This is a genomic window from uncultured Dokdonia sp., assembly GCF_947496725.1.
Classification (GTDB): Bacteria; Bacteroidota; Bacteroidia; order Flavobacteriales; family Flavobacteriaceae; genus Dokdonia.
This window is the reverse complement of the sequence record NZ_CANMDS010000002.1, coordinates 1-115,343: the sequence shown is the minus strand read 5'-3', so window position 1 is coordinate 115,343 and position 115,343 is coordinate 1. Positions and strand designations below refer to the sequence as shown.

The window sequence follows — 115,343 nt, the reverse complement described above, 5'->3', positions numbered from 1 at the left end:
AAGTATGAAAAAATAGATCAAGATCTAGACGATCACCTTGAGGGCTTGTTACAAAGTAAACCCATTACTTACTGGGATTATATCCATACAGATGCACTCTTAAGTTTACAGATACCGCGCACAAACTTTCCAGATGAGAATGTATTTGTGATGTACCACCAGGTTAACGAGCTTTTATTTAAAATGATACTATGGGAGATAGAGCAGGTTGCTCATCACCCAGATCTTACGGTAGATTTTTTTAGCTCTCGTTTGGACCGTATAAGTCGTTATTTTGATATGCTCACCAGTTCTTTTAGCATAATGCAAGAAGGAATGGAAATAGAGCAGTATATGAAGTTTAGAAAAACACTTACACCAGCAAGTGGTTTTCAAAGCGCGCAGTACAGAAAGATTGAGTTTGCAAGTACAGATTTAATAAACCTTATAGATGCCCGCTTTCGCGAAAGCATAGATCGCAATACTCCTTACGAGCACGCGTTAGAACACTTGTACTGGCAAGCAGCCGGAAAAGATTACAACACGGGTAAAAAGTCATATTTACTCTCTGCCTTTGAGGCAAAATATAAAAACGACTTTGTCGCCTTTACAAAAGAATATAATACCATAAATTTGTACGCTCGCTTTAAAAGCTTGCCTAAGGAAGCTCGTGAAGATAAGAAGCTGCTGGATGCAATGCGCCATTATGATTATACAGTAAATGTAACCTGGGTGATGTCACACTATCACGCAGCAAATCATTACCTCAATAATGGTAAAAAAGTTGTAGAAGCAACAGGCGGCAGTGAATGGACCAAATATATGCACCCTAAGTACCAGCGTCGCATTTTCTTTCCAGATGTCTGGAGTGAAGAAGAGCTTGCAAACTGGGGAAAGGACGTTTAAAACAACATACTTTTAGTGAATTATTATCGCCTCTACATTACACTATTTTTAAGCCTTGCCCTATTCTCTTGTGGAGAGAAGCAAGATGCTACTTCAACACCTATAGATCAAACTCTAGAAACCGAACCAGAAGTGATCAAAGAGTACGGTTACGTACTTGATGATTATGTGGTAGAGAGGGATACTGTGCAGTCTGGTGACAGTTTTGGTAAAATACTCTTTGACTCAAATGTAGATTATGCCACGATTCAAGAAATATCTGATAGTGTAAAAAATGTGTTTGACACACGTCGTATACGTGTAGGAAAGCCGTATATGCTACTTAAATCTAAAGACACTCTTGAGGCAGCTCAGGTCTTTATTTATGAGCAAAATAAAGAGGATTATGTGGTTGTAGATTTTGAAGATGATGTTACTGCTGCTGCAAAAAAGCACCCGGTTACTATCGTAGAGCGCGAAGTTTCTGGAGTAATAAGTAGCAACCTCTCATCTACTTTTGACGATCTAGGAGCTAGTGTTTTAGTAAGTATTAAAATGGCAGATATTTATGCCTGGACTATAGACTTTAATAAACTAGACGTAGGTGACCGTTTTAAAGTGATTTATGATGAGCGATTTGTAAATGATACTGTAGCTGCGGGAGTCGGAAATATAAAGGCTTGCGTGTTTGAACATAGAGGAAGAGAGATTTATGCTTATAGATTTGAAAACGACTCACTACCTGGAGGTTACGACTATTTTGATCAAAATGCCGAAAACTTAAGAAGAGCCTTTCTTAAAAGTCCGCTCAAGTATGGGAGATTGTCATCTAGATACAACTTAAAGAGAAGGATAAAATATTACGGTTACAGAGTAAGACCTCACAAAGGAACAGACTTTGCCGCTCCCATAGGCACCCCTATTCTAGCTACGGCAGATGGTGTGGTGACCAAGTCAGAAAGACGTGGCGGTAATGGTAACTATGTAAAAATACGTCACAATGGTACGTATGACACGCAGTACTTGCATATGAAAAAACGCCTAGCAAAAGTAGGCCAGAGTGTAAGACAGGGCGATGTAATAGGTACTATAGGGATGACTGGTAACTCAGGAGGGCCTCACGTATGTTATAGATTCTGGAAAAATGGTAAACAAGTAGATCCCTTCTCAGAAGACCTTCCAGCCTCAGAGCCTATGGCAGAGGAGTTGCTACCAGTTTTTGACAGTATAAAGAGACCATTACAATTACAGCTAGACAATCTTCCTTTTATGACAGAAGCTGAAGATGATATTACAGAAGAGCAAGAAGCTACAGAGGCTTTACAATAATCACCTAGATATAACAAAATGAAAAATATAAACCCAACTACTACCGCAGCTTGGAAAGACTTGCAAGCGCATTATGAAGAGATAAAAGACACACATCTTACAGATCTTTTTAAAAATGATAAGCGTGCAGAAGATTTTTCAATTCTTTGGGATACATTTTATGTAGATTATAGTAAAAACAGAATTACAGAAGAGACAATGACTCTTCTACTCAAGCTGGCTCAAGAGGTAGGCTTACAAGAGGCTATAGATAGTTTTTTTGGTGGTAAAAAAATTAACGCCACCGAAGGGCGTGCTGTAATGCACACCGCACTTCGTGATGAGAGTGATAACGCTTTCGCGAAAGCGGAAGTAGATGCCGTAAAAAAATCAATACAGACCTTTACCGAAAAGGTGATTTCTGGGGCACATAAAGGAGCTACAGGAAAGGAAATTACAGATGTTGTAAATATAGGTATAGGAGGTTCTGATCTAGGTCCAGTAATGGTAGTAGAGGCTTTACAATATTATAAGACACGTCTCAACACACACTTTATATCAAATGTAGATGGTGACCACGTGATGGAAACCATTAAAGATCTTGATCCAGAGACCACATTGTTTGTCATAGTTTCAAAAACATTTACTACACAAGAGACACTTAGCAATGCTACAACCGTGCGTAAGTGGTTTGTAGATAAAGTAGGAGAAGATGCTGTAAAAAATCATTTTGTTGCAATCTCTACAAATGCAGAAGCTATTGCAAACTTTGGAATCTCCTCAGATAACGTATTCCCTATGTGGAACTGGGTAGGAGGTAGATTTTCGCTATGGAGCTCTGTAGGTCTTTCTATTGCACTTGCTGTAGGGTATGATAATTTTAAAGGCTTACTACACGGCGCGTTTAAAATGGACGAGCATTTTAAAAACACATCTTTTGATAAGAATTTACCTGTAATAACAGCACTGCTTAGTGTGTGGTATAATAACTTCTTTAAAGTAGAGACAGAGGCTGTAATACCTTATTCTCAATACTTACATAGACTTCCCGCATATTTACAGCAAGCTATTATGGAGAGTAATGGTAAGAGTGTAGACCGCAATGGAGAGCGTGTTTCTTATGAAACAGGTAATATTATATGGGGAGAGCCGGGTACAAATAGCCAGCACGCGTTCTTTCAGCTTATTCATCAAGGGACAAAATTAATACCGGCAGATTTTATAGGTTTTAAAAAATCATTGCACGGGGAGAAGAGTCATCACGACAAGCTTATGGCAAACTTTTTTGCACAAACAGAAGCTTTAATGAATGGTAAAACAAAAGATCAAGTAATTACTGAATTGCAAGATGGAGGTTTAAGTCCTGAAGCAATAGAAGAGCTAGCCCCTTTTAAAGTTTTTGAAGGAAATAAACCTACTACAACTATACTTGGTGAGGCATTAACACCAGAGAGTCTAGGAGCGTTAGTAGCAATGTATGAACATAAGATTTTTGTACAAGGCATAATATGGAACATCTACTCCTTTGATCAGTGGGGTGTAGAGTTAGGAAAACAACTTGCCAAACAAGTTTTATCTGATATAGATAGCGATGAGATGACGTCTCACGATAGCTCAACTAGAACATTACTAGAGCGTTATAAATTGTAGTAATTTTCTTATAAAATATATGAAGCGCTAAAACGCCCTGAGAGCTTGATCTCAGGGCGTTTTAAGTTCTATCAAATTTTTCAAATCTTTAAGAAAATAAGTTAACCTTAAGTTAATATTGGTGCTTAGGAAATTAAAGTAATTTTGCACTGCTAATTATTTAATAAATATCATGAAGAAAATTACATTTTTATCATTGATCGCTTTGTTTCTTGTGACAGCTTCGTCACTTGCGCAAGGGGTAACAACAAGTTCCATTGCTGGACGTGTGCTAGACAACACAGAAGGACCATTACCTGGGGCAAACATTGTAGCTACACACGTACCTACAGGTTCTGTTTATGGAGCAGTAACAGATTTTGACGGTTTTTACCGTTTACCAAACCTTAAATCAGGTGGTCCTTACAACCTTACAATTACTTATGTAGGTTTTGAAGATTATGCACTTAACGGTTTTAACTTAGGTCTCGGAGAGACTAAGAGAGTAAGTGTAACAATGCAAGAAAATGCAAATGCACTTGACGAGATTGTAATTACTGGATCTAATAACAGTGTGTTTAACACAAACAAAACTGGTACAGAAACTACAATTACAGAGCGTGACATCGCTACAATTCCCTCTGTATCTAGAGGTATTGCAGATTTTGCACGTGTTACTCCACAAGCTCAGATTACTGAGGGGAACGATGGTTTTTCTATCTCTCTAGGTGGTCAAAATAACCGTTACAACGCTATCTATATTGATGGTGCTGTAAATAACGATGTTTTTGGTCTTGCAGGTTCAGGTACTAACGGAGGTCAGACAGGTGTAAACCCGTTCTCTGTAGATGCTATCGAATCTTTCCAAATTAACCTTGCTCCTTTTGATGTACGTCAGTCAGGATTCTCTGGAGGATCTGTAAACGCAGTAACGCGTTCTGGATCTAACAACTGGGAAGGTAGTGTATACGGTTTCTTAAGAAACGAAAGTCTTGCAGGCAAAACTCCTGTAGATTTAACAAATGAAGGTGACGAGCGTGAGAAGCTTGCAGAATTTTCTGCTAAGACTTACGGTATCCGTATAGGAGGTCCAATTATCGAAGATAAATTATTCTTCTTTGCAAACTATGAGCGTCAAGATGATGAGACTCCTCAACCATTTACATTCTCAAACTACCAAGGAAGATCTTCTGAAGCAGATATCGCAAACCTTGCTAGCTTCTTACAGTCTGAGTACGGTTATAATCCTGGTATTTTTGATAACAACACTAGAACTCTAGAAAGTGACAAGATAAACTTACGTTTAGACTGGAACATTAACGAAAACCACAAAGTATCTATACGTCAAGGTATCGTTGAGGCGACTAACCTAGAAGCTCGTAACTCTGGATTAAGAAACATAGGGTTCATAAACGGATCTGAGTTTTTTGAAACTAAGACATACTCTACTGCATTTGAATTAAACTCTACGTTTGGTTCTAAATATGCAAACAACCTTAAGATAGGATATACATCTGTAAAGGATGATAGAGATCCTTCTGGTAATCCATTCCCTACTGTAGATATTCAAGATGGAGGAGGTACGATCTCTTTTGGGTCTGAGCCTTTCTCTACTGCAAATTTACTTGAGCAGGATATCTTTACAATAAACAACAACTTCCAGATTTTCTCTGGTCGTCACGCTGTAACGCTTGGTGCAAACCTTGAGATTGCTTCTGCTAAGAACTTATTCTTTGCTTTTAACTACGGAGATTATACTTTCGAAGATCAATTTGATGATGCTGGAAACTTAGTTTCTTCTGGACTTAACCAGTTCTTAACTGGTCAAGATGCAGACGTTTTTCAACACGGTTATTCTTTAGTAGGTAACGGTGCTGTAGGTGATGAGTCTGCTGGATCTGCAGATTTTGGAACTTCTCAATTAGGTTTCTACGTACAAGATGAAGTACAAGTAACAGAAAACTTTAAAGTAACAGGAGGTATCCGTGTTGATATTCCTTACTGGGAAGATGGTACTGTAAATGATGACTTTAATACAAGAACAGTGTCTCTACTTACTGCTGCAGGTAAAGATTTACAAGGAGCACGTGTAGGTCAAGGAGTTGATGCTTCTGCTCACATCGCACCACGTTTAGGATTTAACTGGGATGTTTTTGGAAATAATACAACACAAGTACGTGGAGGATTAGGAGTATTTACTTCAAGACTTCCTTTAGTATGGCCAGGTGGTACTTATAACAATAATGGTGTAACTGGTGGATTTAGCTTTATCTTCGGAGAGCCTTTCCAAGCAGATGTAAACCAGCAAACACAAGTTGTTGCTGCAGGTTCTGGAGGAGTAGGTGGAAACATCGACCTTTTTGCTAAGAACTTCAAACTTCCACAAGTAGGTAAATACAACATCGCTATCGATCAAAAATTACCTATATGGGGATTAATCGCATCTGCAGATTTCTTATATAATGATGTACTTACAGATGTTTACTATGAGAACCTTAACTTAGGTGGGCCAGTAGGGAACTACGATGGAGCAGATAACCGTCCATTCTACAACCGTAGTGACGAGATAGATGATACTTATGGTAGAATCATCCTTGCTTCTAACACAAACGAAGGGTCTTCTTATAACGCAACGTTTACACTTAGAAAGCCTATCCAGAACGGTTTCCAAGGACAAGTATCTTACTCTTACGGAGAGTCTGAAAAAATCTTTGATGGTACATCTTCTCAAAACAGTTCACAGTGGAGAGGAATTCAAACTGTAAATGGTAAGAACTCAGATATTCCATTATCTCGTTCTGACTTCTCTTTAGGTAGTCGTATCTCTGCAAATGCATCTTACGAGATTGAGTACGGTGGAGACTTTGGAGGAAAAACTACAATAGGTCTTTTCTATGAAGGAGCACAGTCGTCACCATATAGCTTTACATACAGAGAAGGACGTGATTTATTAAATGATGATTCACGAGATAACGCTCTTATTTATGTTCCAGCAAACCAGTCAGAAATTACTTTTTCTGGTGATGCAACAGAGCAAGCTAGACAATGGATGTTACTTGACCAGTTTATCGAGTCTGACGATTACTTAAGTACTCGTAGAGGACAGTATGCTGAGCGTAATGGTTCAAGAGGACCTTGGAACCACATCGTTGACCTTAAGTTCTTACAAGATATATATGTAAAAACTGGAGATAAGAAAAATACATTCCAGATCTCTTTAGATATCTTCAACTTTACAAACCTTATCAACAAAGATTGGGGAGTACGTAAATTTGTAGGATCTAACGTATCACCATTACAGACAGTTTCAACATCTGATGATCAACCAGTATTTAGCTTTGTAGAGAGCTTACTTGAGTTTGATGATGCAGGAAACGTAATAGGTAAAAACGTAGATCAAATTGATGATTCTGGATTACAGTCTTCAAGATGGCAAATGCAAGTAGGTCTTCGTTATATCTTTAACTAAGAGCTATTATAAATTGTTTGCTTAGGCAATTTAAAAAGCCGCTACTGGAAACAGTAGCGGCTTTTATATTTATGAATTATCTTTGACACTCAACCATAATAAATATACATCATATGTACTCAGTTGTTCAGTTTGTCCACTCTTATTGGGCGTATTTAGTTCTTATCGTTCTTGTTATTGCAACAGTAAATGCCCTTTCTAAATTCTTTAGTAAAAAGGAATATGGAGGTAAGGATATGAGTCTAGCACTGTTTACACTTATAACTATGCACATACAGTTACTCATAGGGCTTGTGTTGTGGTTTGTGTCTCCTAATGGCTTACAAGCGATAAAGGCAAACGGAATGGGAGGTTTATCTAGCCAGGCTAGACAACTTGCGGTAGAGCACCCTTTCCTTATGATTATTGCTGTAGTACTTGTTACTGTGGGGTATTCAAAACATAAAAAACAGCGCCTTTCTACGCCTAAGTTCAAGAAGATAGCAATATTTTATACCCTTGCTTTAATTGCAGTACTTGCTATTATTCCTTGGTCGCAGTGGTTTTAATATAACCCTTTAGACTATACCTTTTATGGATAGTTTTACGCTTTCGCGAAAGCGTGATTAAAACAAAAAAATGTCCGCAATCTAAAATAAATAGATTGCGGACATTTTTATTAACTATTATAAGTTGTTTTATTGATCTTCTTTAATAAGGTATACATACACGGGGAAATGGTCACTGTACCCTCCTGTGTACCCTCCATTTGCAAAGCTTCTGTAAGGGTATCCTTTATAACGCCCTTTAGGGTTGCTTAAGTAGTTCTTATTATAAATACCTGCTTTATAATAGCGGTATGTGCTAAAATCCTTGTCAAGCAAAGGTGCGCTTATAATAATCTGGTCAAAAAGATTCCAACCATCACGATAGGCGAGTGTACCAATCCCTTTTTTAAACATAGGCTCCATAGGGTTGTAAAGCATATCATCTTTGACTTTTTCTTTCTTTCCAGACGCTTTTATTGTTTTCTTAACGCTAGGGCTTGTAGGGTCGTCGTTGAGATCTCCCATTGTAATGATCTTTGCATAGGGGTCATTGCTCTGCAAACTGTCAATTATCTTCATATTAAGTTCGGCAGCGGCGATACGTTTTTTACGACTTCGTGCTTCTCCACCAGAGCGAGATGGCCAGTGATTTACAATCACGTGTATCATATCACCATCCAGCAGGCCAGAAACCAAGAGCTGGTCACGCGTGTACACTCTTTTACTTGTGTCAACATTATCATATATAAGGAGCTCGTGCTTGCTAATGTTAGTCGGTTTAAAAAGCGCTTTTTGATACATAAGTGCTACATCAATCCCTCGTCTATCTGGAGAGTCAAAATGAGCAATGCCGTAATCCTTAGCAAGTAGTTTTGGATCATTTGCTAGTGCTTCTACTGTTTTTCTATTTTCAATTTCTGCAAGGCCTATGAGTGCGGGAGCATTATTTGTTACATCTGCTCCTATTTCTGAAATGACGCGCGCCATCTTGCTTACTTTATCTTGATAGATTTCTTCGGTCCAGTGATCCTTTCCATCTGGTGTGCGATCATCATCATAAGTGATGGGGTCATTTTCTGTATCAAAGAGGTTTTCTACATTGTAAAAGGCAATGGTATGTGCACGATAGGTTTTGTCTTGTTGCGCTTTCGCGAAAGCGGTAACAGTCAGTAAACCAGATAAGGCGAGTACTTTTAGTTTCATAAAATAGATGTGTGTTATCTTTTTGTAAACTCTTTTGCAGAGAGCGTGCCAAAGGTACTGAAACGTTCTATTTTGCCTACTTTTGGCCGAGAATCGTAACGGTTTCTTAATAAAACAACCAAATATTAATCATTTATGAAGCAATTTACTTTATCACTTTTATGTGTGTTTCTAGCAGCCACAGCGTGGTCGCAAACACAAATAAAAGGAACGGTGATGGATGCCATCACCTCTGAGCCGCTTCCAGACGTTACTTTACGTCTCGAAAAGAGCGCTGCAGAAACAATGACAAATGCTATGGGAGTATTTGTACTTAAAAACTTAACCCAGGAAGGAGATCAGATTCTTTTGGTTTTAAAAAATGGTTTTATCACCAAGAGGCTTCCTATTATTCTTACGACTGGGCAAACGCTCAATCTTGATGTGATTACACTAGATGTAGACATCTCTGCAGAGCAGCAGCAAATAGGGTTAATCTCACTTTCTGATAATGATCTTAACAGTGGTGATGATGATCTAGGTAACTTTAATGTGTCAGGACTTCTATCTGCCGGTCGCGATGCTTTTTTAAGCGCAGCCGCTTTTGACTGGAGTGCAACTTTTTTTAGACCTAGAGGTCTCGATAATGCAAATGGCAAAGTGCTCATTAACGGGATTGAGATGAATAAACAGTTTAACGGTAGACCACAATGGGGTAACTGGGGAGGACTAAATGACGCACAGCGTAATCGCGAATTTTCTCAAGGGCTTACTCCTAGTGAATATAGCTTTGGAGGTCTCGCAGGGGTGACAAATATCGTAATGCGAGCTTCACAAGAACGAGAGGGAGGTAGAATATCATATGCTGCGGCAAATGCCTCATATCAAGGTAGAGTGATGGCAAGCTATAATTCTGGTCTTAATTCAAACGGATGGGCATATAGTGTGTTACTAGCAAGACGCTTTGGAGAAGAAGGTTTTCAAGATGGAACATTATATGATGCAAACTCTATGTATCTCTCTGTCGAGAAAAAAATAAATGATGCTCATAGTTTAAACTTTACGGGATTCTATACGCCTAACAGACGTGGTAGAGCGACAGCTATTACAGAAGAGCAGTTTGACCTAAAAGGAAGAACGTATAATCCTTTTTGGGGTTATCAAGATGGTGAGAAGCGTAATACAAGAGAGCGAGAGATAGAAGAGCCTGTTTTTATGCTTAATCACTACTGGACATTAAGCGATAAAACAACAATCAACTCAAACCTGGGCTACCAGTTTGGTTCTATAAAAAGTGGTAGAGTAGATAATGGTAGCTTGAGAAATCCAGCGCCAAACTATTATCAACTTTTGCCTAGTTATGCTTTACAAGATCCTAATCCTACGGCATATGATTTTCAGAATGCATACCTACTAGAGCAGGACTTTATAAATGATGGTCAATTTGATTGGAATTCTTTATATCAAGCAAATGCTAATGGAGGCAATTCTAATATCATACTTCAGGATGATGTGATAGATGATAGCCAGCTTAGTGCAAATGTGATTATTAACTCTCAAGTAACAGACGCTATCACTATAGATGGTAATGTGAGCTATAGAGGATTAAAGAGCGAAAATTATGCACAAGTAAGCGACCTACTAGGTGGAGATGGTTTTCTAGATATAGATAACTTTTCTGTAAGTGAGAGTCAAGACGGTCAAGATGGAGATCTTGCACAGAGTGATGTGCGTAACCCTAATAGAGTAGTAGTAGAGGGTGATCGCTATAAGTATAATTATGATATGGATGCGACCGTAGTTTCTGGCTTTGCGCAGGCACAGTTTACTTATAATAAAGTAGATTTTTATGTGTCTGGTACAGCAAGTAATACATCATACCAGCGCACTGGACTCTATGAGAACGGAAATTTTACAGGTAGTCGCTCTTTTGGACCTAGTGAAAAACTTTCGTTTACAAACGGAGGAATTAAAGCGGGTGCAACCTATAAATTATCTGGGCGTCACCTTATAGATGTAAATGCAGGATATTATTCTGTGGCTCCAGGTATACGAAATAGCTTTAGTAATGCGCGTCAAAACAATGACGTAGTGATAGGCTTAGAGTCAGAGCAAATACAGAGTGTAGATGCAAGTTATATTTTTAGATCACCTATAGTAAAGGGACGTCTTACTGGGTTTTATACTGGTTTTCAAAAAGGAACAGACATAGGTTTCTTCTTTACACAAAATAGTATAGCTGGTACAGAAGCTTCTTTTGTTCAAGAGGTTCTTACAAATGTAGAACGTAGAAATATAGGAGCAGAGCTAGGTATAGAAGCGCAGGTATTACCTACTCTTAAACTTAAGGCTGCAGCATCTGTAGGGCAATACACGTATGCAAATAATCCTAATATATATTATACATCAGATGATTTTGAGGGGCCTCAAACCTTTGGTGATGGGACAACTGCTATTAAAGATTTGCACGTTGCAGGAGGACCAGAAAGAGCCTACCAACTAGGTTTTGAGTATAGAGACCCAGAATTCTGGAACTTTGGACTTACAGTAAACTACTTCTCAAATTCATACATAGACTTTAGTAATCTAGCTAGAACGGCAAACTTTAATCAAGACATAGATGGGCAGCCATTTAATGATTATGATACAGATGTAGCGAGAGATTTACTAAGACAGACAGAAATAGATGACTACTTTTTGGTAAATATTATAGGAGGTAAATCTTGGAGGGTAGGAGACTACTTTGTAGGCTTCTTTGCAACTGTAAATAATGTACTAGATGAGACCTACATTACTGGAGGTTTTGAAGATAGTAGACGAGCAAATTATAGATCAAGCCTAGAAGAAGCACAAAGAGACACCCCAGTTTTTGGTGATCGTCTCTTCTTCGGTAGAGGAACAACATACTATGTAAACGCATACGTGCGCTTTTAATAAAACAATTAAGAAAGATATTTAATATGAAAACAATAAAATTAACCCACGTATTTGCAGCCATTATTGCGTTGCTTACTATTACTAGTTGTGTGCAAGATGATGATTTTGCCACGCCAGATCTTACCGCAACAGATCCTGTTCTTGATGGTGAAGTAATCTCTGTTTCTGCACTTAGAAACTTATTTCTTCAAGAAGGAGAAACGGTAGATCTTACTGAGTCTACACAGTATGTAGAGGGGTTTGTGATAAGCAGTGATGAGTCTGGTAACTGGTTTGAAGAAATCATTATACAAGACAACGCTACAGCACCTACGGCAGGAGTACGAATCTTAATAGACGAGAGCCCTTTATTTACGTATTATGAGATAGGGCGTAAGATATTTGTAAAATTAGGAGGTCTTCACCTTGGTGAAAGTAACGGTGTGTTAACACTAGGAGTTACAAACAACCTTGAGAAGATACCAGCTCCTCTACAATTTGATTACATACAGCGATCTGCAACGGTAGAGACTATTGTTCCTGTAGAGACAACCATCTCAAGCCTAAGTGAAGATTTAGAAAACATATTTATAAAACTTACAGATGTTCAATTTGCAAAAGAAGAAGTAATTGATGAAAGTCTTACTTATGCAGGTGAGCCACTAGACGAGTTTGATGGAGAGCGCACTATCTTTAGTTGTGCGACAGAGCAAACACTTATTTTAAGCACAAGTACCTTTGCAAATTTTAAGTCTATAGCGCTTCCTACGGGACGCGGAAGTATTTCTGGAGTGCTTACTCGTAATTTCTTTGGAGAAGACTTTAATCTTGCTATAAACGACAGAAATGACGTAGTTTTTGATCAAGCAGAGCGCTGTGATCCGGTAGAGATAGATTGTGGTGTGGCAGATGCGGCAGGAAGTACAATTCTTTTTGAAGATTTCTTTGAGACACAAGCTACAAATAGCCCAATATCTGGAAATGGATGGACTAACTACCAGCAAGAAGGATCAGAAACGTGGGAGGCATACTCTAGTGGAGGTCAAAACGCCTCTTTAGGTATTTCTGCAAGAGTAGGGTCTTTCCAGTCTGGAGATGATGCCACTATCGCTTGGTTAATCACACCTATGCTAGATCTTCAAGCTAATACTGGTGAGACACTTCAGTTTATGACTTCAAACAGTTTTTCAGACGGTAGTACGCTTGACCTTCTTTTTTCTAGTGATTGGGACGGTACTGAGGCTACTATTGCAACAGCTACTTGGGATGTTTTACCTGCAGGAGTGATTGTAGATGATGGAGATTTCTTTGGAGACTGGATAGACTCAGGTATTGTAGATCTTTCTTGTATTGAGTCTAACGGTTATGTTGCTTTTAGATACAGCGGGTCTGGTGATGCAGATTTTGATGGTACTTTTGAGCTTGACGAGATACAGATCAATGCAAACTAAGTAACGTAGTTATATATACGCTTTCGCGAAAGCGGAATAATACATTTTAAAAACCCACTGTTAGTACTACTAGCAGTGGGTTTTTTTTATTAAAGCATCAAGGCAACTTAACTAGACTGCTAAAATAAATGTGCTTATCGATAGTTGTCACCACAAGAGGCCGAAAATTAGGCAGTATATAACCGCACGGTTTCTTAGAAGAGCATAGGCTACATTGTAATATAAGGTTACAACTAGCGCTTTACATTAGTTTGATATTACGGTATAAAAAAACCGCAACACTTACGCATTGCGGCTTCCTGGATGGTTGGTTAGTTAATAATTATCCAGTTTATCTAGTGACTATCTTAAAGACAGAGCGTCTGTTAAGTTGATGTTCATCTTCTGTACAGTTTGAACCGCAAGCTATAGCAGGCTCAGACTCTCCTTTTCCTATACTTGAGATGCGGCTAGCATTTATACCTTTGCTTACTACATAATCTCGCATTGAGTCTGCACGACGTTGAGATAAGTTCTTGTTATAAGATTCAGACCCACGTATATCTGTGTGTGACTCTGCACTTATTACCATTGTAGGATATTGCATCATAACGTTCACAAGTCTATCTAGCTCTGCTGCCGCAGATGGACGTATGTTAGACTTGTCAAAATCAAAATAAATAGGATTTAAAACAACCTCCGTTTCTGTTACGACTACTTGATCTATAATAGGTTCTAGCGTTATAGTCTGGTTAACACCAGATTTACCTACCGTAATGTTTTGAATTGCTTCTTTATAGCCATCTGCACTCGCAGTTATTGTGTATGTGCGATTACATTTAGACTGGTAAAGGTATTTACCCGTTGTTGTAGCAGTGTCAGATTCACTTGTGTTATCTGTATTGTTATTTACAACCACAAGAGCTTTATCTATACCCTCTCCAGCTGGATTTACTACCGTAAGAGCAACATCTACATCACAAGGAGGTAGTTGTCCTAATATATAAATATCATCTCCTCCTTTACCACCGGCACGGTTTGAAGAGATAAAACCTGTATCTGTATCTTGGTTTATATATATTGAAAAGTCGTCTGCTGGGCTATTTATCCCTGGACCTGCATTTTGAGGAATAGCATACGTGTTTGCACCCTTACTTTCTGACATAAATACGTCAAGGCCACCCATACCTATATGACCATCACTTGAGAAATATAGTGTGCCATCTTGAGCTATAAAAGGAAATACTTCTGTACCCTCTGTGTTGATTTGGTTTTTAAGCGCGGTAGGTGTGCCAAATGTTCCATCTTTATTTACAGTAACCATATATAAATCTGACCCTCCTTTTCCGCCAGGTCTATCACTTGAAAAATATAGTGTGTTACCATCCGGACTAATTGCCGGATGACCGGTTGAGAACTCATCACTATTAAATGGGGCAGATTGTATATTAACCCATTTTCCTCCTACCTTTTCTGCAGTATAGAGGTTAATCTGGTTAACTCCAGTCTCATCCTTATCTAGATTTCCTTTATAATAGTCATTGCGGTCAAAGTACATACGTTTTCCATCTGGAGAGATTGCTACTTTACCCTCGTGATATTTTGTATTTACGTCACCTGCAAGTAGAGAGGCTGTTCCTAATTTTGATCCATCTAGTGTCGCTGTATAGATATCTAAAAAGGGTTCGTTATTTAGACTGTGTTTTTTGCGGTTTGTATTTCTAGCACTAGCAAAGTAAAGTGTATTGCTATTTATCGCGCTTCCATAATCTGCATATGTTGTATTTAGAGCTCCTGCATTTTTTACCGTATAACTAGGCTCTTTACTTAAAAGCTGGCTTAGATAATTAGAATTCTTTAAAAAACTAGCAGATCTAGAATCATTGGGCTGTGCTTGGGTAAATTTTTGCATCCAGTTTTTATACTCAGCAGCATCACCATTGGCCTTAAGAGCTTGTGCATAATTATACATAAGATCTGGTGTGAGCTTTGCGTTTTTTCCTTTAGTAGCTCTTTTGTAAAAAGAAACTGCTTTTTTTGAGTCGCCTAGTATAGCATAACTCTCAGCAAGCTGAGCATATACATACTTGTTTGCTTTTCCCTTTTCTATAAGCTTGGTGTATTCAGTTATAGCTTCGGTATAAGCAAGTCTCTCAAACAGACCATCTGCTTTCTTTGTGTCTTTGTTTTGTGCTACGGCTCCTGTAGCTGTAAAAATAAGGAGCAATATATATAGGTAAAACTTCTTCATATTAATGTGCTATGGTTAGGTTTAGAAGTATCTAGGTGAACGTAATGCTTTTTTATTACGTAGTATGTTGTAGGTTATAATGATCTCGTGTGAGGATGGGGCTATGTTGTTTATCTCAGAAGTAACTGCATCATAAGCATAGCCTATTCTAAATTCTGGAGTTGCCTGAAAGCCTACTATGCCACTAAAAGAATCATCATAACGGTAAGAGACACCTAGTTCAAATTTTTCTAGAAAGAGGGCATTTACATTTGCATCAAAAGAAACTGGTGCGTCAAATGCAGATTTTACCATTACAGATGGTTTGAGTTTTACATTATCTGAAACTTGAAAAACATATCCAGAGGTTACAAAATAATGATTAGTCTCAGAGCCTATTTTTAGCTCATTAGTATCTAGATGAACAGAGTTGAGTAAATTAGGAACAGATAGGCCTACGTAAAATTTATCACTATATAAGAAAGCACCAGTCCCTACGTTGGGATACGTCTGATTTATGTTTTGTGAGAAAAACGCATCTCCGGGATCTTGGAGTTCAAGATCTACAAGGCCAACCTCGTGAAAAGTAGCCCCCGCTTTAATACCTAGCGCAAGTTTAAAAGTACTGCTTACATCTATAGTATAAGAGAAGTCTGCATAAGCGTTGGTTTCTTTCACAGGGCCTAACTCATCTCTTATAAGAGAGACTCCTAAACCTACTTTTTCTGATATAGGAGAGTGAGCTGCTAGGGTGAAAGTCTCTGGTGACCCGTCTAAGCTTGACCATTGATTTCTGTATAATAAATTTATAGCAAGACCTTCTTTTAATCCGGCATATGCTGGGTTAACCACATTCATATTATACATATACTGGGTATACTGTGGGTCTTGTTGAGCAACAGACTCATCTATGTAAAATAGACTTAAAATTAGCGTTAATAATAGTAGTTTTTTCATTGTTGTCTCGTTGTTAATTCAACTATATCGTACGTACAATTAGATTCTTTAGTTAGTCTTGGTTTAAGTAAATCCATCCAGTGGCTTGAGTGCCATAAGTAGGATCTTCTTGATCAAGTGAGATTACATAAAAGTAAGTTCCTGTAGGTAAATCATCACCTGCATCAGTTTGTCCTCTCCATTCATTTGTGTATGAATCTTGTTCGAAGACTAGTGTACCTAAGCGGTTGTAGATCTGGAGATTTGTTATGCCAGACCTGTCAGAGAGGAAACGTAAATCTAGTGTGTCATTAAATCCTGGTGACCCAGAAGGAGAAAGCCCTTCTGAAATAACACAATTTCCTACTTCATAAAGTGTCACATCTACGGCAGCCGTCCCAGAACAAACTCCTCTGGTGATTTCTACTGTAAAAGTTTGAGTTCCTACAGTGCTAGGTGCTAGTATGACATCATAAGTTGCGTTTGTAGCTCCATTTATTGCTGTGCCATTTACAAACCACTGGAAGGTGACTCCTGTTTCGTCTGTAGCTGCTGCTAGTGTTTGTAATTCATTAGGGCAAGTTTGAAAATTATCTATGAGACTAACGTCTAGTGTACTGCCTGTGATAAGAATACTGTCTGTAGCAGTACAGCCATTATCAGTTACAACTACCTCATAGTTGCCTAGCTCAACAATTTCTATAGAGGCTGTTGTATCTGGTAGTTCTACTCCGTCTTGAAACCACTGATAAGTAACTTGTGTAGGATCTATATTTGATGGGCTTGCGTCTAAGAAAATAGCATTTTCAAAACAAGTGTCAAAATCGCTCCCTAGTTCTATAGTGGGTGTCGCCCCAAAGTCAATATTTACAATCTGACTTTCAGAACATCCGTCTACGGTTACAATTACTTCATATACTCCTGTTTCAGTAACAGTGATTGATGATGTTGTCTCACCAGTACTCCATTCATAAGTAGGATTTGTAGTGTTGCTTCCAGAGAGAACGGCAGTAAGCTCTATAGAGGTTTCATCACACACAGACTGATCACCTCCTAGGTCTATGTCAAAATCTGGACATACAATACCACAGTTGGTATTTCCATCACCGCCAGTTTGACCTACACTTATAAATCCGCTTGACCCATTAAAATTTGTAATGAGAAGTATATAAACCTCCCCGACTTGTGCATTAGGAATTGTAAATGTTTCAATTGCCGCGGCTGAGAAACTACAATCTACACTTGTACTTGGGTTTAAGTTGTCACAAGCATTATCTGGACTATCAAATGGTCCCCAGGCAATAAAATCTACATCTAGTTCATTTCCTACTGGATTCCCATCTGCGTCAAAAGCGGTGTTTTGAACAATTTCTAAATCGATATCTCCTTCTTGACCTATTTCAAGGTAAAACCAATTTGGGTTAGGTTGAGAAAATAAACACTCATAATCAATCCCATCTTGAGCAGATGAGCCGTCAGAGGTGTTTTCAAATATGAGACCTTCTTGACTACATAATGGTTCTATGTCTTCACAAGAGGCTGGTGGGTTACATTGTATTGATAATTCAAAATCACCTGTAGCACCATCTTCTCCATAAATGTAAATAAGATATTCAGTTCCTGTTGTAGTTATGAAATCTACTTTTGATTGCTCTACTGTACCGAAGTCATCATTACCTTCTTCACAAATAAGCTCTTCACAGGTTCCAGAATATATCTGAATACCAGTGTCAAAGCTTGAATTTAGAAGGCTGAATTCTGTGCTTTCACCAGTGCCTGTAAATGTAAACCATACCCCAGGAGAATCACCAGTTGTTATGTTGCCGCAATTTTCTAATGGAACATCTGTTGCTGGCGCGCCTACTATTGTGCCAGAAATTACGTCCCCACAAACAACCTCTTCGGCATCTAGGCATCCTTGTGGTGCTTCAATGCAAGTAACGGTTAGTTCATAATCACCTACACTTGTTCCAAAGCCAAATACATAAATTGTATATTCAACACCTTCTTCAGATAGAAAGTCCACTTCAGATTGTAGTCCGCAAGAATCGTCATTTCCACCTACACAAGTTAAGGCGTCACAAGTGCCTGTAAATACTTGAAGTTTTGTGTCATATGTAGAGTTACACATTGCTAGTTGTATAAGCTCTCCTGTTCCAGTAAATGTATAATAGTTTCCTGGAGCTCCAGGACCTGTTCCACAAGTTCCAGGCTCATCAGTTGAGGTAGATCCTACAGTTGTTCCTGTTACAATGTCACCACATACCAGTGGTAAGGCATCTGGGCACAAATCATTTACATTACAACTAGAGCCATCCTCGTTTGCTTGATTAATTGTTAATGTATCGGTCCCAATACATCCTTCAAAAGTGACAAAAACCTCATATGCTCCTGGAGCTGTAGCTTCTAAAGTAGCAGAGGTCTCTCCCGCTATAAGAGTTCCATTTAAAAACCATTCATAAGTAGAGGTAGATGGATCTACGTTAGTTGGGGACCCATCAAGAGTGACAGCATCTTCAAGGCAACTATTTATGTCTTCCCCAAGGTCTACAATAGGAGCGACATTAAAAGTAGCAATAGCATCATCTGTATAGGTACATCCAGCATCAAAAATAGCTTGTACTGTGTATGTTCCTGATTCTGTCGCGCTTATTGACGGTCCAGTTTCACCTGTTATGACAGTTCCATCTAGACTCCAAACAAATGTGGTCGTGCCAGCAGGTAAGCCTGTATCTAGAGTTTCGGTTTCTCCAGCACACGATGTAAAGTCTTCTATGTTTACTGCAGGTTCAGAAATAAACTCTACTGTTATATCGTCTCTTACTTCACAATCTGGTAAATCTGTAAGAGTTACTACTACGCTATATTCTCCAGGCTCAGTAACAACTAGTGTTGATGATGTTTCGCCAGCTATAACTACGTCATTAAGCAACCAAGTATAAGTTTCTGCATCTGGATCTGTTGCATCTAGAGTAACTGGATCTCCTTCACAAGAGGCAAGACCGTTTTCAACAAGTAAATCTTCACCTAGATCTGTATTTGTAACGTTAAAACTACCAGCCTCAATAAATACCGCAATATCAAAGAGACTATCTGTTTGATCTGCTACAACGAGTTTTATGGTGTATGAGTTTCCTGGTACTACTGTGGTAGATGCTGTAAGCTCGACAGTTTGACCATTAAAATTTGTTGCAGCTGTGTTTTCATCATTAAAAGGAAGGAAGTTGTACTGTCCAAAAAATTCTTCATTTATAGCTGCACAACTATTAGGGACTTCAGGTCGTATGTTTGTAACCTCTATAGGAGTGTTTGTACCTGGAAGCACTGCTAGATTTACAGAGGTGCCAGTATCATTATCAGTTAAGATAAATGCAAATGCATCTGTAAATGTGCACTCAAAATTTTGATTATATTCTTCTGAAGCCATCAGAAAATCAAAACTCAATTGCTCAGTAAAAGGTGTGAAGTCAAATTGTATGAATGAAGCATTATTTGTTGCCGTTGCACCAGTAAAGTTTTCTAAGTCTGCGTCTCCTGGCCACGCTGTTCCTCCGTTGCTTTGTGTAGTGAGGTTAGGTCCTGGTGCTGTAGATACGCTTCCAGAACTTAGCACAATCCCAGCTTCAAAAGGGAAGTTAGTACCATTTGCTTCAAAAGAACCAACACCATTAACAGAAGCAAAGTCTGTACCCGTGCTCTGTATGAAATTCTCAGTTCCAGCACAAGATGCGTTTATGAGGATGTCTTCTACGAGTTGTTGTGTTGTAAGTGTTTCGTCTATGGTAATTTGTGCAAACAGTGCCGAAGGGATAAGCCAAAGTAGGGAAAGTAAAAGTCTCTTCATTTGATTGGGTTTGTCGTGAGATTATAGCAGTGCATAGAGATAAGCTACTTGAAATTGGTAATAGCATAAGACAAGGTAAAAATCCTTGTGTATTATGTAATAAAAACTTCAAAAAGCTAAATTATATACACCGCTAAAGTGCAACAAACAATATAATCTTCAAAAGATTAACAAAAATATTGGATATAATACTTCATATATCCGATGAGTGACTACTTTCTTACTCAGTAAAATCTATACTTTAACAGTTGCAGTTAATATTGTATAGACTGGGAAGTGATCACTATACCCGCCTAGGTATTTTTTTCCAGCGTAAGTTCTAAAGGGGTTGCCCTTATACTTTCCATCATATTCAGTAAGATAGAAGTCATTATAGATGTCTGACCTTTCATACAAGAGCTCGTTATCATAGATTCTTACAAAATTATTTGAAAAGAGAATCTGATCAAATATGAACCACTCATAGTTATAATTAAGGCTCCCTTCATATCTCGTGCCTAGATAAAGCATCGGATTATAAAAATCAGTTTTGGCTAGGTGTACTTTTATGCTTTCGCTATGTGGGCCATCGTTAAAGTCACCCATAACGATTATTCTTGCATCTGGTTTTTGAGCGACAAGATTATCTATGATTTTGCGATTTTTCTTTGCGGCAGTAATACGTTTTTGTGAGGTTTCATTTGCTCCTTTACGTCTAGATGGCCAGTGATTTACCAGTATGTGCACCTCTGTACCTAGCAAGTTGCCTTGCACATATAAAATGTCTCTGGTAAAGTCGCGATCTCCCTCTTCTGTCTCTAGGTATAATGTAATCGCCTCGCTTTTATGTACCGCAAAGTCTTTCTTTTTATATAGTAGCCCTACATCTATACCACGCTCGTCTGGAGAGTCATAATGTATGATATCATACCCTTCATCTTCAAGACGATCTGTTTTAATAAGTGATTGTAATACCGCTTTGTTTTCCACTTCTGCTACCCCTAGTAAACTCGGTGAGGTGCCGGTATCACCCTTTCCTATTTTTGAGATTACTTTAGAAAGTTTTTTAATTTTTTTATCAAACTTATAATTGTTCCATTCTTTAAAACCACCTGGTGTAAAGTCATCATCTAGTATTGCGGGGTCATTTTTTGTGTCAAAAAGGTTTTCAAGATTGTAAAAACCTATGGCACATTTTATTTTTTTGGTTGGCGCTTTCGCGAAAGCGGATGTATCCTCCATATTAAACAGTATCTATGAGACCCACAATTTAGTCAAAAAGACTGCAATCCATTTGCTACCTTTGTAAATATGCTGGAAGTTGAAAAAATAGAATATGAAAAGTGCATTCTTGTAGGGCTTGTAACCCAAAAACAAACGCACGAAAAAATGACAGAATACCTTGATGAGCTCGAGTTTCTGGCCTACACGGCAGGAGCAGAGGTTCTCAAGCGTTTTAGTCAAAAATTGGAACGTCCTAACCCTAAAACTTTTATTGGGACAGGTAAGATGGAAGACGTAGCTGCTTATGTAGAGCAGCACGATGTAGGTACGGTCATTTTTGACGACGAGCTTACACCGGGACAGCAGCGCAACATTGAGGCACTACTTAAGTGTAAGATTGTAGATCGTACATATCTCATACTAGATATTTTTGCACAACGAGCACAAACTAGTTATGCACGTACGCAGGTAGAACTTGCCCAGTATGAGTATCTCTTACCACGTCTAGTAGGTTTATGGACACACCTTGAGCGCCAGCGTGGAGGTATAGGTATGCGTGGTCCTGGAGAGACAGAAATTGAGACAGATAGACGTATCGTACGTGACCGCATCACCCTGCTCAAAAAGAAAATGAAAACCATAGACAAGCAAATGTCTACACAACGTGGTAACCGTGGTGCACTGGTGAGAGTAGCCCTTGTAGGATATACAAATGTGGGTAAAAGTACTCTTATGAATGTGATAAGCAAGAGTAAGGTGTTTGCCGAAAATAAACTCTTTGCAACTCTAGATACTACTGTGCGTAAGGTGGTAATAGGTAATTTACCATTCTTACTATCAGATACCGTTGGGTTTATAAGAAAGTTACCTACACAACTAGTAGACTCTTTTAAGAGTACGCTAGATGAGGTGCGCGAGGCAGACTTATTATTGCACGTGGTAGATATCTCACACCCACAGTTTGAAGATCATATTAATGCCGTAAATAAGATTCTTGATGAGATAAAAAGTATGGATAAACCCACGCTTATGGTCTTTAATAAAATTGACGCATATAAGGCAGAGGCTTATGATGATGATGATCTTATGGTAGAGCGCACCGGTGCTCACTACTCACTAGATGAGTGGAAGGAGACCTGGATGTCACGCACTAATGGTGATGCGATATTCATTTCGGCGCTTAATAAAAACAACTTTGATTCCTTTAGAAAGAAGGTATACGAGCGCGTGAGAGAGATACACGTAACACGTTTTCCATACAATGAGTTTTTATACCCAGAGTATATAGATCAATACGGACAAGAAGAGGAATAAAAAGAATAACGCTTTCGCAAAAGCGTACTTAAAACAACACAATTACAATTATGCTCATAATAGGTATAGGTGGAGGTACCGGTAGTGGAAAAACTACCGTAGTAGATCAGATAGTTTCAGACCTTCCAGAAGGACAGGTAACGGTTATCTCCCAAGACTCATATTATAAAGATCTTTCTAGCCTCTCTATGGAGGAAAGAAAGAAAGTAAACTTTGATCACCCTAATGCGATAGATTTTCCATTGCTGTGTCAACATCTCAAAGAACTTAAAGAAGGAAGGAACATATTACAACCAGTATATTCATTTGTTGCACATAACCGTACAGAAGAAACGGTGCTTACCACGCCTACTAATGTAATGGTGGTGGAGGGTATCCTTATACTTACAGATCCTGCTATTAGAAATCTATTTGATATCAAGGTTTTTGTACACGCAGATAGTGATGAGCGATTAATACGTCGTCTCAAGAGAGATATTGCAGAGCGCGGTAGAGACTTAGATGAAGTGCTTAATAGGTATCAAACCACGCTTAAGCCTATGCACCAGCAGTTTATTGAGCCTACTAAAGAATTTGCAGATATTATTATACCAAACAATAGGTATAATACTGTTGCTGTAGATATTGTACGAAGCATTATAAACGAACGTTTAAATTAAGGTTTTACTATATTTACTACAATGGGTGTCAAAGAGCTGAGGCAAAAAAAATGGTTTAGAGTATTGAGTAATAAATATTTACTCATTACCATCATTTTCTTAATCTGGATGCTGTTTTTTGACGGGAGTTCATACCTATTACATAGAGAGCTTAACCAAGAGCGAGATAAGTTAAAGGGTAACCGTGATTATTTTAAAAACGAAATTTCAAAGGATAATGCTCAAATACTACAGCTCAAAGATAGCGCAGGTTTAGAGCGGTTTGCTCGTGAAGAATATCTTATGAAAAAGGATAACGAGGAGATTTACATTATTGAATATCAAGATAGTTTAAAACAGGAAAATGAAGACTAGTTTATTTTCAGAATTTGATCCAGTATCTGCAAAAGCATACAAACAGAAAATACAGTTTGATCTTAAGGGTGCAGATTATAATAAGACGCTTGTCTGGCAGAGTTTAGAGGGTATACACGTACGTCCTTTTTACCATAAAGATGAGGTAAAAAAAACACCGGCAATACCATTACCTAAGCAGTGGTTTATAGGAGAGAAAATTTTTATAAATCAAGCAGTACAGTCTGCAGAGACGGCAAATAGTGCTATAACAAATGGTGTAGAAGCTGTTTATTTTCAAGCCAATAAACCTTTTGATATAGCTGCATTATTTACAACCCTTAGTGATGCCTCGGTGCCTTTGTATTTTGATCTGTCATTTTTAGACGCACAATTTTACAAGGAGCTATATCGATATAGTGATAAGTATGAGCTCGTAGTTAAGCTAGATATCATTAACCATCTTGCTTTAGATGGTAACTGGTTTACAAACCTCAATAAGGATCATCAAGACTTTAAAGAAGTTATACAAGAAGCAACGTCACCATTTACAATAGACACTACACTTTATCAGAATGCTGGGGCAACTATGATCCAGCAACTGGCATACGGTATGGCACAACTGGCTGAGTATTTAAACTTTTGCGAGCAAGAAAATCTTAAACTGGAGGAAGTAGTTGTAGAGGTAAGTGTAGGTACAAATTACTTTTTTGAAATTGCAAAGCTTAGAGCATTAAGAGAATTAGCACAAACTGTTTTAAGTGCTTTTTCTTATCAAGACACAGCAATTAAAATCGTAGCGCACCCCAGCCGTAGAAATAAAACTATTTACGACTATAATACTAATATGTTGCGTACCACTACAGAGTGTATGAGCGCAGTTTTAGGAGGAGCAGACTGGGTGGTAAATATGCCTTACGATGCGTTGTATCATAAAACAAATGATTTTGGACAGCGCATATCTCGTAATCAGTTAATAGTGCTTAAAGAAGAAAGCTATTTTGACGCTGTGCAAAATGCTGCAGATGGATCTTACTATGTTGAGGAGCTTACTCATCAGCTAGCGGAAAAAGCACTTACGCTATTTAAAGATATAGAGCGCAATGGCGGTTTGTTAAAACAACTCAAAGACGGAACCGTACAGCGTAAGATTAAAGAAAGCGCAACTAGAGAGCAGCAGCTTTTTGATGAGGGAGTCATTACTTTATTAGGAACTAACAAGCATCCTAATCAAGATGATAAGATGAAGGATAATCTTGAGTTATATCCTTTTGTAAAAATAAACCCACGTAAAACAATAATCGAACCTATAATAATGAGACGTCTCGCAGAAACTGTCGAAAAAGAGCGTCTTAAAACTGAGTAGATATGATAAAAATAAATCAACTAGTAGTAGTGATTCTCCTTTTGTCTGTAAGCTTAATGTCTTGTGACAACAAGAAAGAATTTGCACTACAACATTCAGAAAAAGAAAGTATAACTACCTGTGGTGATGAAGATAGCGCGTTGCTTAACGAGGCGTTATATCAATTTGAACAAGATATTACAGAGGCATATGATCCAGAGGCAAAAATTTTAAATAGCGCTTACGGTCGCTACTTGTATGTAGGTTTTACGGGTACAGCAGAGTTTGACAGAGTTGCAACAAGTCACTCGATTACTATTTATAAAGAATTACTGGCTCGCAATATTTTGCTTGAAGATGGAGGCACTAGTAATCTTAACTATAAGCATCCTGCAGTGCAGTGTGTTATAAATAATATGGAAGATAAAGATCTGTCTACCACTATAAATGCCCTTGTAGAGACTAATACTATGAACCCAAAATTGTTTAACTCACGTATGCGTAATTTTGGGAGACAAGCAAAAGATCAAAGAGTCACTTCGCTCTATGTGGCACTAGATGCATTTTATCAACATCTTGCGCCAGTAGCGCAAGTAGCGCAAGAAAGTAATGAGTAGAAGAGACGTACAACATATCACCCTTGGGGCTCAAGTAAGAAGTAGTTCTCAACAAGATGTGGTTTTAAAAACCACTGCCGAAAAGATAGATGTAAAATCGACCTATACTCCAGAAGACGTTAGAGATCTAGAGCACTTAGATTTTGTGGCCGGTATGGCGCCTAACTTACGCGGGCCTTACAGCACAATGTACGTAAGAAGACCTTGGACGATACGCCAGTATGCAGGTTTCTCAACTGCAGAGGATAGTAATGCATTCTATCGTAGAAACCTTGCTGCAGGCCAAAAGGGACTCTCGGTAGCTTTTGATCTCGCAACACACCGTGGTTATGATAGTGATCACGAGCGCGTAGTAGGAGATGTAGGTAAGGCAGGTGTGGCGATAGACTCGGTAGAGGATATGAAAATCCTTTTTGACCAGATACCGCTAGATAAGATGTCTGTCTCTATGACTATGAATGGTGCTGTATTGCCTATTATGGCATTTTATATAGTCGCAGCACAAGAGCAAGGAGTAGATACGGCACTACTTTCGGGTACAATCCAAAATGATATTCTTAAGGAATTTATGGTGCGTAACACGTACATATATCCTCCTACACCATCTATGAGAATTATCTCAGATATCTTTGAATATACAGCAAAGGAGATGCCTAAATTTAACAGTATCTCAATCTCTGGATATCATATGCAAGAAGCCGGAGCAACTTGTGATATAGAACTCGCATACACCCTAGCAGATGGGTTGGAGTATATAAAAACTGGGCTTGCTGCCGGGATGGATATAGACAGCTTTGCGCCAAGATTATCTTTCTTTTGGGCAATAGGGATGAATCATTTTATGGAAGTTGCCAAAATGCGTGCGGCACGTATGCTTTGGGCAAAAATTGTAAAACAATTTAACCCTAAAAACCCTAAGTCTCTTGCCTTGAGAACGCACTGTCAGACTAGTGGCTGGAGTCTTACAGAGCAAGATCCATTTAATAACGTTGCTCGCACAACTATTGAGGCTGCAGCAGCGGCTTTTGGAGGGACGCAGAGTTTGCACACAAACGCACTAGATGAGGCCATTGCCTTGCCTACAGATTTTTCTGCTCGTATTGCTCGTAACACACAAATTTTCTTACAGCAAGAAACACATATTACAAAAACCGTAGACCCGTGGGCGGGTAGTTATTATGTAGAGTCTCTCACAAATGATATTGCTCATAAAGCCTGGGAGCTCATTCAAGAAGTAGAGGAGCTAGGCGGAATGACTAAAGCTATAGAAGCTGGTATTCCTAAATTGCGTATTGAAGAGGCAGCTGCTAGAAAGCAAGCCCGCATAGATAGTGGTCAAGATATTATAGTAGGAGTTAATAAATACAGACCTACAGAAGATGAGCACCTAGATATACTTGATGTAGATAATACAAAGGTGCGTGATGGCCAGCTTAAGCGTCTGGATCAAATCAAAAATGACAGAGACTCGGCTAAAGTTTCTCAAGCTTTAGAGGCGCTTACAAACGCAGCTAGAGAGGGCAATGGTAATTTATTATCACTTGCGGTTACAGCAGCTAGAGAAAGAGCAACCCTAGGAGAAATTTCAGATGCACTAGAGGAGGTTTATGGGCGTCACAAAGCGCAGATACAATCCTTTAGTGGTGTATATAGCAAAGAGATGAAAGAAGATTCCGCTTTCGCGAAAGCGCAACAACTCGCAAACCAATTTGCAACGCAAGACGGGCGTCGTCCTAGAATTATGATTGCCAAAATGGGGCAAGACGGTCACGACCGTGGCGCCAAAGTAGTAGCAACTGGCTACGCAGATATAGGTTTTGATGTGGACATAGGGCCGCTATTTCAAACACCTAAAGAGGCAGCAAAACAAGCAGTAGAAAATGATGTGCACATACTAGGAGTCTCATCACTTGCTGCTGGTCACAAAACATTAGTTCCTCAAGTAATTGAAGAACTAAAGTCGTTAGGAAGACCAGATATTATGGTGATTGTAGGAGGAGTGATTCCACAGCAAGATTATGAATTTTTATTTGAGGCTGGAGCCGCAGCAGTTTTTGGGCCTGGAACAAAAATAAGTGAGGCGGCGATAGGTCTTCTAGAGATTATGATGGACTAGATGAAATATTATATCCTTACATATACTTTTATAGAAAATTATTTAGAGAAAAGAACGCCCTACCGCAAAGATCATTTTGAGGTTGCAAAAGCAGCTGTAGCTGCGGGCAGTCTTCTACTAGGTGGTGCTACAGAAGATCCTGGTGAAACAGGTGTGTTAATCTTTCAAGTAAAAGACAAATCGCAAGTTGAGACATTTGCGGCACAAGACCCTTATGTGAAAAACGGTATTGTTTCTTCTTGGGAAATCAAAGAGTGGAATGTGGTTTTAGGAAGTATGCTGGAGGTGTAATCTTTATTAATCATCACCCCAAGAGCTTCCATTATTGTAGGAGTTGAAAAAGTACTCTGGACGCGTTTTGATAAAATCTTCCTCTTTAAACTCAAATAAGGAAGGGTGTACCTCACCACGTTGGATACTTTTTACTTTGTTTTCTGTGGTGTTTAGTTCATTAAGCACTTGAGTTATCTTGTCTTTCCATCCCTTTTCTGATAGATTAGTTTCGTTTTTTAAGTTGTTATCTCCTGTGTTTTTTGAGATTTTAAAAAGTAATGGAAAATGTACATCTTTTGGCATATTTGGAAAGACGAGTGCTATCATTTCTCGCTTTACTTTAATCTCATCGGTGTCAAAATTTTCTTGACGTAAGCTAAGATTGCTATAGAGTTTATAATCGAGTTGGAGAGATTCAATCTCTAGAGCATTTTCTTTTGCCACTATAGCAGTATAATCGTTTAAGAAACTATAAGTGTAATCACACGGCGTTACAATAGATGCGTATGGAAAGGTGTCTTTGGCGAGTGTGTTTTTATACTCTTCTATGGTATATTCTGTCCATTTTGCTCCTCCAGATGTGTTGTATAAGATAACTTGGTCCTTGTCATAGTTTACAATTATACCAGCTTTATCGCCTAGAAGGCCTTCACCTCCTTGATGAGTTTGCTCTCTACGTATACTATTTACATCTATATGAAAAGTAACTTCGGTTTTAGTATTACCCTCAATATTTTCAAGAACAATTTTTCCCACAAAAGGTTCATTTGCGTCACTTAGTTCTATAATTGGACTTTTTGTTTCTGATGAGAAACCACAAGAATTAAGAGTGCATAATGCTACTAATATAAGTAGATAGCGAAGTTTTTGTGTCATTGTAGAGCTTGATTAGATGTCTAGCAAACTTAACAAAAACCACTTGTTATAAATGTTTCTTTAAAAATAAACCCTCACAAAAGGCTGCCACGCATCTGCATAAACAGAATCATTATCGTCAAAGAGTACATTGTAACGTATCCCGATTGCGCCTAGGCTATTTCCTCCTACGTTGAGACGGTATCCCGCGCCCAGAAAGAGTGCAGTATTCCAAGAGTTTGGAATGTCTGGTAGTCCAGAAACCGATTGAAAAACGCGAAGTTGCTCAAACTCTCCAGAGAGCTGTAAGAAATCAAGCGGATTTGAAATGACAATAGCACTTGCCCCTACAAGAGTTGTTTTAAAATCTCCAAATTTTTGATAAGTGTAATTAAGCCCTGGACCAAATGCGACATATTGATTAGGTTGATACAAAGCACTTGGTGCAACCGTGATGTTAGTATTGTTTCGGCCAAAATTTAAGCCTAATCCACCACCAAAACGCACCTTGCTCCAAAACTCACTTTTAGGTTTTGTAGCAATCTCTTGCGCTTGAGTTGTTGTTGTCATTGTGAAAAAGAGGCCTGTAAGTAGTATAATCCCTAAAAAATTGCATTTCATAGCTGTAGTGTCTTAATTCTCTGTTATAAATATAGGTATTATATGTCCAAAAATGTTAATTATCGTATTTTTGCTTTTCTAAAGTCGCAAGACGCAGAACTTAAATATCAAATGGATAGATTTTCATTTCTGAATGCCGCACATACCGCTTACTTTGCTGAGCTTTACGATCAATATTTACTTAACCCAGATAGTGTAGAAGCTAGCTGGCGCGCTTTTTTTCAAGGTTTTGATTTTGGACTTGAAAGTGCAGAAGAGGTTACTGGTGATGTAGGGGGAGAGACTGTGGTTATTCCTGAAGGAATTCAAAAAGAATTTCAAATAGTAAAATTAATAGACGGATACCGTAACAGAGGTCACCTCTTTACAAAGACTAACCCTGTACGCGCACGTCGTAAATATGCACCTACACTAGAGATTGAAAACTTTGGGCTCTCTAAGTCTGATCTTAGTACAGAGTTTGAAGCTGGTTCAATTTTAGGTATTGGTAAGAAGACGTTACAAGAGATTGTAAATCACCTTGAGGCCATATATTGTGACCACATAGGTATTGAGTATATGTACATTCGTAATCCAGAAGAGATTGCTTGGATACAGAACTGGCTCAATAAAAATGATAACCATCCTTCTTTCTCAAAAGAGGAAAAAAGGCATATTCTCAAAAAATTAAATCAAACAGCTTCTTTTGAAGGTTTCTTGCACTCTAAGTATGTAGGGCAAAAACGTTTTTCTGTAGAAGGACTTGACGCTATGATTCCGGGTCTTGATACGCTTATCGAGAGAGGGTCTGATAAAGGTGTTGAACAATTTGTAGTAGGGATGGCACACCGTGGTCGTCTTAATGTACTAGCAAATATCTTCGGAAAATCACCAGAGGCAATTTTTTCTGAGTTTGATGGGAAAGAGTATGACGAGGATGAGCTTTTTGATGGAGATGTAAAATACCATATGGGGTGGACTAGCTTTCGCGAAAGCGATAAGGGACACAAAATACGTATGGACCTAGCACCTAACCCATCGCACCTCGAGACTGTAGGGGCAGTGATAGAGGGGATGTCTCGTGCAAAAATTGATAATCAGTTAGGAGGAGATGAGAAGAAAATCCTTCCTATTGCTATACACGGAGATGCTGCCGTAGCTGGTCAAGGTATTGTATATGAAATTGTGCAAATGGCACAGTTAGAAGGATATCGCACGGGTGGTACGATACATATCGTAGCAAATAACCAAGTAGGTTTTACTACAAACTATCTCGATGCGAGATCATCAACCTATAGTACAGATATAGGTAAGGTTACCTTGTCTCCAGTGCTACACGTAAATGCAGATGATGTAGAGTCTGTATGTCACGCTTTTGCCTTTGCACTTGATTTTAGAATGCAATTTGGCCGTGATGTATTTATAGACATACTAGGTTATAGAAAGTATGGACATAATGAAGGTGATGAGCCTAGATTTACACAGCCTTTATTATATAAAGCAATCTCAAAACACGCAAACCCACGTGATATCTATGCAGAAAGACTTCTTAAGGAAGGAATTATAGAAAAGGGATACGTAAAGCAGCTCGAAAAAGAATATAAAGATGATCTTGAAGAAGATCTTGAAGAATCTCGTAAGAGAGATAAAACGGTAATTACTGAGATTCTTGCAGATGACTGGGAAGGGTATGAGATAGGAAGTAGAGAAGATATTCTTACTCCTGTAGATACTACCTATGATATAAGTAAGCTAGATGTTATAGCAGATGGTATTACTAAGTTACCAGAAGATAAAAAGTTCATACGCAAGATACAGCGTATTGTTGCCGATAGAAATAAGCAGTATACAGAAAAGAATCAATTAGACTGGGGAATGGGTGAGCTTCTTGCTTACGGTTCTCTTATGGAAGAAGGATTTAATGTACGTATATCTGGACAAGATGTAGAGAGAGGAACATTCTCTCACCGTCACGCCATTATCAAAACAGAAGATGATGTAGAAGAGATTAATCTACACAATCGTCTAGATGTAGCTGGTAAGATGGATATCTATAACTCACTACTTTCTGAGTATGGAGTCGTAGGTTTTGACTACGGGTATGCGATGGCTGCTCCTAAGACACTTACTATCTGGGAGGCTCAATTTGGAGATTTTTCAAATGGTGCACAGATAATGTTAGATCAATACATAAGCGCTGCAGAATCTAAGTGGAAAACACAAAACGGACTCGTAATGTTATTACCTCACGGGTATGAAGGTCAAGGTTCTGAGCACTCTAGTGCACGTATGGAACGTTACCTACAGCTTTGTGCTACAGATAACCTCATAATGGCAGATGTAACGACGCCAGCAAACTTCTTTCACCTACTACGTCGCCAGATGAAGTGGAATTTTAGAAAGCCGCTTGTAGTTTTTACACCTAAATCATTATTAAGGCACCCTCTTGTAGTGAGTACTAAAGAGGAGCTTACCACAGGTTCTTTTCAAGAAGTTCTTGATGACACTGAGGTAGATAAGAAGAAAGTTACATCACTTGTATTCTGTACAGGTAAATTTTATTATGACCTTTTAGAGCGCCGTAAGGAAAATGGCCGTGATGATGTAGCCCTTGTACGTATAGAGCAATTATTCCCGCTGCCACAAAAGCAGTTAGAAGATATTATTGCAAGTTATCCTAATGTAACAGATTATGTCTGGGCACAAGAAGAGCCTAGAAATATGGGAGCTTGGGGTTATATGCTTATGAATTTTGATCAAGTAAAACTTAGAGTAGCATCGCGACGTGTGTATGCATCTCCAGCTGCGGGAAGTAGTACAAGATCAAAAGCAAGACACAAAAAAGTAATAGATAGCGTTTTTGAAGCGCCTGTAAAATAGTAACAATTAATAGCCGCCAGCGTCCTTCATCTAAGTAAGTTGAGTAACACTGGCGTAACCAGAAACATTATGGTTTTAGAAATGAAAGTCCCTTCACCGGGAGAATCCATCACAGAAGTTGAAATCGCACAATGGCTCGTTGAAGACGGCGATTATGTAGAAAAAGACCAGGCCATTGCCGAGGTAGACAGTGATAAAGCAACGCTCGAGCTTCCAGCAGAGATGAGTGGAGTCATTACACTTAAAGCAGAAGAAGGTGATGCTGTTGAGGTAGGTGCAGTTGTGTGCCTTATTGATACTGCTGCAGAGGCGCCAGCTACAGACACCTATGAAGGTGGAGATGAAGGTGGTGGAGACGGTAAAGTAGAAGAAAACCTTAAAAAAGAGCAGGCAGCAACTCCTAACACGGGAGAAAAAGCTCCAGCCGAAACTGAAAAAACATACGCATCTGGAACTCCAAGCCCAGCAGCAAGAAAAATTCTTGATGAAAAAGGAATGACTGCTAGCCAAGTTACGGGTACAGGTAGAGCTGGTCGCGTGACTAAAGAAGATGCTGTAAAAGCAACACCTTCTATGGGAACTCCAGGACCAGGTTCTAGAGGTGACTCACGTACTAAGTTATCTATGTTACGTCGTAAAGTTGCAGAGCGTCTAGTAGAAGCAAAAAACACAACAGCAATGCTTACTACCTTTAACGAGGTAAATATGCAGCCTATATTTGACTTGCGTAAGCAATACAAAGAGGACTTTAAGGCAAAGCACGGTGTAGGTCTAGGTTTTATGTCTTTCTTTACACTAGCAGTAGTAAGAGCTCTTGAGATGTATCCTGCTGTAAACAGTATGATAGATGGTAAGGAGATGCTTACTTTTGATTATAAAGATATCTCAATTGCTGTATCAGGTCCTAAAGGACTTATGGTGCCAGTTATTAGAAATGCAGAAAACCTTTCTTTTAGAGGGGTTGAGAGCGAGGTAAAACGTCTTGCAATAAGAGCTAGAGATGGTAAAATTACTGTAGATGAGATGACAGGAGGAACCTTTACAATCTCAAATGGAGGTGTATTTGGATCTATGTTATCTACACCTATCATAAACCCACCTCAATCTGGTATCTTAGGAATGCACAATATCGTAGAGCGCCCTATCGTAAAAGATGGTGAGATTGTAATCGCACCTATAATGTTTGTAGCATTATCTTATGATCACAGAATTATCGATGGTAAAGAGTCTGTAGGATTCTTAGTGGCAGTAAAAGAAGCACTAGAAGATCCTATTAACATTCTAATGGATGGAGATATCAAGAAAGCCCTAGAGATGTAAATCATTAGGATATAATAATATATGAAAGCCAACTTGTAATAAGTTGGCTTTTCTTTTTTACGCTTTCGCGAAAGCGGTCTCCATAGTATTAATAATCAAAGTATGTAAGTCTTTTTAGATGAGTTCCATAGTTGTGCAAAAAAAAACACTCATTAAAAAAAATTTAATGAGTGCTTTTCAGTTGGGGGAAAGCTTAGGTTTGCGTAATCATAAAGATAAAAACTCTCATTATGAGAAATGAGAGTTTTAAATAGCTTGTTTTCAAATATCATCAAAATCTTGAATAATAACCCTCTTATGAAAAAAGCTATGGGGGAGTACCAAAGATAAGATGGTATTAAGGTAAAATTTTACGGATTTCCTTTATTTGAGCGTTTTTTTATGATTTTTTTCAAACTTTTTTTAAATCAGGCGCAAGTCTGCTAGCAAACGTATGAGGTGTATGGTAGTTTTTGCACCAAACTCAGTGCGCAACTCACGCAGTCGCTTCTCGATACTACTGCGGCTGTAAGGTTTCATATTTTTAGACTTAAAGTGATGTTGTATTTCGTCTTGTGTAGCCCCATCTGCGAGAAGACTTAATAGCTCAATATCGTAGTTATTGAGTTCTACCAGGTTTTTTTGTTTCACATTATCTGCAAGGTGTTGAGAGATGTATTTCTCACCTTTTGCGACCTGCTCTATGGCTTCTTTAAGATTTTCTAGTCCTCGTCTATCTTTACAAACATAACCATCTAGCAAGCCAGACTTCCAGAGGCTGTCAAAACGTTGTGGATGATCCTCCATAGAGTAGACGATTACCTTAATAGACGGGTCTACCTCTTTTAATGCTTTAAAAAGGTGTTCTCCAGAGGTAAGACGTTCTTTGCGATGAGATTCTTTAAAGGAGAGGTCTGTAATTAAAAGGTCAAAGGGAGCGTTGTCTTGTATGGCCATTTTAAACTCTAAAAAAGCTTCATCACAGTACTCCACGTGTACGACTTCTGGTATTTTGAGCTGTTTAAGAATAGAAGAGACACCTAGTTTTATGTTGTCTATATCCTCGGCCGCTAGAATTTTTTTAAACATTGTACTGTAAATTAAATAGGGATTGATAATTCTGCTCTAAAACCTTCATCTACCGCAGAGTCAAATTTTATTTCTCCTCCTAGAGACTTGAGACGGGTTTGCGTATTTAATAAACCGCTACCGCGACTATCTCTTGATAGTGATACTCCTTTACCATTGTCACTGTAGTTAATTTCTAAAAGTTTATCTACACTCTTAAAAACTAGCGCTACAAGAGAAGCCTTACTGTGCTTTCTCATATTAGTCATTAACTCTTGTAGTACTCGGTAAATCTCAATTTTTACTTCGGGATTAATAACACTCCAGTTTATAGATTCCAGACCTCTTAATATAAGTTTGCGTTCTGATGAGGTATAGGTTTGTAAGTTCATTGCAAGTTCTGTCGGGAAGTTCTCATCTGTTTGTATAGGTTTTGTCTCTCTAGAGAGGTCTCTACTTAACTTATAAATGTCCTCAAGTCTATCTGCTACAGCTGGAGAATGTACTTCATTTTCAACCTCATTCATAACTAAGTAAATCTCGTTTGCCAGCTCGTCGTGTAGTTTTTTGGCAAGGCGTTTTTCTGTTTCATAGCGATCTAGTAAACGCTGTTTTTTTGATTTCTCACGCTGGTACAATATAAAAACAACACCTATGATTAAAAGAGCTCCTATACCTGCTAGAGCCCAGTTTCTTTTTCTAATTGCTATGTCTTCCCGAAGCTGTGAGGCTGTAATTTTTTGTAAGGCGATATTTTCTCGTTCTTCTGCCTTTTCTACATCATAGCGCAGCTTTGCAAAGTCAAACTTAGCTTTGTTTTGAGCTTTAGTTAGAGAGTCTGACAAGGAGGTGTATTCTTCAAAAAGGACATTAGACTCTTTAGTTACTGGGATCAAATAATCGAGCGCTTTTATAACAGCCTCAGTATTCTTAGCTTTAGAAGATATGTTATAAGCTTGTTGTGCGTGATATGCAGTCTTTTTAGTGTTTTCTAATGCCATATAAGCCTCTGCAAGGTGTATATGACTCGCATATTCTCCAGGTATGTCATTTATATCACTTCTCAAGTCTAAAGCTTCTTCTAGTAAGGGTATGGCGTCTTTGTGTCCAGCACGTGATTTTGCAAAGCCATAATTATCTTTGAGTCTATATAATGTTTTAAGTGACAGGCTATCTTTATAGGCAAGACCTACCTCTAGTTGTTGTATGGCGCCATTATTATCACCAGATTTAAGTAGCGTGATAGCATAATTATTAATGAGTGAGGCTTTACTACTTGAAGCGTTAGCTAGTTGTAATGCTTTGCGATGGTACCGTATAGCCTCTTTCCATAAGCCACGCTCCCTATAAACCCTACCCAAAATATCATAGAACCAAGAGATTTCTGAGGGGTCCTTTAATGTGTTACTATAGTCAAGAGCATTTACAATAGTATATTCTGCCCCATCTATATCGCCAAGACTGGTTTGTATGTAGCTCGCTTTTTTTGAAATTTTTATTATCTGTATACTATCCTTTAACTCAGTAAAGAGTTCTATGGCGTGTACATAGTTTGTAAAAGCCTCAGAGGTGTTCTGCTTTTTCTTATAAATATCTCCTTGATTATCATAAGATTGAGCGATAAATCGCTTGTTTTTTAGTTTAGTTGCTTCGTCTAATACTGTTTTAGTCTGGGCAATTGCTTGATCGTATTGCTTATCATAATAATACAAATCACACCTATAGATTAGTTGTTCAAGGTATACAGAGTCAGACACTTGTCTTGACCAGTAAATTGCTTTATCATTTGCTGCCAGTCTATCTTTGTAAGATTCTTTTTTTTTACGGCTTAACTTTTTGTAGTACAGTAAACTATCCTCAGCCTTATATTTCTGAGGTGGGAGGGTGCTGTAAACCGTAAAACTATACAGTAAAAAAAGGGATGACAGAACAAACTGTTTCATCCCTCTAATATACGAATTAGTGAAAAATATTAAGATGCAAAAGGTCTAATTACCCTCTTCATCTTCCTTTTCTTCTCCATTGTTATCATCCTCTCCCCAAGTACTTTCTATGCGATCACTTTCTTCGGTCACGGTATCTGGAGTGCAAGCAGTAAAGGTTACTCCCATAAATAAAAATGCTAAGATGTAAATTGTTGTTTTCATAATTTTAATGTTTCAGGGTTATTATTTTACGTAAGAAAAATCTTATTTAACAAAGAAATATGTAGCCTTTTACGGATTTCCTTTATGAAACCTAATGCTATTTATCGTTCTTTGTGTGCTGATTATCTTTTACATACGTAAATATCTAGCTTATCAAGAGTGCTAGATGGAAAACCGATGGAAAATCCTTTCCAATCCCTAATAGAAAAATATATAGGAATGATTTAGAAATAAAAATTACCATTATGATGTTTAGAAAAATTGTTTTGTCCGCTTTCGCGAAAGCGCAAACAGAAACCCCCGGAAACACAAAAACACAATGGGCAGACCACCTAGCAATTAGTCTCTGGTGTGAGTGTAATTATCAAATCTCAAGAAGAACACTTCTTAATTATTACAATAATTACATAGAAGATGGAGATAATGAAGAGCTATCGCCAAATGCAAAGATGATTGAGATGCTCTGTAAGTATCTAGGTTATCCAAATTATGCCACTTATCTTTTGCACCAAGCGAGTATGCAAGGTGTGAGAAATGATGAGAACCCACAGGCATTTACCTATACGTTACAAACAGAGAGTTATAAAGAAGAAGTGACTATACTTATTCGTAGAGAGCTAGTGACACCTCGTAATGTGGCATAACTAGTTTAACTTATAATGTACTTTATTTTCATCTAGAGAGTCTAGTAGCTCCTGGCATATTCTTATTTTAGTCTTTTTGCTAGGCATTTTTACATAGATTTTTTCCTGAGGTTCAAACACTTGAAAGTGCAGTTTTGCACTACCTATGTGTTGATCTAAAATTTCCTTAATCTCTGCTACTCTAGCTTCGGCTATCTCATTTATGTCGATGTTTATGGTGAGCTTTTTAGCATTATTTTCCATAACATCTTGCAGTTGCTGTATGCTATTAAACTGGGTGCGAGGATCACTCTTTCTTCCAGTCTCTCTATTAGTAAAACCATCTTTTATAAAGACCTTAGCGTGTATAAAACTATTAGGTATTAAAAAGTGTCTCATCTTGAGATACTCTTCCCCAAACATTCTAAACTCAAAGGTGTCTGTAAAGTCCTCTACCGTAAAAGCTGCCCAACCTTTGCCATTTTTTGATACACGATGTTGTACATCTGTAATTACTCCACCAAAGGTGAGTTCTCTATTTACAAAAGCCTCCATCTGGTTAAAATGAGCAACGGTAGCGTTGCAAAAGGTCTCCATCTCGGTTTTAAAATCATCTAGTGGGTGACCAGAGATGTATACACCTACAACTTCTTTCTCACGTTTGAGCTTCTCCATTGTGCCCCATTCTTCACACGGCGGAACTTCTGGTTCTGGTATTTGCACCTCACTTGCTTCTCCAAAAAGGCTTACTTGAGAGCTATTTTCATTTTCTTGATAGCGTGCACCATACTTTACTGCTTTTTCTAAAAAGGTAATCCCATCACCATTATCATTAAAGAATTGTGCTCTGTGCGTGTCGCCATCTAGTTCATCAAAGCCGCCGGCTAGAGCAAGACTTTCAAAAGCTTTCTTATTTGCAGCACGTAAATCTACACGACGAGCAAAGTCAAAAACAGATTTATATTTTCCTTCTTTTCTATTTTCTACAATAGTGGCAACTGCTCCCGTACCTACACCTTTTACAGCACCCATACCAAAACGTACAGCGCCATTATCATTTACTGTAAATTTTCTAAAAGATTCATTTACATCTGGGCCTAGTACTTCTAGTCCCATACGTTTTGCTTCTTCCATAAAGAATGTTACTTGCTTTATGTCATTCATATTGTTAGAAAGTACAGCGGCAAGATACTCTGCAGGGTAGTGTGCCTTTAAATATGCTGTTTGATAGGCAATCCAAGCGTAGCAGGTAGAGTGAGATTTATTAAAGGCATATGCAGCAAATGCTTCCCAGTCTTTCCATATTTTTTCCAGCTTTTCTGGATCGTGTCCTTTTGCAGATGCCTGTTCTATAAACTTAGGCTTCATTTTGTCAAGAACGGCAATTTGCTTTTTACCCATCGCCTTACGCAGTACATCTGCCTCACCTTTTGTAAAGTCGGCAAGTTTTTGAGATAGAAGCATTACTTGCTCTTGGTATACAGTAATACCATAGGTTTCTTTTAAGTACTCTTCCATTGCTGGTAAGTCATACTCAATATCTTCTTCTCCGTGCTTCCTTCTTACAAAAGAGGGGATGTACTCCATTGGCCCCGGGCGATACAGCGCATTCATTGCAATAAGATCTTCAAAAACGGTAGGTTTAAGAGATTGCATATGCTTTTGCATACCAGGTGATTCATATTGAAAAATCCCTATCGTGTCACCACGCTGGAAGAGTTCATATGTCTTTTCATCATCTAGAGGGAAGTTCTCTGGATCCAGATCTACATTGTGGCGATACTTTACTAGCTTAACAGTGTCCTTTATAAGAGTAAGGGTCTTCAGACCCAAGAAATCCATCTTAAGTAATCCAGCTTCTTCTACTACAGAGTTGTCAAACTGTGTTACATAGAGATCTGAGTCTTTTGCTAGTGCAACAGGTACAAAATTTGTGATATCATCTGGTGTGATAATCACTCCACAGGCGTGTATCCCCGTGTTACGTACAGAACCCTCTAGTTGGCGTGCTTGTCTGAGCATTTGCCCTTCCAGGTTGTCTTGTGTTTCTATATTAATAAGCTCCTGCACTTTTGGAAGATCATCAGATCTAAAGGCGCTGCGTAGCTCTGCATCTGTTTTTCCAAATATCTTACGCAGCTTACTCATAGTAGGTATGAGCTTTGCAATACGGTCTGCATCTCCTAGTGATAGATCTAGTGCTCTAGAGGTATCTCGTATAGAAGACTTTGCGGCCATTGTACCGTATGTAATAATTTGTGCAACTTGATTTGCTCCATACTTATCTATTACATATTGCATTACACGTCCACGTCCTTCATCATCAAAATCAATATCAATATCGGGCATACTCACACGATCCGGATTTAAGAAACGCTCAAAAAGTAGGTCGTACTTCATCGGGTCTATGTTTGTAATCCATAAACAGTATGCTGCAACAGATCCCGCGGCAGATCCACGACCAGGTCCTACAGATACATCCATATTACGAGCCTCGCGTATAAAATCTTCTACAATCAAGAAGTAACCCGGGTATCCTGTTTTTTCTATAACGTCAAGCTCAAAATCTAAACGTTCTGTAACTTCTTCTGAGAGTTCTTCACCATAACGCTTTTTTGCACCTTCATAAACCAGATGTCTTAAAAAAGCATTTTCACCACGTTTTCCACCATCTATGGCATCTTCTGGAGATACAAATTCTTGAGGTATGTCAAAAGCTGGAAGCAGTACGTCTCTCGCAAGTTCATAAGGTTCAATTTTATCAACAACCTCTTGTACATTTAAAATAGCTTCTGGCACATCTGCAAAGAGGGTTTTCATTTCCTCTCCACTTTTAAAGTAGTACTCATCATTAGGAAGGCCATAACGATAGCCACGACCACGACCCTTTGGCGTTGCCACTTTTTCTCCATCTTTTACACAAAGTAATACGTCGTGTGCATCTGCATCAGATTTTTCGATGTAAAAAGTATTGTTTGATGCGACAGTTTTTATGTTATGCTTTCGCGAAAGCGAGAGTAAAACAGGCATCACTCTATCCTCATCTTCTTGCCCGTGACGCATTAACTCAACATAAAGATCATTACCAAACTGTTCTTTCCACCAAACGAGCGCTTCCTCGGCTTGTTTTTCGCCTACGTTAAGTATTTTGCTAGGCACCTCTCCATATAGGTTACCTGTGAGTACAATAAGATCATCGTGATATTGCATTATCACATTACGATCTATACGAGGTACATAATAAAAACCATCTGTGTAGGCAATAGACGCCATTTTACAGAGGTTTTGATATCCATTTTTATTTTTGGCGAGGATCACTATTTGGTACCCATTATCTTTCTGGCTTTTGTTTTTGTGGTCTACACATACGTTAAACTCACAACCAATAATGGCTTTAAGAGGTACTCTCTCCGGTTCTTCTCCCGCCTCTACGGCTGCGGCATTTGCTTTTTTTACGCCTGCGTTATGTGACTTTACCGCTTTTGTAAAGTGAAAAGCTCCCATCATATTACCCATATCTGTCATAGCGACTGCAGGCATTTTTTGAGCTGCAGCAGCCTTTACAATGTCTTGTACACTAGCAGTAGACTGCAGTATAGAAAACTGTGAGTGATTATGTAGATGAGCAAACTTTACCTCAGATAGCTTTGCAGCATTATCTTCTAGTTCTGTTTGTGATATTTCTGGGGCTTCATTTTGTGCAGCTAGTTTTTTAGCAATACGCTCAGAGGCTTTTTTGAGATTGATGTGTTTGAGTCCTATAAACTCAATGGGTTGCGGGTTTGCTTGAGAGAACCTATCAAAATAGTCTGGCTGTACATCTAGCTCCTCTTTTGTGTATACACGCTGGCGTATAAGTTCTAAAAAGCAACGCGTAGTCGCCTCAACATCTGCCGTAGCATTGTGAGCTTCTCCAAAACCTTCACCAAAAAGATGTTTGTGCAACTCTGTAAGTGTAGGTAGTTTAAATTTTCCACCTCGTCCTCCAGGTAACTGGCAAAGGGTTGCCGTTTTTTCTGTACACGTATCTAGTACGGGCAGCTCTTGCAGGTCGTTGCCAATGTTGAGTCTGTGAAACTCTGCACCCATAATATTTGTGTCAAAACCTACGTTTTGACCCACCACATATTTTGCCTGAGATAATGCAATATTAAACTTCTCAAGAACCTCAGAGAGTGCGACTCCGTCTTTTTCTGCCAGGGCTGTTGATATCCCGTGTATACGCTCTGCATCATAGGGAATGTCAAAGCCTTCTGGCTTTACTAGATAATCTTGATGCTCTATAACTTGTCCCATCTCATCGTGCAGCTGCCAGGCTATCTGTATACAGCGTGGCCAGTTGTCTGAGTCTGTAATAGGAGCGTTCCAGTTTTTTGGAAGTCCCGTAGTTTCGGTGTCAAAAATGAGGTACATAGGCGTAAAAAATGTGGATAAGAAATGTACAGAATTTTACTCTTTAATGTGTGCTTAATTGATGTCAAATTTTGATGATTTATGCACAATTTTTTAAGTTGAGATAAGACATTGACCATCAGAAATTGAAGCAAAAAAATCCCAGCCTAGTGGCTGGGATTTCCCTTCTTTTTCAAATTCAATTTTTTATAGTGTGCTTATTATGCCCACTCCTCTAGAGTTTTTACCTCATTAAGAGCATTCTGTATGCTGTTGCGTTGTTGTTCTAAAATTGTTCTTGTAGAACTTGGTAATGTAGTCTCTGCTAGCACTTCATTATATGTTTCTACAGAGGCTTTTTCTCCTCTTATTGCTTCTTCTAGTACTGCCTCATCATTATCTGTAGTGAAGGCTGCTTTAATATCCATCCACGCTCTGTGCGCGTCTGCAGTGAAGCTTGTTCCTTTATCTACTTCTTGTCCAAAACTGCGTACTTCTTCTTTAATCTCGTGTCCAAAGTTATATCGATCTTGAGCACGGTTGTTAAAAAAGTTTTTTAGTCCTGTGTTGCTTACTTTTTCTGCCGCTTTCTTGTAGCCAGCTTCTGCATCATATGACTTGGTTAATAAATTATTTAACTTATTTCCTACTTCTTCTGTATAGCTCATAATATATTTTTTGTTGTTAGTAATGATGTAAAGGTACAGGGATACAGGGCTCTGGGTTAAGGGTTTAACCACCTTTAACCTCATAGCGCTAGTTTTGGCGCTTATTAACGTAAATCTGTGTTAAGTGTCTTAAATTACTTAACATAAAAGAAAAAGCACCCCTTGTGGAGTGCTTGTATTGTGGGTGGTTACGCTTTCGCGAAAGCGTAATAATACCTAATAATTTATAGTAAATGCACCTTCTGTTACGTCAAACCCATCATCTGTTTGAAAAGAAAAGGTACCTACAATAAGCTCATTTGCCGCATCATTTGTAATGATGGTAAGTTCTCCAGATGTAGCATTAGACACTCCATTGGGAACCGTATAACCAGCCGAAAGATCTGGATTTGTACCTAATAAGTAGTTACCTGGCATTGTATTGAGCGGAAAGTTTAAAGCAAGAGAGGTGGTAGAGGTCTGTCCTACTACGGTTATAAGATTACCAGATACAGAACTATTTATTATAGTAGGAACAAAAGTAATTGTGTTGACCTTTGCTGTAAAGCTGTCAGAAAGTATAATAATTTCTGGTTCCTCCATTAAAGGACTTAATATAGGAACTTGATATGCAATACCTCTGTAAAAGAAAACGGAGTCTTGAAGTGATTCTGTATATGCAGTAAAGCTAAACTCGCCAGAAAGACTAGTATCACCGTTAAGAGAATAAACAAAATTTCCTCGAGAAAGAGGGTTAAGTGTGCTGTATTCTACACCATTCTCATCCGTGTATACAGCTATATTTGTGTTGTTTGATCCGCCTAGGGTAACGGGGCTCTGGCTCTGGTTGTTAACAAGAAGATTAACGGCTTCAAGGCCGCGCTCTCCAGTGACAACAAGGCTTCCGTCTGTATTAAAAATGGCTCTCGAGTCATTTGCTCTAAAGAGTAAGCTGTCTTTAATTCCTTGTAAAGCCGGACTATTGTCTTCTATTGTACTACAAGAAGTAAAGAGCATTACACTTATTAATGTAAGGAATAATACTTTCATTGAGGGGTGTCTTAAATATTTTGCAAAAGTACTCTATATTAAAGACATAACGTGTCGAATGGATCAAAAATTGTAGTATATTTGCAGACTTAAATAAAAACAGGGGTCGGGTACCCCACAAATTAACTTTTATGTCAGTTAAAATTAGATTACAAAGACACGGTAAAAAAGGAAAACCTTTTTACTGGATCGTAGCAGCAGATGCACGCGCAAAGAGAGATGGTAAATACTTAGAAAAAATAGGTACTTACAATCCTAACAGTAACCCAGCACAGATTGATCTAGATGTAGATGGAGCTGTAACTTGGTTACAAAACGGAGCGCAGCCTACTGAGACGGCAAAACGTCTTTTATCGTACAAAGGAGCAATGCTCAAAAATCACCTTGCAGGTGGTGTACGTAAAGGAGCGCTTACTGAAGAGCAAGCAGAAGAAAAATTCAACGCTTGGTTAGAAGAAAAAGCTTCTAAAGTAGCAGCTAAGAAAGGTGACCTTTCTAAAGCAGAAGAAAAAGCAAAAGCAGACGCTCTTGCAGCTGAGAAAGCTGTAAACGAGGCTCGTATCGCAGCAGCACAACCAGAAGTGGTTGCAGATGCTGAGGATGCTCCTGGTGCAGAGGGTGAAGCAGCAGCTTCAGACTCTGAAGAGTAAACAGCATTATAAGCCCACGGGCTTTATAAATGTAACAGAAACGTCCTAATGTAATTATTAGGACGTTTTCTTATTTTATAAGATATCATTGTATTTTTACAACCTATGAAAAAGGAAGAATGTTTTTACCTAGGTAAAATAGTACGTAAGTACAGTTTTAAAGGAGAACTACTCGCAAAACTAGATACAGACGAGCCAGAACAGTATGTAGATATGGACTCTGTCTTTATCGATTTCGGGCCTAGTCTTGTGCCTTATTTTATCGAGTCTTCACAATTACACAAGTCTACACTGCTCCGTGTAAAATTTGAAGATATAGATACAGAAGAAGATGCAGATGATATGATAGGAGCTGGTTTATACCTTCCACTAGACCTATTGCCAGAGTTAAAGGGAGATCAATTTTACTTCCACGAGGTAGTAGGCTTTACTGCGGTAGACAAAGCTTTTGGTGAGATAGGTGTCATCACTTATGTAAATGACAGTAACACTCAGGCTATTTTTGAGATAGACCGTGATGGCTCCCAAGTACTCATCCCTATGGTAGATGACTTTATCAAAAAGGTAGACCGCGAGAATAAACAAATGCATTTTGAACTACCTGAAGGCTTGATAGATTTATACATATAATGTCATCAAAACCCTTTAAATTCAAACAGTTTACCATCGCTCAAGATCGCTGTGCGATGAAAATAGGCACAGATGGTGTCTTGCTAGGAGCTTGGACGTCTACAGAGGCTTACCCAGATAGCATACTTGATATAGGGACAGGCACAGGTGTGATTGCACTTATGCTTGCACAGCGCTGCGATGCACAAACCATAGATGCCGTTGAGCTAGATGATAATGCCTATGAGCAGGCTACCGAAAATTTTGAAAACAGTGACTGGGGCGATCGTCTGTTCTGTTACCACGCACATTTATACGAGTTTGCGGCAGAGGTAGATGATGAGTATGACCTTATAGTTTGTAACCCGCCATTTTATACAGAAGATCTCACACAAGCCTCACAAGACGCATTAAAAGAAAAGTCGCAAAATGATGGTGCAGCCCAAGATGCAAGAGAGCAAGCAAGGTTTGAGTCTGCGATGCCTTTTGAATTACTCGTGGGAGCGGTGGCAAAGCTGCTTTCGCCAGAAGGTACATTTAACGTGATAATCCCTTATGAGCGTGAAGATGATTTTATTTTGCTATGTTCTAGAGCACAACTTGTGCCTACAAGAATTACCAGAGTAAAAGGAACCCCAGACGCACCAGTAAAGCGTAGTCTTATGTCTTTCTCAGTTGCTTTTCAAGATGAACAAGTGGTAGATGGAGAAGACCGCTTTCGCGAAAGCGTAACCCCGCAAAGTCCCGCAGAGATAACAACGCTTATTATCGAAAAGTCACGTCACGACTATACGGATGCATATGTATCACTAGTTAAAGACTTCTATATCAAAATGTAAGCTGGGTTTTGGGCATTGAAAACGTTTTCGCTACTTTTACGATGCAAAAAACTAAGCTATGAAACCAGATCTTTTTGAGGCTCCAGATTATTATAATCTAGACGACCTTCTTACCGAAGAACATAAATTAATACGTGATGCTGCCCGCGCTTGGGTAAAGCGTGACGTATCACCTATAATAGAACAAGCAGCGCAAGATGCAAAGTTTCCAAAATCTATCATTCCAGGCCTAGCAGAAATAGGTGCTTTTGGACCATATATTCCTGAGCAATATGGCGGAGCTGGCTTAGATCAAATTTCTTACGGACTTATAATGCAAGAGATAGAGCGTGGTGACTCTGGCGTGCGATCTACTGCCTCTGTACAATCTTCACTAGTGATGTATCCTATATGGAAATATGGCTCTGAAGAGCAACGTAACAAGTTTTTACCAAAACTAGCCTCTGGTGAGTTTATGGGATCTTTTGGACTTACAGAACCAGATCACGGGTCTAATCCTAGTGGGATGGTTACAAACTTTAAAGATATGGGGGACCATTATCTTTTAAACGGGGCAAAACTTTGGATCTCAAATAGCCCATTTTGTGATGTGGCTGTAGTGTGGGCAAAAAATGAAGAAGGACGTATACACGGTCTTATAGTAGAAAGAGGAATGGAAGGATTTTCTACTCCAGAGACTCACAATAAATGGTCACTTAGAGCAAGTGCTACCGGTGAGCTTATCTTTCAAGATGTAAAAGTGCCTAAAGAAAATTTATTACCAAATAAATCTGGATTAGGAGCGCCATTAGGTTGTCTTGATTCGGCACGTTTTGGTATTGCTTGGGGAGCGATAGGAGCCGCAATGGACTGTTATGATACTGCATTGCGTTATGCAAAAGAGCGTATCCAGTTTGGGAAGCCTATTGCCGCATTCCAATTGCAGCAGAAGAAGCTGGCAGAAATGATTACAGAGATTACAAAAGCACAATTACTAGCTTTTAGATTAGGACAGCTCAAAAATGAAGATAGAGCTACGTCTGCACAAATATCTATGGCAAAGCGTAATAATGTTGAGATGGCTATAAAAATTGCTCGTGAGGCACGCCAGATGCTAGGTGGTATGGGTATTACAGGAGAGTATAGTATTATGCGCCATATGATGAACCTAGAGAGTGTAATCACTTATGAAGGCACCCACGACATACACTTGCTTATAACAGGTCTTGATATTACAGGAGAGAATGCTTTTAAATAGTAAGCGTTACTCTAACAGAAAAAGCCTCATTACATTTTTGTGTAATGAGGCTTTTTTAATTTTGTGAGATTATAAATCTAGCCGTTAATAGCTTCTACCATATTAATCTTACCTGGTAGCATTTGCTTAAGCATATTTTCTATTCCGTTTTTAAGTGTAAACGTACTAGAAGGACAACCACTACAAGCTCCTTGAAGAATTACAGAAACATTTTGTGTTTTTGGATCATATCCCTTGAACATGATATTTCCACCGTCACTTGCAACTGCTGGTTTTACATACTCTTCAATTATGTTTACTATTTCCTTTGATATATCATCGAGGCTCTCAAACTTTTCTTCGGCAATCGCTTCTGCTTGCTGTGGCGTTTTAAGTTGAGCCGCTGTTACAATTTCTTTTCCATCTTGAATGTAGTCACGTATAAACTCTCTAGTTTCAGTTACAACTTCATCCCACTCTGCAACATCATACTTTTGAACAGATATGTAGTTTTCATCAAAGAAAACTTCCTTTACATAAGGAAGATGAAATAAAGCCTTTGCCATAGGAGCATTTGCAGTATCATCAATACTTTTAAACTCAAAAGAGGTTGTTACCAGCTTTTTATTTGCTACAAACTTAATAGTAGACGGGTTAGGCGTAGACTCTGCATATACTGTTACTGGTATTTTTTTGGCAGCAACATCTTCTATAATTACAAGTCCGTTATCATTAAGATAATCTTCTACTTGGTTTGCAACTTCTTGCTGCACATCTATCCACTCTACGATATTATATTTTTCTATCGCGACAAAGTTTTGTGCGATGTAAACTGTTTTTACAAATGGTAAGTAAAACAGTTGCTGTGCAAGTGGAGAGTTTGCAGCCTCATCTATATTTTTAAATTCGTAGCTATTGTGATTAACAAGAAATTGATCTGCTTGAAATTTTTTGATTGCAGGATTTGATGTTCCTTCTACAGATATATTATATGTTGCCATAGGTGATTTTTTTTTGCAAAGGTAGGGAAGATGAGCTTTAAAATGTTATAGAATAGTATATGAATGAGTACTAGGGACGATGTTATTAAATTTAATACTACTAGTGTTATATTTTGGTAAATATGCTGCTGTAATAGTATCTCCCGATATGAGTTCACTTCATATTTAAGGATATGTATTGTAAAAAGTCATATATTTGAGAGCTACGGAAGTAAAATCTTTTGTAGGCCTTACTTAAAAAATAATAGACTGCAGTCGCAAGGGGCAATATCCAAGGCGATTTACTGTTGTATAGAAAACGAAAAACCTATGAGTTTGAAGAAATCCTACTTTCTAATAGCCTTGTTTTTTGCGCAATATGCTATTGCACAAGAGGGAATACCTGTATACCTTGATTACTTACAAGATAACCTGTATTTACTACACCCATCTATGGCAGGAGCCTCTCAAACCACAAAGTTAAGAGGAACTGCTCGTGGCCAGTGGGCAGGAGTAGATGATGCGCCAGCATTACAAACGGTTAGTATGAATGGTCGAGTAGGTGAGAAAATAGGTGTAGGAGGTATTCTTTTTAATGATAGAAATGGATACTTTTCTCAGCAAGGTGCTTATGCCACATTTGCTTATCACTTAATGCTAGGTCGTAGCTTTGCAGATCTTAACCAGCTTTCTTTTGGTATAAGTGCTGGTATTATACAGGGTAAACTAGATGAGACTAATTTTGACCTTACAGATTTTGACCCAGTAATTTCAGGAATAGAGCAAAGTGATTCTTACTTAAATGTAGATTTTGGAATGTCTTATAACTTCTTAGACTTCTCTGCACATTTTACAGTTAAGAATGCAATACCTGCAAAACGTGATATTTTTAGTGAAAATTTTGAGCCTAACAACCAGCGTCGCTATATAGTCTCAATGGCATATGCGGTAACACCTAATTATACAGACTGGAGTTTTGAGCCATCTGTAATGTTTCAAGCAACAGAGCAAACGGGTGAAGCTACACTAGATGTAAATGCAAAAGCATATTATAAACTTGACTGGGGACGCCTTTGGGGAGGTTTATCTTATAGAAGAAGTTTTGACGGAGCAGAGTTTACAACAAATGGTGAAACTGTAGATGTGCAAAAATTACAATACGTTACACCTTTTATAGGAGGAATGTATGATCGCTTTATTTTTGGTTACACATACTCATACCAGAGCAACTCTGTAGTACTTACTAATGGTGGTTTCCACCAGATTACATTAGGTCTTAATTTAGGAGTAAATAAAGATCCTTATGACTGTAATTGCCCTGCGATAAACTAACTATTATCTCGCTTTCGCGAAAGCGTAATCACAAAAAAATGCCTCATCAATTTGATGAGGCATTCTTGTTTTTAAGACTTTATCTAGACTTACTCATTTGAAGCCATAAGTGCTAAAAACTTATCTAAGTTGGGTAAAATAAGAATACGTGTTCTTCTATTTCTAGACATATTCTCTTTGCTGTTATTTTCTACAAGTGGTACATAGCTACTTCTTCCAGACGCTATAAGCTTTGCAGGATCTACGTTGTGATTGTTTTGCAACTCACGTACGATGGCAGTCGCTCTCTGTACACTTAAGTCCCAGTTATCTTTAAGGTAAGAACCCTTCTTAACAGTGCGGCTATCTGTGTGTCCTTCTACCATAACCTCTACTGCAGGTTCAGAATTTACTACTGCTGCAATACGTTTTAAAAGATCATCTGCCTCTTTGCTTACTCTATAGCTTCCTGAGCGAAATAACATCTTATCTGAGATAGAGATTTGTACAACCGTATCATCTATGTCTATATTAATGTCTTGGCTAGCGTTGTTTCCATACATATCGCGGTCTAGGTTGCGTTTGAGCTTGTGCGATACGGCAAGATTCATAGAGTCTTCAAGTGTTTGTGCTTGTGCAAGCTCACTTGGGTCTACATTTGCAAGTGCAGCTCTAAGTTTCTTTTTTGTGTTTTCAGACATTACCGTACCATTTGTAGTAATCTCAAATTTTGAATCATTTGAGGCCTGTAAATCTGTGTTGGTGTCTTTAAGAGCGTTGATTTTATTATTATAATCATCTACACGTTGCTCTATAGCGGCATACTTTGCCTCTATCTCCTCTTTCTCTACTTTAGTTTTAGTAAGTGTAACCTTTGTAGTGTCATACTCAGATTGTAGTTGGGTATATTTTTTCTTTGAAACGCAAGAGGTTATCATTCCTGCAGTAAGTGCAATAAGTAAGGTGTTTTTTGATATTCTTGAAATACTCATAAATCTTTAGTTTAGTGTTTACTTCTATCTTTTACGGCGAGAGTGATTTGTATAGACGTTAAGAGAATCATAAAAACAAAAATTGCCTCTAGTTGTCGCTAGAGGCAATTATAATATAGATGTATCAAACTTATTCTTCCCAGTGGTAATCTTTTACTTTACCCTGTTTTTTTATTGCTTCAATAAGCGCGTTGCGCAGCTCGTTATCTTTCTTATCTGTCTTTGCGGCTACATATGATTGACGCTTCTTATTAAGAGTGGCAATCTCCTCTTGTATTTTTTTACGTTCTTTCTTTTTTTGAGCGATGTATGCTTTTATTTCCTTTTCGTCCTTTCCTTTTAATTCCTTGGGGAGTTCTGATACTTCAAGCTCTTCTACAATTTCTTCATTATCGTCTAGCGCATCTACAAGATCCCAGCTACTATTTTTATATAATCTTGAGCTCTTACTTACGGCTCTTTTTACGGCATTTGCACTACCATATGCCTCTGCATTAGTATCTTGACTGCTTTGTAGTGCCATCTTACTCGAGGCAAGATTTCCATACCCTACATAGGTTTTGTTAAGTGCAGCATTTTTATGTAAAATCTCATCATCATAAGGAGAAGGTATATGTACCGTTGTACGGTCGCTATTTATTGCGATGTAGTCACCTTTTGTAAGTGCAGCACCATCCTTCCAATGTGTTTTAACACCTTGGTTATAGTCACCACAAAAGATAGTGTTTATGGTTACATCCTTACCGCAAGCATTGCTGGCAGCACTTTCATAAGTAATAGGCCCTTGGTCAAAGGGTTCATTTCCGGCTATAAATATTAAATTAAGGTCGTTTGCATTTTTACCCCAGTCTAGTTGATTGAGCGAGGTTTGTATCACATTACCACAATACTCGTTACCACCATTTGTTGTGAGTGAGAAAAGATTTTTAGAAATCTCATCTAGATCTGTGCTAAAGGCGCTCACCATCCTAATGTATCCCTCTCTTGCATTAAGGCGATCATTACCGTATTCATAAAGGGCAATTTTAAGATCTGGTTGTGAGTCATTGCCGCATTTTGCAAGTGCGAGCTCGTTTACAAGTTCCCAGAGTTGAGCCCTTGCCTGGTCTATAAGACCATCCATACTATTTGAGGTGTCCAGCAGCAAAGCGACTTTTATGGTATTTGCGTCAGGTTTTGGTGTAGAGATGTGTAGTGATGAGGTTTCCGCTTTCGCGAAAGCGTAATTCTCCACTTTAAGTTCTCCTGCGATACTGTTTGTGAGTGTTCCCAGGGTAGCAGCAAGTAGCAATAGCGTTTTCATAAGTTTGTTTTTTGAGATGAATAAAAATGTTGAGAGTTATGTCTAATGTCTCTTTTTGAATTAGTTACAAGTCAAAAGTAGCAAGGACTTTGTCTAGAAATTATCGCTATTGAGTAAACTAGCACTACGGGTGAGGGAACGCACCAGTGATTTGAGTAAAGTGGTAAAATATGAGTGTAAAATGCCATTTATAAGCAAGTTGCGAGGCCTTGTGATTTTAGGATGCTAGATTTATAGTGTATGTTTGATGTCAATGAGAACTAGAATTTACATATTATGCATACTCTGTATTGCCTTGCTGTCACCAGCAATGCAAGCACAGCAAAAAAATAGAGCTGTAAGTCGTAGCACAAACGAGATCTTCATTTTAAGAGGTAGTGTGCTAGATACCGAAACTATGAAGCCTGTAAATAAGGTAAATGTAGAGGTTACTGGAGGTGCTTACACAAAGACTGGCCGCGATGGTGAGTTTCGTATAGAGGCAAAAGTAGGTGATGAGCTTGTGGTTAAAAGTGAAGATTTTGAAACCGTTTATTATACAGTAAAAGACAAGCAGCGCATTAGGGTAGAGGTAAGGCCGCTTGAAGAAGCAATAGCGCTTGAGCAAATGCAAGATGTAGAAGAGGAGTTAGTAAGCTATAAAACATATCTCAGCGAGGCACAATCTGTATATAGAAGAGATGCCGCTGCTGGCGTAGATCAAGTTGCAAAAGCACTTGCCATAGAGGGCTTGTCATCACAAGAGCGAGCAGAGAGTTTTAAGTTACTAGGTGATATTTATAGTTTCTGGAAACAGTATGATCTTGCCATTACAAACTATAAGCTTAGTATAAAGAATACCCCCAGCACTGCGGTAGAGATTGCTCTTGCAAAGGCATATTATAATAACAAGAGTTATCAAGAGAGTATACGTCTCTACAAAAGGTTAGAAAGCAAAAAGCTTACACCCCAACAGCTTGTTACAGTAAAAGAAGGTCTGGGAGACGCCTATGTTGCTACTGGTGACTATGTGACTTCTATTACAAATTATGAGGCTGTAGAGCGTACGGTTTCAGAGCTTAATAAAGTCTCAGAAGCTGCACGCGTACGTACAAAAATAGGTGATGCTTATGACCAGCAAGGAGCGCAACAAGAAGCAGCATCAAACTATAATAAAGCGGCGCAGTTATCTAGTCTTGAGAAAACAGAATCTTCTGTAAGAGCAAAAACAAACATTGCAGATTATTATAGTAGAAACAAGTCTTATGACGCAGAGATCGAGTTACGTAAATCTGCTATAGAAGACTTGAGTGTGGTTGCACCAGACTCTATTTCTAATGATGATGTGATTACCACTCAAAAGCAAAATTATAAGATAGGATTTGCACTGGCTGCTCAAAATAAATACGACGAGTCTATAACATTTCTTAATAAAAGTATTGAAGAAGCAAAGCGCAAAGAAGACCTCACGGTAGAAACTAATGCACGTAGAAGGCTCTCTGAGGTATATAGAGATAAAGGTGACATAGATAAGTTTAAAGAAGCTTACGAGGCTTATAAGGAGGTGGTAGATCTTAGTTACAATCGTAAGGAACAAGAGATTTCGCAGGCTACAAGATTTGCAAAAGATATAACAGAACAACAAAACCGAATCATAAGCTTAGAAAAAGATAGACAACTCAATGAGAGTAGATATCAGCTAGCTTTTCAAGAGCAAGAGCTTGTAAAGGCACGTGATACTAGACAAAAGGTGATTATAGGGTCATTAATCCTAGTGACAGCCTTGCTTATGCTTACAGCTTTTGCAATGTACCGTAGTAGTAAAAAGCAGCAGTATGCAAATAATGTACTTGCTCTTAAAAGTCTACGCTCACAGATGAATCCGCATTTTATCTTTAATGCCCTTAATTCTGTTAATAGCTTTATAGCTACTAATGATGAGCGCACTGCAAATAGATACTTGTCTGATTTCTCTATACTAATGCGTGCCGTTTTAGAAAATAGTGAGGAGGATTTTATACCACTCTCTAGCGAGATAGATCTCATAAAGCGCTATACAATGCTAGAACATTTTAGGTTCAAAAATAGATTTGACTACGAGATAGTAGTAGATAAAGAGCTCGATGTAGATGCATTTATGATACCTCCTATGTTGCTCCAGCCTTATGTAGAAAACGCGGTATGGCACGGTATGAGGTACAAAGAAGAAAAAGGAAAACTACAAATAACCTTTGCTCAAAAAGATGAAGAAACGGCGGTAATAACCGTGTCTGATGATGGAGTGGGACGCAAGCGAAGCAAGGAGTTGAAAACCGAAAATCAAAAGAAACAGAAATCTAAAGGAATGGGTAATATCAAAAAGCGTATTGCAATCCTTAACGAGATGTATGGCGATAGAATAAGTGTTGCGGTATCAGATATTTTTGAAAACGGAGAGGGAACACAAGTACAACTCTTTATTAAAAAAGCATAATTATGGAGCTCAAAACAATCATAGTAGAAGACGAAGAGACAAGTAGAGAGATACTGCGCAACTACCTTACAAAATACTGCCCAAAAGTAACTATTGTAGGCGAGGCCGAAAATGTAGATGAAGCCCTTGTCTTAATACGCAATCATAAACTTGATCTTGTCTTTTTAGATGTTGAGATGCCTAAGGGCAATGCCTTTGACCTGCTTGAGCAAGTGGGCGATCGTACATTTGAGACAGTCTTTGTCACGGCATATAATCAGTATGCGATGGATGCGCTTAATACACACGCCTCATATTACTTACTTAAACCTGTTTCTATAGATGAGCTTATAAAAGCAGTAGACTATGTGACGGAGATAAAATCTAAAGAAAACGCACTAGAAAACAAGGTGCTTACCACACACAATATGGATAAGCAGGGTAAGATAACTATACCTGTACAAGATGGTTTTGAGGTACTCCCGGCAAAAGATATTTTATACTGCCAGGCAGATGATAATTATACTCAGATTTTTATGAAATCTGGCGATAAGAAGCTAGTAAGTAAAACGCTTAAGTTTTTTGAAGTGGCTCTTACAGATTTCGGTTTTGCTCGCGTGCACAAGTCTTTTCTTGTAAATGTAAATGAGATTACTGGTTACAAAAAAGGAAAGGGTGGGAGTGTAGTTATGAGTACGGGTAAAGAAGTGCTTGTTTCGGCTAGTCAGAAGTCTAACCTGCTTGCTTACTTTCAATAAACGTTTCTAAAAATCTTTGTGTGATATGGTAATGGTAGTGGTGGGTTTTACGCTTTCGCGAAAGCGTGACAACACCTTTTTAAGCACCTTCACGTCTCCATTAGTATAAATGTAGTGATCACTTGATGCATCCCCCGAAAGATTGTTTAATTCTTTTAAAACTGCCTCTGTCTGTCTAGCTACAGCTAGCCCAGAGTCTATAATTGCTACGTGAGGAGGCAGCATCTTTTTTAATAATGGTATGAGGTAGGGGTAATGGCTGCAACCTAGCACGAGGTAGTCTATGTTTTTTTCTACCATAGGCTGTATATAGGATTCTAATAAGTTGTATAACTCAAGATTCTCTAGATCCCCTTGCTCTATAAGAGGTACTAGACCTTCTCCAATGACCTCAATAACGTCTACGCCTTGTGTCCATCTCTCTGAGGTGGTTTGAAAAAGCGCACTGTTAAGTGTGCCCTTTGTAGCGAGTATACCTATTGCCTTGCTCTGAGATTGTACAGCTGCAGGTTTAATGGCAGGTTCTATACCTATAAACGGAATATTGTAGTGTTCTCTAAGATAGTCTATAGCATTTGTAGTTGCCGTGTTACAAGCTACTACAATGATTTTGGCGCCTAGATTAATGAGTTTTTCTGTGTTTTTTACAGAGAGAGCAATAATGTCTTCTTTAGACTTTGCGCCGTATGGTGCATTTATGCTATCTGCAAGATATATGGTGTCTTCTCCGGGTAGTCTAGCGACTATCTCTTTCCAGATGGAGGTGCCGCCTATACCACTGTCAAAAACTCCTATAACATTCTTGTTACTCATTGTTCTAAAATAAAAAAAACTGCCCTAGAAAGGGCAGTTTTTATATACTATTTGATAGTGTACTCAGTGAGTGCTTATCAAGCTTTAGATTTATATACCTAGAGCAGCTTTTGCATCTGCCATAAGATCGTAACCATCTGCCATAAGAACTCCTCCTGCTCCTGGTGTAGAGTCTAGTACAAATTCATAACCTTTTGCACGTGCTGCTTTTTGGATAGCAAGTCTTGCCTCTTCTAAGATAGGCTTGATAAGTTCTTGTTGCTTTACCTCAAGTTTTTGCATTGCAGTCTGTTGGTACTTTACGATGTTAGAACGAGTATCTTGTACTTCACTCATACGTCTTTGGTTCTCCTCATCTGTTTGCGTTTCTGCCTCACGGTTGTAACGCTCTAGTGTTTTTTGAAGCTCGTTACCCATTCCTGAGATATCTGCATCATATGACTTCTGTAGTTTTTCTAGCTCTGACATTGCCGTTTTATATGAAGGCATAGCTTCTACAAGTGACTGCGAGTTAATGTGTGCAACTTTGCTTTGTGCTTGCATAGCGCTGCTCATTCCTACGATAAGTGCAATTGCTGCTAATACTTTTGTAAACTGTTTCATTGTAATCTAATTTGAGTTAAGTGTAAAATTTAATAAAGGTTAAATACCTCCTCCATCTTCGCCATCTGCTTGTGAAGGATTTGCTTTTCTTTTTCTAGCTTGTATAATTGAGTCTCTTTTTGCTTTACGTACGGCAATTATAGAGTCCTTTCTTCTTTTTCTAGCTTCTAGTGCTGCTTCTTTTGCAGAGAGTGCATCACCTGGTTTTTTACCTAAAGTAGGAGCTCCAGAATTTCTGCTTGCTGCTTTTGCTTCACGTACGGCAGTTATAGAGTCTTTCTTACGTTTACGCTCTTCAAGAAGTTTCTTTCTCCTCTCGTCAAACGCTGCTTGACGTTCTGCCTTTTGAGCATTACGCTCTTTATTGCGGGCTTCTAGTGCTGCTTCACGCTCAGATTTTTTGGCTTCTATAGCTCGTTGTCTTTCTTGTGTTGCTTTGTCTTGCTCTACAGTTTTTGCTTCGTCTATATCAAAATCTCTTTCTTCTTTCTTACTGTTTATCTGGTTGCGCTTTGCAGCACGAGTTATACTTCTTAAAACTTGATCGCTTATATTAAGACGGTCTGCAGTATATAGCATCATTAAATCTGAAGATTTGTCAAAAACTAAATCAAATTTCTTAGCTGCAGATATTTCTTGTACTGCATTAAAAACTTGATCTTGTACAGGTTCTACGAGTTGTCTTCTTTGAATCGCTAGATCTCCTCCTGGTCCAAAACGCTTTTGTTGATATTCTAAAACCTGATCTCTTTCAAAGGTGATTTCTTCATCACGCTCTTCTATAAGTTCTTTTGTTAACAGTGCTCGTTCATTATCTAGCTGTTCTTTCATAGCAGATACTTCTTCGAGCTTTGTTTCTATCTCTCCTTTCCATCTTGCAACTTTTTCGTCCAGTTGTGATGAGGCTTCTTGATATTCTCGAACATTCTCGAGAATGTATTCCATATCAATATAACCTATACGTACACCACTTGCTCGTTGTCCTTGAGCGCTAAGGCTTATAAGGAAAGTTGCTATTAGTAAGATAAAAACGTTTGTCTTCATAGTTTCAGAGTTGCATTAGAAATAATCGTGCCAAAAATTAAAACTGCTGTCCGATAATGAAGTGGGTTTCCCATCCATTTGCTCCTGTTGTACCAGGAATTGGGTCAAATCCATATCCAAAATCCAGACCTAATAATCCAAAGGCCGGCATAAATATACGAATTCCTGCCCCAGCAGATCTACTCAATTGAAACGGGTTATAATCTCTAAAATTGTCATAAGATGATCCTGCTTCTGCAAAAGTTAATGCATAGATACTCGCTTGCGGGCTAAAGGTAATAGGATAACGTAGTTCAAGACTAAATTTATTGTAAATAGTAGCACCATCATTAGCCTGCCCTGTGCTCTGTAAAATAGCTCCTCTATCTATAGGAGTTACAGACTGGTTAGGGTATCCTCTAAGTCTTACAATCTCTCTACCATCAAGTGAGAAGCCTCCTAGACCATCACCTCCTAAGAAGAAACGCTCAAAAGGTGGTACACCTCTATCTTGATTGTAAGCACCTAGCCATCCAAACTCTACACCAGATTGTAATACAAACTTACCTACAAGTGGTGTATACCACTTACCAGTAAACTTTACTTTATAGTATTCTAGCCAGTTAAAACGTTCTTGGTCTATCTCTCCTACAGTTTTACCTGTACTGCTAAGACCATCTGCGATAGCTTCATCACGTTCTATTGCTAAACCCTTATAATCAACACCATTCCAAGCAGAGTATGGTAAGGTTAATTTTGCTGTTAGACTTATGTCAGATCCACTTGTAGGGAAGATTAATCCTCCATAAAGCTCACGTCTACTTAGACCTATAGTATAGGCTAAGTTTTCTGAAGCTCCATCTCCAAAGGTAAATAGACCTGTGTTGTAGTTTTGTAAATCAAAGTGCTGGAAACTTATAGCGTGTGATAAGCTAAAGTTTCTATCTGGCCATTTAAGACGCTTAGATAACCCTACAGAACCTCCCGTAATCAAGAACTTACTGTTTCTATCTACACGATCACTAGCACTTCCAGTTGTAATACCTGTAAATAAATATTGTATCGTGTGCGAGAATGATGTTGAAAACTGTACTGGTTGTTTCCCTCCAAACCAAGGGTCTGTGAGTGATGCACTGTATGTTTGGAAAAATTGACTCGCTTGTGCTCTCAAAGAAAACTTCTGGCCATCACCCATAGGTAATGGGTTGTAGGCATCTTTATTAAATATGTTCTGTATAGAGAAGTTGTTAAATGAGAGTCCTAAAGTTCCCACAAAACCTCCACCACCAAAACCTCCTTGAAGTTCTATCTGGCTTGCTCCTTGCTCAACCACGTTATACTCTAGATCTACAGTTCCACCTACTGGGTCAAAATTATTGAAATTAGGAGTAAGCTGTTGCGCATCAAAGAAGCCTAGTTGACCTAGCTCACGTATTGTACCTACTACTGCTTTTTTGCTGTAACGCTGTCCAGGCTTAGTGAGTAGTTCTCTATAGATAACTTTATCCTTAGTCTTGTCGTTACCCTTTACAGTTACTTTGTTAAAGTATGCAAGTTTACCTTCAGTAATACGTACTTCGAAGTTTATCGTGTCGTTTTGTACACTTGTTTCTACAGGGTTTACGTTTGAGAATAAGTAACCACTGTTTTGATAAAGGTTTGCGATGTTATCAGCATCAGGATCAGTATCATCTTTGATACGTTCTTGAAGTAAAACGCCGTTATAAACATCTCCTTTTTTAAGACCTAATTGTCTACTTAGCTGCTCGTCTGTGTAGACAGAGTTTCCTATAAAGTCTATATCACCTATGTAGTATCTACGTCCTTCTTCTATATTAATTTCAACCGTAATACTTTGGTCATTGTTCTTGATAATAGAGTCAGAAACTACTCTTGCATCACGATAACCTTTTTCTTTGTATTTGTTTATGATGGCTACTTTATCCTCTTCATAATCTGCTTTAATAAACTTTGATCTTTTCCAAAGACGCCAGATTTTTTTCTCCTTTGTATTCTTCATAGATCCAAGAAGTTTACCTTCTTGAAGTTTCTCACGTCCATTAAAGTTGATTTCCTTAACCTTTACGCGCTCACCTTTATCAACATTTACAATCATATTGACTTTATTTTTGCCAATAGTGTCTGCTGCAGGTACCGTATTTATAAATACTTTAGAGTTTAAGAACCCTTTTTTCTTGTACGAGTTCTCAATATAATTTGTAGTGGTCGTTTCTAGGTTTTCAGTAACCTTTGCTCCTTTGTTAAGACCGTTGTCTTTAATAAAGCTAGATCCTTTTTTCTGCTTTATTCCTTTAAAGCGTACTTCGTTAAGTTCTGGAACTTCTTTAATATCGAGTTGTAAATCTACTTTGTCACCATTTACCGCAGTAACATATAAATTAATGTCAGAAAAGAGTTCTAGGGACCATAGTTTCTTAATTACATTAGAAACTTTTGTACCAGGTAATGATATGCGCTCTCCTACTCTTAAGCCTGTAAATACAATTACGGTATTTTCATTATAGGTAGAAGTCCCGGTAACCTTTATATCTGCAATTTCATACTTGATATCTGGATCGAGTGGTATGTCTCTCTGAGCGTTTACTAAGGTGCTACATAATAAGGCTAAAATAAAAATCCATCTGCCTGTTACTTTTGAAAAAGTAGCTGTACTATTTAATCTGTTCACTTGTCTTTCCAAATCTTCGTTCTCTTTTCTGATAATTGTAAATAGCGTCATGTAAATGTTCCTTTCTGAAATCTGGCCACAATACTTCTGTAAAGTAAAATTCAGCATAGGCAATTTGCCATAGTAAAAAATTGCTCACTCGTTGCTCTCCACTTGTACGTATTAATAGATCTACATCCGGTATGTCATAGGTGTAAAGATGCTGATTTATACAAGACTCATCTATTTCAGCCGGCGAAATTAGGTTATTTTTAACTTTATCGCTTATTTCTCGTACTGTTTTTATAAGTTCTTCTCTGCTTCCGTAACTCAGTGCTAGTGTGAGCTTAAGCCTTTTGTTGTCTTTTGTTTTTTCTATCACTTCACTAAGTTCACGCTGCGCTTTTTTAGGTAAAGAGCTTGTTAAACCTATGGTGTTAAGAGAGACATCGTTGTCTTGCAGTGTAGAAATTTCCTTTTTAAGAGAAGAAACAAGTAGATTCATAAGTGTATCTACCTCGGCTTTAGGTCTGTTCCAGTTTTCTGTAGAAAAAGCGTATAGTGTAAGGTGGGGTATGCCCAGCTCTGCAGCAGCCTCAACGGCTTCTCTTACAGCTTTTGTGCCTTTTTTATGACCTACGGCTCTAAGGAGCCCTTGTTTTTTTGCCCATCGTCCATTACCATCCATAATGATGGCAACGTGCTGGGGTAATTTATTTTTGTCAATGTGGGCGAGTGCGTCCATTATATATTTAAAATGCGCAGAAACAAGGTCTGCGGCCAAAGGTAAAGCTTACAGTCACACCTGTAAACACATACCAGTCATTATTATTTCTATTCCCAATACTTATCGTATTGTCATCTCCTACGGGTGCGCTTCCATCCAGATTATCTGTAAATGTATAGCGGGCACCACCTTCTAAAGCTATTACCATAGAGTTAAAAGCTACTTTATAGCCTAACACGATAGGTATTGCAAAGTCTAAAGCATTTCCATCTTGAGTAATGCCACTTACTCTAGAAATGTTTTCGTGATTAAATGCGGTTATACCAGAGTATAAATACGGTGCATTTGCATTACGATCTTTAAACATATCAAATTCCCAAAAGGTATACTCCAGTCCCAGTGAGACTTCTTGTAAACTATTTGTAAAAGATAATCCTCTACTTTGTCTTCTAGCTTCGTGACTATCTGCATCGTTTCCTTCTAGCTCTGTAAACAGCGCTGTAAACCTGAAGGAATGTCTTGAACTTCGGTTCCATTTTAAAATCGCTCCAAAAGCTGGTTTATTCGGTGCAATATAATTAGTTGACCCAATGTCGCTTACAACATTTGATCCGCCAATAAAGGCTCCTATTTCATAGGTTTGCCCTTGTGCTTCGATATTCCAAAAAATGGCGATTAAAACAATCGTCAGGTACTTCATATAGCCGTAAAAGTTTGCAAATATAACAATTCTGTGATGGTACTAGCAATAAGAGGTTATTAAGATGATTATGTGAGTGTTCGCTTTCGCGAAAGCGTCTTTAAACCCTATATGGCCAGTCCTAAAAGAAAACAGCCTTTGTGCATAATTATTGTCTAGTTCCTTTTATCTTCTCCCCAGAGTAGCTTGTGTCTAAGTGTTTTTAAAAAGCTATCTCCTTCTAAACGAATAAGACTTATCTCAAATGGTGCTTTTTGTAGTGTTATAATTGTTTCATTATCGACCGTAGCTATTCTTGAGTCAAGAGAGATAAGATGTTGATCTGCTCTACCAGACACGCTCAGCTCGATTATGGTATCATCTGGTATAACTAGTGGTCTTGCATTGAGATTATGAGGTGCTATGGGTGTGAGTATTATACTTGATGTTTGTGGTGTGATGACCGGCCCTCCACAACTTAGTGAGTAGCCTGTTGAGCCTGTGGGTGTAGCAACTATAAGGCCATCTGCCCAGTAATTAGTAAGATTCTCACCGTCTAACTTTGTCTTTACAGAAATCATAGAAGTGGTGTTTTTTCTGCTTACGGTAATCTCGTTAAGTGCAAAGTTGAGTTCTCCTATGGGGTCCTTTGGGTTGTTTGTAGTGACTTGTAGTAGGCTTCTTTTTGAGATGCTGTACTTGCCGGTGAGTATTTTTTCTATAGAGGCGGCAATATCATTTTTCTTGATAGTGGCAAGGAAACCTAGTCGACCTGTGTTTATACCTATTATAGGTATGTTGAGATCTCGTACATATGTAACAGTTTTTAGAATTGTACCGTCTCCACCTATGCTTACAAAAAGGTCGTAAGTGTTGTCTAGTTCTCTAAAGGTAGAAAAGTGATTGTAATCCTTCTCTATGGTGTCATTCTCGTGAATGAGTTTAAGAAAGTTTTTCTCTATAATAACTTCTATTTGCTTCTTGTCAAGAATGTCTAGAAGCTGCTGGATGTATTGTCCCGCTGCCTCGTGGTAGAACTGCCCGTATATACCTATTTTCATAGTTAATTATATGTTTAAGTATTTTTCTAGGTATTGTGATCGAGCTCGCAAGTCTGTAAGGAAAGTGTCTTCTTGATGACTTGATACTATTATGTAGCTGTATCTTCTAAAGGCTGCTAGTATATCGTTAAAGTTTGACCTTCCTATTTTAAGAGAAATCTCTGCTACATCATTTTCTATTTTTGAGATAAACATTCCCCATAGTTTACCATCATTAGACTCTACAATCTGGCTTATCTCGCTAAAAGAGTAGTCCTGCACTCCTTTTTCAATTACAACAACGCTACCAGGCTCATTTATAAATGGTGTGTTGTTAAAGAAATTCATCACATCTTCAAGTTCATAATATCCGAGGTACTGGTTGTTTTCTCCTAGTACAGGCATCAGGTTACAGCCATTTTGAGCAAAGGCTTCTAGCACATCTAGCCAGTTAGTCTCAAATCTCACAAAAAAATGCTCATAGCCGTGGCTATACTCACTTATGGGCGTATCTGCATCTAGGCAATGTGTGTCATTTTCTGGTAAAGAGCCTACATAAACGCCGTCTCGCTCTATAGGTACGTGAGAGTATGTGGTCTGAGTAAAAATAGATTGTACCTCGCCTATATTCTCTTTTTCTGAGACAGGCTTAATATCATTTATAATAGAATCTGTTAACGTCATAATGCAAAATAATGAAAAAATACCCGCCTAGCACTGGTGTCTTTGTATTTTTGTGATATCAAATAATATATGATTGCTATGACAAAATTAAGTGTAAATATTAATAAGGTAGCTACTTTGCGTAATGCTAGAGGAGGTAATGTGCCAGATTTATTAAAGGTGGCTAGCGACCTGGAAAATATGGGTGCTCAAGGAATAACCATACACCCTAGACCTGATGAGCGCCATATAAGATATCAAGATGCCCGTGATCTCGTAGATGTAGTAACTACAGAGTTTAATATAGAAGGTAATCCTATTCAAAAATTCATAGACCTCGTACTTGAGACAAAACCTACACAAGTAACCCTCGTGCCAGATGCTGTAGATGCAATTACGAGTAATGCAGGCTGGGATACAATAAAACATAAGGACTTTTTAAAAGAGGTTATAGCTGAGTTTCAAAATGCGGGAATACGTACTTCAATCTTTGTTGATCCTGTATTAGAAATGATAGAAGGAGCAAAAGAAACTGGTGCAGATAGAATAGAATTGTATACAGAAGCCTATGCAGACGGTTATACCGAAAACAAGGAGGAGGCCATAAAACCATATATCGCAGCAGCTTTTCTAGCCAGCGATCTTGGTATAGGTATTAATGCTGGGCACGATCTTTCCCTAGATAATGTAGAGTATTTTCATAACAGTATTCCTGACTTGCTAGAAGTTTCTATAGGCCACGCTCTTATGGCAGAGTCATTATATCTAGGTTTTGAGACGGTGATGTCTTCTTATCTTAAAAAATTACAATAAATGATTGTGCACTCTAATGTTATAGGAGAAGGCAAGCCACTGGTAATTTTACACGGGTTTTTAGGAATGGGTGATAACTGGAAAACGCTTGCAAAACAATTTGCGGCAGATGGTTATCAAGTACATCTTATAGATCAGCGCAATCACGGCCGTAGTTTTCATAGTGACGCTTTTAGTTATGAGTTGCTCGTAGAAGATCTTAAAGACTATTGTGTAGAAAATGGACTTGATAAGATACACTTATTAGGACACTCTATGGGAGGTAAAACAGCAATGCTCTTTGCGGTTACGTATCCAGCTATGGTAGATAAACTCATCATTGCAGATATAGGAGTTAAAGAATATCCCCAGCATCACCAGACTATTTTAGAAGGCCTCACGGCGCTTTCAAATAATAGCGAAGCAATGTCTAGTAGGTCTGGAGCAGATCAATTTCTAGCAAATTATATATCAGACTTAGGGACGAGAATGTTTTTACTTAAAAATCTTTATTGGGTAGAAAAAGGAGTTTTAGGTCTACGTATCAACCTAGCGGCTCTTATTCAAAATATAGAAGAAATAGGGAAGCCGTTACCGCTGGGCGCAACTTATAGCGATGCTACTTTATTCCTAAGAGGAGATAAATCTAATTACATCCTCGAGGAAGATAAAAATGGGATTTATAACGCTTTCGCGAAAGCGCAAATCAAGACAATTTCTAACGCTGGTCACTGGCTTCACGCAGAAAATCCTAAAGATTTTTATAAAGAAGTGATAAATTTTTTATAGTATTGTCAATCACAAAAAGCTATGTATGCATAGTAAATGTGTAAAAAAAGAATGTTTCCTTTATAAATAGCTTATTTTTGAAGGTACATTTTTACGAATAACACAATTCCCATAACCTAAATTAAATTATGAAAAAAGTATTGAGTGTCATTGTTCTGCTACTAGTTTGTGCAGTGACGTATGCCGGAGGTTACCGAGTGAGTCTACAAGGACAACGAGGTTTAGCAATGGGTCACACAGGTGTGGCTTATGTAAATAGTGCTGAGATAGCATTTTTTAACCCAGGTGGCCTTGTGCACCTAGAAAGTAAACTAAGTGTATCTGTAGGTGGATTTGGTGTTTTTTCTGATGTAAAGTATCAGAATACTGAGTTTGGAACATCTTCACAAACAGATAGTCCTACAGGAACACCACTATATCTATATGCAGCTTACAAGCTTAGTGAGAAGTCTTCTGTAGCGCTAGCAGTATATACTCCTTATGGTAGTACGGTAGAGTATCCAACAGATTGGTCTGGATCTCACTTAGTAAACAGTATTGAGTTGTCTGCTATTTTTATACAGCCTATATTTTCAACAAAGCTTACAGAAAACGTGAGTTTTGGAGGAGGACCTATACTAGCTATAGGTGGTGTTAACTTTAACCGTAATCTTACAAGAAGCTTAGCAGATACAGACGGTAACCGTTCTAACGTAGAGGTAGATGCTTCTGGAGTAAAAGGATATGGTTTTTCTGTAGGAGGTTATGCTAAGTTTAGCGATAAGTGGTCTTTTGGTGTAAACTATAGATCTAGAATTGATATCGAGGTAGAGCAAGGAGAGGGTACAGCAACATTCTCAAATGTTCCTAACTCACCACTTGCGCCTACTACAAATGGAGATTTTGACTTTACAGCAACACTACCATTACCAGCAGAGTGGACAGTAGGTGTAACTTACAAGCCTACAGATAAGTGGGTTCTTAATGCAGATGTAAACTATGCAGAGTGGGATATATATAACTCTCTTGACCTTAATTTCCTAAATGCAGATGGATCTGTAGCTCTAGAGTCTATTAACCCAAGAAATTACCAAAACGCTTGGACATTACGTCTAGGAGCAGAGTATGCAGTAAGTGATAAGTTTGCTTTAAGAGGTGGAGCTTATTTTGATGAGTCTCCTGTACAAGAAGGATTCTTCTCACCAGAAACTCCACGTAATGATTCTTTTGGTTTTACAGGAGGATTCTCTTATAACGTAACACAAAAACTAGCTATAGATGCTTCTTTCCTATACCTAACATTTAGAGAGGTTGATGCTTCTTATGATGCATATACAGAAAGTGGTGTTGAGGCTCCATTTGCAGGAACGTATAGATCAAGTGCATTTGCACCAGGATTAGGATTAACCTACAAATTATAAAATTACAGCAATGAAAAAATATTTTAATTATATCGCACTTCCTGCGCTTGCACTTGGCCTTGTTGCTTGTGAGCCAGAATTTGAAAATGAAATTGAGGACGGAACAGTGTACACAAGTGGAGAGGCAAACTTTTCTTCATACGTAGCTGTAGGTAACTCCCTTACTGCAGGTTTTGCAGATGGAGCACTTTATATAACTGGTCAAGAGAATTCATACCCTAACATTATGGCGCAACAGTTTGCGCTTGCAGGTGGAGGAGAATTTACACAGCCACTTGTAAATGATAACTTAGGAGGACTTACTCTAGGTGGAACTCAAATTACCAATAACCGTTTTGTACTAGCTACAGATGAAAATGGTAATCCAGGTCCAGCGTTACTAACAGGAACGCCTACAACAGATATTACAAATGTTGTAACAGGACCTTTTAACAATGTAGGTGTGCCAGGAGCAAAGAGTTTTCACCTTGTAGCGCCAGGTTATGGTAATGTAGCTGGAGTACCTACGGGACAAGCAAACCCATATTTTGCAAGATTTGCATCTGAGGCTAACGCGACAGTAATGGGAGACGCACTTGCGGCAAACCCATCATTTTTCTCACTATGGATAGGTAATAATGATATTTTATCTTTTGCTACTTCTGGTGGTGCTGGTGTAGACCAAACAGGTAATTTTGATCCTACTACGTACGGATCTAATGATATTACAGACCCTAACGTTTTTGCAAACGTTTATTCTCAAGAGGTAAGTCTTCTTGTAGCTTCTGGTGCGCAGGGAGCACTTGTAAATATTCCAGATGTAACATCTATACCTTTCTTTACAACGGTACCTTCACAAGCAATACCACTAGATGCAACTACGGCTGCTACACTTAATGCTGCATTTGCAGCATATAACACTCAAGTGTTACCAGGTCTAGCATCTTTTGGAATCATCACTGCAGATGAGGCTGCTGCTCGTCAAATTACATTTGCCGAAGGAGCAAACTTTATCACAATACAAGATGAAGACCTTACAGATATCTCTGCAATAGTACAAGGACCTCCTTTTAACTTGGACCCTATTACTGCGGGATTATTATCTCAATTACGCCAGACTACAAATGATGACTTAGTGCCACTTACTACAGCGGGAGTACTTGGAACTACAGATCAAGATTTCTTAAATCTATTAGTTTCTTTAGGAATCCCTGCAGAGCAGGCTGCACTACAGGCTATAAATGGTGTGTCACGTCCTTTACAAGACCAGTTTGTACTTACGTCACAAGAGCAAGAGCTTATCACGACAGCACAAACACAGTACAATGCTACTATACAGGCACTAGCACAATCTAATGACCTTGCTTTTGTAGATGCTCGTACAGCACTTCAAGTAGTTGCAAATGGTGGAGTTTCATTTAACGGTGGAGTTCTTACATCAGATTTTGTAACTGGAGGGGCTTTCTCTCTAGATGGTGTACACCCTACACCTAGAGGTTATGCATTTACTGCAAACGCTATTATAGATGCTATTAATGAGCAGTATGGTTCTACCATACCAGGAGTAGATATAGGATCTTACGGTACAGTAACACTTAGTAATGATGTAAACTAAGTTTTACAACACATACTATATAGTAAAAGCGCCTTTTTATAAAAGGCGCTTTTTTTATGCGTAAATTTATGCTTTCGCGAAAGCGTATTTAACCCTTAAAACAACCATTATGAATACTATTATTAAAATATTACTTACGGCGGTTGCTGTAGTAGTGCTCTCAAAGTTTTTGCCAGGAGTAGCCGTAGATGGTTTTGTGACGGCTATCATTGTTGCCGTAGTACTTGCGTTACTTAAATTTATAGTGAGGCCTATACTTGTGATACTTACCTTGCCAGTTACTATTGTGACATTTGGACTGTTTTTATTTATCATAAATGCCATTATCATATTAATAGCAGATTATTTTGTGGGAGGTTTTTCTGTAAGTGGCGTTTGGATAGCACTCCTCTTTAGTATTTTGCTCAGTATTTTTCAGAGTATATTATTCTCGCTACTTAAAGATGATAAGTAAGAGGACGTTAAGCACTTATTAAAAGATTGTTGGAGTTGTAAAAATATCGTATTTTTGCGCCCTCAAAATTACATTATAATGAATATTACAAAAGAGCAAATAGACGACCTAAACGCAGTAGTGAAGGTAGAAATCGTTAAGGATGACTATAACGAGAAGGTAGAGTCTATACTTAAGAACTATCGTAAAACAGCAAATATTCCTGGTTTTAGAAAAGGTCACGTACCTATGGGAATGGTGAAGAAGCAATACGGGATGGCTGTGCGTGTAGATGAGGTAAATAAAATACTTCAAGAAGCTCTAGGTAAGTTCTTACAAGAGGAGAAGCTTGATGTATTAGGTAATCCGCTTCCAAAAAATCAAGAAGATTTTAACTGGGATGCAGAAGATTATAACTTTGAGTTTGAGCTAGGAATGGCGCCTAAGTTTGATGTAAACCTTAAGCCTAAAAAAGCAATCACTAGCTATAAGATTAAGGTAGATGATAAAATGGTAGATAGTCAAGTAACTACTATTAGAAAACAATACGGGAAGTTAATCTCTCAAACTGAGGTTGCAAAAGACAGTGAAGTAACTGGAACATTTGCAAGTGAGAAAGCTGGTATAGATAACCAAGCTACTTTTGAGATAGAGCAACTTAAAGGGGAGAAAAATGTAGAGGCATTTGTAGGAGCAAAACCTGGAGATGTAATTACGGTTAAGACTAAAAGTCTTTTCTCAGAGCCTGGAACATACCAAGCAGCATTAAAAATCTCTGAAGACGAAGCAAAAGACCTGAATGCAGAAGTTGCTTTTACAGTAACAGAAACAAACAAGCGTGAGCAAGCAGATCTTGATCAAGAGCTTTTTGATAAGTTATTTGGAAAGGACGTTGTAAAATCTGCGACAGAGCTTAAAGATAAAATAAAAGAAGATGGTGAGCGCCAGTTTACACAACAGAGCGACCAGCAACTTATGAATGACGTTACAGAGCGTCTTATTGATGAAACTAAGTTTGACCTACCTTCAGACTTCTTAGCTAGATGGATTCAGTCTACGGGAGAAAAGCCTATGACAGAAGAAGAAGCAAAAGAAGAGTTTACACGCTCTGAAAAAGGTTTAAGATGGCAGCTTATAGAAGGTAAAGTCGTTACTGAAAACGAACTTCAAGTAACATTTGACGAGCTTAAAGATTATTCTAAAGATATGATCAAAGCACAAATGATGCAGTACGGGCAAATGAACCCAGAAGAAAAAGAGCTTGATGATATCGCAGCACGTATACTTGGTAATCAAGAAGAAGTAAAGCGTCTTTCTGAACAGCTTATGAATGTAAAAATGCTTACATTCTTTAAAGAAAATGTAAAACTTAAGGAGAAGGAAGTAACCTTTGACGAATTTGTTAAGGAAGTATACAATTAGAATACCTCCTAGATAATAAGTATCTTTAAAGCGTTTTACTAGACTAGGTAAAACGCTTTTTTATTAAAGAAAATATTGCTAGAATAGATATGGATTACGGAAAAGAATTTAAAAAATTTGCAATTAAAGATCAGGGTGTAAGCTCTAACTATTACGATAAAATCATAACGAGTATGCTTCCTCAGGGACTTACTCCTAACATTATAGAAGAGCGCCAGATGAATATCGCGATCTTTGACGTGTTCTCACGTTTAATGATGGATCGCATCATTTTCTTGGGTACTGGAATAAATGACCAGGTAGCAAACATTGTACAGGCACAACTACTGTTTTTAGAAAGTACAGATGCAAACAAGGACATTCAGATTTACATAAACTCACCAGGAGGAAGCGTGTATGCTGGCTTAGGTATTTATGATACAATGCAGTTTATAAAGCCAGATGTAGCTACTATTTGTACAGGTATGGCAGCCTCTATGGGAGCCGTGTTGTTATGTGCTGGAGAAAAAGGAAAACGTAGTGGTCTACCACATAGCCGTGTGATGATACACCAGCCTATGGGTGGAGCTCAAGGTCAAGCAAGTGATATAGAGATTACCGCAAAGGAAATCCTTACGCTCAAGAAGGAGCTGTACGATATCATTGCAAAGCATTCAGGTCAAGATTACGATAAAGTATATAACGATAGTGATCGTGATTACTGGATGAAGGCAGATAAAGCCCTTGAGTACGGTATGATAGACGAAATTTTGAAGAGAGACTAAAAAGGTTTACGCTTTCGCGAAAGCGTAATTCAAGTCAAAATAGTAAATAGAATGGCAAAGGAAGATTTAGAATGTTCATTTTGTGGCAGAAAAAAACCAGAGACTAACCTGCTTATTGCAGGGCTAGATGCACACATATGTGATAGATGTATCGAGCAGGCTCACGGTATTGTTATAGAAGAGTCTAAGGATGTAGCTACAAATGATCTTGAAGGAGAACTCAAGTTAAAGAAACCACAAGAGATAAAGTCGTTTCTAGATGAGTATGTGATAGGTCAAGAATTTACAAAGAGAGTAATGTCTGTAGCGGTTTATAATCACTACAAGAGATTGTTACAACCAGCTACAGATGATGATATAGAAATCCAGAAAAGTAACATCGTGATGGTGGGACAAACTGGTACTGGTAAGACGCTTATAGCAAAAACAGTTGCACGTATGCTTAACGTACCACTTGCTATAGTAGATGCAACGGTTCTTACAGAGGCTGGTTATGTAGGTGAAGATGTAGAGAGTATCTTAACTCGATTATTACAAGCAGCAGACTATAATCTAGAGAAAGCTCAACGCGGTATTGTATTTATAGATGAGATAGATAAAATTGCTCGTAAGAGTGATAACCCATCTATTACACGTGATGTAAGTGGTGAAGGTGTGCAGCAAGCGTTATTAAAGTTACTAGAAGGGACGGTTGTAAACGTACCGCCTAAGGGAGGGCGTAAGCACCCAGACCAGAAGTTTATAGAAGTAAATACTGAGCATATCTTATTTATAGCTGGTGGAGCTTTTGACGGTATAGAGCGTCATATCTCAAAGCGTCTTAATATGCAAGCTATGGGATTTGTGGCAAGTAAAAGTGATGAGGCCCTAGAAAAAGATAATATGCTCAAGTATATTATACCTAAAGATCTAAAAGACTTTGGCCTTATACCAGAAATTATAGGTAGACTCCCTGTATTAACTCATATGAACCCTCTTGATGCAGGGACGCTTAGAGCAATCCTTACAGAGCCTAAAAATGCGATTATAAAGCAATATAAGAAGCTTTTTGCGATGGATGATATAGAGTTTAGCATTACAGATGATGCGCTAGATTATCTTGTTGATAAGGCTATAGAATATAAACTAGGAGCTAGAGGGCTACGTAGCTTATGTGAAGCTATCTTAACAGATGCAATGTTTGATTTGCCTAGCTCAGATGAGAAGTCACTTAATGTGACTAAAACATATGCAGAGGGTAAACTTAATAAGTCTACGCTTAAGAAGCTTAAAGCTGCTTCATAGTTGTAAAAGACATAATAGATTGTATTAAAAAGAAGCATCCGGACAAGGATGCTTCTTTTTTGTTTTAAATGTACCAAGTAAACATAAAAAAACAGCTATCGGTCCCCCAACTGATAGCTGTTTTACAATCATTACATCACGTAGTGATTGCTATTTTAATTATGTACTAGAGAGTTACTCATTTGAAATAACTACAAACTCGATGCGTCTGTTAAGTTCATTTTCTTGAGGAGTACAAGATGTACAGTTTATGAGTAATTGTTCTTCTCCAAAACCTTGAGACTGTAACCTATCTTTTGAAATTCCTTTGCTTAATAGATAATTCATCGCCGAGGCGGCTCTTCGCATAGACAGTCTCTTATTGTAGCTTGCGCTACCTTGTGCGTCTGTATGGGCATTAATAGCAATTTTAATAGATGGATTTGCCTTAAGGGTAGCAACCACAGTATTAAGAGTGATTGTTGAAACTTCTTTAATTCTATCACTATCAAGGTCAAACAGAATATTATCTATTTTTAGTATCGTTTTTTCTGCTGTTTTTACAATAGGGGCTGGTGTGGCTCCAAGTATGAGATTTTTGACGAATATTTTATCCTCTTGAGCCGCTGTATTAAATGTCTCTCGAGTAGTTTCAAATCCATCTTTGTAAGCAATAACCGTATAGTTTACAAACCCCTCTACAGGAAAGTTATAACTGCCATCTGGATTAGAACGTAAACTTGCTACTTCTTCACCATAATCATCAAGTAGGGCAACAGTAGCGTTTGCCAGTGCAATCTCTGTCTCTGCGTCTATCACTTTTCCTGCAACGCTAAGTGCTAGTATAGATTCTTCTATTTTATAAATATCATAACCTCCATTACCCCCATCTCTATTTGAGGTCATATAACCTATGTTCTCATTTGCCTGTATAAATGCAACTTCATCCTTTGGAGAGTTAATGGTGCTTCCTAAGTTTCTTGTAGAAACAAAACCAAGCTTAGATTTTCTTGACCTAAATATGTCATAACCACCTTGGCTATCGTGTCCTTTTGAAGAGAAGTAAAGGTACTTGCCATCAAGAGACGTTTGCGGAAACTTCTCATCAAGAACCGTGTTTACACTACCCTCAATCCTCTCTGCTTTTCCTATAAGTTCATTGTCTTTTACTGCAATTCTAAAAATGTCAAAACCTCCTATAGCTTCTGGTTTATTTGATGAGAAGTAAAGCCATTCACCACTTCTGCTCAAATGAGGATTTTCAACAGAGTAGTCTCCATTTACAGATAGTGCTGTGATGTTTATCCACTCGCCTTCACGCTCTGGGTTCATCTCTGCACGATAGAGTTCAAAGCTTTGTGTGTGATCTTCTTTACTTTGTGTAAAATATAAGGTATTGCCGTCTTGAGAAAAGGCAAGTGTGCCTAGGTTGTCATTCCGATTTAAAATAGACGAGAATAATAAGGGTCTTTTTAAGTCATAATCATAGGTGATGTCTGAGCAATATAACTTAGTATACGGTTCTTTTGATATGGGGTCTTTTTTTGCAAGGCCACCTATTTTACGAGCAGAAAAAGAAATAAATTTCTCTCTAAAGAAGCCTATGCCGTAGTCAGAATATTTTGAGTTTATACCTGTATTAAAGGTTTTAAACTTGAAGCCATTATCTCCATAAAATGGCTTCTCTTTGGTAGTGTAATTTTCCGTATTATTTGCAAGAGCAGCATAGGTTAATTGGTCTTGACCTAGTGCTGTAAATGTGCAAAGCAATAAAGCTGTAATTGTAAAATAAGATAGGGTTATTTTCATCTTCTTAATTATGATTCTGGGGAATCGCATTGCCCTAAATTAAGAGTGATCTAGTTAACAATAAAGTAAAAGCCTGACTTTTAGATAAGAAGATATGTTTTGCCGATGAGCGACTGTAAATTATCAATTAAGACACATCTAGCTAGATGTTTTATGCTTAATTGTTATTAAGTAGGGCTTCTATAAAGTCACGTTTATTTGACAGTCTAGGGACTTTATGTTGTCCTCCTAGTTTGTTATTTTCTCGCAACCAGTCATAAAAAAGGTTTTCTCGCGCTGCGTGTATTTTTGGAGCATTAAGCGTGGTGTTATTAAAACGCTTTGCCTGGTAGTCGCTATTCACCTCTTGTAGTGCAAGGTCAAGGCGTGCGTTGAAGGCGCTCATATCTCTTGGAGGCTTTTTAAATTCTATAACCCACTCGTGTGCACCTTTTTCTTTGCCGTCCATAAATATGGGTGCAGCTGTATAATCCTTTATTTCACAGCCAGTCTCTTGTGTGGCTTTTTTAAGAGCCTGTTCTGCATTTTCTATGATAAGCTCTTCGCCAAAAACGTTAATGTGATGTTTCGTCCTACCAGTAACTTTAATTTTATATGGACTGGTAGAAGTAAAACGCACCGTATCACCTATTTTATATCTCCACAATCCAGCATTTGTAGTGATAACAATTGCATAGTTTACACCAGCTTCTACCTCACTTAGAGGGATGATTTTTTGATCTAAAGTTCCGTAGGTGTTCATAGGGATAAACTCATAAAATATCCCGTAATCTAGCATAAGAAGCAACTCTTTTGAGTCATTCTGCCCTTGTATGGCAAAAAATCCTTCAGAGGCATTATAAATCTCATAATACTTAAAAGAATCTGATGGAATGATTTTCTGGTATTGATTAAGATAAGGGTCAAAATTTACACCTCCGTGAAAGTAAACTTCTAGGTTAGGCCAGATGTCTAATATACTGTCTTTTCCCGTAGTTTCTAGAACATTATTGAGTAGCACAAGCATCCACGATGGGACACCTGCAAGGCTGGTTACATCTTGCTGTATCGTCTCATCTACGATAGCTTGCATTTTTACCTCCCAGTCACTTAACAGTGAGATGTCGTGATTAGGAGTACTACTAAATTCTGCCCAGAAAGGCATATTATCTATAAGTATGGCAGACAGATCACCATATACAGTGCCATTGTCTTGATATAGTTGCTTGCTGCCTCCTAGACGTAAACCTTTACCAGAAAATAAATGCGAACCTTCATTATTATTGAGATACATACACAGTAAATCTTTACTTGCTGCATAATGACAATCTTCTAGCGACTCTGGACTTACGGGTATATACTTACTTCGTGCATTTGTAGTGCCGCTACTCTGTGCAAACCATTTTATAGGGGTAGGCCATAAGATGTTAGACTCTCCTTTACGACTTCTTTCTATGTAAGCTTGATTCTCCTCATAAGAGGTGATGGGGATTGTCTGGGCAAAGTCATTGTAACTACGTATGGATCTAAAATCATACTTTTTACCTATCTCGGTATCCTTTGCTTTATCGATAAGTTTTGCACGCAATTCCTCTTGTACCTCGGCTGGGTATTTCATAAAAAGCTCCATCTGGTGAATGCGCTTTTTTAAGAACCAAGAAGCAATAGAATGCACTAAAGGGATCGGCATAAAGTTGGTATATTTACACGTGTGTGATGGGTTGTTTTTTTGCTTTCGCGAAAGCTAATTTACCCTTTTTTATACAATGCAGTAATCAAAATACTTATAAATGCAATACCAAGGTGTCCTCAAGAAAATGCAAACGGAGCATACAGATCCTATAAATTATTACCTCGTGATGGAAGGTGATTTTATACAGGTGAATCAGTTGCTTAATAAGAGACTGCATATCGAGTTTGTAAAATATGAGTGCCTTGCCTGTGGGGAGAATAAGAAGATTTTTAGACAAGGATATTGCTATGATGATTTTTATAAAGTACCCCAAGCTGCAGAGTGGATTATGAAACCAGAACTGTCTAAAGCGCATCTAGGAGAAGAAGATAGAGATCTCGCTTATGAGCAAAGTGTCCAACTACAACCGCACATAGTTTATCTAGCAAATTCTAGCAATGTAAAAGTAGGAGTAACTCGTAAAACCCAAGTGCCTACAAGATGGATAGACCAAGGTGCTCACGAGGCTATAGAAATTGTAGAAGTACCTAACCGCTACCTTGCAGGTATTACAGAGCTTGCGTTAAAGGAACACGTTTCTGACAAAACAAACTGGCGTAAAATGCTCAAAAATGACATAGAAGATGTAGATCTTAAGGAGCATCGAGAAATATTAAGACAATATATACCAGAAGAAGCAAAGCAATATTTTATCCCTACTAATGAGGAAACGCACGTGCACTTTCCTGTAGAGCGTTATCCAGAAAAACTTAAGACACTTAACTTAGATAAAACACCTGCATACGAGGGAACTCTTAAAGGAATAAAGGGGCAATACCTCATTTTTGAAGACGACACTGTTTTTAATGTACGTAGCTGGGAAGGTTATGTGGTGCGACTAGAGATCCTTAACTAACTACTAGTTTTACGAGCTGTATCACCGAGAGTACAATAAGTGTAATCCCTATATAACGATTAAGAGAATTAGGGCTAGAGGTAGACCTTTGTTTGATATGAGAGCCAAACTTGCTGTACATCAAGAGTGTGGCTATTTTACCTAAGAACACGCCTGCAAGTAATAAAATGGTCCATACATAAGAATGGGATCCGGCGGTGAGCATCCATTTACTTAGTAGTGAAAACACAACTACCCAATAGATTAAAACGGGAGGATTTATAAAGCTCAAAATAAAGCCTACAAAGTATTGAGATTGTTTTCTTGCTTTTGGATTTTTTTGAGAATGCTTCTTTACTATAAAATAGACGCCCACAAGAGCAAGTAAAAATGCAACGAGATATTGCACCCAGTAGTTCATAGAGATAAACTCTTGCACAACCATCCCAAAGCTTAAAGCAGTAAGCGCAAGTAATGCCTCACCTAGGCCAGCGCCATAGCTCAATTTTGTAGCGTCTTGATAAGACCCTTTTACTCGTGCCTTAATCACTGCAAGGTTTGATGCTCCTGGTGGCAGTGCACCTATAACTGTGGCTGTAAAGCCTATGATGAAAGCAAGAATAATCATAAAGCATTAGTAGTTGCGTTACGGTAAAACTTACGCTATCTGCGCTTATTTATGCAGTAATAAGCTTTATGGACTGAAAGACCGCAGCACTTATAAGTACAATACCTATCACTATATTCATCTTATTCTCAAGATTAGAAAACTTCTTTGAAAAAAAATCACTCAGTCTTGCATATGCATAAAGCATCACAACTTTTCCTATTAGAACTCCCGAAAGAAAAGAGAGTATAACACTCCAAGGAGAGTTTTTGCCTATAAACACATAGCTCGAAATAGAAGACAGCACGGCTACCCAAAAAATAAACATAGGGATGTTTAAAAAGCCAAGTAAGAAACCAGTGCCAAAGTTTTGATGCGCTTCATCTTCTGAAGTTTGTGAGCTGGATTTTTTTAGAATAAGCAAGATGCCAGCTAAGAGCATTAATACTACAAAAGCAATCTGTATCCATAAATAATCTTGGTAGAGCTTTTTTACCAAAAAACCAAAACTTATGGCAAACCCTGCTACAATAGTTTCTCCAAGGGCTGCTCCATAAGCAACAAACATTGCTTTAAAAATACTACCGCCTGTGGCTTTTTTAAGCACTAGTAAATTAGTCGCGCTAGGTATAATAGTAGCTATTAAGGCAATCCCAAAACCAAGAAGTAATAAAAGTAAAATCAATTAAAGTGCTTTATAAGGATGTAAAATTAAATTATACATACCTAGTACTCATTAAGTTTATCATATCATTAGCATTTTAAGTAATATCTAGCCTATTGCGTTGCAGTGTATTTGCGTTGTATACAATGTCTTTGTCCTTTTTAAAAGCCTATCTTTGCAGACCTAAAAATTTTACAATGAGTACCATAGTAGCTATCGTGGGGCGCCCTAATGTAGGGAAATCCACTTTTTTTAATCGGTTAGTGCAACGTCGTGAGGCAATTGTTGATGCCGTGAGTGGTGTGACTAGAGATCGCCACTACGGAAAAACAGATTGGAATGGACGTGAGTTTACAGTCATAGATACTGGTGGATATGTTGTGGGAAGTGACGACATTTTTGAAGCAGAGATAGACAAGCAAGTAGAGCTTGCCATAGATGAGGCAGATGCTATCATCTTTATGGTAGATGTAGAGCACGGTATCACTGGGATGGATGAAGAGGTTGCAAACTTGCTACGTAGATCTAAGAAGCCTATTTTTCTTGCTGTAAATAAAGTAGATAATAATAAGCGTGCAGCAGATGCTGTAGAGTTTTATAATCTTGGTCTTGGTGATTTTTATACCATTGCTGCTACAAATGGTAGTGGTACAGGAGATCTTCTGGATGCTGTAGTTGAGGCATTACCAGAAAAAGAAGAAGAAAACGAAGAAGATGAGCTACCACGCTTTGCGGTAGTAGGTCGTCCTAATGCAGGTAAATCTTCTTTTATAAATGCATTAATAGGTGAGGAGCGTTATATCGTAACAGATATTGCAGGAACCACTCGTGATGCGATGGATACAAAGTATAATCGCTACGGTTTTGAATTTAACCTTGTAGACACGGCAGGTATACGTCGTAAGGCTAAGGTAAAAGAAGATCTTGAGTTTTACTCTGTGATGAGGTCTGTACGTGCTATTGAGCACGCAGATGTTGTACTACTTGTAGTAGATGCAACAAGAGGCTTTGACGGCCAGGTGCAAAATATATTCTGGCTTGCAGAACGCAACAGAAAAGGAATAGTAATCTTAGTAAACAAGTGGGACCTTGTAGAAAAGAAGACTAACACAATGAAAGAATTTGAAAAGCACATTAGACAGCAAATAGAGCCATTTACAGATGTACCTATTGTATTTATTTCTGTGCTTGAGAAACAGCGTATTTTTAAAGCTATTGAGACTGCCGTAAAAGTTTACGAGAGTAAAACAAAACGTATCAAGACCAGTGAGCTTAATGAGTTTTTCTTACCGCTAGTAGAGGCATTCCCTCCACCGGCTATTAAGGGTAAATATGTAAAAATCAAGTACTGTATGCAGCTACCTACACCACAACCACAGTTTGCGTTGTTCTGTAACCTGCCGCAATACCTTAAAGAAGGCTACAGAAGATTTTTAGAAAATAAACTGCGAGCAGCTTACGACTTCTCTGGAGTGCCTATTTCTATTTACTTTAGAAAGAAGTAAAACCACTTTTATATATAAGAAAAGCGACCTCTATAGGTCGCTTTTTTTGTTTTAGATACTTGATTTATTTCCAGTTGTAGGTTTTTTTACGCTTTCGGGAAAGCGAATACTTTATTTTTAAACTTTTATATTTAGACAGTTAGTAAAGCAACAAAAAACATATATCAAAAATGGGATACGAACTAAATATTAGACGAGAAGACGATGTTAATAAAATAAGTAAAAATGAATGGCTTGTATATTTACAGTCAGATTCTCAATTTCTTCAGATTGAAGAGTTTTCAACAGAAATGAATAATGGAGAATCTTTTACAATAAGTACTCCCAATGCGGGTTTATGGGAGTTTGAGAAGTTTTCGGTTCCATTTACATTTTCTGAAAAGTATGGAGAAATCACTGTGAAGAATCCTGATGAAAAAATAATTACAAAAATGATTGAAGTCGCTAGGTCATTAGATGCATTTATTGAAGGAGAAGAAGGCGAGATTTATGATGAAGAATCTTTGAAAGAAATGTTTCCTGATACAACACGTTCCAATCCACTACTTAAAGATAAAAAATGGTGGAAATTTTGGCAGTAAAATTTTAAGACTAATAAGGTTGCATATTTATAACTAGCAACTACCTGTGAAGTTGCAAGCACCTCAAATTGTTAAAATTATATTAAAATCAATATCCTCCTAAAACTTCTCACTAAAAGGTTAGTTATTTACGTACTCATCAATCAATCAGTATAATGCAATTACGTCATTTAGTAATCTTAGTTGGACTTCTATTAGTTTCAGCTTTCGCGAAAGCGCAAAACTTCTCAGTTACAGGTACACTTACAGACAAGGAATCAAAAGAGCCACTTGAGGCTGCTACCGTTTTTCTTGAAACCGTAAAAGATAGTACGCTCATCACGTACACCATCACAAATCAAAATGGAGCTTTTACCTTAGAAGGGAGAGCCCAAGAAAAGGATGCTCGAGTTAATATATCTTTTTTAGGGTATGAAAATTATAGCAAGCAAGTAGACCTTAGTGCGGGTGATATTTCTTTAGGTGTTATAGAAGTGGGACTTGCGACTAACACACTGGGAGAGGTTGTGGTAAAAAGTAGGGCCCCTATTACCGTAAAAAAAGATACTTTAGAGTTTAACGTATCCTCTTTCAAAACTAAAAAGGATGCAAATATTGAGGACCTTCTCAAGGAGCTGCCAGGTGTTGAGGTAGATGAAGATGGTAAAATCTTAGTAAATGGTAAGGAAGTTAACCAGATACTTGTAAATGGGAAACCCTTTTTTGGCGATGACCCTACGGTAGCTACACGTAACCTTACTAAGGAGATGGTAGAAAAGATACAAGTGGTAGATACAAAAACAGATGATGAAGCCTTTGCTGGTGAAGATGGTGACCAAGAGAATAAAACCATAAATCTGACCATTTCTGAAGAGAAGAACAAGGGTGTTTTTGGCCGTGTAGCTGCTGGTGCTGGTACAGATGAGCGCTTTGAGTATGCCGGTATTGTAAATGCTTTTGATAATGACAGGCGCATAAGTGTACTTGCTGGAGGTAATAATATAAACGAGGCTGGTTTTAGCTTTGGGGAGATACGCAAGATGTTTGGCGGTGGGAGAAGTGTCTATTTTAACGGTAATGGAAGTTTTGGTATAGACGGGCGCAGTTTTGGTGGTGGCCAGGGTATTACAAACAGTCGCAGCATCGGGACAAATTATACAGATGAGTATGCAAAAGGTTTTGATGCGAGTATGGATTACTTCTACTCTGCAGCAAACTCTTTTGACGAGACACGTATCGAGCGTGAGAACATCTTGCCAGATCGTCGTTTTTTTACAAATAGCAACTCAAGAAGTGACTCAAACTCTGATAATCATAGTGCAAATGCAACTATAAATATTAAGAAGGATTCTACAATTCTTATAAACATACGCCCTAAGTTTTCTTATGCGAAAAGTGAGACGCGCTATACTCGTGATGAAGAGTCTCTTGATGAAAATGGGGATCTTATAAACCAGTCTGATAATGCAAACTTTATAAAAGATCAAGGGAAGAATTTTGAAAACACTTTGAGTATTACAAAAAAGTGGGGTGACAAAGGTGCCTACGTGCGTGCTCGTCTTCAGAACGAAATAAACAGACAAGAGAGTGAAGATTTTATAGTCTCTAATACTGCCATACTAGGAGATGCTCCAGAGCTTATAGAGCGCAACCAGTTTACAGATGGTGAGACTAAGCTGGATGGATACAATCTTAACTTTACATACCGCATACCACTTATTGCAAAAAAGTTATTTCTAGATGCAGATTTTGGGCATCGTGATGATAGCCGAAAGCGATCAAGAACCACTTTTGATTTTGATGAAAATACCCAGCAGTACAGCACACTTAATGAGGTGTTAAGCACAGACTTTGAGGGGCGCAATATGCGCACAACACCTAAGCTGGGACTTAATTATAACACAGAAAAGTTTAATATAAACTTTGGAGCAGGTTATGTCTTTAGAACACTAGAAAATACAGATAACCTGCGTCCAGAACTTAACGTAAAGGAAAATTTTGAAGCGCTAGAACTAGACTCTTATATCAACTATCGTTTTAGTCCAAAGGCATCATTATATGCCAGTGTGAGTAAGAGTAATAGTCCGCCAGATGTGCAACAGCTCAATCCTTTTGTAGATGTGTCAGACCCACTTAATATCACTGTGGGTAATCCAGATTTATCACCTTCTAATGTCTATAACTTTTATGGAGGGTTTAATAATTTTGACTTCCAGAAAGGTGGTGGTTGGTACTTAAATGGTAATGGTAGTGTTACAAATGATGCCGTGGTAAATAAAACTACGATAGATGAAAACCTTGTGCGTACAACTACATATGAAAATGTAGATGGTAATTATAACGTAGGCGCCGGTGGTGGTTATAATAAAACGCTCAAGATAGATTCACTAAGAACCATAAAATATGGTGGAGGTATTTACGGGAACTTTGGCCGTAATGTAAACTTCAATAATGATGTGAAGTATGCAAGTAAAACAAGATCACTTACCCCAAGAGTAAATGTGACTTTTACTTGGAAAGACCTCTTTGAGGTGCGCCCTAGTTATAACATCTCATTTTCAAAAACAGAGTTTGGTCTAGATGCATTTGATGATCAAGAGTTTATCTCGCACACAGTGCGCTTGAGTACGGCTCTTTTTGTGCCAAAAAACTGGGAATGGCGTAATGAGATAAACTATAACTATAACCCTAATATTGCAAGTGACTTTCAGCAAAGTGCTTTGTTCTGGAACTCGACACTAGCATACTCTTTTGCTAAAGAAAGAGCAACAGCTACACTTAAGGTGTATGACGTGCTTGATCAAAATACAAACGCCCGTCGTACGGCAAATGCAAACTTTATACAAGACGTACAGAGTACGGTATTGCAACAATATTTTATGCTTAGTTTGAGCTGGAAGTTTAACACGCTAGGTAAAAAAGGCGAGACAGATAATGGTGGGATAATGTTCTTTTAGACGCTTTCGCGAAAGCGTAAAACTATTTGTAATTTAAAAACCTTATTTTCGACTAGCTATTAGTTAAAACGAGGTATGCGAGCATTAGTCATTTCAGGAGGAGGAAGTAAAGGCGCTTTTGGCGGCGGTGTTGCTCAGTACCTTATGCAAGAAATGGGAAAGGATTATGATATGCTTGTAGGCACCTCTACAGGAAGTCTATTAGTGCCTCATCTTGCGCTTCAAAATATCGAAAAGATAAAAGAGGTATACACCTCTGTAAATCAAAATGCTATTTTTAATGTATGTCCTTTTGTAATAAAGAAAGATAAATTTGGCGAGCAATCTATTGCTATAGATCACTGGAGCGTACTGCGCAATTTTTTAAAAGGCTCTAAAACCTTTGGAGAAAGTAAGAAGCTACGCAAGCTTATAGAAAAAACCTTTACCCGTGAAAATTATGAACAGCTACAAGCTAGTGGTAAAGAAGTACTAGTCACAGTTTCTAATCTCTCACTTCATAAAACGGAATATAAATCCAGTAAGGAAGAGACCTACGAAGATTTTTGTGACTGGGTATGGATGTCGTGTAATTATATCCCTTTTATGAGCCTAGCGTCAAAAAATGGATGCGAGTATGCAGATGGAGGTTTTGGCGCGCTTGTGCCTATTAAAGAAGCTGTAGAACGTGGCGCAACAGAGATAGATGTTATCATATTAGAAACAGAAGTGACTTATTATAACAATCTCCCTTCTACTAATGTGTTCTCCCTGTTGAGCAATCTACACGGTTTTATGATGGACCGTATAGAAAAGCAAAATATCACCATAGGTAAATATGCAGCCAATCAAAAAGAGGCGATAATTAACTTCTATTATACACCGACGGTACTCACTACAAATTCGCTCATTTTTAATAAAGAAAAAATGAAAATCTGGTGGAAGAGTGGTTTTGACTATGCCAAGTATAAAAACGAAGAGCTCAACGAGATTAAGGTAGATGATGAGGGGTAGTAATCAGCTTTCGCGAAAGCGGAAACATTTTTGAGAGTTTATACGTTGCTAATTAAGTTGGAACAGCTTATATTGTAGTCTTTTACCCACAAATCAGTCAAGCTTTGAAGCATATTTTACGTTTACTATTCGTTCTTTTTTTTACAACACTCTATTCTCAAAATCCTAGTATAAAACAAATCCCATCGTGGGTAAATAAAGTTGACTACAAGGAGAATATTGAAAATGAAGAAGCAGAAAGTGGCTACTACTATCTTCTATATGATAAGCAGCTTAATGCTCTAAATAAAACTAGATATAGTAACTCTGTAGTTAAAATTATAAATGGAGAGGGCATAACTCAAATGTCTAATCTAACGTTTGAATTTGACCCATCTTACGAGAAGCTCATTTTTCATAAAATCGATATCGTACGTGATGGGGAGCGTATCTCTCAACTTAATCTTAATAAGATTGAGACTATACAAAGAGAGTCTAATCTAGAAAAGAATCTATATGACGGGAGACTTACAAGTCTTGTAAATCTTACAGATGTGCGAGAGGGCGATGTGATAGACTATGCATACTCTATAGCTGGAGAGAATCCTATTTATGAAGGAGGATATAGTAGCAGTCTTTATTTTCAATATGCAGCCCCTGTAGGTAAACTACACTTTACGGTGACTGTGCCTAATAATGACTCTTTTAAGTTTAAATACTTCAATAATGCGCCTAAGCCAGCAGAAAGTATTTCAGGTAATAGCAAGGTTTACGAATGGACGCTAGAAGATGTTGCACCTAAGTTTTATGATACTAACGAGCCTATGTGGTATGATGATTATGGTTTTGTGCAATTTGTAAATTATGAATCGTGGGAGAGTATTGTAAATCAGTATAAAGAGATCTACACATTAAGTGCCGCAGATAAAAAACGATTAAAACGACTGTCAGATCAAAATATAAAAAGTGAGACCAAAGATCTTGCTCCTTCTAAGGAGGAGATTGCAAATACTCTTATAGATTTTGTACAAGATGATGTTAGGTATTTTGGTTTCGAAAATGGGATGAATTCTCATAAACCAGAGTCACCACTTAAGGTGCTTGAGCAAAGATTTGGAGATTGTAAAGGGAAGTCATTTTTGCTAAGTGAGTTACTACAAGCAAATGGCATTGAGGCATACCCTATGCTGGTAAACAGTACCGCAGGAAAGAGTATAGGTGATAAACTCCCAACGCCTAATCTCTTTGACCATTGTGTTGTTACCTATAATCTAGACGGTGAAGATTATTATATCGATCCCACAATCTCAAATCAGGGTACAGGAGCAAAGGGTAAATTTTTTCCAAATTATGAGAAGGGGCTCGTTTTAAAACCTGGAGAAAAAGGGCTGACTCAAATTGATTTTAAGCCAACAGGAGGGGTTGCTATAAGTGAGATATATGATGTAGATGAGATTAATGGGTCTGGAGCATTAACCGTTGTAACTACATATAAAGGGAGTGATGCAGATAGATTACGTGCAGATTTTGACCAGCGTAGTAATGCTTCAATACAAAAAGACTATTTGCGATTTTACAGTACATTATATCCTAATATAAAAAAGGGAGATGACCTTGAGGTAGAGGATTTAAGAAATACTCGTAATGAGTTTATAGTAAGAGAGTCTTACGTTATAGATTCTATCTGGGCAAAGTCACCAGACAATGAGCAGCTTATATATATTGAGACCTATCCGTTATTATTAGAGAGTTATGTAAACCCTACTACATCACCAGAGCGCACGGCGCCATATGCTATAAACTATCCATTAGATATTGAGTTTAATATCACAGTCAACTTACCGGAGCCTTGGGAATTTGAAGACTATAAAAATACGGTCGAAAGCTCATATTTTAAGTATGAACAGCAAGCAAGCCATTTTGGAAACAAACTACTAGTAACTCATAATTACTCTAGAAAGAAAGATTTTGTTGAGGCTGGTGACGTGCGTAAGTACATATCTGATCATAGTAAGATTCAAGATGATCTTTCTTATTTTATTACTTATGACCTAGAAGCAGCCTCTGCGATGGAAACCTCAGGATTAAGTTATATCGCTATTTTCCTACTAGTAATTAGCTTGATGTTGTTTGGGTATGGAGCTTATAGACTTTATTACGAATATGATGTTCCCGCTCAGGTTAAGGATACACAAGGGAAAAATATAGGAGGCTGGCTCATACTTATTGCAATAGGTCTTGTTTTTACTCCTATCGTTATTTTAATGCAAATACTTTCTGAAGACGGTTATTTTGATGCCTATACTTGGTCTGCTCTATGGAATTCTGAAGGCTTAACAGGAAAGCCAATGATTATACTCATCGCCATAGAGATGATTGTTAATGTAGCGCTTATCGTATATAGTTTTGTGGTAATTATATTGTTCTTTAAGAGAAGGACAATTGTTCCTAGGTTAATGATTATTCTATATGCTGGCACACTTACTTTCTTAATTTTAGATAGTGTTGCAGCAAATGCACTTGCTTCAGATATGTTTACTCCAGAAGAGAATCAAGAGTCGCTTAAAGAAATTATTAAGGCTATTTTTAGGTGTGCTGTTTGGATTCCGTACTTTATTATGTCAGAACGAGTAAAGGAAACCTTTGTGAAAAGAGCTCCTGGATATGTAGCCCCACCAGAGACAGTAGAGCAATCTAGTGTTCAAGTTATAGAGAGTGCAGAAACTCCTAAGGAATATAATAGTCTCGAAAATAGGTTAGAAAATGAGCGTGATAAAAACGGTTAATTAATTAACCGTATCCTTCACTGTTTCTTTTGTTGTTTTCTTTTTTCCAAAGAGACCACCTAATATTCCCGTGGCAACATCTTTAATGGCATCTTCGGCTTTTGGGGTTGTGGTGGTGTTTTGAGGAGTCTGTGTGTCAGTCGTTGTGCTATCTGTCGCAGTAGTGTTTGGTGTTGTTTTGTTTCCTCCTAAAAGACCTCCTAGCACATCAGTAAGTTTATCTTCTACTTTGTCTTTTGCGCGTTGCTTCTGGATCTCTATTATCTGGTTAGTAAGTGCTGTTGTAGCTGCTTTTAGATTAAGATCTACCTTAGGCGCAGTAAAATTTCCCGAAAGGGAAACAGGAACGTCTATATGGATGTTCTCTTTTTCGGCATCTGTGAGTTTTGAGAGTAAGCCGCTCACGTCTCCGCCTAGATATTTTGCAGGGAGATCAAGGTTGAGGGTGTAGTTCATCTCATTTGTAAAGCTATGTCCACCGCTTACCTTTACATTAATTCCTTTTACGTTAAAATCAAAAGGCTTTACAGCCACCTGACCATCATTAAATGTAAGGCTCGTTTTGAGCTTGTCTAGTTTGAGGTCGTCAAGATTTATAAAATCAAGTTTTTGTGATAGGAGATTAAGAAGCGGCATTTTATCTGCATCTACATCTGCGGTCAAAATCTCTGCAAAGGCATCTCCAGAAATGGTACTAAGGATAGGGCTGAAGTTGTCATCCAGCTGTCCCTGCAATTGTATTTTGGTATTGAGCGCGCCTTGTAGTGCCTTTGCAATAGGAGCAAGTCCTTGCAGCATCTCTAGTTCCTTAAATGAGCGGTCTATGTCTATACTGCTCAAGTCTACAGTCATATTAAAAGTAGGAGCACCATCGCGTGTGGTGACAGATCCAGAGAGTCCTGCCGCACCGCCAAAGATGCCAGAGTTAAGGTTGCTTAATGATGCCTGCTCATTTGCAATGGTCACGCTACCTTTTGTATTACTAAGTTCTAGCCCATCATAAATTACCTTTGCGGCATTAAAGTTTACAGAGGCATCTAGAAAATCTGGAATTTGTACAGCGGTATCACTCTCGCCTGTACTGGCTGGTGAAGTGCCTGTTGTAGTTGCTGTGCTGGTTGCAAAATCATCCAGATTAAACACCTTTGAAGTCACGTCAAAACGTCCTTTTAAATCTTCCTTAGACATCACAAAAGGGATGAGGTTTTCTATAGATCCCGTTGCATTTATGTCTGAAGTCCCACTTGTTGCGGCAAATGAGTTAAGTGCAATATTACCGGTTTTAAAACTCACATCTGCATTTTGTATAGCAATGGGATTAGGCAGTTCTGGAGTGCTATAAGTGAAGTCACTAAGTGTAGCATTACCAGAGCTTTTTATATTTTGATACTGTTGCTTCTCGACAGCGTTCATATCAAAACTCGTCACCACATCTGCAACCAGTCTACCTTGAAGCGGCTGGTCTAGGTTAAGAGGATACACCTTGTCAATGTTACCTAAGTCTAGCGCACCATCTAGGTCAAGATTAACAAGCATATTACCCATCAAGTTTTTAAGTGTTCCCTTTGCCGTAAAGGTGTCCTGGTCAATCTTAAAACGTAAGTCGTTTATCTCGATATAAGTAAGTTCTGTAATGCCAGTATCATTTTTAATCTTTACATCTATATTGATGTTATTCATTCTTTTAGGGAGATCAGGATACTTAAAAGAAGCATTATTAGACACAATCTCAATATCAAGATTTGGGATGTTAGTCTCCGTTGTTTTCCCTTTTATAATTCCGCTTACGCGAAAATCGCCACTCGTTTCCACCCCATCGAGATTTGCTCTATATTCCTTAGGGATTAGGGCTAGAAAGTTCTTAAAATCTGATGAAGGTGTTTTAAATGATAAGTCCATAAGATTGCCATCTTCTAGAAGCTCTATAAAACCATTAAACTCTAGTGGGAGTTCGTTTATTTTGGCTAGGTTTTCCTTAAAAGTATACTTCTGCTTTTCTAGCTCCATTTGGATTACAGCCTCGAGGTCTAGGTCGTGCCCGTCTAGGTAATGCGTGCCACCATAATCAAAAGATACTACAGCGTGGGTCTTCGTATCAAGTTCACTCTCAATAGCCGAAAAATCTCCAGAACCCGTGTGGTTTACCTCTGTAAGTTCTAAGTGAGTTTGTGTAGAGCGATCGTCATAAATTATTTTTGAGTCTACGAGGCTGTACTCTTGTAAATTAAAAACAAAAGGTTCTGAGCTCTCCTCAGTAGTAGTCTCTGTAGTCGGCGTCTCTTTTACAATATCATAATTTGCATTACCTAAGGAGTCTACTTGTACGTGTACGTTTGCTTCTAGAAGTGATAGTGCATCTATAGCAATAGGCTCATCTGCGGTGTTTTTAAAGAGCTGGGTAACGCCCATCTCAATGCGTATTTCTTTACCACTCGCAAGTGTGTCACCAGCAAATGGAGCGTTGTTTACTACCGTAAAATCATTTACAATAACCGTAGCATCAGGAAAGCTCCTAAAGAGGCTTAGATCCAGAGAAGACCATTCTACTTGAGCGTTGAGGTTATTGTTTATGGTTTCCTTGAGGAGGTCTTCTAGTTTTCCTCTAAACAAAAATGGAGAAGCAGCCAGCACGATAACAAGTACAAGAACTACAATGCCTATAATTTTAAATATCTTTTTCATTTGTTGTTTTCTAATGTTGTCTTTTACAATCTGCCTTAGTGTGAATATACTTGTTTAAACAGGGAGCTTAATTTCTTCTCCTTCTTCAAGGTTAAAACGCTTCTTAAATAACCATACACCTAGATAAAGGAACGGTGTGTCGAATGCCGCTACGAGAATTTTAAATAAGAATCCACCTAATAATAGTCCGCCAAATAAATCCCATTCTATTAACCCAAAAGCGCACAAGAGCAAAAGCACACTTGCCGTATCTATAAATTGTGATAAAAAGGTGGAGAAGTTATTTCTGAGCCAGAGGTGTTTGCCCTTGGTTACTCGTTTCCAAAAATGATAAATGTGTATGTCTACATATTGTGCAAGTAAGTATGCCATCATACTTGCAAAAACCGCCAGCGCCGTAGCACCAAATACGGTGGTAAAGAGACTATCACTTACAGGCGACCAGCTAGTCGCAGGAACTACTTTTGCCACATAAACGATGAGTAGTGAAAATAGAGAGGCAAAAATGCCAGCAGTGACCATCTGGTTTGCTTTTTTTCTGCCGTAAATCTCACTTACCATATCTGTAATAAGAAAGGTGATAGGGTAGGGAAGTATCCCTACAGAAATCTCAAAAGTATAAATGCCAAAAAAGTCCCAGCTAAAGAATTTTTGAAATATAAGGTTAGATACCACCAGGGCACATATAAAAAGAGCACCTAGTGTAAAATAGATGCGATAGGCTAGTTGTAAGTCCTTTGAATTTAAGTGACTAGAGATTTGATTCATTTTCTTAATAACTTCAATTTCAAAATTAGGGCATTGTGATTTTGATTTCCTTAATTTGTTGTGAAATCTTAAGCCCAACTTAGAACAGCTATCTCATTGCATACTATATACTTATCATTAGGCAGTAATCAAGGTAATACGTACGAGGCACTCAATAATGCAATTCAATTGCTTTTTGAGCGTGTAGGTCGTGTGCGCAAAATCTCACCAGTGTATCAAAGCCCAGCTTGGGGTTTTGAGGGAGCAGATTTTCATAACTGTGCTGTAAAGATGGAAACATCACTATCTGCAAGTAAGCTCTTAGATGCAACGCAAGCTATAGAAAAGTTACTAGGTAGAGATAAAACAGAAGGAGAAGGATATCAATCACGATATATCGACATAGACATATTACTATATGACGATGTTGTTAAGCAAACAGAGCGATTAACCATACCGCACGAGCATATGCTCAAGCGTCGTTTTGTATTGCAGCCGCTCGTAGATATAAGTGCAGAAGATGTAGCTCCTATTTTTAATAAGTCTTTTACAGAGCTGCTAGAAGCCTGTGAAGATGATAGCTCATTAACAAAGCAAGCAAAGTGGCTCAAGAAGCCACAAGACAGTATAGATTTAGGTGGTTACAATTATATAGCGATAGAAGGTAATATAGGCGCTGGTAAAACAAGTCTCGCTACAATGATCTCTGAGGAGTTTAATGCAAAGCTCATTTTAGAGCGATTTAAAGACAATGCATTTTTACCTAAATTTTACAAAGACCCAGATAGGTTTGCCTTCCCTCTAGAAATGTCTTTTCTGGCAGATCGCTATCAGCAATTGCTTGATGATATTGGCCAGTTTGATTTGTTTAAAGACTTTATGTGTGCAGATTATGATCGATATAAATCGCTCATCTTTGCACAAGTTACGTTACAAGAAGAAGAGTATGTGCTGTATAAGCGTCTCCACGAGATGATGTATAAAGATATGCCACAACCAGACTTGTATGTGTATTTATATCAAAACACCGAGCGTTTGCTTAAAAATATAAAGAAGCGTGGCCGTAGTTATGAGAAAAGTATCGCTCCAGAGTATCTAGAAAAAATCAATCAAGGGTATCTAGATTTTATAAAGGGACAGCATAATCTTAATGTAAAGATTATAGACATCTCAGATCTTGATTTTGTAAAAAACCGCGAAGACTTTTTGAAGGTGATTAACTCTTTTACTGCTTAGTTTTACAGTAGCTTGTTATTTTAAATCACTAATGTATTTATCCAAAAAGGCAAGGCGTTTTTTTGTCCATTCTTGCATATATGTAATGCCTTCTTCCTCATAAATAAACGTGTCCCATATGAGCGCTTCTCTCTCGTAAACCTTCTGTTCTTTTAGTGAGTTATAAGTGTCCATTTGTTTTTTGAGCAACTGCTCTTCGCTTAAAACTCCTTGTCGTAAGGTGAGCCATCGCGCTTGAAAACGTGCAATAAAATCATCTGCATCTGTGGCGATAAGCCTTCTTAATAGTCCGTTGCTTAAAAAGTCATTTGTGGTATTAATACGCTTTCCGCTGTAGATGGTGCCTAGTGTTCCGTCCAGATCCCAAGGAGCATAAAAGTAGGGCGCTCCAGCATCATAACGTATTAGGTAGAGGTTTTTTCCTAGATTATCTGGTGCACGTAGGGCATTTATATATAAGAAGTAATCTATAGCATTGTCAAGTACAAATTGTTTTGAGATCGCTTTCGCGAAAGCGTCATCATCACTATTAACTACAAAGTCTGTAAAAGGATATACATTGTCCCAAGGCGCATTAGTAGGCGATGGGTATTTTATATCATAACCACCCCAGCTGGCTAAAAAGTTCTTTGCTGGAGGTATAGAGTCAAAGGAACTGGCACCTAGGTAGCGTGCCCCTTGAAAGATCTCACCCCGTATGGTATCGCCTTTGTTTTTCTTTATCTTAACTAGCTTGCGATCTACCTGCTCCTGAAGTAAGAAAAGACCTTTGTAGCGACCATTTATAAACACCTCACTATAAGCCGCGGTCGCACCAGCCTTTGCCTTAGGTTCTTTATCTAGATAATGTGGTGTGTAGATATCATTCCAGAGATTAAGAGAGATAAAAGAGCGCATACGTAAGGGCTCGTTATAAAGTCCATCCAGAATCCAGTCATCATCAGAGCGCATTCCAGCCAGCTTGTAGTCTTGGTTTTCAAAACCTAGACTGTCTTTGTAAAAGTTGAGGTCATAGGTTTTCTTCTTAAAAACAAGCGAACTGCTACCTCGTAGCTCAATACCGGCATAACTTGTAAATGTGATTTCCTCATCTGCATACCCAATGCGACTCATACGTTTAGGCTCATTTACAATTTCTTGCGAGACGTTTATAGTAATAAGCGGTAGGGATGTTATGTAAGCTTTATAGGTGTTGTTATTAAGCTTGAGGGTGTGAGTTGTGCTGTATATGGAGTCTGTGCTATGTAGGGTAAGCGTGTATGAATTATTACCCAGTGAGAAAACCTCTGTTTGTGATAGCTTTCTATTTTCTGGTATCTGTATGACGGCAATCTGTAACGAGTCATCTATAGCAAGTTGCTCACTATGCCAGGTAGTTTGAGCACAGCTAGACAAGCTCATTGCGGCAAATAAAATAAATAGAAAGTACTTCACGAGTAACATTAATTAGTTCTCGTAAATTTAAGCAAACGGAGTGCCATAATAAACTCTTAGTTAAAAGTTTACGTGGGGACTGCTTGTAAAAGGTGTGTGCTCGCTAGTATGTGCGCTTCATAAGCCCTTGCCCAAAAAGCCTGAGCGTTTCCTTTTTATCTTCTGATATATCTACATTATCAAGTGCGGTAAACGCCTTTTGAGTATACTTAGCTATTTCTTTTTCGGTTGCTTTTGCGGCACCTGAGTCCAGAAATTGTTGCTTTACCGTCTCTATTTTATCTGTAGGGTCTGCCGGTGAAATAGAGAAAAAGTGCTCTAGCTGTTGTGCATCATCCTTGTTAGAATTAGCTAGGGCAGTCAGGTATAAAAATGTTTTTTTGTTTTCTATAATATCGCCACCTACTTGCTTTCCAAAACTCTCTGGATCGCCAAAGGCATCTAGATAATCATCTTGTAGTTGAAAAGCCAGCCCAAGATCACGCCCGTAGTTATAAATACCTTCTTGACAACTCTTTGATGCGCCAGCCACAATAGCTCCCATTTTAAGTGCAGCACCTACGAGAACAGCAGTTTTATACTCAATCATCGTCATATATTCTGGGATGGTCACATCGTCACGCGTCTCAAAATCTACATCATACTGTTGTCCCTCACAAACCTCTATTGCTGTTTTTGAAAACAGTTTTGCCAACTCCTTAAAGGTGGCTCCCTCATAATTTTCAAAAAGCTGGTAGGCACGTATAAGCATTGCATCACCAGAAAGAATACCCGTATTAATATCCCACTTCTCGTGCACCGTTTCTTCCCCGCGTCTCAAGGGTGCATCATCCATAATATCATCGTGCACTAGAGAGAAGTTATGAAAAATCTCTACTGCCAGCGCTGCATCTAGTGCATCCTTATAGTCTTTTTCAAAAAGCTCACACGCCATAAGTGTAAGTACTGGACGCAATCTTTTACCACCTAGCTGTAAGATGTAATTAATAGGCTCATAAAGATTTTTAGGTTCCTTCTCTAGCGCGTGCTTGTTGAGATATTCTAAAAATATAAATGTGTATTCTGGTATGCTGTGCATAAATGGCAATTTTTTGTAAAAATAAGTGATAAAAGGAGATTATGCCCTATTACGCTTTCGCGAAAGCGCACAGTAAAAACTTACAGTTGTTAAATTTTAACTAAAGTTAACGGAAACTTTAAAAACTTAAAAAGTTTCCTGCGTATCTTTGCGCCTTGACTATGAAAGAACAATTATTAAAAACCGCCACCGAACTGTTTTTAAATCAAGGATTTAAGAGCATTACTATGGATGATATTGCCCGTGAGATGGGAATGTCTAAAAAGACGGTGTACAGTTATTATGCTAATAAGGAGGCTATTGTCTCTGCCTGCGCACTTAATATGTTTAATTCTGTGTGTGGAGGTATAGATGGGATACTTGATGAAGAATTAAATCCTATTGAAGAGTTACACGACATAAAGAAATATGTACTTGAGCATATAAACGGAGAGCGTACTTCTTCTATGTATCAACTTCAAAAATATTACCCTAAGATACACCAGACCCTTAGAAAGAGTCAGTACGACTATATGCAGAGCTGTGTGACTAGAAATGTGCTTAGAGGTATAGAGCAAGGACTTTTTATTAGTGAAATAAGTGTGCCGTTTGTGGTAAACATTTACTTCACCGGTATGACGGGTATTAAAGATGAGACGATTTTCCCTAGATCTGCTTTTCCTGTAGGAGACTTACACGATATGTATCTAGAGTATCACATACGCGGTATTGTAACCCCTAAGGGTAGAAAAATTTTAAACAAACTTATTAAATCTAACCATAACTAATGATACAGAGATTATATATAGCTGTAATGCTTCTTGCTAGTGTAGGTGTGACCGCACAGACTAGAAGTTTTACTGTAGAAGAGGCTGTGACTTTTGCTCTAGATAGCAACTACACAGCAATAAATAGCCGTCGTGATATCGCAAAGGCTATAAAGCAAAAGTGGGAGACCACAGCGAGTGGGTTACCACAGGTAAGCGCAAGTCTAGATTATAATTATCAAATCAAGCAGCCTACACAGCTTATACCAGCCGAGTTTACTGGAGGAGAGCCTGGTACTTTTATACCTGTAGTTTTTGGAACACAGCAAAATGCTACTGCCACCGCTACATTGAGTCAGCTTATTTTTGATGGTTCATACCTTGTAGGTCTACAAGCAGCAAAGACCTTTCTAGACTATTCTAAAAATGCAAATGAAAAAACACAACTTGAAGTACGCAAAGGAGTCATAAATGCTTACGGCGGTGTGCTACTTGCACAAGAAAGTGTAGCAATTTTAGATCGAAACATTGCAAACCTAGAAGATAACCTTAAGGAAACAAAACTCATTTTTGAAAATGGTTTTGCAGAAGAGGAAGATGTAGAGCAGTTACAAATCACTTATTTGTCGCTTCAAAACCAGCGAGCAAATGCAAAGCGAATGGTGGTGATTGCAAAGCAAATGTTTAACCTCGCAATAGGTGTAGGGGTAGATGAGGAGACGGTTCTTAAAGATAGCCTAGAGTCACTTGCTGTACCAGCACTAGGATTACTTAATGATACGGTAAACATTGAGCAAAATGTAGACTATAAGATTGTAAATAATCTTAATGAGCAAAGAGCACTAGAGCTCAAGCTAGAAAAGAGCAAGGCCTTACCTACACTAGGAGCATTTATAAACGTAGGTACCTTTGCAGGGCGTAACGAGTTTAACTTTTTTGATAGTGATGAGAAGTGGTTTGCACAGTCTATTACTGGGTTCCAGCTTAACATCCCTATTTTTAGTTCTGGTATGCGTAATGCAAGAACAGCGCAGGCAGAGATTGCGCTAGATCAAGCAGCGACACAAAGAGAGGAGACAGAGCAACAGATAAAACTTGCTTATGCATCTGCAAAAAGTGATCACGAGCTTGCGATAGATAACTACAACACTGCGCTGAAGAATATCAAACTGGCAGAGCGCATTGAAAATAAAAACCAAGTAAAGTTTAGAGAAGGGCTTAGTACGAGTTTTGATTTAAGACAAGCACAAACGCAGCTTTACCAAGTGCAGCAAGAATTAATACAGGCGATGCTACAAATTGTAACCACAAAAGCAGAGCTTGAGACTATTCTTAATGTGCCTAACTATACAAACAACTAGTTTTTAAAAAGAGAATCCAAATAGTACCAATCAGTAATATTACAATGATGAAAAAATATATCACACTTGCCATCTTAAGTATCGCGCTAGCTTCTTGCGGTGGAGACAGTAACGGAAAATCTGTAGAGGCCCTTCTAGAGTCTGGATCTGTAGAGGAGTTACAGGCAAAACAAAAAGCACTTAAGGAAGAGATCACGGCTACTAATGATCAACTAGCACAAATAGAAAAGGTGCTAGAAGAAAAGAATCCTAGAGAGAAAAAAGAGGTTCTTATCACCACAATGACGGTAAAAGACACCTTGTTTAATCACTTTATAGAGGTGCAAGGTAATGTAGAGACTAAGCAAAATGTACTTATCTACCCAGAGTATCAAGGTACCTTATCTCGTGTAGTTGTAAAAGAAGGACAGCGCGTGCGTAAAGGGCAAACACTGGCTCGTATAGATGACGGTGGTCTAAGCAGTCAAGTAGCACAAATGGAATCTCAACTAGCACTTGCAAAGACTACTTTTGAGCGCCAGCAAAGACTTTGGGATCAAAAAATAGGGTCAGAAATACAATACCTACAGGCAAAAACACAATATGAGTCATCACAAAATATGGTGAGCCAGATTAGAAGTCAGCTGGGTAAAACAACGGTTACAGCTCCATTTTCTGGAGTAATAGATGAGGTTATTACAGACCAAGGTACAGTGGTTGCTCCAGGTATGGCATTATTCAGAATCGTAAATCTTGATAATATGTATGTAGCGGCAGAGATTCCAGAAAGCTACCTACCTACAGTAACGGCTGGTAAAAAGGTAAAAGTAGAGTTTCCAGTACTAGGAGAGTCTGTAGAGACTACCGTGCGCCAGACGGGTAATTATATCAAACCATCAAACAGAAGTTTTGCGATAGAAGTAGACGTTCCTAATAAAGATGGGAAGGTAAAACCTAATCTTACAGCGAGACTTTCTATCAACGACTACACGGCAGAAAGTGCAATTTTAATCCCTCTCAATGTGATTAATGAAAATGCAGCTGGTGAGCAATTTGTGTATACCGCTTTCGCGAAAGCGGACGAAATGGTAGCACAGCAAAAAATCATCACTACAGGTAAATCACAAGGACCTAACATAGAAGTACTATCTGGTCTAGAAGTAGGAGATAAAATCATTGTAGAAGGTGCGAGATCTGTAAAAGATAACCAGCCAGTAAAAATCTTAACATACTAAGCGATGACAGATAAGAAAAAGAAAAATGTAAACAAGGAGTTTGCGATTTCAAGTTGGGCGATAGATAATCCTACGATTATTTACGTTCTTATGGCGCTGTTTCTTGCCTTAGGAATGGGAGCCTACCTAGGGATGGCTCGTGAGAACTTTCCAGAAATTAATGAGACTAAAATTTATATCTCTGCACCTTACCCAGGTAACACTGCCGAAGATATAGAACGTCTCATAGTAGACCCTCTAGAAGATAAACTGCAGAATCTTTCTGACGTGGTAGAAGTATTATCTACCTCACAAGAAGATTATGCGATCATCACAGTAGAGTTTAAAGAAGACGTAGATGTACAAGTTGCAAAGCAACGTGTTAAGGATGAGGTAGACTCAGAAACTGCAAATGAGGACTGGCCTACGTTTAACAACGCAAAGGTAGAGCCTAATGTTTTTGACCTAAGTATCTCAGAAGAGACACCTATTCTTAATGTAAACGTATCTGGTAACTACCCTACTATAAAGCTCAAGGAGTATGCAGAGTACCTGCAAGATGAGATAGAGAGCCTTAAAGAAATCAAGGAAGCTACCATACGTGGTGCTCAAGAACGCGAGGTAGAAGTAGCGGTAGATGTGTATAAAATGATTGCTGCACAAGTAAGTTTTAACGACATACTTGCTTCTATAGGCAATGAGAATATGACCCTCTCTGCAGGTAACCTTATAAGCAGTGGGCAGCGTCGTAACATACGCGTTATAGGAGAGATTCAAAGCCCAGAAGAGCTTGAAGACTTTGTGATCAAATCAGAAAATGGAGCGATATACCTAAAGGATATCGCCACTGTATCATTTACAGAAGAAGATAAAACTACTTATGCGCGTGACCTTACGCTTTATGATGGAGACACCGTAGATGATGAGGAGATAAGCGAGACAGTAGTAATGCTAGATGTAAAGAAACGTTCTGGCGAAAATATGATTGAAGCTGTTGAGCAAATCAACGAGATTATCAAAAACGCCACGGCAGAGGTCTTTCCTCCAGATGTAGTCGTACGTACGGCAAATGACCAGAGTGCCAAAACAGAAAACCAAGTAAACGACCTTGTAAACAATATCATCTTCGGGATTATACTTGTGGTAGGTGTACTTATGTTTTTCTTAGGGTTTAAAAATGCACTATTTGTAGGTTTTGCGATTCCTATGTCTATGTTTATGAGTTTTATGATCCTTAATTTAATGGGTTATACGATGAATACAATGATACTTTTTGCCCTCATTATGGGACTAGGTATGCTTGTAGATAACGGTATTGTGGTGGTAGAAAACGTATACCGCCTTATGGATGAAGAAGGTATGGGACGCATAGAAGCGGCCAAAAAAGGTATCGGAGAGATTGCTTTCCCTATTATCATTTCTACACTTACAACCGTAGCAGCCTTTGTGCCGTTAGGATTATGGCCAGGTATTATGGGACAGTTTATGATTTACTTCCCTATCACATTATCTGTGGTGCTAGGTTCATCATTATTTGTGGCAATATTTATAAACTCGATGCTCGTATCACAGTTTATGAATACAGAGGAGAAGGCGCTTTCGCGAAAATTTCTCATACGCACATCACTCATTATGTTGCCTATTGGGTTAATGATATTATTTTTAGGTGGAAGCATACGCGGTCTAGGAAGTCTAGTACTAGCGACTATTATCTTTATGTGGATCTACAAATACCTACTTAAAGGTGCCGCCGATGTTTTTCAGCAGCGTTTCCTTACGTGGCTTGAGAAGGTGTACAAAAACTTCTTAGGGTGGTCTATTAGAGGCTACAGACCTATTGCATTTGTTATTGCTATATTTCTGCTATTGTTATTAACGATGGGTGGTTTTGTTGGTTCTATGATGGCAGGACGCACAGCTGTTGAGTTCTTCCCAGATAATAAACCTAACCAGATTACGGTGTATATCGAGTATCCAGAAGGAACAGCCATCGAGAAAACAAATGCCATTACTAAAGAGATAGAGCAACGCGTCTTTAAAGTATTTAATGACGAAGCATATCTAGAGGGCGAAGATTACAACGCTCTTGTAGAAACTTCTGTATCACAAGTAGGTGAGGGTGCAGGTAATCCTCAAACAGATGGCGGTAGTGCTGCCGAGATGCCGCATAAAGCAAAAATTACGGCAACAATGCGTGAGTATAAGTACCGTAATGAGGCAGATAGTGAAGAGCTGCGCTTTAAAGTGCAAGACGCCGTGAGAGGTGTGTACCCAGGGGTTGTAATTACAGTAGAAAAAGATGCTGCAGGACCACCACAAGGATACCCTATTAACATCGAGCTAGAAGGTAAAGATTACCAAGAACTCATTATCGCAGCAGAGCAAATGCGTAACTATATCAACAGCCGTAACGTGCCAGGTGTAGATGAGCTTAAGATTAATGTAAATAGAGGTAAACCAGGTACAGAGGTCATCGTAGATCGCCAGAAGGCTGGAGAGCTAGGTGTGGCAACAGGTCAAGTGGGTATGCAGCTACGTCGTTCTATCTTTGGTGATAAGGCTGGAGTATATAAGAAAGACGGAGAAGATTATGACATCTACGTGCGCTTTAATGAAGAGCAGCGTTATGATAAATCTGCTTTATTTAATCAGAATATTACGTTTAGAGACCCAGCAACTGGGCAAGTAAAAGAAGTGCCGGTGAGTGCTGTTACTACTACAAAAAACACATCATCTTTTAGCGCGATTAAGCACAGAGATTCAAAACGTGTGGTAACGGTATATTCTAACCTCGCTGCTGGATTTACAGATGCGGGTGTGGTAGTTGCAGCCATTCAAGAAGAGATGAAAAACTTTGATGGTGTGCCTAAGGATATCAAGGTGAATTATACAGGACAAATTGAAGAACAAGCTAAAGAAATGAACTTCTTAGTAAGTGCCTTCTTTGGAGGTCTTGCGTTAATTTTCTTCTTACTTATTTTCCAGTTTAGCTCTATATCAAAACCAGTCATTATTATGATTGCAATCTTCTTGAGCTTTATAGGAGTTTTTGGAGGTATTATTATAAGTGGAGCTCCGTTCGTGATTATAATGACTATGATGGGTATTATATCACTTGCTGGTATTGTAGTAAATAATGGGGTGGTACTTCTGGACTACACGCAATTGCTAGTAGACAGAAAAGAGGTGGCGCTAGGTCTTGAAGACAAGCAATTACTTGATAAAAAGACAATGCAAGAATTGATAATAGAAGGAGGTAGAGCGCGTTTACGCCCAGTATTGCTTACTGCCATCACAACCGTTCTTGGTCTAATACCTCTGGCGATAGGAATTAACATTGACTTCTTTGGATTGTTCCAAGAGTTTGATGCAGGGATTTATGTAGGAGGTGATAACGTGATTTTCTGGGGACCACTAGCGTGGACAGTAATCTACGGATTAATCATAGCTACCTTCCTTACTCTTATTATCGTACCATTGCTATATTACATAGTATATCGTATTAAGTTCAAAATACGAGGAGGTAAAGAAACCGTAGAAGAAGAAAAAGAGCTGCCAGAAGCAGCATAAGTGATTAGTTAGTTAGTGTAGAAAAGCGCATTCGGCAATAAGCTGAATGCGCTTTTTTTTGTGGGTAATTACGCTTTCGCGAAAGCATAAAAAAACACCCTATACGTAGGGTGTTTTAGAATTGCTCAATAACTTTATATTAAAGTTCTGTAAGCGGTATTGGAAATTGAGAGAATACATCATCATTTGCTCTGTCTATAGGGAGCTCATCAAGACGATTATAACGACGTACATCAATCCATCTGTGTCCTTCTGCATAGAGTGAGTACCTACGTTGTGTAAGCATCTCATCTGTAAGAGAAGCAGCGTCCATAGCTCCAGCATAAGGGTCCAGTCCAGCGCTATCACGTATGATATCTAAAGCTGTTACTGCTTCCATAGGATTGATTGTAATGTTTGCCTCTGCGTATAATAAGAGTAGTTCTTCTTTACGTATGATTGGAATAGGGTCTACGTTACTTGTATATCTAAATACATCATACTCTCCAGTAAGACCATCTAGAGTAAGAGCAGATTCTCTAAGCACAACTTTGTCAAGACGTTGGTCATCTGTCTCAGCATCTGTAATAAATGATGGTTGTGCGATACGCGCGCCAGCAGTAGATGAGTTGAGAGCAAAAAACATAGGGTTAAGAATATCTGTCTGGTCTTGAGTGAAGTTGTGATAAACACCTAAATCTAATTCATTATTATCTAGTGTTAAAAATGAATCTTCAAGAGATGATAGTACACCAGCAAAATCGCCTTGATATGCAGCTACACGTGCCGCAAGCGCGTTACTTACTTGGCTAAAGCTTGCTGGAGTATCAAAATCTCCAAAGCCAGAAGAAAGTATAAATGGAAAGGCATCACCACCAGCACTTAGGTCTAAGGCAGCAGCATCTAGTGTTGACTTTATAAAGCTTAACGCTTCACTTTTTGAAACAATAGGTCCTAGGTTAGTCTCATCTGCTACATCTATGCGTATACCACCTTCGTCTGTAAGATTAAGGTTGAGCAGTAGCTCGTGAGCAATCATTGTATTAAGAAATCCTCTTGTAGCGCTAAGCTCTTCGTCTGTAAATATGGCAGAGAGATCTTGTGCATCGAGAAAACCTAATATTAAATTTGCATTTTTTACAGTTCTATAGCGGGCTGACCAAGGTGTTGTGATATAAAACGTGTTATTGTCTAGCACAGAGTTCTCACCACCTAGTAAATCACTAGTAAAACGTGGGTCAGAACTTGAGAATCTATAGTATTCTCTTCCTATAACTCCACAGTCGTCATAATAGGTGCCAAGCCCAACTCTTGAGCTGTATAAAATCCCTCCTACGAGATCTTGTAGGTCACCCCTTGTTAGGTTTTCTGCAAAAGCATCAACCTCAGGGTTATTTAAGTCTGAATATTCTTGAACTTCACAAGAATAAAACCCGGCGCAAATACTTAATGCGAGTAGGCTTTTTATAAAATATTTTTTCATCTTTTTATATTAAAAGTTTACAGCTAGGTTAAATAAGAATCGCTTAGAAGATGGGAAAGGTGTAACCTCTACACCGGTAAAGATACCGCCACCACCAAAGTTTGATACTTCTGGGTCATAACTGTTATAGTCAAATATGTTAATTAGGTTAGTACCCGAAAAGCCAACTTTAATGTTGTCTATATTACCACCTAAAAAGTTTTCTAGAGTAGCAGAAGGAAGCGTGTAGTAGAAACCTACCTCACGTAATCTCAGGTAAGATGCATCCTCTACAAAAACATCTGCAGATGATCCTAGTTGACTTACTCTATATGGTCCATTTGCAAGCGTACCAGTTGGATCTAAACCAGAGTCGTCATAATCTGCACTTGTACCATTAAGATCAGATAGAAGTGTGGTTAAGTTAATGTTATCTCCACCTTTCTTCCATTGCCATAAAAATGATAATTGAAAATCTTTGTATTGAAGGCTGTTGTTAAGCGCCATTTGAAAATCTGGCTCAGAATCTCCAAACTTTTGGAATCCATTTGCTCCAGGGTTAGGGCCTATACCTACAATTTGCGTAGCACTTGACCCTTCCTCGATTCTAAAGGTTCCTAATGTTGCTCCAAAAGCTCCTACGTTAAAAGGATCTACATCAAGACGAGTGATTTTTGAAGTGTTCTTAAACCAGTTTACACTAGCATCCCAAATAAAGTTTTCTGACTCGATAATAGTACTGTTAAGAGATAGCTCAATACCTTTATTTTGTAATTCACCTGCATTAACAAACTCGCTAGTAAAACCTGAAGAAGGTGATAGAGCAGAGTTAAGAATTAAATCATCTACGGTTTTGATATAGTAAGTTGCAGAAAAATCTACCTTATTATTAAAGAAAGTAATATCTGTACCAAATTCAAGTTCCTTCTGGCGTTCTGGGCTTAATCCAGCATCTCCACGCACACCTACTAGACTTATGCCTAGTAACCCGTCTGATGAAAATGAAGTATATGAGGTAAATAATGCACCAAAAGGAGCAAAGTTACCAGCTTCTCCATAAGCCGTTCTAAGCTTAAGTTTGTTTATAAAGCCATCTTCTTTCCAAAAATCAAACTTGTTGATATTTGCAGCAAGGGAAGCTTTTGGGTAATAGTTTAACTTATTTGCATCTCCATTATTTGAAGATTTATCGCCTCTAAGACCTATAGCTCCTATAAGCTTGTCTTGATAGTTAACCTCTTCTTGAACAAAAAAACCTGCATCTTCCTGAAGTAATCTAAACTGGTTAGTACCTGTATTTGCAGCTTGGTCAACATTAGTTTCTGAAGCGACAAGTCCGCTAGCCGTAATAAGCTGTGTATTTCTGTCAAAATATTCTCTTGTAACACCCGCTTGAGTTCTAAAAGATAGATCATTATCTGTTCTATAATTATGAACTAAAAATGCTGCTAGGTTGTAGTTTCTATTTTGAGTGTCTCCTTGTACGGCAACACCATTTTGACCACCATTTTCAGGTCGTTGAAATTGTAAATCTTTAGGGAAGATTGCTCTTGACTTCTGTCCATAAGTATCAAGTCCACCGCGCATTATTAATTCTAGACTTGACTTTTCAGCCTTAAAAATATCAAGATTTGCAGATGCTCCTATGATAAATCTATCTACTGTTTCTCTATTTGTAACTCTATCGCGTGTCTGTAAAGGGTTAGACGCACCAGCTGGGTTGTCTGGATACACACCATTTTCATCTGGAAATAATTCCAGCCAAGGTGTTGTTCCTGTTAAAGTCACCCCTATTGTTGTTCCTGAGTTGTCATTGTTAAAGAAACCACGATCAGATTTTGAATTAATGTAGTTTGTATTAAGAGATACTTTTAAGAAATCTGTAGCTCTGTGGTCTAAATTTAATCTAAGAGAGGTTTTTTCATATCCAGTATTTTTTACGATACCATTTTCATTACTATGTGTAACTCCAGCATAAAATCTAGTTTTGGTATCACCACCACTCATACTAAAGTTGGTTTTACTTATAAGACCTTTCTCGCCAAAAATTTCTTCTTCATAATCTACTAGGCGACCTTCATCTCTAGCTGCTATAAAAAGTGGCACAGCATCTGGACCAAAACTATCTTCTACACGCTGCTCGTTGTAGTTACGTAATCCTAAGAGTTTAGTCACTTGAGTCCATCCGAAGGATTGACCAAATTTAAACTGTGTTTCTCCAGCTTTACCCTTTTTTGTGGTAATAATAACTACCCCAGCTGCGGCACGAGACCCGTAAATAGCAGCAGCAGAAGCTCCTTTTAATATCTCAATGTTTTGTATGTCATCTGGGTTGATATCTGCTATTCTGTTTGTTGGGTTGTCTTGGTTTGAAGCACTACCTCCAGCCGATGCTGCCGATACTGCATTAAGACCCGCAGAGATAGAAGAGTTGTCTACATATACACCATCTATAATATATAATGGCTGTGTGTTACCTTGTATAGAAGTTGCTCCACGTAATTTTATAGAAAGTCCTCCACCAGGTGCTCCAGAGTTTTGACTCACTAGCGCTCCGGCAAATTTTCCATAAAGTGCACCGTCTAGAGTAGGAGGTGGTGTTGTACCTGTAATTTGTTCGGCAGAGATTGATGCAACAGCATTTGCCGCGTTAGATCTCTTCACAGAAGACGCAAGTCCAGAAATTACAACTTCATCTAGTGATTCAGAAGATTCTTCAAGAGTTACATTAAGTGTTTGTGAACTAGTAACTGCAATTTCTTGAGTTGCGTAGCCTAAATAGGTAAATTCTAACGTTCCAGAGTCACCAGATAATGTTATGGAATAATTTCCGTCAAAATCTGATGTAGTTCCGTTTGATGTTCCTTTTTCTATAACATTTACAAAAGGAATTGGGTTGTTTCCGCTATCACTTATAACTCCCGTAACTACAGACTGAGCTAGTAATGTACAAGGAATTGAAAATAATAGCAAGAACACCATTTTGAGTAATGGATGGTTTTGTTTCATTTAAGTTTGGATTTTAAAGTTTAAATCCAAATTATAAATAATATCTAACATAAATCACTAAATGATAGGCATTTGATAAGAATTTAGGTAATAATATATGTTTTTTGCGAATAATTCATCATTTTGTTATTAATAGTGATTTTTCTCACAATAATTTAGGCGGAAGTGTGATTTTGGATAGTCTAGTATTATTATTAAAATAGAAAAAATAGTTTTTATCTATAATAAATTGATTGTTTTAAGCTGTTTTAAATCGATTTTATTTTTCACAGCTTATGGTTTTGTGTTCTACGGTTTAAAACATCCTTAAAACGCTTTATTTTACGCTTTCGCGAAAGCGGACTAAAAAAATGTGTAAAACTGGGGATAACATTCCTTAGGTCATTAATGTCAACACAAAAGAATGGCGTATTTTTATTTTCCTTAAAAATTACAGTTTGGCAAAGAAGAAAGTGACCCCATTAATGCAACAATACAATGGTATCAAGGCAAAATATCCTGATGCTTTGTTGCTCTTTAGAGTTGGCGATTTTTACGAGACATTTGGTGAAGATGCGGTAAAAGCTGCTGCCATTCTCAATATCACGTTAACTAATCGTAATAATGGTGGAGAGCGCACTGAGCTTGCAGGTTTCCCGCATCACTCGCTTAATACATACTTGCCTAAGCTGGTAAAAGCGGGCTGTCGTGTCGCTATTTGTGATCAACTTGAGGACCCAAAACAAACAAAAAAAATCGTTAAACGTGGTGTTACAGAGCTTGTTACGCCTGGTGTTGCGATGAATGATGATATACTCTCTGCAAAGACAAATAACTTTCTGGGAGCTGTATATTTTGAAAAAGATAAGGTGGGTGTTTCCTTTTTAGATGTGTCAACAGGAGAGTATCTTACGGCTCAAGGAGATGTCGCTTATGTAGATAAGTTGCTCCAGAATTTTGCACCTAGTGAATTACTTGTTTCTAAGGCTCAAAAAAAGAAATTCATAGAATCGTATGGGCCAGATTATCACACTTTTTATCAAGAAGATTGGGTTTTTCAAATAGATTATGCGAGAGAATCATTGCATAAGCACTTCAATGTGAAGTCTCTTAAAGGTTTTGGTGTTGAGCGTCTTATGGCAGGTATTATAGCTGCTGGGGCTGCTTTACATTATTTAGGAGAAACCCAGCACCATAAGCTACAGCATATCACAAGCATAAGTCGTATTGCTGCAGATGATTATGTGTGGATGGATCGCTTTACCATACGTAACCTAGAGTTATATAACTCTGCTTCTGGTGTAAAGGCTATTACCTTAATAGATATAATAGATAAAACTACCTCTGCAATGGGTGGGCGCCTTCTTAAAAGATGGCTCGCATTGCCACTCAAAAGACTGGATGAGATTAAACGCCGTCACGAGGTGGTGTCATTTTTATCAGATAACGGCGATATTTTTGATAAAATGCAGGGTCATATCAAGCAGATAGGAGACCTTGAGCGTTTAATAAGCAAGGTTGCCACGGCTAAGATTAGCCCTCGCGAGGTGATACAACTCAAAAACTCGCTAGAGGCCATTGTGCCTATTAAAGCCTTAGCATCTGGTACAGATAATGAATCGCTTAAAATTATAGGTGAGCAGTTGCAGAACTGTGAAGTACTCCGTTCTAAAATAAAAGAAACTCTAAGAGAAGAAGCTCCTGTCTCTATTGTAAAGGGCGGTGCAATTGCTCCTGGTTTTCATAAAGAGCTAGATGATTTAAGAGCATTATCACAAGGTGGTAAGGATTACCTAGAAAAGATGCTAGAGCGCGAGACAGAGCGCACCGGTATTACTTCTTTAAAAATTGCTTCAAATAACGTTTTTGGGTATTATATAGAAGTAAGAAATACACATAAAGATAAGGTGCCTGAGGAGTGGATCAGAAAACAAACTCTTGTTAATGCTGAGCGTTACATTACAGATGAGCTTAAGGAGTATGAGGGTAAAATACTTGGGGCAGAAGAACGTATACAAGGTATAGAGCAGCAACTATTTGCTGAGTTGGTGAGCTGGGTGGGTGGTTTTATTCCGCAAGTACAGGCTAATGCAACACAAATTGCACAGCTCGATTGTTTGCTAGGCTTTACACAACTTGCAAGAGAGAATAATTATGTGAGACCCACCCTAGATGAGTCTCAAGTAATAGACATAAAGGAAGGGCGTCACCCTGTTATAGAAAAGCAACTGCCACTAGGAGAGGCATATGTTACAAATGATGTATATCTAGATAGTGCAGATCAACAAATGATTATGATCACGGGGCCTAATATGTCTGGTAAGAGTGCTATTTTAAGGCAAACAGCATTAATAGTGCTGCTTGCTCAAATGGGAAGTTTTGTACCAGCCCAAGCGGCTCATATAGGTCTAGTAGATAAGATTTTTACTAGAGTAGGAGCTAGTGATAATATATCTATGGGTGAGAGTACCTTTATGGTAGAGATGAATGAGACAGCTAGTATACTTAATAACTTGAGCGACCGAAGCCTGGTTTTACTAGATGAGATAGGTAGGGGGACAAGTACTTATGACGGTATATCTATAGCCTGGGCAATAAGTGAGTACCTACACGAGCACCCTGGTAGGCCAAAAACGCTTTTTGCAACACACTATCACGAGCTTAATGAGATGTGTGAAACCTTTGAGCGTATTAAGAACTATAACGTCTCTGTAAAAGAGCTTAAAGACAACGTCTTATTCTTACGTAAACTGGTGCCAGGAGGAAGTGCGCATAGTTTTGGTATACACGTAGCAAAAATGGCGGGAATGCCACAGCAAGTACTGCGTCGCGCTACTAAGATGATGGGTAAGCTAGAAAAGTCTCACGGTAGTGAAGAGCTTACGGGTACCTTAAAAGATGCTGCAGAGGAAGAAATGCAGCTTAGCTTCTTTAATCTAGATGATCCATTACTAGAAGAAATTAAAGAGGAGATATTGCATATAGATATTGATACGCTTACACCGGTAGAGGCGCTTATGAAACTTAACGAGATAAAAAGAATGCTTGTTAAGAAAAAGAGTAAGTCAACACCTTAGAGTGTTGATTTCTAATTAATTTAAATAAAAAAGGCTTCCTAGATGGAAGCCTTTTGTACTCGAGACGGGACTTGAACCCGTACGTCCTAATGGACATTGGATTTTAAGTCCAACGTGTCTACCAATTCCACCACTCGAGCATATTCTCACTTGTGTGAAAATAAAATTGGTATATTTTCTATACGCTTTCGCGAAAGCGTAATTATTTCAAATTTGAGCGAAAGACGAGATTTGAACTCGCGACCCCCACCTTGGCAAGGTGATGCTCTACCCCTGAGCTACTTTCGCATTTCATTCTGTAAAGAACATCACTATTTCTCATAGCGGATGCAAATTTAAGTCTTTTCTAGTTTTTACAAAGGGTTTTTTAAACTTTTTATAAAAAAAAATATGGGATCAATCGCAGATTGTTTTAGAGTTAACTTACAGTAAGGAAGATTTAAATTGTCATTTAAGGAAGGTAATTTGTTTTGATTCTAAGTGAAACGATTCATAGTCAGTCCTTTGAAAAAAATAAGAAGGATGTAGAGTTGTGTATTTCGTCGATATTAATCTGCTATTTATCGTAGATTTAGCTCAAATTATCGACGAAAAGGTTAAAATCATCGATAAAATACATTATAATTTATTATGTTATTGAATTAACATTACATTTGTCAGATATACTTATATTTGTAAGTAATTACATTTTCTCGTGAATCAACAATATTTTTTGATTGTCAAGATTTGAGTCACATTATTGAAACGAGAAATAAAGCTATTATAAAGAATCAGTTTATAAATTATATTTATGGGAAAAATTACGCTTCCATCCGTTTTGAAAAATAATTTTACCTCAATGCAAAAGTTGAGGAAAAGAAGTTTTTTGCTATTAGTGCTGGCTTTTGTGAGTTTTGCGGGGTCGTCTTATGCGCAGGTTTTTGAAAATGATGATTTCAGGGCAGCATACCAGCCATTTGCATTAGATGGTGATATAGGTATTGGTTCGGGTAATGAATCTTTTAACGAAGTGGCAATTACCTCATTAGTTTCAGGCACTAATACCGTGCTTGTCACGATGAATCTTGCTCCTGGTGTAACCTATATTAATGGTACGGCTACAATAACCACTTCAAATCCACCTGGAGAATTTGAGGTTATAGAGGCAGATGTCACAAATCCTTCGGCGCCAGTATTTGCTATAAATAGGAATAATGATCCGGCTAATAACTGGGGGGCTGGTAATTTTGCTTCTCTATCTTTTCAAAGAGAGGCTGGGTGTGATGCGGTAGTGCATTCTGAAAATAGTGGAACATTTAAAGATTACATATCACTTGCATATACTGGAGGTGATGGTTCTGGAGAGGATACAGATCCTAATTTTGGAGGTTATGATTTAATAGCCCCATCATTATTAGTTGATTCTCCTATAATATCTCTGCCAGCTATCGTTGGGGGTACACATACGCGAGACATATCAGATATAAATGCTGGTAATTCTGGTGTTCAAACCGGATATCACTCGGTGTTGTTAGGAGCCAATGTTACCAACTATAAGTTATTTTATTTAGGTACAGAGCTTACACCTGTTGATGTTAATGCAAACCCACTTATATATCAATATGATATGACAGTGGCTCCTTTTAATGTGGCGAACCCTAATGATGCAACGCTTGAGGATGGCGATGGTATATTTAATGATGGTGAGACGCTGGTTTTTACAGAGGAGTTCAGCTTAAATTCTTGTGGTAATAGTACGGCAGATACGAATGTGGATCACAGGGCTGGTTGGGATTGTTATCTTTCTGATCAAGTGGTAGGATCGGTTCTTTTTGGAACAGCGGTTCCTACGCTTACATTTAACGTGGTTCAAAATCCTAGAGAAATATGTGGGGTTAATGAAGTTATCGTAGAAATTACAAATACAGGTACTGGTGCTGCTTCTTGGGCAAAAGATGTTAGATTGTCTTTTGGATTGGGTTCTAATGGTCAGTTGCTTAACTTAGATTATGATAATAACGTGCGTTGGTCAAGCCAGCGTTACGATCAAAAAATATTTACCAATTTTAGGTTGGGTACTACAACTGAAACTAATATTTCGGGTGATATATCTGGATGGACTTCAGATGTTGCTAGTTATGTTCAGTTTGGTGACACACAAATGCTTGAGGAGAATACACTTACGGTGGATCCGGATGGTGCGGGTGGATTTTCTGATGTAGATGGTGATACGTATTTTGATGATATTGCGCCAGGAGATACAGTTACGCTTACTTATGATATGGAGTTTGTAGATGACGATGTGTTCACTTGTAGCTCTGGAGATGATAGGTTGCAAGATTGGGAGCATATATTTTTAAATGCTTTGGCAAAAACTCAATGTGATGTATCACGTGTGGGAGGTACAGATTTAGGTTATGGTAATATAGGTAGAGATTATGTTAACCCAACTCTAAGGGAGCAGGATACAGATACGTCTGATGGTGAAGTTTTTGAACTGGCTATTAGTCCGTATTTTATAAATGCTGGTACTGGTTACAGGCATAATGGTCACGGTATGTTTACGCCAGATGCAGATAATGAGATGGTGGTAGAGCTAGATGTGCCTGCAGGTGTAACGCTAGATGTATCTGCAGATCCAGCTTTGTTTAGTCAGCCAGGGGGTCCAGGGACGCCGGTTTTCTATTCAACTACAGACCTTATAAACGGTTATAGTAACCGTAATGGAGGAGATGACGATAGATTTGTGCGTTTTCCTTTAGTAGCTACTTGTGCAACACCAAATCCAATAGTAGTACCATATAAGACAACGTATAACTGGTATGATACTAATGGAGATATTTGTAAGACTAATGATATTCATTGTGATACATTTCTTCCAGTGTTACTTCACGGTTGTGAGCCTTGTCAAGGTCCTAATATAACGGCTTTTGATTCTTTTAGAATCACTCCTGGATATACTGACAATACAATGACCACGCTGGTTACACTTGATCCAGCTATTCACGAGCTAGATCAATACCTAGCAGGTGATGATATGCGTGTACAGGCAGAAGGCTTTATGAATAGCTCAAATAATGCTGCTGAAACGAATCCTTTGATTGGAGATAATCTTCATTTTAGACAAAAATATGATCTGCCAGCGGCAGCGTCTTTAGGTCAAGAGACAATTAGCTTTTTAGAGGGGGAGGTGTATTTTATAGATGCGTCTACAGGTTTAACAACTCCAGTAACAGCATTGAATCCGCCAGTGATTATTCCAGATCCAAGTGGAAGTAACGATTTTATTGCAGATTTTGATTTTTCTGATGCAATAGCAACTTTAGATTCGGGTACAGTAGATAATGGAGATGAGTTCTTTATTCAGATAGATTGGCACTTTAAGTTGGATACCTATTATCCTCAAAATTTTAATGTGATGGGCTTTAGGGGTCGTTTCTTCACAATAGAGCCTGGTCATTCTAATGCAAATGCTGCAGATGAGGTGAGTTGTGACGACTGGGGTGATTCTGTTGAGTTTACCAGACCATTAATTATTACTGGAGGTGCAAATCAAGCTTTTTCTGATTGTACAGAGTTAGGGGCTATAGATTATAACAACTACATACGAGCTTCTATAGGCCACCTCCATCCGGGTGAATTTAGACCAATTACTGCTATTAAGCAGATTGACTATGTAGTGCCAGATGGTCTTAGAGTTGTAGATGCGAGTCAGCAAACTACAGAGGGGACCTTTAGAGCTAGTAATGGAGATTTAGATCTTGTTCAGATTGATGCGAATAATTGGAGAGCAACACCTGTGCCTGGAAGTAATTATAGGGACACAGATCAAAGAGCTCAAGCTGCATATAGAACAGTTCTTAATGTGAAGGGGAGTTGTGAGTTGTTACGAACAACTCAAATTGATGTGTTTACGACAATGGACTTGTACCCTTGGGCGCATAATGTCTATGATGATCCTGGAAAATATGGAGAGGATTTAACAAGAATACAGAATGTAGTGTTTTCAGATGACGGTGTAACAAGTAATAACTTAACTGGAGCTGCTGGAAATACATACTCTGGAGCATCCATAAGGTTAAGCTATACTTCACCAACTTATAATTTCCAGCCTCTAGCAGGATCAAATGTAGATGGTTTTGGACCAGAAGCGTTTTTTGATTTACAGATAGTTAATACATCGAGTAATGCTATTCCTTATCACTGGGTAAGAGTACCTGCTCAAGGTGTTGTTGTGACAAATGCAAATATTGATGTTGCTTCAGACGGTTCTGGAGGTGGTACACCTGTTGATCCTGCAACTGAGATATTTACAGATGCAGACGGTAATAGCTATGTTCAGGTAGGAGCTGTTGCTGCTGGAGGAACAAAAAATATTAGAATAGCTGCTACTTATAACTTTTGCGAGCAAAGGCCAATAGATTTTGAGCTTGGTTATGACTGTGATGCATATCCGGTTGACTATGCTGCAACAACAGATTTTTGTTATAAGGAAGTTGCGACAATTGCACTAATACCTTCAGGAGCATTAGTACAACAAACTTTACTTGCGCAACCAACTACTACAGTTGATAACTGTACTCCATTTATAATAGAAAATGAATTTAATGCAGGTTTAAAAGGTACAGTTGTTGATGCTGTTTCTACATTAGAGCCTTTTGGAGGAACGTCTGCACTTGATATTGTATTGATAGAATCTGAATACCCAAAAGGTTCAAATGACTGGGTAGATATTACATCAACAGTTGTTGATTTAGGTACGGGTTATGAAATTCCACTTACACATCCAGATATGGATCAGTATGGTGGAGTTCCAGGTACAGGAGCTGTAGGTGTGAGTGTTGATGAACGTAAAATCATAATTCGCTATACATTACAAACTACTTGTGATTATCAATCAAATGCACCATTGAACTTCAAGGTTAATGGAAATGCACCTTGTGGTGACCCTGCTATTGGAGATAACTCAAGAGTTCTTTCTAATGGAATCGTTATAGATGGTCTATCTGCGCCTTATGAGGTGTTTCCAGAGCTGTCTGTTCCAGATCCAATAGATGGATGTGGTGGTAATTTTACAATAGTTAATAAATCTACTGTAAAAGATATAGTTGGTAATCCGGCTGCTATAACAGGTACGCAAGATTTTGCTAGTGTTGAAATACCAGTAGGGCTTGAGTATGTTCCAGGTACACTTGCAAATACTGGTGGTGGTACTGATGATATGACTATCGTTAGTGAAATGCCTAATGAGCTTATAGTACAATATCCTCCCGGTATGGTAGATGATGATACATTAGAATTTTCTTTTGATGTAACACCTATTAATGGTATATGTTCAGATGCTGCTTCTGTATCTGTAAGTAACTACATAGAAACAGCAGGAACGACTTGTTCAACAGGTGCGGGAGCTTCTTGTACAGAAGCAATTATTCAAACAGGAAGTAGACAAGATGATATAGAAATTCGTAAGCCAACTCCTGCAGCCTTAACCGCTTCAGAAGCTACACTTTCGGAAACGGTTTCTACTTTTGGATATTCGTTAGCAACCCTAACAATAGAGAATTCAGGAGAGCTAGATATGCCTGCTGGCGCTGAGTTTGATTTCTATTGTGCTGATGCAATGGGACAGCCTATGGGAGCGAGCATATTTACGGGCAACCTAGTTGGAGGAATTCCAGCTGGAGGGTCATTAACAGAGTCAATTGAATTTAATGGTACAGAAGCTTGTTCAGAGACAACAGGTTTAGTTTTTGTAATGGAGCCTAGCGATGCAAATTGTATGTGTGCGCCTACTCAAATACCTATGAGCTTGGTAAGAGCTTCAATACAAGCTATGCCAGATGATTTCATAACTGGAATTAATCAATCTATTGTTGAGAACTTATTTGAGGTAAATGACGCATTTGGGGATGATCACGATGATGAGGATATATTAGGACAAGGGAATACGGTAGTTTCTAGCTACACACAACCTGCAAATGGTACAGTCTTCGTAGATCCAGATGGTACAATGACATTTATACCAGAAGCTGGATGGTCAGGAGAGACAACATTTGAGTATACTATAACAGACGAAGCTGGAAATACAAGCACAACAACGGTTACAATACGTATTCCTGATGGACCTATAGTTGAGGATGATGAAGATTTACTTAATGCCGCTGGACCTGTAACTATGGATACGCCTATTGGTGATAACGATACAGCAAACACATTAGCAGACCCGTCTAACGCGATTGATCCGTCTACAGTAAACTTTGTAGATCCAAACGCGACAGATTCTAATGGTGATGGATTTAACGATACTTTGGTTGTTCCTGGAGAGGGAACTTGGACTGTAGACCCTGCTGGAAACGTAACATTTGTTCCGCAAGCAGGATTTACGGCAGACCCTACACCTATTAACTATGAAGTAAATGATTTAGGAGGGTTGACATCTATGAATGAGGGTACACTTACAATCACTTACGTGAAAATACCTCCGGTACCACAAGATGATTTTGATTTAGATAATGTGGCAGGTTCAACAGTGACTGTTGATGTTTTTGCAAACAATCAAGATCCGAGTAACCCTAATCCACTTGTTGATTCTGATACAGATGGAACTGTAGATGTAACTAGTGTAAGTTTAGTAATACCACCTGGAGCTACAGGAATCAATGTGGTTGATGGAAATGTAACTGGATTTAATGTGCCAGGAGAAGGAACGTGGAGTGTAAATCCATTTACAGGAGCAACATCGTTTATTCCGCTTCCAGACTTTACAGGAAACCCGACACCAGTTGCTTATACGATAAAAGACAACGACGGAAATATTAATGCACCAGCAGATAATGCACTTATAACAATTACATATACTTGTGATTTGCCAGCACCTACATCTCCAGATGCAACGCCAGTGTCTTGTGTGTCAGATGCTAATACAATCGGTGATTTAGTAGTAGATAATACACCTATGGGATCGACTGTGGTGTGGTATGATGCTGCTGGTAATGTATTGTCAAGTACTACTCCTTTAACTGATGGAGTAAGTTATTTTGCAGGTTTTGCAGAAGATGCACCTTCTACTTGTATATCTGATGTTTCAGATAGATTAGAATTTGTTGTGACTATAAATCCAGAACCAGAAGATCCTAACGGAGATACACTACAAGAGTTCTGTGAGTCGGAAATGGCTACGGCAACGTTAGCAGACTTAGAGGTGACAACAGATGGACAGACACTAACCTTGAATTATTATGATACGTTAGCAGATTATGAAGCTGAACCTAAAGTTTCTATTCCAGCGACAACATTATTAACAGATTTGACAGATAGTTTGGTTGTAATTAGTCAAACTAATGCTGCAGGGTGTGAGAGCTTAGATTTATTAACAGTAGAAGTGGAGTTTGTGCCTCAAGCAAATCCTGGTGTTAGTGGAGTAGTTACTGCAACTTGTGACACAGTAGATTTATTTGCTGCTCTTGGAACCGCAGATGCTGGTGGTACTTGGAGTCCAAATCTACTTGATGGAATGTTTGATCCTGCAGTAAATGCAGCAGGAGTTTATACATATACAATTAGTCAAGAGTTGCCTTGTGAAGATGTAACGGCAACAATAACCGTTACTAATGATTGGCCTACTTCAGATTGTGATGGAGATGGCGTAACCAATGCAGATGAAATTGCCGATGGTACAGATCCATTAGATAGCTGTGATCTTGACTTTACGAGTCAAACTGTAGTGGCCGATGCTGCTTGGTTAGCTGGTGATTGTGATGGTGACGGAGTAACAAATGAGCAAGAAGTATTAGACGGTACAGATCCAACAGATGGTTGTGATTTCTTAACAGCTAGTATTACAGAGACAGCAAGTGCTGCTTGGAATGCTCTTGATTGTGATAATGA

General features: G+C 38.3%; 79 protein-coding genes and 2 tRNA genes (1 of these 81 running past the window's edge). 45 read left to right on the top strand and 36 right to left on the bottom strand.

The genetic code is table 11. The features are described 5' to 3' along the window. From Q0948_RS04315 to Q0948_RS04295, 5 genes are all read left to right on the top strand, one after another. On the top strand, nucleotides 1-885 hold the 3' portion of the coding sequence (locus tag Q0948_RS04315) for a tryptophan 2,3-dioxygenase family protein (RefSeq protein ID WP_038597618.1). Its footprint begins 54 nt before the window's first position; the window shows 885 of its 939 coding nt (coding positions 55-939); its start codon lies beyond the left edge, outside the window; it ends in the stop codon at nucleotides 883-885. A gap of 15 nt (nucleotides 886-900) precedes the next feature. After that, nucleotides 901-2,193, top strand: coding sequence for a peptidoglycan DD-metalloendopeptidase family protein (locus Q0948_RS04310; RefSeq protein ID WP_298349040.1), 1,293 nt, complete (start codon nucleotides 901-903; stop codon nucleotides 2,191-2,193). An 18-nt stretch (nucleotides 2,194-2,211) separates the two neighbouring features. Then, nucleotides 2,212-3,822, top strand: coding sequence for a glucose-6-phosphate isomerase (gene pgi / locus Q0948_RS04305; protein WP_298349037.1), 1,611 nt, complete (start codon nucleotides 2,212-2,214; stop codon nucleotides 3,820-3,822). Nucleotides 3,823-3,994: 172 nt separating this feature from the next. After that, on the top strand, nucleotides 3,995-7,270 hold the full coding sequence (locus tag Q0948_RS04300; RefSeq protein WP_298349034.1) for a TonB-dependent receptor: 3,276 nt from the start codon (nucleotides 3,995-3,997) through the stop codon (nucleotides 7,268-7,270). Between the two features lie 113 nt (nucleotides 7,271-7,383). After that, the gene (locus tag Q0948_RS04295) at nucleotides 7,384-7,818 is read left to right on the top strand and encodes a hypothetical protein (RefSeq protein ID WP_298349032.1); all 435 of its coding nucleotides are present in this window, start codon (nucleotides 7,384-7,386) and stop codon (nucleotides 7,816-7,818) included. Nucleotides 7,819-7,947: 129 nt separating this feature from the next. Here the strand turns inward: Q0948_RS04295 and Q0948_RS04290 are convergent, their stop codons facing one another. Next, a complete protein-coding gene (locus Q0948_RS04290; RefSeq protein WP_298349029.1) occupies nucleotides 7,948-9,000 on the bottom strand; it encodes an endonuclease/exonuclease/phosphatase family protein in 1,053 nt (350 codons plus the stop codon). 135 nt (nucleotides 9,001-9,135) lie between these two features. On the opposite strand from Q0948_RS04290, the gene Q0948_RS04285 reads away from it, so the two are divergent. Both Q0948_RS04285 and Q0948_RS04280 read left to right on the top strand, forming a co-directional pair. After that, a complete protein-coding gene (locus tag Q0948_RS04285) occupies nucleotides 9,136-11,913 on the top strand; it encodes a carboxypeptidase regulatory-like domain-containing protein (protein WP_298349027.1) in 2,778 nt (925 codons plus the stop codon). Between the two features lie 26 nt (nucleotides 11,914-11,939). Next, the gene (locus tag Q0948_RS04280; RefSeq protein WP_298349024.1) at nucleotides 11,940-13,346 is read left to right on the top strand and encodes a DUF5689 domain-containing protein; all 1,407 of its coding nucleotides are present in this window, start codon (nucleotides 11,940-11,942) and stop codon (nucleotides 13,344-13,346) included. A gap of 331 nt (nucleotides 13,347-13,677) precedes the next feature. Here the strand turns inward: Q0948_RS04280 and Q0948_RS04275 are convergent, their stop codons facing one another. From Q0948_RS04275 to Q0948_RS04260, 4 genes are all read right to left on the bottom strand, one after another. Then, nucleotides 13,678-15,576, bottom strand: a complete 1,899-nt coding sequence (locus Q0948_RS04275) for an OmpA family protein (protein ID WP_298349021.1) — start codon at nucleotides 15,574-15,576, stop codon at nucleotides 13,678-13,680. A 21-nt stretch (nucleotides 15,577-15,597) separates the two neighbouring features. After that, on the bottom strand, nucleotides 15,598-16,512 hold the full coding sequence (locus tag Q0948_RS04270) for a type IX secretion system membrane protein PorP/SprF (RefSeq protein WP_298349018.1): 915 nt from the start codon (nucleotides 16,510-16,512) through the stop codon (nucleotides 15,598-15,600). A gap of 52 nt (nucleotides 16,513-16,564) precedes the next feature. Then, nucleotides 16,565-20,335 (bottom strand): choice-of-anchor L domain-containing protein, encoded by a 3,771-nt coding sequence (locus Q0948_RS04265; protein ID WP_298349015.1) that lies wholly within the window; start codon nucleotides 20,333-20,335, stop codon nucleotides 16,565-16,567. Between the two features lie 234 nt (nucleotides 20,336-20,569). Beyond that, nucleotides 20,570-21,556, bottom strand: coding sequence for an endonuclease (locus Q0948_RS04260; RefSeq protein ID WP_298349012.1), 987 nt, complete (start codon nucleotides 21,554-21,556; stop codon nucleotides 20,570-20,572). A gap of 69 nt (nucleotides 21,557-21,625) precedes the next feature. On the opposite strand from Q0948_RS04260, the gene hflX reads away from it, so the two are divergent. The 7 genes from hflX to Q0948_RS04225 all read left to right on the top strand — a co-directional run bounded on the left by hflX (nucleotide 21,626) and on the right by Q0948_RS04225 (nucleotide 28,213). Then, nucleotides 21,626-22,852: a GTPase HflX gene (gene hflX, locus Q0948_RS04255; RefSeq protein WP_035325824.1), complete on the top strand. Its 1,227-nt coding sequence runs from the start codon at nucleotides 21,626-21,628 to the stop codon at nucleotides 22,850-22,852. A 50-nt stretch (nucleotides 22,853-22,902) separates the two neighbouring features. Next, nucleotides 22,903-23,511 (top strand): uridine kinase, encoded by a 609-nt coding sequence (gene udk, locus Q0948_RS04250; RefSeq protein WP_035325822.1) that lies wholly within the window; start codon nucleotides 22,903-22,905, stop codon nucleotides 23,509-23,511. A gap of 63 nt (nucleotides 23,512-23,574) precedes the next feature. Next, complete coding sequence (locus tag Q0948_RS04245) at nucleotides 23,575-23,865, top strand: septum formation initiator family protein (protein WP_316930951.1); 291 nt, start codon at nucleotides 23,575-23,577, stop codon at nucleotides 23,863-23,865. Continuing rightward, nucleotides 23,855-25,210, top strand: a complete 1,356-nt coding sequence (locus Q0948_RS04240; RefSeq protein WP_298349003.1) for a methylmalonyl-CoA mutase subunit beta — start codon at nucleotides 23,855-23,857, stop codon at nucleotides 25,208-25,210. The genes Q0948_RS04245 and Q0948_RS04240 overlap by 11 nt, the downstream gene beginning before the upstream one ends. A 2-nt stretch (nucleotides 25,211-25,212) precedes the next feature. Then, on the top strand, nucleotides 25,213-25,806 hold the full coding sequence (locus Q0948_RS04235) for a hypothetical protein (protein ID WP_298349000.1): 594 nt from the start codon (nucleotides 25,213-25,215) through the stop codon (nucleotides 25,804-25,806). Further along, complete coding sequence (gene scpA, locus Q0948_RS04230) at nucleotides 25,799-27,922, top strand: methylmalonyl-CoA mutase (protein ID WP_298348997.1); 2,124 nt, start codon at nucleotides 25,799-25,801, stop codon at nucleotides 27,920-27,922. Before Q0948_RS04235 ends, scpA begins: the two co-directional genes overlap by 8 nt. Then, nucleotides 27,923-28,213 carry a YciI-like protein gene (locus Q0948_RS04225; RefSeq protein WP_298348995.1) on the top strand — a complete coding sequence of 97 codons (291 nt, stop codon included), beginning with the start codon at nucleotides 27,923-27,925 and terminating at the stop codon, nucleotides 28,211-28,213. It begins immediately after the preceding gene. 6 nt (nucleotides 28,214-28,219) lie between these two features. Here the strand turns inward: Q0948_RS04225 and Q0948_RS04220 are convergent, their stop codons facing one another. Beyond that, nucleotides 28,220-29,071: a hypothetical protein gene (locus Q0948_RS04220; RefSeq protein ID WP_298348993.1), complete on the bottom strand. Its 852-nt coding sequence runs from the start codon at nucleotides 29,069-29,071 to the stop codon at nucleotides 28,220-28,222. Nucleotides 29,072-29,131: 60 nt separating this feature from the next. Then, on the bottom strand, nucleotides 29,132-29,671 hold the full coding sequence (locus Q0948_RS04215; RefSeq protein WP_035334746.1) for a hypothetical protein: 540 nt from the start codon (nucleotides 29,669-29,671) through the stop codon (nucleotides 29,132-29,134). A 111-nt stretch (nucleotides 29,672-29,782) separates the two neighbouring features. Here Q0948_RS04215 and Q0948_RS04210 point away from each other — a divergent pair, with 111 nt between their 5' ends. Both Q0948_RS04210 and odhB read left to right on the top strand, forming a co-directional pair. Continuing rightward, the gene (locus Q0948_RS04210; protein WP_298348988.1) at nucleotides 29,783-32,530 is read left to right on the top strand and encodes a 2-oxoglutarate dehydrogenase E1 component; all 2,748 of its coding nucleotides are present in this window, start codon (nucleotides 29,783-29,785) and stop codon (nucleotides 32,528-32,530) included. Nucleotides 32,531-32,599: 69 nt separating this feature from the next. After that, a complete protein-coding gene (gene odhB, locus Q0948_RS04205; RefSeq protein ID WP_035334745.1) occupies nucleotides 32,600-33,850 on the top strand; it encodes a 2-oxoglutarate dehydrogenase complex dihydrolipoyllysine-residue succinyltransferase in 1,251 nt (416 codons plus the stop codon). A gap of 402 nt (nucleotides 33,851-34,252) precedes the next feature. On the opposite strand, the gene Q0948_RS04200 is transcribed toward odhB, so the two are convergent. From Q0948_RS04200 to Q0948_RS04190, 3 genes are read right to left on the bottom strand one after another with little or no spacing between them, the layout of a single operon-like run. Then, nucleotides 34,253-34,918 (bottom strand): DNA-binding response regulator, encoded by a 666-nt coding sequence (locus Q0948_RS04200; RefSeq protein WP_298348982.1) that lies wholly within the window; start codon nucleotides 34,916-34,918, stop codon nucleotides 34,253-34,255. A gap of 11 nt (nucleotides 34,919-34,929) precedes the next feature. Next, entirely contained in the window at nucleotides 34,930-36,840 is a 1,911-nt protein-coding gene (locus Q0948_RS04195; protein WP_298348979.1) for a tetratricopeptide repeat-containing sensor histidine kinase, read from the bottom strand. A 45-nt stretch (nucleotides 36,841-36,885) separates the two neighbouring features. Continuing rightward, a complete protein-coding gene (locus Q0948_RS04190; protein ID WP_298348977.1) occupies nucleotides 36,886-37,044 on the bottom strand; it encodes a hypothetical protein in 159 nt (52 codons plus the stop codon). Between the two features lie 245 nt (nucleotides 37,045-37,289). On the opposite strand from Q0948_RS04190, the gene Q0948_RS04185 reads away from it, so the two are divergent. Continuing rightward, nucleotides 37,290-37,688 carry a hypothetical protein gene (locus Q0948_RS04185; protein WP_298348974.1) on the top strand — a complete coding sequence of 133 codons (399 nt, stop codon included), beginning with the start codon at nucleotides 37,290-37,292 and terminating at the stop codon, nucleotides 37,686-37,688. Here Q0948_RS04185 and dnaE read toward each other — a convergent pair whose 3' ends face one another. From dnaE to Q0948_RS04170, 3 genes are all read right to left on the bottom strand, one after another. Continuing rightward, nucleotides 37,689-42,080: a DNA polymerase III subunit alpha gene (gene dnaE / locus Q0948_RS04180; protein ID WP_298348971.1), complete on the bottom strand. Its 4,392-nt coding sequence runs from the start codon at nucleotides 42,078-42,080 to the stop codon at nucleotides 37,689-37,691. Between the two features lie 200 nt (nucleotides 42,081-42,280). Next, nucleotides 42,281-42,727, bottom strand: coding sequence for a PA2169 family four-helix-bundle protein (locus tag Q0948_RS04175; RefSeq protein WP_298348968.1), 447 nt, complete (start codon nucleotides 42,725-42,727; stop codon nucleotides 42,281-42,283). Between the two features lie 216 nt (nucleotides 42,728-42,943). Then, complete coding sequence (locus Q0948_RS04170; RefSeq protein WP_298348965.1) at nucleotides 42,944-43,756, bottom strand: DUF6252 family protein; 813 nt, start codon at nucleotides 43,754-43,756, stop codon at nucleotides 42,944-42,946. 131 nt (nucleotides 43,757-43,887) lie between these two features. Here Q0948_RS04170 and Q0948_RS04165 point away from each other — a divergent pair, with 131 nt between their 5' ends. From Q0948_RS04165 to Q0948_RS04150, 4 genes are all read left to right on the top strand, one after another. Then, a complete protein-coding gene (locus tag Q0948_RS04165; protein WP_298348962.1) occupies nucleotides 43,888-44,406 on the top strand; it encodes a 30S ribosomal protein S16 in 519 nt (172 codons plus the stop codon). 105 nt (nucleotides 44,407-44,511) lie between these two features. Further along, a complete protein-coding gene (rimM, locus tag Q0948_RS04160; protein WP_298348959.1) occupies nucleotides 44,512-45,036 on the top strand; it encodes a ribosome maturation factor RimM in 525 nt (174 codons plus the stop codon). Next, complete coding sequence (locus Q0948_RS04155) at nucleotides 45,036-45,854, top strand: methyltransferase (RefSeq protein WP_298348955.1); 819 nt, start codon at nucleotides 45,036-45,038, stop codon at nucleotides 45,852-45,854. Before rimM ends, Q0948_RS04155 begins: the two co-directional genes overlap by 1 nt. 58 nt (nucleotides 45,855-45,912) lie before the next feature. Then, nucleotides 45,913-47,091 (top strand): acyl-CoA dehydrogenase family protein, encoded by a 1,179-nt coding sequence (locus Q0948_RS04150; RefSeq protein ID WP_038597551.1) that lies wholly within the window; start codon nucleotides 45,913-45,915, stop codon nucleotides 47,089-47,091. Between the two features lie 77 nt (nucleotides 47,092-47,168). On the opposite strand, the gene Q0948_RS04145 is transcribed toward Q0948_RS04150, so the two are convergent. Next, a complete protein-coding gene (locus tag Q0948_RS04145) occupies nucleotides 47,169-48,071 on the bottom strand; it encodes a NifU family protein (RefSeq protein WP_298348945.1) in 903 nt (300 codons plus the stop codon). Between the two features lie 309 nt (nucleotides 48,072-48,380). Between Q0948_RS04145 and Q0948_RS04140 the strand changes: the two genes are divergently transcribed. Next, nucleotides 48,381-49,382 (top strand): type IX secretion system membrane protein PorP/SprF, encoded by a 1,002-nt coding sequence (locus tag Q0948_RS04140; RefSeq protein WP_035325795.1) that lies wholly within the window; start codon nucleotides 48,381-48,383, stop codon nucleotides 49,380-49,382. 89 nt (nucleotides 49,383-49,471) lie between these two features. On the opposite strand, the gene Q0948_RS04135 is transcribed toward Q0948_RS04140, so the two are convergent. Together Q0948_RS04135 and Q0948_RS04130 are read right to left on the bottom strand one after the other, a co-directional pair. Further along, nucleotides 49,472-50,353: an OmpA family protein gene (locus Q0948_RS04135; RefSeq protein ID WP_298348941.1), complete on the bottom strand. Its 882-nt coding sequence runs from the start codon at nucleotides 50,351-50,353 to the stop codon at nucleotides 49,472-49,474. Nucleotides 50,354-50,483: 130 nt separating this feature from the next. Then, nucleotides 50,484-51,656: a VWA domain-containing protein gene (locus Q0948_RS04130; RefSeq protein ID WP_298348939.1), complete on the bottom strand. Its 1,173-nt coding sequence runs from the start codon at nucleotides 51,654-51,656 to the stop codon at nucleotides 50,484-50,486. Between the two features lie 253 nt (nucleotides 51,657-51,909). On the opposite strand from Q0948_RS04130, the gene Q0948_RS04125 reads away from it, so the two are divergent. Both Q0948_RS04125 and Q0948_RS04120 read left to right on the top strand, forming a co-directional pair. Next, nucleotides 51,910-54,108: a histidine kinase gene (locus Q0948_RS04125; protein ID WP_298348936.1), complete on the top strand. Its 2,199-nt coding sequence runs from the start codon at nucleotides 51,910-51,912 to the stop codon at nucleotides 54,106-54,108. Between the two features lie 2 nt (nucleotides 54,109-54,110). Beyond that, on the top strand, nucleotides 54,111-54,845 hold the full coding sequence (locus tag Q0948_RS04120) for a LytTR family DNA-binding domain-containing protein (protein WP_298348933.1): 735 nt from the start codon (nucleotides 54,111-54,113) through the stop codon (nucleotides 54,843-54,845). 6 nt (nucleotides 54,846-54,851) lie between these two features. Here Q0948_RS04120 and murI read toward each other — a convergent pair whose 3' ends face one another. From murI to Q0948_RS04080, 8 genes are all read right to left on the bottom strand, one after another. Continuing rightward, on the bottom strand, nucleotides 54,852-55,658 hold the full coding sequence (murI, locus tag Q0948_RS04115; protein ID WP_298348931.1) for a glutamate racemase: 807 nt from the start codon (nucleotides 55,656-55,658) through the stop codon (nucleotides 54,852-54,854). A gap of 90 nt (nucleotides 55,659-55,748) precedes the next feature. Further along, nucleotides 55,749-56,261 carry an OmpH family outer membrane protein gene (locus tag Q0948_RS04110; protein WP_298348927.1) on the bottom strand — a complete coding sequence of 171 codons (513 nt, stop codon included), beginning with the start codon at nucleotides 56,259-56,261 and terminating at the stop codon, nucleotides 55,749-55,751. Between the two features lie 39 nt (nucleotides 56,262-56,300). Next, a complete protein-coding gene (locus Q0948_RS04105; RefSeq protein ID WP_298348925.1) occupies nucleotides 56,301-57,305 on the bottom strand; it encodes an OmpH family outer membrane protein in 1,005 nt (334 codons plus the stop codon). Between the two features lie 37 nt (nucleotides 57,306-57,342). Next, entirely contained in the window at nucleotides 57,343-60,024 is a 2,682-nt protein-coding gene (locus tag Q0948_RS04100; protein WP_298348922.1) for a POTRA domain-containing protein, read from the bottom strand. Beyond that, the gene (locus tag Q0948_RS04095; protein ID WP_298350202.1) at nucleotides 59,957-60,697 is read right to left on the bottom strand and encodes an isoprenyl transferase; all 741 of its coding nucleotides are present in this window, start codon (nucleotides 60,695-60,697) and stop codon (nucleotides 59,957-59,959) included. The genes Q0948_RS04100 and Q0948_RS04095 overlap by 68 nt, the downstream gene beginning before the upstream one ends. A gap of 7 nt (nucleotides 60,698-60,704) precedes the next feature. After that, a complete protein-coding gene (locus Q0948_RS04090; protein WP_298348919.1) occupies nucleotides 60,705-61,379 on the bottom strand; it encodes a DUF6089 family protein in 675 nt (224 codons plus the stop codon). Nucleotides 61,380-61,534: 155 nt separating this feature from the next. Then, the gene (locus tag Q0948_RS04085) at nucleotides 61,535-62,419 is read right to left on the bottom strand and encodes an NAD kinase (protein WP_298348915.1); all 885 of its coding nucleotides are present in this window, start codon (nucleotides 62,417-62,419) and stop codon (nucleotides 61,535-61,537) included. 6 nt (nucleotides 62,420-62,425) lie between these two features. Continuing rightward, complete coding sequence (locus Q0948_RS04080) at nucleotides 62,426-63,082, bottom strand: CBS domain-containing protein (RefSeq protein WP_298348912.1); 657 nt, start codon at nucleotides 63,080-63,082, stop codon at nucleotides 62,426-62,428. 78 nt (nucleotides 63,083-63,160) lie between these two features. On the opposite strand from Q0948_RS04080, the gene Q0948_RS04075 reads away from it, so the two are divergent. From Q0948_RS04075 to clpX, 8 genes are all read left to right on the top strand, one after another. Further along, the gene (locus tag Q0948_RS04075) at nucleotides 63,161-63,874 is read left to right on the top strand and encodes a pyridoxine 5'-phosphate synthase (protein ID WP_298348909.1); all 714 of its coding nucleotides are present in this window, start codon (nucleotides 63,161-63,163) and stop codon (nucleotides 63,872-63,874) included. Next, nucleotides 63,875-64,642 (top strand): alpha/beta fold hydrolase, encoded by a 768-nt coding sequence (locus Q0948_RS04070; RefSeq protein WP_298348907.1) that lies wholly within the window; start codon nucleotides 63,875-63,877, stop codon nucleotides 64,640-64,642. A gap of 128 nt (nucleotides 64,643-64,770) precedes the next feature. Next, a complete protein-coding gene (locus Q0948_RS04065) occupies nucleotides 64,771-66,042 on the top strand; it encodes an outer membrane protein transport protein (RefSeq protein WP_298348905.1) in 1,272 nt (423 codons plus the stop codon). A 10-nt stretch (nucleotides 66,043-66,052) separates the two neighbouring features. After that, nucleotides 66,053-67,636 (top strand): SGNH/GDSL hydrolase family protein, encoded by a 1,584-nt coding sequence (locus tag Q0948_RS04060; protein WP_298348903.1) that lies wholly within the window; start codon nucleotides 66,053-66,055, stop codon nucleotides 67,634-67,636. A 109-nt stretch (nucleotides 67,637-67,745) separates the two neighbouring features. Continuing rightward, on the top strand, nucleotides 67,746-68,090 hold the full coding sequence (locus Q0948_RS04055) for a phage holin family protein (protein ID WP_035325773.1): 345 nt from the start codon (nucleotides 67,746-67,748) through the stop codon (nucleotides 68,088-68,090). Between the two features lie 78 nt (nucleotides 68,091-68,168). Continuing rightward, nucleotides 68,169-69,491 carry a trigger factor gene (gene tig / locus Q0948_RS04050; protein ID WP_298348900.1) on the top strand — a complete coding sequence of 441 codons (1,323 nt, stop codon included), beginning with the start codon at nucleotides 68,169-68,171 and terminating at the stop codon, nucleotides 69,489-69,491. An 89-nt stretch (nucleotides 69,492-69,580) separates the two neighbouring features. Next, nucleotides 69,581-70,255, top strand: coding sequence for an ATP-dependent Clp endopeptidase proteolytic subunit ClpP (gene clpP, locus Q0948_RS04045; protein ID WP_035325770.1), 675 nt, complete (start codon nucleotides 69,581-69,583; stop codon nucleotides 70,253-70,255). A 51-nt stretch (nucleotides 70,256-70,306) separates the two neighbouring features. Next, nucleotides 70,307-71,539 (top strand): ATP-dependent Clp protease ATP-binding subunit ClpX, encoded by a 1,233-nt coding sequence (clpX, locus tag Q0948_RS04040; RefSeq protein WP_035325769.1) that lies wholly within the window; start codon nucleotides 70,307-70,309, stop codon nucleotides 71,537-71,539. 174 nt (nucleotides 71,540-71,713) lie between these two features. Here the strand turns inward: clpX and Q0948_RS04035 are convergent, their stop codons facing one another. Continuing rightward, nucleotides 71,714-73,327, bottom strand: a complete 1,614-nt coding sequence (locus Q0948_RS04035; RefSeq protein WP_298348888.1) for an OmpA family protein — start codon at nucleotides 73,325-73,327, stop codon at nucleotides 71,714-71,716. Between the two features lie 157 nt (nucleotides 73,328-73,484). Further along, entirely contained in the window at nucleotides 73,485-74,996 is a 1,512-nt protein-coding gene (locus tag Q0948_RS04030) for a GH3 auxin-responsive promoter family protein (RefSeq protein WP_298348885.1), read from the bottom strand. A 100-nt stretch (nucleotides 74,997-75,096) separates the two neighbouring features. Between Q0948_RS04030 and Q0948_RS04025 the strand changes: the two genes are divergently transcribed. Beyond that, nucleotides 75,097-75,894: a DUF2797 domain-containing protein gene (locus Q0948_RS04025; protein WP_298348883.1), complete on the top strand. Its 798-nt coding sequence runs from the start codon at nucleotides 75,097-75,099 to the stop codon at nucleotides 75,892-75,894. On the opposite strand, the gene Q0948_RS04020 is transcribed toward Q0948_RS04025, so the two are convergent. Continuing rightward, nucleotides 75,887-76,501, bottom strand: coding sequence for a LysE family transporter (locus tag Q0948_RS04020; protein WP_298348880.1), 615 nt, complete (start codon nucleotides 76,499-76,501; stop codon nucleotides 75,887-75,889). The genes Q0948_RS04025 and Q0948_RS04020 overlap by 8 nt on opposite strands. A gap of 49 nt (nucleotides 76,502-76,550) precedes the next feature. Then, nucleotides 76,551-77,165 (bottom strand): LysE family transporter, encoded by a 615-nt coding sequence (locus Q0948_RS04015; protein WP_298348877.1) that lies wholly within the window; start codon nucleotides 77,163-77,165, stop codon nucleotides 76,551-76,553. A gap of 176 nt (nucleotides 77,166-77,341) precedes the next feature. Between Q0948_RS04015 and der the strand changes: the two genes are divergently transcribed. The 5 genes from der (at nucleotide 77,342) to Q0948_RS03990 (ending at nucleotide 85,924) form a co-directional block, all read left to right on the top strand. After that, nucleotides 77,342-78,649: a ribosome biogenesis GTPase Der gene (gene der, locus Q0948_RS04010; protein ID WP_298348874.1), complete on the top strand. Its 1,308-nt coding sequence runs from the start codon at nucleotides 77,342-77,344 to the stop codon at nucleotides 78,647-78,649. 170 nt (nucleotides 78,650-78,819) lie between these two features. Then, nucleotides 78,820-79,230, top strand: coding sequence for a hypothetical protein (locus Q0948_RS04005; protein ID WP_298348871.1), 411 nt, complete (start codon nucleotides 78,820-78,822; stop codon nucleotides 79,228-79,230). Between the two features lie 155 nt (nucleotides 79,231-79,385). Next, nucleotides 79,386-82,166, top strand: a complete 2,781-nt coding sequence (locus tag Q0948_RS04000) for an outer membrane beta-barrel protein (RefSeq protein WP_298348868.1) — start codon at nucleotides 79,386-79,388, stop codon at nucleotides 82,164-82,166. 75 nt (nucleotides 82,167-82,241) lie between these two features. Beyond that, entirely contained in the window at nucleotides 82,242-83,159 is a 918-nt protein-coding gene (locus Q0948_RS03995; RefSeq protein WP_298348866.1) for a patatin-like phospholipase family protein, read from the top strand. A gap of 104 nt (nucleotides 83,160-83,263) precedes the next feature. Beyond that, the gene (locus tag Q0948_RS03990) at nucleotides 83,264-85,924 is read left to right on the top strand and encodes a DUF3857 domain-containing protein (RefSeq protein WP_298348864.1); all 2,661 of its coding nucleotides are present in this window, start codon (nucleotides 83,264-83,266) and stop codon (nucleotides 85,922-85,924) included. Here Q0948_RS03990 and Q0948_RS03985 read toward each other — a convergent pair whose 3' ends face one another. After that, a complete protein-coding gene (locus Q0948_RS03985; RefSeq protein ID WP_298348861.1) occupies nucleotides 85,925-88,606 on the bottom strand; it encodes an AsmA-like C-terminal region-containing protein in 2,682 nt (893 codons plus the stop codon). It abuts the gene before it with no gap. Between the two features lie 54 nt (nucleotides 88,607-88,660). After that, a complete protein-coding gene (locus Q0948_RS03980) occupies nucleotides 88,661-89,374 on the bottom strand; it encodes a queuosine precursor transporter (RefSeq protein WP_298348858.1) in 714 nt (237 codons plus the stop codon). Between the two features lie 96 nt (nucleotides 89,375-89,470). Here Q0948_RS03980 and folK point away from each other — a divergent pair, with 96 nt between their 5' ends. Then, nucleotides 89,471-90,589, top strand: coding sequence for a 2-amino-4-hydroxy-6-hydroxymethyldihydropteridine diphosphokinase (gene folK, locus Q0948_RS03975; RefSeq protein ID WP_298348856.1), 1,119 nt, complete (start codon nucleotides 89,471-89,473; stop codon nucleotides 90,587-90,589). Between the two features lie 15 nt (nucleotides 90,590-90,604). Here the strand turns inward: folK and Q0948_RS03970 are convergent, their stop codons facing one another. Further along, nucleotides 90,605-92,032: a CotH kinase family protein gene (locus Q0948_RS03970; RefSeq protein ID WP_298348853.1), complete on the bottom strand. Its 1,428-nt coding sequence runs from the start codon at nucleotides 92,030-92,032 to the stop codon at nucleotides 90,605-90,607. A 94-nt stretch (nucleotides 92,033-92,126) separates the two neighbouring features. After that, on the bottom strand, nucleotides 92,127-93,101 hold the full coding sequence (locus Q0948_RS03965) for a polyprenyl synthetase family protein (protein WP_298348850.1): 975 nt from the start codon (nucleotides 93,099-93,101) through the stop codon (nucleotides 92,127-92,129). A 161-nt stretch (nucleotides 93,102-93,262) separates the two neighbouring features. Between Q0948_RS03965 and Q0948_RS03960 the strand changes: the two genes are divergently transcribed. Genes Q0948_RS03960 through Q0948_RS03945 form a run of 4 tightly spaced genes read left to right on the top strand, consistent with a single transcriptional unit; the run spans nucleotide 93,263 to nucleotide 99,971 of the window. Then, nucleotides 93,263-93,868: a TetR/AcrR family transcriptional regulator gene (locus Q0948_RS03960; RefSeq protein ID WP_298348848.1), complete on the top strand. Its 606-nt coding sequence runs from the start codon at nucleotides 93,263-93,265 to the stop codon at nucleotides 93,866-93,868. Next, complete coding sequence (locus tag Q0948_RS03955; protein WP_298348844.1) at nucleotides 93,868-95,208, top strand: TolC family protein; 1,341 nt, start codon at nucleotides 93,868-93,870, stop codon at nucleotides 95,206-95,208. The genes Q0948_RS03960 and Q0948_RS03955 overlap by 1 nt, the downstream gene beginning before the upstream one ends. Nucleotides 95,209-95,255: 47 nt before the next feature. After that, nucleotides 95,256-96,422, top strand: coding sequence for an efflux RND transporter periplasmic adaptor subunit (locus Q0948_RS03950; protein WP_298348841.1), 1,167 nt, complete (start codon nucleotides 95,256-95,258; stop codon nucleotides 96,420-96,422). 3 nt (nucleotides 96,423-96,425) lie between these two features. Then, the gene (locus Q0948_RS03945; RefSeq protein WP_298348837.1) at nucleotides 96,426-99,971 is read left to right on the top strand and encodes an efflux RND transporter permease subunit; all 3,546 of its coding nucleotides are present in this window, start codon (nucleotides 96,426-96,428) and stop codon (nucleotides 99,969-99,971) included. Between the two features lie 139 nt (nucleotides 99,972-100,110). On the opposite strand, the gene Q0948_RS03940 is transcribed toward Q0948_RS03945, so the two are convergent. Together Q0948_RS03940 and Q0948_RS03935 are read right to left on the bottom strand one after the other, a co-directional pair. Beyond that, a complete protein-coding gene (locus Q0948_RS03940; RefSeq protein ID WP_298348834.1) occupies nucleotides 100,111-101,433 on the bottom strand; it encodes a RagB/SusD family nutrient uptake outer membrane protein in 1,323 nt (440 codons plus the stop codon). Between the two features lie 9 nt (nucleotides 101,434-101,442). Beyond that, a complete protein-coding gene (locus Q0948_RS03935; protein ID WP_298348831.1) occupies nucleotides 101,443-104,421 on the bottom strand; it encodes a SusC/RagA family TonB-linked outer membrane protein in 2,979 nt (992 codons plus the stop codon). A 437-nt stretch (nucleotides 104,422-104,858) separates the two neighbouring features. Between Q0948_RS03935 and mutS the strand changes: the two genes are divergently transcribed. Then, entirely contained in the window at nucleotides 104,859-107,477 is a 2,619-nt protein-coding gene (gene mutS, locus Q0948_RS03930; protein ID WP_298348828.1) for a DNA mismatch repair protein MutS, read from the top strand. 56 nt (nucleotides 107,478-107,533) lie between these two features. Here the strand turns inward: mutS and Q0948_RS03925 are convergent. Together Q0948_RS03925 and Q0948_RS03920 are read right to left on the bottom strand one after the other, a co-directional pair. After that, a tRNA-Leu gene (locus tag Q0948_RS03925) sits at nucleotides 107,534-107,617 on the bottom strand. A gap of 76 nt (nucleotides 107,618-107,693) precedes the next feature. Next, a tRNA-Gly gene (locus tag Q0948_RS03920) sits at nucleotides 107,694-107,765 on the bottom strand. Between the two features lie 586 nt (nucleotides 107,766-108,351). Here Q0948_RS03920 and Q0948_RS03915 point away from each other — a divergent pair. After that, on the top strand, nucleotides 108,352-115,343 hold a 6,992-nt coding region (locus tag Q0948_RS03915), incomplete at its 3' end, for an Ig-like domain-containing protein (protein ID WP_298491292.1).

What these genes read in the sequence shown, in the direction of transcription:
- murI (WP_298348931.1), bottom strand. Translation starts at nt 55,658, where the DNA reads ATGAGTAACAAGAATGTTATAGGAGTTTTTGACAGTGGTATAGGCGGC.
- Q0948_RS04080 (WP_298348912.1), bottom strand. Translation starts at nt 63,082, where the DNA reads ATGACGTTAACAGATTCTATTATAAATGATATTAAGCCTGTCTCAGAA.
- clpX (WP_035325769.1), top strand. Translation starts at nt 70,307, where the DNA reads ATGGCAAAGGAAGATTTAGAATGTTCATTTTGTGGCAGAAAAAAACCA.
- Q0948_RS04120 (WP_298348933.1), top strand. Translation starts at nt 54,111, where the DNA reads ATGGAGCTCAAAACAATCATAGTAGAAGACGAAGAGACAAGTAGAGAG.
- Q0948_RS03955 (WP_298348844.1), top strand. Translation starts at nt 93,868, where the DNA reads ATGATACAGAGATTATATATAGCTGTAATGCTTCTTGCTAGTGTAGGT.
- scpA (WP_298348997.1), top strand. Translation starts at nt 25,799, where the DNA reads ATGAGTAGAAGAGACGTACAACATATCACCCTTGGGGCTCAAGTAAGA.
- Q0948_RS03970 (WP_298348853.1), bottom strand. Translation starts at nt 92,032, where the DNA reads ATGTTACTCGTGAAGTACTTTCTATTTATTTTATTTGCCGCAATGAGC.
- Q0948_RS04300 (WP_298349034.1), top strand. Translation starts at nt 3,995, where the DNA reads ATGAAGAAAATTACATTTTTATCATTGATCGCTTTGTTTCTTGTGACA.
- Q0948_RS04125 (WP_298348936.1), top strand. Translation starts at nt 51,910, where the DNA reads ATGAGAACTAGAATTTACATATTATGCATACTCTGTATTGCCTTGCTG.
- Q0948_RS04195 (WP_298348979.1), bottom strand. Translation starts at nt 36,840, where the DNA reads ATGAAACAGTTTGTTCTGTCATCCCTTTTTTTACTGTATAGTTTTACG.
- Q0948_RS04260 (WP_298349012.1), bottom strand. Translation starts at nt 21,556, where the DNA reads ATGGAGGATACATCCGCTTTCGCGAAAGCGCCAACCAAAAAAATAAAA.
- Q0948_RS04290 (WP_298349029.1), bottom strand. Translation starts at nt 9,000, where the DNA reads ATGAAACTAAAAGTACTCGCCTTATCTGGTTTACTGACTGTTACCGCT.
- odhB (WP_035334745.1), top strand. Translation starts at nt 32,600, where the DNA reads ATGGTTTTAGAAATGAAAGTCCCTTCACCGGGAGAATCCATCACAGAA.
- der (WP_298348874.1), top strand. Translation starts at nt 77,342, where the DNA reads ATGAGTACCATAGTAGCTATCGTGGGGCGCCCTAATGTAGGGAAATCC.
- Q0948_RS04150 (WP_038597551.1), top strand. Translation starts at nt 45,913, where the DNA reads ATGAAACCAGATCTTTTTGAGGCTCCAGATTATTATAATCTAGACGAC.
- Q0948_RS04220 (WP_298348993.1), bottom strand. Translation starts at nt 29,071, where the DNA reads ATGACACAAAAACTTCGCTATCTACTTATATTAGTAGCATTATGCACT.
- Q0948_RS04265 (WP_298349015.1), bottom strand. Translation starts at nt 20,335, where the DNA reads ATGAAGAGACTTTTACTTTCCCTACTTTGGCTTATCCCTTCGGCACTG.
- Q0948_RS04285 (WP_298349027.1), top strand. Translation starts at nt 9,136, where the DNA reads ATGAAGCAATTTACTTTATCACTTTTATGTGTGTTTCTAGCAGCCACA.
- Q0948_RS04105 (WP_298348925.1), bottom strand. Translation starts at nt 57,305, where the DNA reads ATGAAGACAAACGTTTTTATCTTACTAATAGCAACTTTCCTTATAAGC.
- Q0948_RS04175 (WP_298348968.1), bottom strand. Translation starts at nt 42,727, where the DNA reads ATGAGCTATACAGAAGAAGTAGGAAATAAGTTAAATAATTTATTAACC.
- Q0948_RS04190 (WP_298348977.1), bottom strand. Translation starts at nt 37,044, where the DNA reads ATGAAAACAACAATTTACATCTTAGCATTTTTATTTATGGGAGTAACC.
- Q0948_RS04085 (WP_298348915.1), bottom strand. Translation starts at nt 62,419, where the DNA reads ATGAAAATAGGTATATACGGGCAGTTCTACCACGAGGCAGCGGGACAA.
- pgi (WP_298349037.1), top strand. Translation starts at nt 2,212, where the DNA reads ATGAAAAATATAAACCCAACTACTACCGCAGCTTGGAAAGACTTGCAA.
- Q0948_RS04070 (WP_298348907.1), top strand. Translation starts at nt 63,875, where the DNA reads ATGATTGTGCACTCTAATGTTATAGGAGAAGGCAAGCCACTGGTAATT.
- Q0948_RS04140 (WP_035325795.1), top strand. Translation starts at nt 48,381, where the DNA reads ATGAGTTTGAAGAAATCCTACTTTCTAATAGCCTTGTTTTTTGCGCAA.
- Q0948_RS04130 (WP_298348939.1), bottom strand. Translation starts at nt 51,656, where the DNA reads ATGAAAACGCTATTGCTACTTGCTGCTACCCTGGGAACACTCACAAAC.
- Q0948_RS04055 (WP_035325773.1), top strand. Translation starts at nt 67,746, where the DNA reads ATGAATACTATTATTAAAATATTACTTACGGCGGTTGCTGTAGTAGTG.
- Q0948_RS03985 (WP_298348861.1), bottom strand. Translation starts at nt 88,606, where the DNA reads ATGAAAAAGATATTTAAAATTATAGGCATTGTAGTTCTTGTACTTGTT.
- Q0948_RS04025 (WP_298348883.1), top strand. Translation starts at nt 75,097, where the DNA reads ATGCAATACCAAGGTGTCCTCAAGAAAATGCAAACGGAGCATACAGAT.
- Q0948_RS04000 (WP_298348868.1), top strand. Translation starts at nt 79,386, where the DNA reads ATGCAATTACGTCATTTAGTAATCTTAGTTGGACTTCTATTAGTTTCA.
- Q0948_RS04135 (WP_298348941.1), bottom strand. Translation starts at nt 50,353, where the DNA reads ATGAGTATTTCAAGAATATCAAAAAACACCTTACTTATTGCACTTACT.
- Q0948_RS04005 (WP_298348871.1), top strand. Translation starts at nt 78,820, where the DNA reads ATGGGATACGAACTAAATATTAGACGAGAAGACGATGTTAATAAAATA.
- Q0948_RS04240 (WP_298349003.1), top strand. Translation starts at nt 23,855, where the DNA reads ATGAAGACTAGTTTATTTTCAGAATTTGATCCAGTATCTGCAAAAGCA.
- Q0948_RS03950 (WP_298348841.1), top strand. Translation starts at nt 95,256, where the DNA reads ATGAAAAAATATATCACACTTGCCATCTTAAGTATCGCGCTAGCTTCT.
- Q0948_RS04100 (WP_298348922.1), bottom strand. Translation starts at nt 60,024, where the DNA reads ATGACGCTATTTACAATTATCAGAAAAGAGAACGAAGATTTGGAAAGA.
- Q0948_RS03945 (WP_298348837.1), top strand. Translation starts at nt 96,426, where the DNA reads ATGACAGATAAGAAAAAGAAAAATGTAAACAAGGAGTTTGCGATTTCA.
- Q0948_RS04295 (WP_298349032.1), top strand. Translation starts at nt 7,384, where the DNA reads ATGTACTCAGTTGTTCAGTTTGTCCACTCTTATTGGGCGTATTTAGTT.
- Q0948_RS03995 (WP_298348866.1), top strand. Translation starts at nt 82,242, where the DNA reads ATGCGAGCATTAGTCATTTCAGGAGGAGGAAGTAAAGGCGCTTTTGGC.
- Q0948_RS04170 (WP_298348965.1), bottom strand. Translation starts at nt 43,756, where the DNA reads ATGAAAGTATTATTCCTTACATTAATAAGTGTAATGCTCTTTACTTCT.
- Q0948_RS03940 (WP_298348834.1), bottom strand. Translation starts at nt 101,433, where the DNA reads ATGAAAAAATATTTTATAAAAAGCCTACTCGCATTAAGTATTTGCGCC.
- dnaE (WP_298348971.1), bottom strand. Translation starts at nt 42,080, where the DNA reads ATGTACCTCATTTTTGACACCGAAACTACGGGACTTCCAAAAAACTGG.
- udk (WP_035325822.1), top strand. Translation starts at nt 22,903, where the DNA reads ATGCTCATAATAGGTATAGGTGGAGGTACCGGTAGTGGAAAAACTACC.
- Q0948_RS04270 (WP_298349018.1), bottom strand. Translation starts at nt 16,512, where the DNA reads ATGAAAAAACTACTATTATTAACGCTAATTTTAAGTCTATTTTACATA.
- Q0948_RS04110 (WP_298348927.1), bottom strand. Translation starts at nt 56,261, where the DNA reads ATGAAACAGTTTACAAAAGTATTAGCAGCAATTGCACTTATCGTAGGA.
- Q0948_RS03960 (WP_298348848.1), top strand. Translation starts at nt 93,263, where the DNA reads ATGAAAGAACAATTATTAAAAACCGCCACCGAACTGTTTTTAAATCAA.
- Q0948_RS04280 (WP_298349024.1), top strand. Translation starts at nt 11,940, where the DNA reads ATGAAAACAATAAAATTAACCCACGTATTTGCAGCCATTATTGCGTTG.
- Q0948_RS04060 (WP_298348903.1), top strand. Translation starts at nt 66,053, where the DNA reads ATGAAAAAATATTTTAATTATATCGCACTTCCTGCGCTTGCACTTGGC.
- clpP (WP_035325770.1), top strand. Translation starts at nt 69,581, where the DNA reads ATGGATTACGGAAAAGAATTTAAAAAATTTGCAATTAAAGATCAGGGT.
- Q0948_RS04065 (WP_298348905.1), top strand. Translation starts at nt 64,771, where the DNA reads ATGAAAAAAGTATTGAGTGTCATTGTTCTGCTACTAGTTTGTGCAGTG.
- Q0948_RS04275 (WP_298349021.1), bottom strand. Translation starts at nt 15,576, where the DNA reads ATGAAGAAGTTTTACCTATATATATTGCTCCTTATTTTTACAGCTACA.
- Q0948_RS04030 (WP_298348885.1), bottom strand. Translation starts at nt 74,996, where the DNA reads ATGCCGATCCCTTTAGTGCATTCTATTGCTTCTTGGTTCTTAAAAAAG.
- Q0948_RS04225 (WP_298348995.1), top strand. Translation starts at nt 27,923, where the DNA reads ATGAAATATTATATCCTTACATATACTTTTATAGAAAATTATTTAGAG.
- Q0948_RS04235 (WP_298349000.1), top strand. Translation starts at nt 25,213, where the DNA reads ATGATAAAAATAAATCAACTAGTAGTAGTGATTCTCCTTTTGTCTGTA.
- Q0948_RS03965 (WP_298348850.1), bottom strand. Translation starts at nt 93,101, where the DNA reads ATGCACAGCATACCAGAATACACATTTATATTTTTAGAATATCTCAAC.
- Q0948_RS04155 (WP_298348955.1), top strand. Translation starts at nt 45,036, where the DNA reads ATGTCATCAAAACCCTTTAAATTCAAACAGTTTACCATCGCTCAAGAT.
- hflX (WP_035325824.1), top strand. Translation starts at nt 21,626, where the DNA reads ATGCTGGAAGTTGAAAAAATAGAATATGAAAAGTGCATTCTTGTAGGG.
- Q0948_RS04020 (WP_298348880.1), bottom strand. Translation starts at nt 76,501, where the DNA reads ATGATTATTCTTGCTTTCATCATAGGCTTTACAGCCACAGTTATAGGT.
- tig (WP_298348900.1), top strand. Translation starts at nt 68,169, where the DNA reads ATGAATATTACAAAAGAGCAAATAGACGACCTAAACGCAGTAGTGAAG.
- Q0948_RS04215 (WP_035334746.1), bottom strand. Translation starts at nt 29,671, where the DNA reads ATGAAATGCAATTTTTTAGGGATTATACTACTTACAGGCCTCTTTTTC.
- Q0948_RS04185 (WP_298348974.1), top strand. Translation starts at nt 37,290, where the DNA reads ATGATGTTTAGAAAAATTGTTTTGTCCGCTTTCGCGAAAGCGCAAACA.
- Q0948_RS04075 (WP_298348909.1), top strand. Translation starts at nt 63,161, where the DNA reads ATGACAAAATTAAGTGTAAATATTAATAAGGTAGCTACTTTGCGTAAT.
- Q0948_RS03935 (WP_298348831.1), bottom strand. Translation starts at nt 104,421, where the DNA reads ATGAAACAAAACCATCCATTACTCAAAATGGTGTTCTTGCTATTATTT.
- rimM (WP_298348959.1), top strand. Translation starts at nt 44,512, where the DNA reads ATGAAAAAGGAAGAATGTTTTTACCTAGGTAAAATAGTACGTAAGTAC.
- Q0948_RS04095 (WP_298350202.1), bottom strand. Translation starts at nt 60,697, where the DNA reads ATGGACGCACTCGCCCACATTGACAAAAATAAATTACCCCAGCACGTT.
- Q0948_RS04090 (WP_298348919.1), bottom strand. Translation starts at nt 61,379, where the DNA reads ATGAAGTACCTGACGATTGTTTTAATCGCCATTTTTTGGAATATCGAA.
- Q0948_RS04200 (WP_298348982.1), bottom strand. Translation starts at nt 34,918, where the DNA reads ATGTTTAAAAAAATTCTAGCGGCCGAGGATATAGACAACATAAAACTA.
- Q0948_RS03980 (WP_298348858.1), bottom strand. Translation starts at nt 89,374, where the DNA reads ATGAATCAAATCTCTAGTCACTTAAATTCAAAGGACTTACAACTAGCC.
- Q0948_RS04035 (WP_298348888.1), bottom strand. Translation starts at nt 73,327, where the DNA reads ATGAAAATAACCCTATCTTATTTTACAATTACAGCTTTATTGCTTTGC.
- Q0948_RS04145 (WP_298348945.1), bottom strand. Translation starts at nt 48,071, where the DNA reads ATGGCAACATATAATATATCTGTAGAAGGAACATCAAATCCTGCAATC.
- Q0948_RS04165 (WP_298348962.1), top strand. Translation starts at nt 43,888, where the DNA reads ATGTCAGTTAAAATTAGATTACAAAGACACGGTAAAAAAGGAAAACCT.
- Q0948_RS04210 (WP_298348988.1), top strand. Translation starts at nt 29,783, where the DNA reads ATGGATAGATTTTCATTTCTGAATGCCGCACATACCGCTTACTTTGCT.